General features: G+C 44.0%; 96 protein-coding genes, 3 tRNA genes and 1 other RNA gene. 35 read left to right on the top strand and 65 right to left on the bottom strand.

The genetic code is table 11. The features are described 5' to 3' along the window. Positions 1–574: 574 nt before the first annotated feature. The 7 genes from AC1RNB_RS14865 to AC1RNB_RS14835 form a co-directional block, all read right to left on the bottom strand. Positions 575–970, bottom strand: a complete 396-nt coding sequence (locus tag AC1RNB_RS14865) for a group III truncated hemoglobin (protein WP_493084045.1) — start codon at positions 968–970, stop codon at positions 575–577. A gap of 25 nt (positions 971–995) precedes the next feature. Next, positions 996–1,763 (bottom strand): ABC transporter permease subunit, encoded by a 768-nt coding sequence (locus tag AC1RNB_RS14860; RefSeq protein ID WP_493084043.1) that lies wholly within the window; start codon positions 1,761–1,763, stop codon positions 996–998. Next, a complete protein-coding gene (locus AC1RNB_RS14855; protein ID WP_493084041.1) occupies positions 1,760–2,473 on the bottom strand; it encodes an ABC transporter ATP-binding protein in 714 nt (237 codons plus the stop codon). The genes AC1RNB_RS14860 and AC1RNB_RS14855 overlap by 4 nt, the downstream gene beginning before the upstream one ends. 26 nt (positions 2,474–2,499) lie before the next feature. Continuing rightward, positions 2,500–3,732 carry a nitrous oxide reductase family maturation protein NosD gene (locus AC1RNB_RS14850; RefSeq protein ID WP_493084039.1) on the bottom strand — a complete coding sequence of 411 codons (1,233 nt, stop codon included), beginning with the start codon at positions 3,730–3,732 and terminating at the stop codon, positions 2,500–2,502. Beyond that, entirely contained in the window at positions 3,729–4,745 is a 1,017-nt protein-coding gene (locus tag AC1RNB_RS14845) for a nitrous oxide reductase accessory protein NosL (RefSeq protein WP_493084037.1), read from the bottom strand. Before AC1RNB_RS14845 ends, AC1RNB_RS14850 begins: the two co-directional genes overlap by 4 nt. Positions 4,746–4,876: 131 nt before the next feature. Then, positions 4,877–6,877: a Sec-dependent nitrous-oxide reductase gene (gene nosZ, locus AC1RNB_RS14840; RefSeq protein WP_493084036.1), complete on the bottom strand. Its 2,001-nt coding sequence runs from the start codon at positions 6,875–6,877 to the stop codon at positions 4,877–4,879. A gap of 57 nt (positions 6,878–6,934) precedes the next feature. After that, positions 6,935–7,411 (bottom strand): c-type cytochrome, encoded by a 477-nt coding sequence (locus AC1RNB_RS14835; protein WP_493084035.1) that lies wholly within the window; start codon positions 7,409–7,411, stop codon positions 6,935–6,937. Positions 7,412–7,652: 241 nt separating this feature from the next. On the opposite strand from AC1RNB_RS14835, the gene AC1RNB_RS14830 reads away from it, so the two are divergent. Next, positions 7,653–8,249: a Crp/Fnr family transcriptional regulator gene (locus AC1RNB_RS14830; RefSeq protein ID WP_493084033.1), complete on the top strand. Its 597-nt coding sequence runs from the start codon at positions 7,653–7,655 to the stop codon at positions 8,247–8,249. A gap of 61 nt (positions 8,250–8,310) precedes the next feature. Then, positions 8,311–9,528, top strand: a complete 1,218-nt coding sequence (locus AC1RNB_RS14825) for a hypothetical protein (RefSeq protein ID WP_493084031.1) — start codon at positions 8,311–8,313, stop codon at positions 9,526–9,528. Positions 9,529–9,736: 208 nt separating this feature from the next. Here AC1RNB_RS14825 and AC1RNB_RS14820 read toward each other — a convergent pair whose 3' ends face one another. The 6 genes from AC1RNB_RS14820 to AC1RNB_RS14795 all read right to left on the bottom strand — a co-directional run bounded on the left by AC1RNB_RS14820 (position 9,737) and on the right by AC1RNB_RS14795 (position 19,926). Further along, the gene (locus AC1RNB_RS14820; protein ID WP_493084029.1) at positions 9,737–11,146 is read right to left on the bottom strand and encodes a TolC family protein; all 1,410 of its coding nucleotides are present in this window, start codon (positions 11,144–11,146) and stop codon (positions 9,737–9,739) included. Positions 11,147–11,180: 34 nt separating this feature from the next. Beyond that, complete coding sequence (locus AC1RNB_RS14815; RefSeq protein ID WP_493084027.1) at positions 11,181–14,345, bottom strand: efflux RND transporter permease subunit; 3,165 nt, start codon at positions 14,343–14,345, stop codon at positions 11,181–11,183. A gap of 27 nt (positions 14,346–14,372) precedes the next feature. Then, positions 14,373–15,509 carry an efflux RND transporter periplasmic adaptor subunit gene (locus tag AC1RNB_RS14810; RefSeq protein ID WP_493084025.1) on the bottom strand — a complete coding sequence of 379 codons (1,137 nt, stop codon included), beginning with the start codon at positions 15,507–15,509 and terminating at the stop codon, positions 14,373–14,375. 168 nt (positions 15,510–15,677) lie between these two features. After that, positions 15,678–16,280 carry a TetR/AcrR family transcriptional regulator gene (locus tag AC1RNB_RS14805; protein WP_493084023.1) on the bottom strand — a complete coding sequence of 201 codons (603 nt, stop codon included), beginning with the start codon at positions 16,278–16,280 and terminating at the stop codon, positions 15,678–15,680. A gap of 122 nt (positions 16,281–16,402) precedes the next feature. Further along, on the bottom strand, positions 16,403–17,551 hold the full coding sequence (locus tag AC1RNB_RS14800) for a PepSY-associated TM helix domain-containing protein (protein WP_493084021.1): 1,149 nt from the start codon (positions 17,549–17,551) through the stop codon (positions 16,403–16,405). Then, positions 17,545–19,926 carry a TonB-dependent siderophore receptor gene (locus tag AC1RNB_RS14795; RefSeq protein WP_493084019.1) on the bottom strand — a complete coding sequence of 794 codons (2,382 nt, stop codon included), beginning with the start codon at positions 19,924–19,926 and terminating at the stop codon, positions 17,545–17,547. Before AC1RNB_RS14795 ends, AC1RNB_RS14800 begins: the two co-directional genes overlap by 7 nt. A 253-nt stretch (positions 19,927–20,179) precedes the next feature. Here AC1RNB_RS14795 and AC1RNB_RS14790 point away from each other — a divergent pair, with 253 nt between their 5' ends. Together AC1RNB_RS14790 and AC1RNB_RS14785 are read left to right on the top strand one after the other, a co-directional pair. After that, a complete protein-coding gene (locus AC1RNB_RS14790) occupies positions 20,180–21,091 on the top strand; it encodes an endonuclease/exonuclease/phosphatase family protein (RefSeq protein WP_493084017.1) in 912 nt (303 codons plus the stop codon). A gap of 45 nt (positions 21,092–21,136) precedes the next feature. Then, a complete protein-coding gene (locus AC1RNB_RS14785; RefSeq protein ID WP_493084016.1) occupies positions 21,137–21,967 on the top strand; it encodes a CPBP family intramembrane glutamic endopeptidase in 831 nt (276 codons plus the stop codon). A 17-nt stretch (positions 21,968–21,984) separates the two neighbouring features. Here AC1RNB_RS14785 and AC1RNB_RS14780 read toward each other — a convergent pair whose 3' ends face one another. From AC1RNB_RS14780 to AC1RNB_RS14770, 3 genes are all read right to left on the bottom strand, one after another. Further along, on the bottom strand, positions 21,985–23,028 hold the full coding sequence (locus AC1RNB_RS14780; protein WP_493084014.1) for a sialidase family protein: 1,044 nt from the start codon (positions 23,026–23,028) through the stop codon (positions 21,985–21,987). A gap of 21 nt (positions 23,029–23,049) precedes the next feature. Further along, positions 23,050–24,108, bottom strand: coding sequence for an NAD(P)-dependent alcohol dehydrogenase (locus AC1RNB_RS14775; RefSeq protein ID WP_493084012.1), 1,059 nt, complete (start codon positions 24,106–24,108; stop codon positions 23,050–23,052). A gap of 204 nt (positions 24,109–24,312) precedes the next feature. After that, a complete protein-coding gene (locus tag AC1RNB_RS14770; protein WP_493084011.1) occupies positions 24,313–24,939 on the bottom strand; it encodes a class I SAM-dependent methyltransferase in 627 nt (208 codons plus the stop codon). A gap of 276 nt (positions 24,940–25,215) precedes the next feature. Between AC1RNB_RS14770 and AC1RNB_RS14765 the strand changes: the two genes are divergently transcribed. Genes AC1RNB_RS14765 through AC1RNB_RS14740 form a run of 6 tightly spaced genes read left to right on the top strand, consistent with a single transcriptional unit; the run spans position 25,216 to position 29,606 of the window. Continuing rightward, the gene (locus AC1RNB_RS14765) at positions 25,216–25,821 is read left to right on the top strand and encodes a TetR/AcrR family transcriptional regulator (protein ID WP_493084009.1); all 606 of its coding nucleotides are present in this window, start codon (positions 25,216–25,218) and stop codon (positions 25,819–25,821) included. Positions 25,822–25,880: 59 nt separating this feature from the next. Continuing rightward, positions 25,881–26,366 carry an acyl-CoA thioesterase gene (locus tag AC1RNB_RS14760; RefSeq protein WP_493084007.1) on the top strand — a complete coding sequence of 162 codons (486 nt, stop codon included), beginning with the start codon at positions 25,881–25,883 and terminating at the stop codon, positions 26,364–26,366. Between the two features lies 1 nt (position 26,367). Beyond that, entirely contained in the window at positions 26,368–26,898 is a 531-nt protein-coding gene (locus AC1RNB_RS14755; RefSeq protein WP_493084005.1) for a DinB family protein, read from the top strand. A gap of 6 nt (positions 26,899–26,904) precedes the next feature. After that, complete coding sequence (locus AC1RNB_RS14750; RefSeq protein WP_493084003.1) at positions 26,905–27,630, top strand: aspartate/glutamate racemase family protein; 726 nt, start codon at positions 26,905–26,907, stop codon at positions 27,628–27,630. Continuing rightward, the gene (locus AC1RNB_RS14745) at positions 27,620–29,089 is read left to right on the top strand and encodes an APC family permease (protein ID WP_493084001.1); all 1,470 of its coding nucleotides are present in this window, start codon (positions 27,620–27,622) and stop codon (positions 29,087–29,089) included. The genes AC1RNB_RS14750 and AC1RNB_RS14745 overlap by 11 nt, the downstream gene beginning before the upstream one ends. 10 nt (positions 29,090–29,099) lie before the next feature. Then, the gene (locus AC1RNB_RS14740) at positions 29,100–29,606 is read left to right on the top strand and encodes a GNAT family N-acetyltransferase (protein WP_493083999.1); all 507 of its coding nucleotides are present in this window, start codon (positions 29,100–29,102) and stop codon (positions 29,604–29,606) included. Between the two features lie 253 nt (positions 29,607–29,859). On the opposite strand, the gene AC1RNB_RS14735 is transcribed toward AC1RNB_RS14740, so the two are convergent. Together AC1RNB_RS14735 and AC1RNB_RS14730 are read right to left on the bottom strand one after the other, a co-directional pair. Further along, a complete protein-coding gene (locus AC1RNB_RS14735; protein WP_493083997.1) occupies positions 29,860–30,129 on the bottom strand; it encodes a DUF4242 domain-containing protein in 270 nt (89 codons plus the stop codon). A 239-nt stretch (positions 30,130–30,368) separates the two neighbouring features. Next, positions 30,369–30,968: a nickel-binding protein gene (locus AC1RNB_RS14730; protein WP_493083995.1), complete on the bottom strand. Its 600-nt coding sequence runs from the start codon at positions 30,966–30,968 to the stop codon at positions 30,369–30,371. Positions 30,969–31,079: 111 nt separating this feature from the next. Between AC1RNB_RS14730 and AC1RNB_RS14725 the strand changes: the two genes are divergently transcribed. Further along, on the top strand, positions 31,080–33,686 hold the full coding sequence (locus AC1RNB_RS14725) for a helix-turn-helix transcriptional regulator (RefSeq protein WP_493083993.1): 2,607 nt from the start codon (positions 31,080–31,082) through the stop codon (positions 33,684–33,686). A 139-nt stretch (positions 33,687–33,825) separates the two neighbouring features. On the opposite strand, the gene AC1RNB_RS14720 is transcribed toward AC1RNB_RS14725, so the two are convergent. Further along, positions 33,826–34,263, bottom strand: a complete 438-nt coding sequence (locus tag AC1RNB_RS14720) for a hypothetical protein (RefSeq protein WP_493083992.1) — start codon at positions 34,261–34,263, stop codon at positions 33,826–33,828. A gap of 859 nt (positions 34,264–35,122) precedes the next feature. Between AC1RNB_RS14720 and AC1RNB_RS14715 the strand changes: the two genes are divergently transcribed. After that, positions 35,123–35,737: a SatD family protein gene (locus AC1RNB_RS14715; protein ID WP_493083990.1), complete on the top strand. Its 615-nt coding sequence runs from the start codon at positions 35,123–35,125 to the stop codon at positions 35,735–35,737. Continuing rightward, a complete protein-coding gene (locus AC1RNB_RS14710; protein ID WP_493083988.1) occupies positions 35,734–36,108 on the top strand; it encodes a hypothetical protein in 375 nt (124 codons plus the stop codon). Before AC1RNB_RS14715 ends, AC1RNB_RS14710 begins: the two co-directional genes overlap by 4 nt. 198 nt (positions 36,109–36,306) lie before the next feature. On the opposite strand, the gene AC1RNB_RS14705 is transcribed toward AC1RNB_RS14710, so the two are convergent. The 10 genes from AC1RNB_RS14705 to AC1RNB_RS14660 all read right to left on the bottom strand — a co-directional run bounded on the left by AC1RNB_RS14705 (position 36,307) and on the right by AC1RNB_RS14660 (position 46,740). Next, the gene (locus tag AC1RNB_RS14705) at positions 36,307–36,945 is read right to left on the bottom strand and encodes a hypothetical protein (protein WP_493083986.1); all 639 of its coding nucleotides are present in this window, start codon (positions 36,943–36,945) and stop codon (positions 36,307–36,309) included. 33 nt (positions 36,946–36,978) lie between these two features. After that, complete coding sequence (locus AC1RNB_RS14700) at positions 36,979–37,449, bottom strand: (2Fe-2S)-binding protein (protein ID WP_493083984.1); 471 nt, start codon at positions 37,447–37,449, stop codon at positions 36,979–36,981. A gap of 11 nt (positions 37,450–37,460) precedes the next feature. Then, positions 37,461–39,722, bottom strand: a complete 2,262-nt coding sequence (locus tag AC1RNB_RS14695; RefSeq protein WP_493083982.1) for a xanthine dehydrogenase family protein molybdopterin-binding subunit — start codon at positions 39,720–39,722, stop codon at positions 37,461–37,463. 254 nt (positions 39,723–39,976) lie between these two features. After that, positions 39,977–40,957, bottom strand: a complete 981-nt coding sequence (moaA, locus tag AC1RNB_RS14690; RefSeq protein WP_493083980.1) for a GTP 3',8-cyclase MoaA — start codon at positions 40,955–40,957, stop codon at positions 39,977–39,979. A 101-nt stretch (positions 40,958–41,058) separates the two neighbouring features. Beyond that, positions 41,059–42,135 (bottom strand): carboxymuconolactone decarboxylase family protein, encoded by a 1,077-nt coding sequence (locus AC1RNB_RS14685; protein ID WP_493083978.1) that lies wholly within the window; start codon positions 42,133–42,135, stop codon positions 41,059–41,061. A 9-nt stretch (positions 42,136–42,144) separates the two neighbouring features. Next, on the bottom strand, positions 42,145–43,740 hold the full coding sequence (locus tag AC1RNB_RS14680) for a carboxylesterase/lipase family protein (protein WP_493083976.1): 1,596 nt from the start codon (positions 43,738–43,740) through the stop codon (positions 42,145–42,147). A 37-nt stretch (positions 43,741–43,777) separates the two neighbouring features. Further along, positions 43,778–44,365 (bottom strand): flavodoxin family protein, encoded by a 588-nt coding sequence (locus AC1RNB_RS14675; protein WP_493083974.1) that lies wholly within the window; start codon positions 44,363–44,365, stop codon positions 43,778–43,780. A gap of 25 nt (positions 44,366–44,390) precedes the next feature. Then, positions 44,391–44,879, bottom strand: coding sequence for a nuclear transport factor 2 family protein (locus tag AC1RNB_RS14670; protein WP_493083972.1), 489 nt, complete (start codon positions 44,877–44,879; stop codon positions 44,391–44,393). 40 nt (positions 44,880–44,919) lie between these two features. Continuing rightward, positions 44,920–45,903, bottom strand: coding sequence for an aldo/keto reductase (locus AC1RNB_RS14665; RefSeq protein ID WP_493083971.1), 984 nt, complete (start codon positions 45,901–45,903; stop codon positions 44,920–44,922). A gap of 18 nt (positions 45,904–45,921) precedes the next feature. Then, a complete protein-coding gene (locus tag AC1RNB_RS14660; RefSeq protein ID WP_493083969.1) occupies positions 45,922–46,740 on the bottom strand; it encodes an aldo/keto reductase in 819 nt (272 codons plus the stop codon). A gap of 183 nt (positions 46,741–46,923) precedes the next feature. Between AC1RNB_RS14660 and AC1RNB_RS14655 the strand changes: the two genes are divergently transcribed. Next, on the top strand, positions 46,924–47,823 hold the full coding sequence (locus tag AC1RNB_RS14655) for a helix-turn-helix domain-containing protein (protein WP_493083967.1): 900 nt from the start codon (positions 46,924–46,926) through the stop codon (positions 47,821–47,823). Positions 47,824–48,146: 323 nt separating this feature from the next. Here the strand turns inward: AC1RNB_RS14655 and ssrA are convergent. From ssrA to AC1RNB_RS14630, 5 genes are all read right to left on the bottom strand, one after another. Then, positions 48,147–48,518: a transfer-messenger RNA gene (ssrA, locus tag AC1RNB_RS14650) on the bottom strand. A gap of 66 nt (positions 48,519–48,584) precedes the next feature. After that, positions 48,585–48,941, bottom strand: coding sequence for a four helix bundle protein (locus AC1RNB_RS14645; protein WP_493083965.1), 357 nt, complete (start codon positions 48,939–48,941; stop codon positions 48,585–48,587). Positions 48,942–49,102: 161 nt separating this feature from the next. Beyond that, positions 49,103–50,443 carry an RIP metalloprotease RseP gene (rseP, locus tag AC1RNB_RS14640; protein ID WP_493083963.1) on the bottom strand — a complete coding sequence of 447 codons (1,341 nt, stop codon included), beginning with the start codon at positions 50,441–50,443 and terminating at the stop codon, positions 49,103–49,105. Positions 50,444–50,491: 48 nt separating this feature from the next. Continuing rightward, positions 50,492–51,649 carry a 1-deoxy-D-xylulose-5-phosphate reductoisomerase gene (locus AC1RNB_RS14635; RefSeq protein ID WP_493083961.1) on the bottom strand — a complete coding sequence of 386 codons (1,158 nt, stop codon included), beginning with the start codon at positions 51,647–51,649 and terminating at the stop codon, positions 50,492–50,494. A 118-nt stretch (positions 51,650–51,767) separates the two neighbouring features. Then, entirely contained in the window at positions 51,768–53,261 is a 1,494-nt protein-coding gene (locus tag AC1RNB_RS14630) for a GH3 auxin-responsive promoter family protein (RefSeq protein WP_493084077.1), read from the bottom strand. Between the two features lie 240 nt (positions 53,262–53,501). On the opposite strand from AC1RNB_RS14630, the gene rplU reads away from it, so the two are divergent. The 4 genes from rplU to AC1RNB_RS14610 all read left to right on the top strand — a co-directional run bounded on the left by rplU (position 53,502) and on the right by AC1RNB_RS14610 (position 56,203). Then, a complete protein-coding gene (rplU, locus tag AC1RNB_RS14625; RefSeq protein ID WP_490835265.1) occupies positions 53,502–53,807 on the top strand; it encodes a 50S ribosomal protein L21 in 306 nt (101 codons plus the stop codon). A gap of 71 nt (positions 53,808–53,878) precedes the next feature. Then, on the top strand, positions 53,879–54,145 hold the full coding sequence (rpmA, locus tag AC1RNB_RS14620; RefSeq protein ID WP_493083959.1) for a 50S ribosomal protein L27: 267 nt from the start codon (positions 53,879–53,881) through the stop codon (positions 54,143–54,145). Between the two features lie 71 nt (positions 54,146–54,216). Then, a complete protein-coding gene (locus tag AC1RNB_RS14615) occupies positions 54,217–54,423 on the top strand; it encodes a hypothetical protein (RefSeq protein WP_493083957.1) in 207 nt (68 codons plus the stop codon). Between the two features lie 103 nt (positions 54,424–54,526). After that, positions 54,527–56,203 carry a DNA polymerase/3'-5' exonuclease PolX gene (locus tag AC1RNB_RS14610; protein ID WP_493083955.1) on the top strand — a complete coding sequence of 559 codons (1,677 nt, stop codon included), beginning with the start codon at positions 54,527–54,529 and terminating at the stop codon, positions 56,201–56,203. Positions 56,204–56,477: 274 nt separating this feature from the next. On the opposite strand, the gene AC1RNB_RS14605 is transcribed toward AC1RNB_RS14610, so the two are convergent. The 3 genes from AC1RNB_RS14605 to AC1RNB_RS14595 are packed head-to-tail and all read right to left on the bottom strand — an operon-like array spanning position 56,478 to position 62,108. Next, positions 56,478–60,206 (bottom strand): sensor histidine kinase, encoded by a 3,729-nt coding sequence (locus AC1RNB_RS14605; RefSeq protein ID WP_493083953.1) that lies wholly within the window; start codon positions 60,204–60,206, stop codon positions 56,478–56,480. Continuing rightward, positions 60,203–60,982 carry a nucleoside triphosphate pyrophosphohydrolase gene (gene mazG / locus AC1RNB_RS14600; RefSeq protein ID WP_493083951.1) on the bottom strand — a complete coding sequence of 260 codons (780 nt, stop codon included), beginning with the start codon at positions 60,980–60,982 and terminating at the stop codon, positions 60,203–60,205. Before mazG ends, AC1RNB_RS14605 begins: the two co-directional genes overlap by 4 nt. A gap of 10 nt (positions 60,983–60,992) precedes the next feature. Next, on the bottom strand, positions 60,993–62,108 hold the full coding sequence (locus AC1RNB_RS14595) for a DUF3667 domain-containing protein (RefSeq protein WP_493083950.1): 1,116 nt from the start codon (positions 62,106–62,108) through the stop codon (positions 60,993–60,995). Between the two features lie 110 nt (positions 62,109–62,218). Between AC1RNB_RS14595 and AC1RNB_RS14590 the strand changes: the two genes are divergently transcribed. Then, positions 62,219–63,046: a hypothetical protein gene (locus tag AC1RNB_RS14590; protein WP_493083948.1), complete on the top strand. Its 828-nt coding sequence runs from the start codon at positions 62,219–62,221 to the stop codon at positions 63,044–63,046. A 6-nt stretch (positions 63,047–63,052) separates the two neighbouring features. Here the strand turns inward: AC1RNB_RS14590 and AC1RNB_RS14585 are convergent, their stop codons facing one another. Genes AC1RNB_RS14585 through AC1RNB_RS14570 form a run of 4 tightly spaced genes read right to left on the bottom strand, consistent with a single transcriptional unit; the run spans position 63,053 to position 67,808 of the window. After that, on the bottom strand, positions 63,053–64,153 hold the full coding sequence (locus AC1RNB_RS14585) for an ATP-binding protein (RefSeq protein WP_493083946.1): 1,101 nt from the start codon (positions 64,151–64,153) through the stop codon (positions 63,053–63,055). Positions 64,154–64,175: 22 nt separating this feature from the next. Further along, a complete protein-coding gene (locus AC1RNB_RS14580; RefSeq protein ID WP_493083944.1) occupies positions 64,176–66,395 on the bottom strand; it encodes a sensor histidine kinase in 2,220 nt (739 codons plus the stop codon). After that, on the bottom strand, positions 66,385–67,023 hold the full coding sequence (locus tag AC1RNB_RS14575; protein ID WP_493083942.1) for a methyltransferase family protein: 639 nt from the start codon (positions 67,021–67,023) through the stop codon (positions 66,385–66,387). The genes AC1RNB_RS14580 and AC1RNB_RS14575 overlap by 11 nt, the downstream gene beginning before the upstream one ends. Next, on the bottom strand, positions 67,020–67,808 hold the full coding sequence (locus AC1RNB_RS14570) for a hypothetical protein (protein ID WP_493083940.1): 789 nt from the start codon (positions 67,806–67,808) through the stop codon (positions 67,020–67,022). Before AC1RNB_RS14570 ends, AC1RNB_RS14575 begins: the two co-directional genes overlap by 4 nt. Before the next feature lie 129 nt (positions 67,809–67,937). On the opposite strand from AC1RNB_RS14570, the gene AC1RNB_RS14565 reads away from it, so the two are divergent. Both AC1RNB_RS14565 and AC1RNB_RS14560 read left to right on the top strand, forming a co-directional pair. Next, on the top strand, positions 67,938–68,402 hold the full coding sequence (locus AC1RNB_RS14565) for a response regulator (protein ID WP_493083938.1): 465 nt from the start codon (positions 67,938–67,940) through the stop codon (positions 68,400–68,402). 70 nt (positions 68,403–68,472) lie between these two features. Beyond that, positions 68,473–69,204 carry a hypothetical protein gene (locus AC1RNB_RS14560; RefSeq protein WP_493083936.1) on the top strand — a complete coding sequence of 244 codons (732 nt, stop codon included), beginning with the start codon at positions 68,473–68,475 and terminating at the stop codon, positions 69,202–69,204. Positions 69,205–69,602: 398 nt separating this feature from the next. On the opposite strand, the gene AC1RNB_RS14555 is transcribed toward AC1RNB_RS14560, so the two are convergent. From AC1RNB_RS14555 to AC1RNB_RS14510, 10 genes are all read right to left on the bottom strand, one after another. Beyond that, positions 69,603–70,184 (bottom strand): RNA polymerase sigma factor, encoded by a 582-nt coding sequence (locus AC1RNB_RS14555; RefSeq protein WP_493083934.1) that lies wholly within the window; start codon positions 70,182–70,184, stop codon positions 69,603–69,605. A 230-nt stretch (positions 70,185–70,414) separates the two neighbouring features. Continuing rightward, positions 70,415–72,838 (bottom strand): phosphoenolpyruvate synthase, encoded by a 2,424-nt coding sequence (ppsA, locus tag AC1RNB_RS14550; RefSeq protein WP_493083932.1) that lies wholly within the window; start codon positions 72,836–72,838, stop codon positions 70,415–70,417. A 112-nt stretch (positions 72,839–72,950) separates the two neighbouring features. Further along, the gene (locus AC1RNB_RS14545; protein WP_493083930.1) at positions 72,951–75,560 is read right to left on the bottom strand and encodes an outer membrane beta-barrel protein; all 2,610 of its coding nucleotides are present in this window, start codon (positions 75,558–75,560) and stop codon (positions 72,951–72,953) included. Between the two features lie 42 nt (positions 75,561–75,602). After that, complete coding sequence (locus AC1RNB_RS14540; protein ID WP_493083928.1) at positions 75,603–76,418, bottom strand: sterol desaturase family protein; 816 nt, start codon at positions 76,416–76,418, stop codon at positions 75,603–75,605. A gap of 12 nt (positions 76,419–76,430) precedes the next feature. Next, positions 76,431–76,799 carry a hypothetical protein gene (locus AC1RNB_RS14535; RefSeq protein WP_493083926.1) on the bottom strand — a complete coding sequence of 123 codons (369 nt, stop codon included), beginning with the start codon at positions 76,797–76,799 and terminating at the stop codon, positions 76,431–76,433. 82 nt (positions 76,800–76,881) lie between these two features. Next, complete coding sequence (locus AC1RNB_RS14530; protein ID WP_493083924.1) at positions 76,882–79,353, bottom strand: zinc-dependent metalloprotease; 2,472 nt, start codon at positions 79,351–79,353, stop codon at positions 76,882–76,884. A 59-nt stretch (positions 79,354–79,412) separates the two neighbouring features. Then, positions 79,413–79,967, bottom strand: coding sequence for a hypothetical protein (locus AC1RNB_RS14525; protein WP_493083922.1), 555 nt, complete (start codon positions 79,965–79,967; stop codon positions 79,413–79,415). A gap of 150 nt (positions 79,968–80,117) precedes the next feature. Continuing rightward, the gene (locus AC1RNB_RS14520; RefSeq protein WP_493083920.1) at positions 80,118–81,590 is read right to left on the bottom strand and encodes a RagB/SusD family nutrient uptake outer membrane protein; all 1,473 of its coding nucleotides are present in this window, start codon (positions 81,588–81,590) and stop codon (positions 80,118–80,120) included. A 10-nt stretch (positions 81,591–81,600) separates the two neighbouring features. Beyond that, positions 81,601–84,951, bottom strand: coding sequence for a SusC/RagA family TonB-linked outer membrane protein (locus AC1RNB_RS14515; protein WP_493083918.1), 3,351 nt, complete (start codon positions 84,949–84,951; stop codon positions 81,601–81,603). A 171-nt stretch (positions 84,952–85,122) separates the two neighbouring features. Further along, the gene (locus tag AC1RNB_RS14510; RefSeq protein WP_493083917.1) at positions 85,123–86,259 is read right to left on the bottom strand and encodes a FecR domain-containing protein; all 1,137 of its coding nucleotides are present in this window, start codon (positions 86,257–86,259) and stop codon (positions 85,123–85,125) included. A 134-nt stretch (positions 86,260–86,393) separates the two neighbouring features. Here AC1RNB_RS14510 and AC1RNB_RS14505 point away from each other — a divergent pair, with 134 nt between their 5' ends. Next, positions 86,394–86,753, top strand: coding sequence for a type II toxin-antitoxin system HigB family toxin (locus tag AC1RNB_RS14505; RefSeq protein ID WP_493083915.1), 360 nt, complete (start codon positions 86,394–86,396; stop codon positions 86,751–86,753). Position 86,754: 1 nt separating this feature from the next. Continuing rightward, entirely contained in the window at positions 86,755–87,114 is a 360-nt protein-coding gene (locus tag AC1RNB_RS14500; protein WP_493083913.1) for a helix-turn-helix domain-containing protein, read from the top strand. 190 nt (positions 87,115–87,304) lie between these two features. Here AC1RNB_RS14500 and AC1RNB_RS14495 read toward each other — a convergent pair whose 3' ends face one another. Continuing rightward, entirely contained in the window at positions 87,305–88,027 is a 723-nt protein-coding gene (locus AC1RNB_RS14495) for a hypothetical protein (protein WP_493083911.1), read from the bottom strand. 350 nt (positions 88,028–88,377) lie between these two features. Between AC1RNB_RS14495 and AC1RNB_RS14490 the strand changes: the two genes are divergently transcribed. Both AC1RNB_RS14490 and AC1RNB_RS14485 read left to right on the top strand, forming a co-directional pair. After that, positions 88,378–89,223 (top strand): 3-keto-disaccharide hydrolase, encoded by an 846-nt coding sequence (locus AC1RNB_RS14490; RefSeq protein WP_493083909.1) that lies wholly within the window; start codon positions 88,378–88,380, stop codon positions 89,221–89,223. 146 nt (positions 89,224–89,369) lie between these two features. Beyond that, positions 89,370–89,876, top strand: coding sequence for a DinB family protein (locus AC1RNB_RS14485; protein ID WP_493083908.1), 507 nt, complete (start codon positions 89,370–89,372; stop codon positions 89,874–89,876). 141 nt (positions 89,877–90,017) lie between these two features. Here AC1RNB_RS14485 and AC1RNB_RS14480 read toward each other — a convergent pair whose 3' ends face one another. Then, positions 90,018–90,854, bottom strand: coding sequence for a hypothetical protein (locus AC1RNB_RS14480; protein WP_493083906.1), 837 nt, complete (start codon positions 90,852–90,854; stop codon positions 90,018–90,020). Positions 90,855–91,336: 482 nt separating this feature from the next. On the opposite strand from AC1RNB_RS14480, the gene AC1RNB_RS14475 reads away from it, so the two are divergent. The 5 genes from AC1RNB_RS14475 (at position 91,337) to AC1RNB_RS14455 (ending at position 95,655) form a co-directional block, all read left to right on the top strand. Beyond that, positions 91,337–91,918: an RNA polymerase sigma factor gene (locus AC1RNB_RS14475; protein WP_493083904.1), complete on the top strand. Its 582-nt coding sequence runs from the start codon at positions 91,337–91,339 to the stop codon at positions 91,916–91,918. Between the two features lie 104 nt (positions 91,919–92,022). Next, entirely contained in the window at positions 92,023–92,382 is a 360-nt protein-coding gene (locus AC1RNB_RS14470; RefSeq protein WP_493083902.1) for a hypothetical protein, read from the top strand. Between the two features lie 46 nt (positions 92,383–92,428). Continuing rightward, a complete protein-coding gene (locus AC1RNB_RS14465) occupies positions 92,429–92,794 on the top strand; it encodes a hypothetical protein (RefSeq protein WP_493083900.1) in 366 nt (121 codons plus the stop codon). Then, positions 92,791–94,401: a serine hydrolase gene (locus tag AC1RNB_RS14460; RefSeq protein ID WP_493083898.1), complete on the top strand. Its 1,611-nt coding sequence runs from the start codon at positions 92,791–92,793 to the stop codon at positions 94,399–94,401. The genes AC1RNB_RS14465 and AC1RNB_RS14460 overlap by 4 nt, the downstream gene beginning before the upstream one ends. Positions 94,402–94,827: 426 nt before the next feature. Then, complete coding sequence (locus AC1RNB_RS14455; protein WP_493083896.1) at positions 94,828–95,655, top strand: hypothetical protein; 828 nt, start codon at positions 94,828–94,830, stop codon at positions 95,653–95,655. Positions 95,656–95,850: 195 nt separating this feature from the next. On the opposite strand, the gene AC1RNB_RS14450 is transcribed toward AC1RNB_RS14455, so the two are convergent. The 5 genes from AC1RNB_RS14450 to AC1RNB_RS14430 all read right to left on the bottom strand — a co-directional run bounded on the left by AC1RNB_RS14450 (position 95,851) and on the right by AC1RNB_RS14430 (position 98,724). Continuing rightward, positions 95,851–95,936 (bottom strand) — tRNA-Leu (locus AC1RNB_RS14450). 70 nt (positions 95,937–96,006) lie between these two features. Then, positions 96,007–96,079 (bottom strand) — tRNA-Gly (locus tag AC1RNB_RS14445). An 83-nt stretch (positions 96,080–96,162) separates the two neighbouring features. Further along, positions 96,163–96,366 (bottom strand): hypothetical protein, encoded by a 204-nt coding sequence (locus AC1RNB_RS14440; protein ID WP_493083894.1) that lies wholly within the window; start codon positions 96,364–96,366, stop codon positions 96,163–96,165. Positions 96,367–96,406: 40 nt separating this feature from the next. Then, complete coding sequence (locus tag AC1RNB_RS14435; protein ID WP_493083893.1) at positions 96,407–97,435, bottom strand: glycosyltransferase family 2 protein; 1,029 nt, start codon at positions 97,433–97,435, stop codon at positions 96,407–96,409. 155 nt (positions 97,436–97,590) lie between these two features. Then, complete coding sequence (locus AC1RNB_RS14430; protein ID WP_493083891.1) at positions 97,591–98,724, bottom strand: serine hydrolase domain-containing protein; 1,134 nt, start codon at positions 98,722–98,724, stop codon at positions 97,591–97,593. A 244-nt stretch (positions 98,725–98,968) separates the two neighbouring features. Between AC1RNB_RS14430 and rocD the strand changes: the two genes are divergently transcribed. Beyond that, positions 98,969–100,198: an ornithine--oxo-acid transaminase gene (gene rocD / locus AC1RNB_RS14425; protein ID WP_493083889.1), complete on the top strand. Its 1,230-nt coding sequence runs from the start codon at positions 98,969–98,971 to the stop codon at positions 100,196–100,198. A gap of 15 nt (positions 100,199–100,213) precedes the next feature. Here the strand turns inward: rocD and AC1RNB_RS14420 are convergent, their stop codons facing one another. The 7 genes from AC1RNB_RS14420 to AC1RNB_RS14390 form a co-directional block, all read right to left on the bottom strand. After that, the gene (locus AC1RNB_RS14420) at positions 100,214–100,603 is read right to left on the bottom strand and encodes a hypothetical protein (RefSeq protein WP_493083887.1); all 390 of its coding nucleotides are present in this window, start codon (positions 100,601–100,603) and stop codon (positions 100,214–100,216) included. Positions 100,604–100,763: 160 nt separating this feature from the next. Beyond that, a complete protein-coding gene (locus AC1RNB_RS14415) occupies positions 100,764–101,999 on the bottom strand; it encodes a GAF domain-containing sensor histidine kinase (RefSeq protein ID WP_493083885.1) in 1,236 nt (411 codons plus the stop codon). Positions 102,000–102,076: 77 nt separating this feature from the next. Then, on the bottom strand, positions 102,077–102,706 hold the full coding sequence (locus AC1RNB_RS14410; RefSeq protein ID WP_493083883.1) for a response regulator: 630 nt from the start codon (positions 102,704–102,706) through the stop codon (positions 102,077–102,079). Further along, positions 102,687–104,297, bottom strand: a complete 1,611-nt coding sequence (locus tag AC1RNB_RS14405; protein ID WP_493083882.1) for a PAS domain-containing sensor histidine kinase — start codon at positions 104,295–104,297, stop codon at positions 102,687–102,689. Before AC1RNB_RS14405 ends, AC1RNB_RS14410 begins: the two co-directional genes overlap by 20 nt. Positions 104,298–104,354: 57 nt before the next feature. Next, on the bottom strand, positions 104,355–104,984 hold the full coding sequence (locus tag AC1RNB_RS14400) for a response regulator (RefSeq protein ID WP_493083880.1): 630 nt from the start codon (positions 104,982–104,984) through the stop codon (positions 104,355–104,357). A gap of 261 nt (positions 104,985–105,245) precedes the next feature. Beyond that, entirely contained in the window at positions 105,246–111,623 is a 6,378-nt protein-coding gene (locus tag AC1RNB_RS14395; RefSeq protein ID WP_493083878.1) for a LamG-like jellyroll fold domain-containing protein, read from the bottom strand. 414 nt (positions 111,624–112,037) lie between these two features. Next, positions 112,038–112,108 (bottom strand) — tRNA-Cys (locus AC1RNB_RS14390). Between the two features lie 148 nt (positions 112,109–112,256). Here AC1RNB_RS14390 and AC1RNB_RS14385 point away from each other — a divergent pair. The 4 genes from AC1RNB_RS14385 (at position 112,257) to AC1RNB_RS14370 (ending at position 115,268) form a co-directional block, all read left to right on the top strand. After that, positions 112,257–113,129 carry a nucleoside phosphorylase gene (locus tag AC1RNB_RS14385; RefSeq protein ID WP_493083876.1) on the top strand — a complete coding sequence of 291 codons (873 nt, stop codon included), beginning with the start codon at positions 112,257–112,259 and terminating at the stop codon, positions 113,127–113,129. Between the two features lie 90 nt (positions 113,130–113,219). Further along, positions 113,220–114,002 (top strand): diaminopimelate epimerase, encoded by a 783-nt coding sequence (gene dapF, locus AC1RNB_RS14380; protein ID WP_493083875.1) that lies wholly within the window; start codon positions 113,220–113,222, stop codon positions 114,000–114,002. A 63-nt stretch (positions 114,003–114,065) separates the two neighbouring features. Next, complete coding sequence (locus AC1RNB_RS14375; protein WP_493083873.1) at positions 114,066–115,004, top strand: magnesium transporter CorA family protein; 939 nt, start codon at positions 114,066–114,068, stop codon at positions 115,002–115,004. Then, entirely contained in the window at positions 115,005–115,268 is a 264-nt protein-coding gene (locus tag AC1RNB_RS14370; protein ID WP_493083871.1) for an NUDIX domain-containing protein, read from the top strand. It begins immediately after the preceding gene. The last annotated feature ends 75 nt before the right edge of the window (positions 115,269–115,343 follow it).

Raw genomic sequence — 115,343 nt, 5'->3', positions numbered from 1 at the left:
CCTACTGATGGATCTATCGGGGCATCTTACACTAATGATTACAAGAATTGCATGATTTACACATCCTCGCTCCTGCTATTCTGTATGGCTATCAGGACTGAAGCCCAATATAATGAATGAGATTGCTGCCCCAGCCTGCAGGCTGGGAATAATGGTGAGCAGGATATTGGGAATGCTTACTACCTGTGGAATTTTTATTACTAATTAATCGTTATTGCCCTTTGTAATGCGAGCACATCATTTTATAACCCTATGCTTTAGCATGTGGGTGAACGACTCTTTTATATCTTACCGGGCTTCAACCCCAAAAGTCAGAGCTGAAGCCCGGTATAGTGGATGAGATTATTGTTCTAGCCTGAAGGTTGGGCTAAATGAGCGCTACACAAACGGATCTGCTTTTTTCCTCCTCTTCTGTCCTTCTTTTCTTGAACTAACTTACATACACAACCATTCCGCCATTGCACTACGGGTATACTCAATCGTTCTAAAACGGAAAACTAACCGTGAATTAATGAAAAGGCTGTTGGTCGGTGACCAACAGCGGCAGGAATAACAGCGGAACGCTGCAAGTCATTTACAGCATCTTCTCCTCCGTCCGGTATTGCAGTATCTTCTCCTCCATCACCGCAGCAATACTGATGGCCCTCTGCCGGGCGAGGGAGGCTTTTTCGCCTTCAAAATACTCATCTACCGTTGCCAGAAAAAGATCTACCCAGCGGGAGAAATGTTTACTGTCGAGCGGGCGGATATGGTGCAGGTGTTTGTGCAGGTTCATCGGATTGCCGGAATAAGTGCCGGTGAAGAACAGGGCATTGTCCCAGAAATCATACATGACAGGCAGGTGTTTCTCCCAGTTCATTTTCACAATATCCGAGAAGATGAAGCCGATCACATCATCTTCAGTTACTTTCCGGTAAAATTCATTTACCAGCAGTTCAATATCAGCACGGTTTTCAATATCTCTTTTCATAGAAAACAGGATTAAGCTGTTTAGATCAAAGGTCTTTGCGGTTAAAATTGCGAACCGATAACCAGACGGGTAAACTTACCCAGGTTAACAGCACCAGCAGCGACATCAGCATGCCGGTAGTGGTACCAAAAAAATCTTTAAAAATGGCACCGGTATACCCCATCATCGCAGATACATCCAGTTGCAGCAGAATCAGGATCCGGGACAGATCAATGGGATTTAAAGCACTCACTCCTACCATCGCTTTCTCCAGCGGATAATCGGCGAACTGGAACAGGAGAAATAATACAAGTCCATCAAACAGAATTGAAAAATACACCCACAACAGAATGGCCACCCCAATGCCTTTGGCTTTGTCGCGGGTTTTTACCGCAGCCAGCATGGCAATGGCCACAAAAATGGTACTCAACAGAATGCCCACCCCGATCATCAGAAACCCAACCATATTGGCCTCATACAACAATACGGGGATACCCACCCCAATAAAAAAGGCAATGGACAAAGAACCAGCCAACCCAATAAAAAGGCTGATCCAGATGCTTTTTCGTTTCAGTGGCTGGCTCACCAGCAGTTCAATGAACTCAGCACTGTTATACACATAGATGGTAGAGAAAATGATACTGATCAACGGCACGATTAGCAGGATAATATTCAACAGGCTCAGTAATCCTTTACTGCTGTTGTCTTCCAGACTAAACACGCTGAACGATGCCACCAATAAAAAGAGCAGGTACACCAGCACGATCCGGTTCCGCAGTATATCAGCCATTACATATTTGATGATCTTTTTCATATCCTAGATGCATTTAACATGACATGCGCAATGGCTTTGGATAATTTTTCCTGACCGGTATCCTCGCGCAGCGCTTCAATGGTTTTGTGAAAGCGGAGTTCTCCATCCTGCATATAAATGACCTGTGTTACCAGGTCGTCCAGCTCGCTCAATACATGCGAGGTTACGAGTACCAGTTTGCCTTTCTGTTTTTCACGGATAATTTTTCCTTTCAGGATCTCCGACGAAACCGGGTCCAGTCCGGCCGTAGGTTCATCTAAGATCAATACCTGCGGGTCAAACAGAAATGCCAGGCAGGCACTTACTTTCTGGCGGGTACCCCCCGAGAGGGTGCGCATCCGTTTCTGCTTCAGTTCCTCCAGTCCAAAAGCGGCAATCAGCTCTTCATCAATAGCAGCTTTGTGCTGGCGGATATCTTTCATCATATTTAACACATCCACAATCCGCATATTATCAGGGTATCGGCCGATCTGTGGCATATAACCGATCTCGCTCCTGTACTGCCAGTGATGCAGGATGTTGTTGCCATTAAAAGTAATAAAACCACTATCAGGCACTACCATGCCGAGTATACTTTTGATCAACGTGGTTTTACCGCTGCCGTTGGGGCCGATCAATGCAATACATTCGCCTTTGTTACAGGTAACCGATACATTCTGCAGTGCCTGCAGTTTGCCGAATTTTTTAGAAACATTATTGGCTATGATCATATCAGGTTCTTTAATCGATTGGTTGATCAGAATAATCTTTTCATTTGTGGACGGCTATCCTTCAATCCCTCCGGTGTTAAACTGGGTAATACTTTTTCGGTTTTGTCTAACAGCGTAGTAATAAAACTCCGGAACAGTAACATAGCCGGTGGGTTCTTCTCCACAATCATTGAATACATACTTACAGGACGATAAGGCACATCTCCCACTTTATCTTTGTTCAGATCATACCCGTCGTATTTATCCCAGTAATTACTGTTGAACGTGTTCAGTACCAATGAGCCGTTGGTACCCACATCAAATGTGTTACCAATGAAATTATTTTTGGTTACTTCTATATCCATACAGCTGGCCTGTATTTTCATACCCCAGCCATTGTTCTGAAACTGGTTCTTCTGCATATGAATCCGGCTGGCACCTTCCATATAAATACCGCTGGTGTTTTTGATAAAAGTGTTACCATCAATATAACTGTCTGATATCTCTTTTAACAACAAACCATAAGCAGCATCACCCCAGTTTTCTTCAAACACATTACTGTACATTTTAACACCGTGCGAATACATGACCGCTACACCCGCGCCGTTATGGGTAAAGTGATTAGCGATATAGGCATCATTGTGTGAGAACATAAAGTGTAAACCATAACGGATATTGCGGAAAGAAGTATTTCGCCAGATCACCGAGTTGGTTACAAATTCAAAATATATCCCATCCCTCTGGCCGCTTACCGTATTGCCGATGATCTGCAAGCTGTCGCTTTTCCAGCAATGAATGCCGTTACCACTCTGCTGCTCTTCCTGTGCATAGGCAGTGATGCGGTTATTCTCGATAATGCAATGCTTCCCGTATTGTACATAAATGCCAAAGAAGGTATCCTCCAGAATATTATTCCGGATCATTACGTCGCGGCTATCATAAATCTTAATACCACCCATGTCGTCAATACTGGACACACCTGAATGGATAATGCGAAATCCTTCCACCACTACCCCATTGGTTTTGATGGAGATCACTTCGTATTTTTTTTCACCGTCCAGCACCGGGTATCCGGTTCCCTTCAGTACAATTTTCTTGGCGATGACAAGGTTCTTTTCGCGGTACAGGCCCGCAAACACCAGCACCGTATCGCCTGTGTTGGCCGCTTTGATAGCAGCCGTAACGGTTGCATATTCCTTGTTTTTGCCAACCTGCCGGGTAGTTGCCTGTAGATTGGTTACAAGAACACACAAAGAGAATATAAAGAGAAGGTATTTCATTTGTTGAGTTGGTCCCAGTTAATGCGGGCAGCCGTATATTGGATCTCCATTTTTTTCATACTGTCTTCTACACGGAAGGCAGCCAGGTTTCCATTCATGGGACTCTGGAACAGTTCGCTCTGCAGGAAAAAAGCTTCCGTAGCATTTATGAGTTGATGGTCGCCGGCAAAATCAGTGAAATAAACGGCTGCAATCTCTTTTTTATCTACTGCATCTGCATGCAGGAAGGATAAGATACAATGTGCATCATCAAACTTATAGGTCTTTCCCTTCCGGGTTACCAGTTCGGCCCCAAAACGGTTATCGGTGATCGTCATTTTGCAGGAATAGCAATTGTCTTTCCCATAACGTATCACTTCGGGTGCCGTACTGCAACCTGTGAGGCTTGTGATAGAAACGGCCAGTACTAACATGCCCGCAACACCGGTAAGGTTCCGAGAAAGTTTAGCGCGGCGTGTTTCAAGGATTACCAGCAACAGCAGGATGGCTCCTACTCCTACAAATATCCATCCGCCAATATCGGGAATGGAATAGGCGCCAAAATTCAATAACTGTTTAAACCCGATCAAGGGAGGCTGGTAAGCCATACCGGGAATACGGATGGCTGCATCAGGATTGAGGTCGTGACCATATTGATACTCCCATCTCCAGAAATCGATCATCGCAATCACGCCAAATAAAATGAATAATGTCAGTAACAGGTTCAGCCATTTTCTTTTACCTGCAACTGCTACGATGATGGACAGTAAACTGAAAAAAACAATGATGCCGGGCAGGATCCTGAACTCGGGAAAATCGTCTGCATGCAGTGTTTTCATCCCGATATAATGGTTCAGTCCGTTAATAATATCCACGTTACCCGCCAGTTTATTGGCATAGATCTGTAACATCAACCCTTCCGGGTATTGCGGTGCGTCAAGGTCTATCCGCCACATGGGTACAAACAATACAACCAGCAAAGCCAGCCCGCACAGGATCAACAAGGAACGGGATGATGTTTTTAACTTGTTCATGGCAATAATTTGTGAGATTCAATTATCACATACAAACAGCCCGGAAACAGCATTCACTATTTTCCGCAATGGGTTTCCGGGCTGGTAAAATATCCGTAACAGATAATACAGCTGTTACGGATATGTATGATTTATTTCTTAGGAGCCGGAGCGGGTTCTGCTTTAGGCTGGTTGGTTCCCAGACTAAATGTAAGCGGCACATTACTTCCTGCAGGCGATACCCGTACATACCCCTGCATTTCCTGGTGTAAAGCACTACAGAAATCGGTACAATAAACCGGGTACATACCTGTTTTTTCAGGAGTCCAGCGTAATGTCTGTGTTTCGCCCGGCATAATCAGCAGTTCCGCGTTGGAAGCTCCTTTCACGGCAAAGCCGTGTGGCACGTCCCAATCCTGTTCCAGGTTGGTTACATGGAAAAACACTTCATCTCCCACCCTGATGCCTTCAATATTATCCGGGGAGAAGTGTGAACGGATGGCCGTCATGTATATATGCACTTTATTGCCTTCTCTCACCACTTTAGACTCACTTTCTCCTTTGGATACATAGGGATGTTTGTTCTCATCGATCTTAAAGAACTTAACAGAATTTTTCCGGATAAGATCTGCCGGTGCCGACTGCGCATAGTGTGGTTCACCAATGGTAGGGAAATCCAGGATCAGCTGCATCTTATCGCCACTGATATCATAGAGCTGTGCACTTTGTGCCAGTTCTGGTCCGGTAGGCAGAAAACGGTCTTTAGTGATTTTGTTATAGGCAACCAGGTATTTAGCAGATGGTTTTTTGGTGTCACCACCGGGGATAGAGAGGTGCCCTACAGAATAGTAAGTAGGTACACGGTCCAGTACTTTCAGGTCTTTGATATTCCATTTCACCACTTCGCTCGATACAAAGAAAGAAGTGTAGGCATTACCCTTACCATCAAACTCGGTATGCAAAGGTCCGAGGCCTGGTTTTTTCACTTCACCGTATAAAGCAGATTCGTATTTGATCACCGGAATACCATCGTATTCGCCGGCATAATCTTTGGCAGCAATGGCTTTGATCATTTTATCGAAACTGAATACAGGGATCAATGCGGCCAGTTTACCACTACCTACGATATATTCACCGGTAGGATCTACATCGCAGCCGTGTGGAGATTTAGGACAGGGGATCATATAACAGATATCTTTCAGTTCTTTCGAATCCAGAACGATCACTTCTGTTTTGATGGTAGAAGTAGCAGAATGTGTTTTTTCATCCCAGCGGTTGCTGGCATATTTTACAGACTGCTTTCTGCCTTTACCGGCTTTGAGGTACTCTTCTGCTTTTTTCCAGTTAACTGCCATGATAAAATCCTTATCACGCTGCGAAGCATTTACTTCCAGCAGCGTATTGGCCTGTTCGGTATTATAACAGCTGAAGAAAAACCAGCCATGCGATTTACCTTTACCGGCATGGCTCAGGTCGAAGTTTACACCGGGACACTGGATCTGGAAAGCGATATCCATTTTACCATCTTCTTTGGCTACACTGATAAAACTCAGGGTGCCTTTAAAGTTTTGTTTGTAAGTGTTGATCGGAATATCACCGCTTACATTATCCGGAGGCACACTGAAACGGGTACCGGCCACAACGTATTCGGTATTTTCAGTGATGAAGGGAGAAGAGTGGTTACCGGCACTATTGGGTAACTCAATGATCTCTGCCGTACGGAAGGTAGTCAGATCGATACGGGCCACGCGGGGGGTATTATTGGCGTTACCAAATACCCAGCGACCGTCAATCTCACCATTGGTCTGAGACAATTCGGGGTGGTGAAGATCATCCCATGGCACAAAACCGTGTGAAGTATTCAGCATAGGTTTGGTTTCTTCGCTGTAGCCCCATCCTTTTTCCGGATCAACCGAAAAAGCCGGGATCACGCGTAACAAGCGGCCACTGGGCAATCCGTACACAGCCATCTGTCCGCTGAAACCACCGGAAACAAAATTATAATACTCATCATACTTGCCGGGTGCCACATACGTTTTGGCGGCGGCATCGGCACTAACGGCATTTCCGGCGTTCTTGGGTTTGCAGGAAAGCATCCCCAGCAATAATGCGAAGGACGCCATGGCGATCGCATTATAGTTTGTCTTTTTCATGCTGATATGTTTAAAGGTTCGTTGATAAACTCAGTTGGTTAGTAAGATGGAGATGGATTATTTCACCCCATCGTTCTTACGCATAAACTCGTACAGGCTGCGGGCATCATCATCGCTCAGGTTCTGGTTAGGCATACGCACCAGACAGATCTCCAGCTGTGCCTGTGCTTTGGGATCCTTGGTCAGCATCTCGTCGGTATTGGTGATGAAGTTCATGATCCAGGGAGCGGTAAAACGGGTGGTTACCCCTTTCCAGCCGGGACCAACCAGTTTCTCTTCGGTTAACTTATGACAGCTGCTGCACTTTACGCCATACACTTTGTTTCCTTTCTCTGCCAGGGCCGCATCCACGGTTGCAGGAATTTCTACGGTTTTGAACTTACCTTCTCCTCTTTCAGGATCATAAGAGGGATTGGTGGATGATTCTTTTTTTTCTTCACCCGCCGATGCATTTTCTGCCGTAGCGGTTCCGTTCTGGTTTCCACATGCGTACATAGCCGCTACAACAATAATGGCTGTAATCGTTTTTTTCATGGTCGTAGTTTTTTGATTGAATAATTGCATATACAAGATTACCCATGCTTTTACCGGCATTTTATGCGTTGAATCATACCGGATAAAAAAAGGGAACGTGAGAAATAGTCATACTGACTATCAACCCGTTATAAATCAATCTTGCAAAAACCTGATTTAAATCATATATTCAGATGATACTGGTCATCTACAAAGGCATTGGGGAAGGATAGTTTTGATGGTACTACACAAACCGCCACTTATGATGATAGACATTGATCTTTTGCTTGCCTGCGGGGCTGCTTATAAAAAAGTATCCGCTGGCGAAATCATCTTTCAGGAAGGAACTGCCTGCCATTTTTACTATCAACTGGTCAGTGGCATTGTTCGGTGGGTAAACGTAGATGAGGAAGGCAATGAATATATTCAGACCCTGATAGACCCCGGCGAGTGTTTCGGAGAAATCCCCTTATTTGATGAAGGCCCTTATGCCGCCACTGCCATTGCAGAAGAAGATGCCGTACTGATACGCCTGCATCGGAGTTCGTTTACACAATTATTGAAAGACAGCCCGGAAATTCATTTTTCTTTTACCCGCTTGCTCGCCAAAAGAGTCCGTTTTAAATTCCTGCTCATTAAATCACTGGCATTATATGCACCGGAAGCCCGGATTGCTACGCTGATCAATTACCTGAAAACAGAGAACAAAAATTTCTGCCCCAAATGTAACCAACTGAAACTGACCCGCCAGCAGATCGCTGATATGACCGGTTTACGTGTTGAAACGGTGATTCGTGCCATGCGCCATATGCACGACAGAGGCGAGCTGGTGATCGAAAAAGGAAAAGTGTTCTGCTGATATGATTACAATCATACCGCTTTACCCTGGTTCGCAGTTCCTTTGCCGGTAAACGACAGGTATGCGTTCTTCTTTATCCAGGTGGTTACAGGTTTCTCTGATTAATTTATTACTGGTCGCTATTATCGGCGTAATACTTCGTTACAAGATCGCTTTCTCCTTACCTTTTATCGATCAGAAACACCTGCTGCACGGTCATTCCCATTTTGCTTTTGCCGGATGGATCTCCCATACTCTGATGGTATTCCTCATACAGTACCTATCCCGCGAAAGCGGCGTAGACATGTTTCGCAAATACCGTGGCTTAGTATGGGCCAACCTGCTTACGGCCTATGGTATGCTGTTCTGGTTCCCGATACAGGGGTATGGTGGGTGGAGTATCAGCTTCTCCACTTTATCCATTATTGTCTCATATATCTTCACCATGGTTTACTGGAAAGACCTGAACCGTCTCAGAGAAAACAGGATCAGTCACCAGTGGTTCAAAGCCGCACTGCTGTTAAATGTGCTTTCTTCACTGGGTGCTTTCGCACTTGCCTTTATGATGGCCACCCATACCGTTCACCAGAACTGGTACCTGGCCGCCGTGTATTTTTTTCTGCACTTCCAGTATAATGGTTGGTTCTTTTTTGCGGCCATGGGTTTGCTGACAGCCCGCATGGAACATCTTACAGCACTCAGGCCAACCTTACAAACCATTTTCCGCTTATTTGCTTTTGCCAGTATACCGGCCTATCTCTTATCGGCCCTTTGGCTACCAATGCCAGTAGCGGTGTATGTGCTGGTGATCTTTTCTGCATTGGCACAGGCCTGGGCTTGGTTTCTGTTTCTCCGGCTTTATAATATTTATAAAACCGTTTTGGCGGATATTTTCCCAAAAAATATCAGTTGGTTATTGATACTGGCGGCATTGGCCACTACCATTAAAATCCTGTTGCAACTAGGATCTACCATTCCTTCGCTCAGCCAGTTGGCTTTTGGTTTCCGCCCCATCGTAATCGGTTACCTGCACCTGGTACTGCTGGGTATGTTCAGTATTTTCCTGATAGCTTATATCGTTTCTTACAGATGGTCTACTGCGGGCAAAACATTACTCACCGGAATCAAATGGTTTGCAGGAGGTGTCATCCTCAACGAATGTGTATTGATGATACAAGGGATGGCGGCACTTGGTTACCACACTATTCCTTTGATCAATGAGTCCCTGTTATTAACAGCAGTTATCCTCTTCACCGGTATCCTACTGATGCTGCTCGGCTTCAGTAAAGTAAAATCATAAAATCACCCGGCACCCGTTTGTACATAGTAAAATAAAGAGAGGTTATCTCAGACTCTTGAAACAACCTCTCTTTATCAGAATGTGTCGCCGGGCGCATATAACATTTCCCCTGTTCAAACAATGGAAACGAGGAAATCAATGGCGGGTCTTCTTGCTTTTATCATTCCTGGTTCTCTGTTTAACCAGCGTGTAAACTACTCAAAACAGTTCATCTCCATCCTCCGCCTAAGGCCCTGTACAATTCAACATTCTCGTTAAGCTGCGCCTTCCGGATAGCATCTGTTTCCAGTTCGCTTTGGAGCAGGTTACTTTGTGCAGAGAGTACTTCCAGATATGTTGCCATACCGTTCTTAAACAGCAGTTGTGCGTTCCTGATGGCTTTTTCGAGCGTATTCCGGCGCAGCGAAGCAATGGTTTGCTGCTCTTGTAATTTCTGGATCTTCACCATCGCATCCGAAACTTCACCAACCGCCTTTAATACTGATTGCCGGAACTGTATGACCGTTTTTTCCCTTTCTACTTTCGCTACATCGTATTGTGTCTGTAATTGTTTCCGTTGAAACAAGGGTGCCGTTATACCGCCTGCCACCGTTCCAAACAGGGATGCAGGAATAGAAAACCAGCTGGATGCTTTAAACGCATTCACCCCTGCACCGGCAGTAATATTCAGAGAGGGATACATATTGGCCTGGGCAATACCCGTTTTGGCATTGGCAATGGTAAGTGCCAGTTCATACTGCTTCACATCCGGCCTACGACTCACCATTTCCGAAGGCAGACCCGTTGCTGAATTACCCGGCACAGCCACATTAGTCAGTATTGTATTACGTTGGATATGTTCCGGCAAAACACCCGTTAATATGCTGAGTGCGTTTTCCTCTACCACGATTGCCTGCTCAAACTGAGGAATCAACTGTACAGCAGCCAGCCTTTGCGCCTCTGTTTGCTGAACAGCCAATTCTGTTACCTGTCCGGCACTGTATTGCAGTTTAACGATCTGCAGTGTACTGTCGTTCAGTACTACGTTCTTTTTTGCCACGGCAAGTTGCGCATCCAGCATTAAAAGATTGTAATACCCTTTTGCAATATTGGCTACAAGATTTGTTTGAACGGCTTTCCTGGCTTCTCCGGTTTGAAGAAATGCCGCCAATGCAGTTGCCTTTTGGTTTTTGATTTTACCCCAGATATCAGCCTCCCATGAAATACCAATACCTGTTGTATAATCCTCTACATATGATTTTCCAAGAAACTGGCTAAGACTGAGTCCATTCAGACTGTTATCCGATGGACGATTCACAGTAATACCTGTCTGCAGTTTCACATCAGGCAGGTAAGCATACCGGGTTTGTATCAACAAGCGTTGCGCTGCCTCTATATTTTTAAACGCTATAAGCAGGTCGTGATTTTTAACGATCGCAGTATCGATCAGTTTCTGCAGGGAGGGATCTGTAAAATAATCCTTCCACTGGAGATCGGCAATGCTGTTGCTGTCGGCATTTACCGCATTCCTGAAATTGACGGGTAACGCTGGTGTTGGTCTCGCCATCTCTTTTGATACGCTGCACCCGGCCAGTACCAGCAGCATGGTGATGATGTAAGTATTGAAGTATTTGTTCATTTTATTTGTTTTTTATTGACTAATAACGGGACGTTTATTTCTTTTCTATCCTCTCCTCTATCCAGTTATCATGTTCAACAATTTTTTTCCGGCCGATTTTTTCCTGCAGGTGTTGGAAAATCACAAACAGTACCGGTATGATGAAGATGCCGAGCAATACCCCTGTTAACATTCCACCTACCGCACCTGTGCCAATTGAACGGTTTCCCATGGCAGAAGCACCTTTGGCCGTTAACAATGGAAGCAACCCGGCAATAAATGCAAATGAAGTCATCAATATCGGACGTAACCGTAATTTTGCGGCTTCAATGGCTGCATGCGGGATGGATAGTCCTGCATGTCTTCTTTGCACAGCATATTCCACTATCAGGATAGCGTTTTTTGCCAGCAGGCCAATCAGCATAATCAGGCAAACCTGTACGTAAATATTGTTATCAATGCCTGCCAGATTAATAAATGCAAAAACACCCAATATACCGGTTGGCACAGAAAGTATTACCGCCAATGGTAAGATGTAACTTTCATACTGCGCTGCCAGCAGGAAATACACAAACACGAGCGACATGATAAAAATCAAAGAAGTTTGAGAACCCGATTGCTGTTCTTCCCTGGTTAAGCCGGACCATTCATAGGCATATCCTCTGGGCAAATAGGCAGCAGCAACCTCCTCCACAGCTTTCAATGCCTCACCGGAACTGAACCCGGGTTTAGGAATACCGTTAACAGTTACTGCATTAAACAGGTTGTTCCTCGTCACAGTTTCAGGACCATACACTTTCTCAAGCGAAATCAAAGTTGTTATGGGGATCATTTGTGCCGCATTGTTTTTTACCTGCACATTATGTAATGTAGACGGATCAATGCGGTAATTCACGTCTGATTGCAGGATCACTTTATACTGTTTCCCAAATCGATTAAAATCAGATGCCATATAACTGCCGTAAAACACCTGTAATGTTTGCAGTAATTCACTTACAGACACTCCTAATTGTTTTGTTTTTTCTTCATCAATATTCACTCTGTATTGTGGGTTACTGGTATTAAAAGTGGTAAACGCGTAAGCAATCTCTTTCCGTTTCATCAGCTCCCCGATAAACTCATTGGTTACATTGTTCAGATCCGAAAGTTTACCTCCCGCCCTGTCCTGTAGCAGCAACTCAAATCCATTGGTATTACCAAAACCCTGTACAGTAGGCAATGTAAATGTGAAAAGATTGGCTTTCGATATCACAGATAGCTTCTGGTTTACATCGCCAAGTATCTGGTTAATATCTTCTGTTTTTCCTCTGGTACCGGGTTTCTTCAATTTAACAAAAGCAAGACCGCTCATCGGACTGGTGGCGTTGGTAATAATATTCATACCAGCCACACTGTATACTTTTTCAACGCCTTCTACTGTACGAATAATACTATCTGCCTGGTCAACCACTTTCCGGGTTCTTTCCAGTGAAGAACCGGCAGGCATATTTAATGAGTACAGAAAAATACTCTGATCTTCGGTAGGAATAAATCCGGATGGAGATTTTTTTACCAATACGACGGTTGCAACGGTGATGGCCACCAATGCCGTAATGGCCACCCATTTTGTTTTGATCAGAAAATGAAGACTATGCGTATAACGCGTGGTCATATGCTGAAACGAAGTATTGAATGCATGAAAGAACTTTGCCTTAAATCCTTCGGGTTTGGCATCGGCTATGTGCGGGTTCCGTTTTAAGAAAAGAGCCGCCAGGGCAGGGCTCAGCGTTAATGCATTCAGGGCAGAGATCAGGATGGCAATAGCCAAGGTAAATGCGAACTGTTTATAAAAAATTCCGGCCGGCCCCTGCATAAATCCAACCGGCACAAACACAGCAGCCATCACCAAGGTAATAGAGATGATGGCTCCGGATATCTCACCCATACTCTTAATCGTAGCTGCACGTGCAGGTAAATGTTCTGTTTCCATTTTTGTATGCACAGCTTCCACTACCACTATGGCATCATCCACCACAATACCAATGGCAAGGATCAATGCAAAAAGTGTAAGCAGGTTAATGGTAAATCCAAATAACTGCATAAAGAAAAATGTTCCCAATATGGCTACCGGCACTGCAATAGCAGGTATCAGCGTTGACCTGAAATCCTGTAAAAAAAGAAATACTACAATAAACACAAGTACAAATGCCTCCAGTAAAGTGCGTTTTACTTTATCGATAGATGCATCCAGAAATTCTTTTGCAGAATAAGGAATAAAGGTTTTGATCCCCTTTGGTAAAGATTTGATGGTCTCCTGTAATATTTTATCCACTTCTGTAAGGATATCATTTGCATTAGAGCCCGCCGTCTGATAAATCAGGATGCCCGTAGATGGCCCCTTATCCACTTTGGCCGATGCCGTATAACTGAATGAACCAAACTCAACACGGGCAATATCTTTCAGCCTGATCATGGAGCCATCTGTATTAGCTTTTAGTATGATGTTCTCATACTGCTGCCCTTCATTTAATTTCCCTTTGTATTTGATCACATATTCAAATGATTCCTGGCTACCCTCACCAAACTTACCGGGGGCCGCTTCCAGGTTCTGTTCTCTGATCGCTGCCAGCACTTCCTGTGCAGATAAATGATACGCGGCGAGCCGATCGGGTTTCAGCCATAAACGCATGGCATAATCTTTCGAGCCAAATATCAATGCCTGACCTACACCATGTACCCGTTGTATCCGCGGGATCATGTTGATTTTGGCGTAGTTCTGCAAAAAACTTTCTGTAAAAGCTGTATCGTTACTATACAGAACGATGGCCATAATAATACCGTTCTGCTGCTTTTGCGTAGTAAGTCCCGCCTGTAATACTTCCTGCGGAATCAGGCTGTTTGCTTTTGCAACACGGTTTTGCACATTCACAGAAGCGATATCGGGATCCGTACCGGATTTAAAGAAAACATTCAACGTCATCGTACCATCATTGTTGGAATTGGACGTCATATAGGTCATATTTTCAACACCGTTGATCGATTCTTCCAGTGGTGTGGCCACCGAACGGGCTACTACTTCTGCATCAGCACCGGGATAATTGGCAGTAACCTGAACACTGGGCGGTGCGATATCAGGGAACTGGGTAATCGGTAAAGAAAAAAGAGAAATCATGCCAAGTAACACCAACAGGATAGAAATCACCGTTGATAATACGGGCCTTTCGATAAATTTTTTTATCATAAAATAGTTTGGTTGATAAGGATGGAGTTACAGGCTTGCACGAAGTACACTGTCTAACGAAATAGGTTGTGGAGCGATAAAAATTCCGTCTCTCACTCTTTGTAAGCCACTGAATAAAATGGTTTCTCCGCTTACAAGACCTTTGTTTACCAGGTAATTGGAACCGCTTTTCCCACTTACGAAGATTTGTTTACTGGCTACTTTATTACTATCGCCCAGGGCAAATACAAATATTTTATCCTGCACTTCATAAGTTGCTTCCTGCGGAACAATGAGTTGTTCGTGCAGCATGGAGGGTATGCGGATTTTTCCTGTCATACCGGAACGCAGTTGTTTCTCTGCATTATTAAAAACGGCCCTGAAGCTGATGGCCCCGGCATTTCGGTCAAATTGGCCCTGCACCAGTTCTACCCTGCCTTTTGTTTTATAAATCGTATTATCGGGTAATTGTAATTCTACCGGTAAAATATTTTTTACTTTTTCCTCCGTTGTTTTGCCTTCTACTTTGGATAAAAAGGTTAAAAAATCACTTTCACTCATAGAAAAATAGGCATGCACATTATTCACTTCCGAAAGAACCGTCAATGGTATTACATCGGTTTTGCTTACCACACTTCCTTTTTTGAAAGGAATATGACCAATATAACCGTTTACGGGAGCTTTGATCAATGTGTACCCAACAGTAATATCTGCACTTCCCTTTGAGGATACAGCCTGTGCAAGAGCCGCTTTGGATGCAGCCAGGTTTGCCTGAGCAGTTTTTAATTGTACATCGGCAACCACTTTATTGTCAACAAGGGGTTTAATTCGGTCCACTTCAACCTGCGCCCTTTCCATATTGGCTTTTGCCAGTTGTATGGAGGCTCCGGCATTGTTTGCATACTCTTTGTACTCGCTGCTGTTGATGCTGAATAAAGGTTGCCCCTGTAATACATAAGCCCCTTCCTCCACATATATTTTTTCCAGGTAACCGTTCACCTGCGAACGGATTTCAACATTCACGGTTCCCTCAAGAGAGGCAGGATATTCCTGCCAGATAGTGGCAGAACCGGTGTTCAGTTTAATAACGGGTAAAGATTGTGGCGGCGGAGGTGTTTGGTTGAACTGGTTGCCGGCGCAGGCAACTAAAACTAAAAAAACGCCTGAGTAGAAGATTTTTTTCATAACGTAATTAAATTGTTTAACAGTGTTAAGGTTTAATAATAAAAAAGCAGTTCTCAAACTGTTTTATAAACTGCGTATTGGATTTTAGAAAATGAGAAATTTATTAGTGAAATATGAACATGATTAAATTATCTAACAGCGTTAGATACCGGACAAATAAAAAACCCTTTATTTCATTGAGTTAATAATTCCCGATATCGCATCTTTCAAAACTTGTTTATTGATTTCATTGCTTGCCTGACGTGTCTGGCGTGTCATATTAATCGATATCAACCCATGTACAACCGACCAGAACGTATAATACTTGGTACAGATAAAGTCCTCTGTTCGGTTTTCTTCAGGAACCAGCTCGGTAATTTTATCCCAGATCAGGTTGGAAGGCCCCTGTATGTCCGGACAGCTATTTTCAAACACACAACAGTTCATTTCAACACCATACATCACCTGGTATAATTCCTTATTGGCAAAGGCAAAATTCCAGTAAGCCAGCCACATGGCTTCCAATTGCGCCGGGGGATCTGAAAAAGCCTTGCTTGCTTCATCCATTTCCCTGGCCAACTTTACAAAACCCTGTCGCGTAAGTTCATTAAGAATAGCATCTTTATTGGCAAAATATTCATAAATGATGGGGGCCGTATATTCAATCCTGTCTGCAATCTTACGCATACTAAGCGATTGCCAACCTTCCTCCTTTACAATATCAAGCGAAGCTTCAAGGATCCGGATCCTTGTTTCTTCTTTCAATCTTTGTATTCTTTCTTTGCTGGCCATTTGAAGCAATAACAATAGTTAAATAATTTAACACTGTTAAACAAAAATAAAGGACTTTTTGCCAATACACCAAATTTTTCATAAAAAACCCTGCTTACCCGAAAAGTCATCAGCAAATACGACTATTGAGCTATTCGTTTATTGGGCAGGCGGGCTTTTCTTTTTCTACCCCACCAGATCAAAAAACCGGTTACGGGTAAACTGGCGCAGATAAGACTGGCAGCAAATGCGAGGATCTTACCTGTGATACCAAAAGCAGCTCCCACATGGATATCATAATTCATTCGGTAAATTTTTTCTCCCGTGGTAACAGGCGCCGGTATGCTGGTTGGGAGTTCTTTCGCTGTATAACGGTCAAAATACCGGAAGATCCTTTTGTAATATGTTTTCTTATCCGGATTATACGTTACGGCCACCGGGTCAGCTGATTTGCCTGGAAAACTGATCTGCAACAAACCTGAAATAGGTGCATATTCCTGCATCGCCAGTTGCCAGATACTGTCTTCTGTGTTATGCACCAGAAAGGGTACTATATATGTAGTAGTATCCGATAATGGTTTTTTTGTTGTGGGTAATGTCTTCCCTCCGGTTACCAGATAATGATAGGATCTCGCAAACCACTTGAACCCAAACACCAGACCCGTAACAGCGATCACAAAAGCCAGCAGCAGCACATAAAAGCCCAGTACATTGTGCAGGTCATAATTCAGTCGTTTAAACCTGGCTTTCCAATTAATACCAAAACTATTTTTCCTCGTAGCCCTGTTCCATTTTTTGGGCCACCACATGATGATCCCACTGATGAGCAGGAATACAAAGATCAATACCGTAACCGATACTACCGGCTGCCCGATTTTGGGAGGCAGCCAGAGATAAAAATGACCGGCCAGTACGATCCGGAAAAAATCCCTGTCACGGATCTTCTCCCGGATAAAATCACCGGTATACGGATTCAGGTATACATACGTAAATCCCTGCGGCTTTTTAGTATAGGTAACCGCCGCCGCTTCGCCCGGTCTGCCGTATTGCACACCGGTTGCCTTAACTCCCGTTCGTTTCTCAGCGATAGAACGCAATACCGATGGCGGCAGCAAGGGTTTATTTTCAACAGTAACAAAACGGTAAGGTTCGGTAATATCACGCAGGTCTCGCTCAAATACGTACAAACATCCTGTGATACTGATAATCACCACCAGTATGCCTGTGATCAGGCCAAGCCACAAATGCAACCAATCGCTGATCCGTCTAATCTGTGATTTTCTGTTTACCATTTGAAAGCAAGATTTAGGGCGAAACGTCTGGGCATCTGTGGCTCAACGGTTGTCCAGCCACTCCAGTACTGTTGATTGGTGAGATTATCCAGTTTAACAGCGATCCGGAAGGCAGGCTGATCAAAGAATACCGTTGCATTCATGACCGTATAGGATGGCAGTATAAACTGGCCGGTTACAAGACTATTGGTAATAATATTTTCACTGGCATAATTTCCGCCGAAACCAATACCCGCTCCTTTTAGTTTTCCTTTACCGGTTTTGTAACTCAACCACACATTAGCCAGGTGTTTGGGTCCGGAAGAAACCGGGCGCAGGCCGTTGGTATTTTTGTCTGTCTGATCATTTACTGCATGGTTATAACTGTAACCGGCCACGATATTACAATCGGTAAATAAAGCAGCTACCAGATCCGCTTCAAATCCTTTACTGGAAATATTGCCATCCTGCACGGTAAACCCTGTTAATGTGGGATGCGGGCGGGTTACATTACGCACATAGATATCATAGTAAGTAACGGTTCCCGTAATTTTGCCTCCCAGCATTTCAGTTTTAATACCCGCTTCCCACTGGTTGGCCTGCTGTGGTTTAAAAATACTTACAGTTCCGTCGGCCTGTGTTACAGGTGCCAGGTTCTGGAAACCATTCATATAATTGGCGAACCAAGACATATGTCTTGGTATCAGTTCATAGGTAATCCCGAATTTGGGAGAGAACGCAGTTTGTGCATAGGCGCCGGTGGTAAGGTTGGTCCGCTGGTTATAACTGCCACGGTTATCAAACCTGTCTACCCGCAAACTCGCCATAATATGCAGTTGCTTTGTCAGATCCAACACATCAGATGCATACATACTGTAGCTGTTGGTGGTAGCAGTGGTTTTAGTGGGCACCCCCCCATTCAGCCTCGCATCTACTGCGGCCTTTGTCAGGTTGGTGTATTTGACATCATTGCGGATATACTGTACTGTATCAAAACTGATATAAGCACTGCTGGCATTATTCAGCTGTGAGGATAAAAAATCAACACCAATTACAACCCGGTTCCGTTTACCGCCGATCAGAAAATCACCAATAAAATTCTGCTGAAGATCAGTGAGTATGCTGTAGGAATTCTGGTTACTGATCAAACGACTCAACGAGCTATCGCCGGGTAAAATACTCAGGTAAGAGTAATAACCATCCGATTTCCGGTTGCTGCGTGATAAAAGGGTTTGTGATACCCAGCTTTTGCCCAGTTGGTATCTGGCCGCCGCTTCCAGGTTTATCACCGGCGTTTTAATGGTGATATCATTGCTGGTGAAAGACCGTGAAAAATCGATCCGCATATCCTGCGGACGGGTAACTTTCAATGCAGCTGTCCGGGTAAGGAATAACATTTCCGCATTGGTAGCTTCAGCCGAATAAATACCAGCCTGCAGATCAAAAGTTAATCTGGGCGATACCTTGTAAGTAAGTGCCGGTGCCAGGAAAAAGGATTTTTTAAATCCTGCATCCTGCCAGCTGTTTTCGTAATGATATGCTGCATTGGTACGAAGTAATAATCTTCCGGCAGAATCAAGCGGCGTATTGATGTCGGCAGTAAGTCTTGTTAAACCATAACTGCCGCCTGTAATAGATAGTTCGCCGCCGGGAATTACCTGCGGACGTTTGGTAACGGTATTAATGAGTCCGCCAAAAGACACCAGGCTGCTGCCGAATAAAGTACCCGACGGACCTTTGATCACTTCGATCCTTTCCATATTGGCAGGGTCAGGACTGCCGTTGCTGGCACCTGCCACACCATTCACTATTCTTGCCTGTAAAGAGAACCCGCGTAAAGAATAATAGCTGCCACCGTCATTGCCCCTTCCGGTAGATGACCATAACCGATTAATACCGGGTGCATTTTTCAATGCATCATCAAAACTGGTTACTACCTGTTCTTTTAACAAAGCAGCTGGTACCACACTATATACCTGCGGATTTTCCAGATTCTTTAAGGGCATCTTCGCTACCATTGCTGATTGCCGGTTGGCAAAACGGAGCCCGTTTTTTACCAGTACTTCTTCCAGCTGGCGTACTGTTACAGCCAATGGTATCGTTACTATTGTTTCTTTACCGGCCACTACCGTAACTTTTTCTATTACCGGTATATAACCCAGTAATGAGAATTCAAGCGTGTACTCGCCAGCCGCCAGTTTTGTAAAAATGAAAACACCTTCCTCATCTGTGAGTGTGGTTTTGTTAAATGCAGGTATCTTCACAACTACACCCGCTGCCTGCAGCTGGTCCTGTGTAATTACTTTTCCTTTAATGGTTCCGGTTTTGGGATCCACTGCGCTTCCATATGCGAATACACTGATCAACAGTGCTAAAAAAAATCCGATGCTTTTCATAAACAGTTTTATTTGTGCGCAAAACTGTTGCTAATCAAAAAACAAATACTGCCGCATCGGGAAAACCTGTTTACGCAAACGGGAAAGAGATTGTCTTTTCCCTTTTATCGGTATTACAGTTGCATTCACCGATATTTCCGGATTTTGATAACAGGCAATGAATCAGCTGGTATGAAATAGTACCCGGTCTGCCTGTACATTAATGAAGAAGAAATATCTTTATGCATTACCTCGCCTCTATAAAACGTTCAATATGCAAATAAAATATTGGTTACTTGTACTCTTCTTATCGTTGTCCGGCATCTTATCTGCTGAAAAAAGTGTTGCACAGCATTTTGTGGCAGGCACTTACAATATCCGCTACGCCAATACCGGCGATAGTGTAAACGGCAATGGCTGGGCACAACGTTACCCGGTAATCGTATCCATGATCCGTTTTCACAACCTGGAGATCTTTGGCATACAGGAAGGGCTGTTTCACCAGTTAGAAACCCTGCAACAAAATCTGCCAGGCTATGCATATACCGGTGTGGGCAGAGATGATGGAGAACAGAAAGGGGAATATGCCGCCATCTTTTATGACACCAACAAATTTGATCTGCTGGAAAAAGGAAATTTCTGGCTCTCTCCCATTACCGACCGGCCTAACAAGGGATGGGATGCCGCTTTGCCAAGGATCTGCTCCTGGGGTAAATTCCGGGAGAAAAAAAACAGATTCGTTTTCTATTTCTACAACCTGCACATGGACCATATCGGCGTACAGGCCCGTGCCGAAAGCGCCAAACTGGTAATGCAGAAAATGCGGGAACTGCCGGCCAATATGCCGCTGATACTTACCGGAGATTTTAACGTGGATCAGTTCAATGAAAGTTATACGCTCATCAACAATTCCGGCCTGTTACGCGATGCCTATGAACTGGCTCCCATCCGGCTGTCTACCAATGGAACCTTCAATAACTTCAATGCCGATGCACAAACAGACAGCCGAATTGATCATATTTTCGTTAATCAATTCTTTCATGTAAAAAGATACGGTATCCTCACAGACACCTATCGTGGTAAAAGAACCGAGAAAGAATTAGTTAACAATAAAGCACCTTATACCGCAAGGGTACCTTCTGATCATTTTCCGGTAGTGGTGGAACTGGATGATCAAAAAAAATAAATCGGTTCAGACAGGTTTTACATTCCGCTATACAACCTTTATCCCATGCCCCAAAACGAAGCACTACAACCGATAGGCATTTCAGCCTTTGGGAAACCGCTACTCTTCATGTTGGTTTTTACCGGTCTACTATTTCTCTGTGGCAATGCCCGCTCCCTGTTTCCGCCCGCGTACAGCTTTCTTGCTTATGGCATACTGGGTTCGCTGGCTGGTCTGGTAACAGCAAGGATCTTTCAACGGAACAAACAGCCCTCATTTGCTTCAATGGGACTGAGCTGGGAAAAGAAAACCTTGTTCAGGTTTGTATTGGGTTCGCTGACAGGCGTGGTTATTTTTGCCGTCATCCTTTTTGTGCTACTGCAATTCAGTGAGTTAACCATCCGGTATCAGCCGCAAACGTCTTCTGCTGATTATCTGTTCCTGTATCTACCCATACTGCCATTGGCTTTGATGGAAGAGATCGGATTCAGGTCTTACCCTCAACAAAAATTGTATCAGGCTTATGGCCCATGGATCAGCCAGTTAGTGATCGCAGTTGCTTTTGGAGCGTATCATTTACTAAATGGCTGGAGCCTGCTCAGTTCTTTTGCAGGACCTTTTGTATGGGCTTTCGTGTTTGGATTGGCCGCCATCTGGTCGCGCGGTATTGCCGTACCTGCGGGTATTCATTTTGCATTGAATGTATCACAGGCAATCACAGGAATGAAAGGAACCAAGGGAGCGGTCTGGATCCTGGATTATCCGCCGGGCACTAACCCCGTATTACTGGAAAGAACCGACAGAATCGGATTATTCATACAGGTAGCGGTATTGGTACTTGCCTTATTGGCCACTTACTGGTATGTGCATAGAAACAGGGAACGGTCTATTAAATAAAAACAAGAAAGCGCTGATCAGAAAACAGGATCCAGCCGAATGTATTGAATCTGCTTCCGCTGGTTGGTATAGGTGATATGAACAACTCCATCCCTATCCTGAATGATAGCAGGATAACTGTATTCGCCGCTTGTATGGTCCTCCAGTGTACAGATCTCTTTCCAGTTACGCCCGTCTGCCGAAACAGCTAGTTGCAAAACCGATCTGCCCTCCCACCACTCTTTACCTGCAACAAGGGGATTATATACCAGCAGTTGTCTCCCATCCTGTAAACTAACCGCATCAATACCTGAATTGGGATTGGGCAGGGTATTGGCTTGCATGGCCTGCCATGTTTTACCGCCATCTCCCGACCAACTCTCTGTAATCACATTCTGGCGGCTACGGCAGAGAATCTGCAGTTTTCCTTCCCTGTGTTGCAGAATAGTGGGTTGTATCACCCCATACTTATCGCCTGGAACGGAATATTTTTTCCAGTTGGTCAATAACTCATCCGAGATCTCCATATGTACTTCCCATTTCCCATCCTTGCTTTCTGTGCTGGAAGGATAGAGTATTTTACCTGATAACAGTTGAATAGGTTTATTGCGGATTGGACCCAGCATTCCTTTCGGTAATCGAATCGGTTCCGACCATGTTTTGCCATTATCGGCTGATCGGATATACAAGGACCACCATTCACGCGGATTGGGGCCTACTTTGTAATGCAGATACAACACACCGTTCCGGGCTTTGAACAAAACGGGATTCCAGCAGGGAAACTGTTGGCCATCGGCTTGTTTGCCGGTAACCAGTAGTTGCGGCCGGCTCCATTTTCCCAGCTGTAAAAAAGCGCCCCAGATACAGACATCATTCTTACCCTCGGCACTGCCGCCAAACCAGGCACTCATCAGTACTCCCTTCTCGAGCGAAACCAACGTGGATGCGTGACAGGATACAAACAAGTCCGTTGAATCAAAAACTGCACTACGCTGTGTGATACGGAAAGTACCGGGCTGCGCCATTACCTGTTTTACATTACAGCAAAGCAGAAGAACCAACAAAGGGAGGGATCGCATCATACAATATTAGCTGTTTAGCAACTATTGTTTCAAACTGGCCATATCAATTACAAAGCGGTAACGCACATCACTCTTCAGCATTCTTTCATAGGCTTCATTGATATCCTGCATTTTGATGATCTCTATATCCGAAACAATATTGTGTTCGCCACAAAAATCAAGCATTTCCTGAGTTTCTGCAATGCCGCCAATCAGGGATCCGGCTACGGCTTTTCTTCCGAGGATCATGGGTACAGTATTCAATATCGGTTCCAGTCCGCCTAAATACCCCACCAATACCAAGGTGCCGCTGATGTTTAAGGTAGCTACATACGGATTTACATCATGCACATAAGGAACGGTATCAATGATCAGGTCAAATTTCCCTTTTACTTTACTCATCTGATCCGCTTCAGTGGATATCACCACCGCATCTGCACCCAATTGAATGGCATCTTTTTCTTTACCTGGTGTTCTGGAGAACAGGGTTACTTCTGCCCCAAGGCCTTTGGCGAGTTTAATGGCCATATGTCCCAATCCGCCCAAACCTACCACGGCCACTTTACTTCCTTTGCCCACTTTCCAGTGGCGCAATGGCGACCAGGTTGTGATACCGGCACATAACAAAGGAGCCGTAGCGGCCAGGTCCAGGTTGGCGGGCACTTTCAGTACAAAATGTTCGTTTACCACAATACGTTCAGAATATCCACCAAAAGTTTGGGTACCTGAATGTTTGTCTTTACCATTATACGTACCTACAAAGCCGTTTAAACAGTATTGCTCCAGATCCTGCCGGCAGCTGTCGCAGGTACCGCAGGAGCCAACGAGGCAGCCAACAGCCGCCAGATCGCCTACTTTCAGTTTGGTTACTTCAGGGCCTACGTTGGTTACTTTACCTACGATTTCATGGCCGGGTACCGCAGGGTAAATGGTTCCGCCCCAATCGTTGCGTGCCGTATGCAGGTCTGAATGACAAACCCCGCAATACAGGATCTCAATTTCAATATCTTTTGGCGTAACTGTTCTGCGCTCAATCTGCATTTCTTGTAAAGCCGCTTCGGGTGAGGCTGTTCCGAAAGCTTTTGTGTTAGGTATTCCCATTTGTATAGTTTTTAAAGGCTGATGTATAAATGACGCGTGCACCTGCGTTTGGCACTGCATGGATAAAGTTGATTGGTTCAAGTTACACCCTTCTTCTCTCCCACTTTTTTTATTACACATTCAAAGGTATAACAGTCTGCTCCGGTAGCTTACTAAATTACAAGCAGATTCTCACACTTTTCAAACATCGTGCTCCTGTATCGGTTATTGGGTAAGCACCAGAATCCGGATCTCCACCGGCAGGCTGTTATCCACCACGGTTTGCAGAACGGATTCTTTGATATAAGGCTGGATGGCTTCTGCAAACGGTGTAATAGTGATCCGTTGCGGGGTTGCGAGAATAATTGTCGTACCCTGCAGCAACATTTTGCGGATCAATACCAGTAATGGTGCAAACTGTTCGGGGGCATAATTGATATCACTTAACAGTAAAGTATCGGCCCTGATATCCTCCTGAAAATCATTCCAATTCAGACAAACTGCGTTTACATTCAACAAACCCAGGTGCTGAATATTCTTCTGAAGCAGTGCCACCGCTTCCGGTGCGTGGTCGCTGACGATCATTGAAGCAGCCTCTTTGGCCATGAGCAAAGAAGGCAAACCGATTCCTGCTCCTAATTCTACTACCTGTTTGTCTTTGATCCAATGGGGATGTTCTTGCAGAAAATCAAGCAAAGCAAAAGCAGATGGCCAGATCTTGGCCCAGAAGGGGAAAGGAGTGGTTGGATCATTTGCACACAACTGTCCGTACACCCGTTTTATCTGTTCCGGATCTGGCACATACAGGCTAAAGCTCTTTTGTATTTTGAGTAATATATCAGGGTAAGACATGCAGGTGCAAGATAATCTGGAACAGCAGAATATCGAACAGGAATATCGGAAACCGAACCGAAAACATAGAACGCAGAACATAGAACATAAAACGTAACCCAAAACTGAGGATACCATCAGAAGCAAGCACATTTTTCCTTTCACTATCTGTGTTCATCCGTTCGTCTGTTCCTTGTTCGTCTGTTCATCTGTTCTATTTACCAATTACAGCGCACTATCAAAAAATATTTTTACAAAATATACCAATTGGTATTATTTATCCTATATTTGACTTTCATGTCAAAAGATTCCCTATCAAAAGCAGAACGCACCCGCCGGTTTATCATTGAAAAAACGGCTCCGGTTTTCAATACCAAAGGGTATGCGGGTACCTCGTTGGGCGATCTTACACAGGCCACCGGCTTAACCAAAGGCAGTATCTATGGTAATTTTACGAACAAGGATGAAGTAGCACTGGCAGCTTTTGATTACAATTTTGGGAAAATAACGTCTTACATGAAAGTGCGGATTCTTTCTAAAGAAAACGCCATTGACAGACTACTCGCCTATCCACTGGTGTACCGCGATTTTTTAAAGATCCCGTTTCTGCAACCTGGCTGCCCGATCCTGAATACATCTACCGAGGCGGATGATACACACCCGGAACTACGTGCGAAGGCGGCCGAAGCCCTGTCCTTCTGGAAACGGTCGGTAGAAAACCAGATGAAAAGAGGTATTGAAAGAAAAGAGATCAGGGCTGATGTGAATCCCGCTGGGTTTGCGGTTATCTTATGCTCCCTCATCGAAGGCGCCGTGATGCAGGCAAAAGTGACCGGCAAATCAGGCGACCTGCGGATAGCCATGAACTTTCTCGAAAAATTGATCAGGGATATGGCGTATTGATTTTTTTTATTAATTAATATACCGATCGGTATATTTTAAACACTAACTAAACCATTTGTATGGCCCAGTTAAAGAAAACCCTTGCAAGCAAAATGAAAGTCCGCTTTCATGATTGCGACCCGTTTAACCATCTGAACAATTCGCGGTATATCGATTATATGCTGACGGCCCGTGGCGACCAGTTACTCGAAAATTATGATTTCGATATCTACAGAATCGCACGCGAGCAATCGGTGGGTTGGGTATCGGCACAAACGCAGATCAGTTACCTCTCTCCTGCTTTGCTCGCAGAAGAAATACTGATCCAGACACAACTCATCGCTTATAGCGGCAGCAGCCTGCTGTTTGAAGCCGTGATGTGGAACAGCGGGCAGACAATTGTCAAATCTGTTTTATGGGGACGACTGGTGCATGTTCACCTGCAAACACAAAAAAGTCACCAGCACTCGGAACCATTGCTGCGGTTCTTTGAACAGGTAGTGAATCCACTTGCGCCAGCTATGGGTTTTGAGGAAAGAGTAAAAACCCTTCGGAAAACCAGTTAACATGCCTATGCAACAATATTCCGTCAAAACAGCTTTACAGCTATTGGAACGAACACCCGATACCCTTTCTGCCTTACTCAAAGGATTACCCGATGGTTGGGTTATACGGAACGAAGGACCGGGTACCTGGAGCCCATTGGAGGTAGTGGGTCATTTGATCTTTTGCGAAAAGAACAATTTTTATGGGCGGATACAAACCATTCTTTCCGATGCAGACCAGAAACGCCTCTCACCATTCGATATGAGCAGCCAGTTTGAGTGGATCAAAGGCAAAAAAATGAGCACCCTATTAACTGAGTTCACAGACCTGAGACAACAGAACCTCGCATCACTCCGCTCCCATCCACTTTCTGAAGCAGACCTCCACAAAACGGGCTTACATCCGAAAATGGGTACCGTAACCTTACAGAATGTATTATCCACCTGGGTAACCCATGACCTCTCGCATACCACACAGATCTTACGGGTAATGGCTAAGCAGTATCAAAAAGACGTAGGTCCCTTTATCGAATTTTTACGGATCCTTAATTGAACCAATATGAAAAAAATCGGTCTTGTAGGTGGTATCAGCTGGAGCTCCACCATCGACTATTACCGCATCATCAACGAAGAAACCAACAGACTATCCGGCGGTTTGAATTATGCGGAGTGTATGATCTATTCCGTCAATTTCCAACGCTTTCATACCTGCAATGCGGCCCATGATTGGGACAGTAGCTTTGCCTTGCTCCTGGATGCGGCACTGCAACTTGAAAAAGCCGGTGCAGAGTTGATTTTACTCTGTGCAAACACGGCACATATTGTTGCAGAACGGGTTGCTGAAAAAATTCATAGTCCCCTTGTTGATATCAGGCAGGTTACCGCAGCAGCCATTGCAGAAAAGAAAATAAACAAGGCAGGACTGCTTGGCACCACCTATACCATGGAATTGGATTTCTACCGGCAAAAACTACACGAAAACGGAATCGAGACAATGATTCCGGCCAGTAAGGCCGAGCGTGACTTTATCGAGTTTACCTTACTGCACGAGCTGGGTAAAGGCATCCTGTCTGCACAAACCAAAAATGTCTATCTCAGGATCGCTGAAGCACTGATCGAACAGGGGGCCGAGGGCATTATACTCGGTTGTACCGAAATTCCGTTGCTTATCGGCCAGGAAGATTTTTCTGTTCCTGTTTTCAATACTACTGAGATCCACGCCAGGGCCGCCGTTGCGTATGCTATGTCATCTTTTACCAACCAAATAACTGATTATGCCCTTTAAAAAGTATTTACGCATTAAACCCATCAGTGCTTACAACAGCGACATTAAATCAAGTGAACTCAACCGAACCCTTGGCAAATGGGAACTGACTGCTATTGGTGTGGGTGCAGTGATAGGGGGCGGTATTTTTGTGCTGACCGGTGTAGCTGCCAACCTGTATGCAGGTCCTGCACTGGCGCTTTCCTTTATTCTGGCCGGCATTGGCTGTTTGTTTGCTGCCTTATGTTACGCTGAATTTGCCTCCATCTTACCGGTATCAGGATCTGCCTATGCCTATTCCTATGGCACTGTGGGCGAATTGTTTGCCTGGTTCATAGGCTGGAACCTGATCCTGGAATATATGATGGGGGCCACCACCGTAGCTGTGAGCTGGTCTAAATATTTCGTAAAACTATTACAGCTCGCGGGTGTCAGTAATATCCCGCTATGGTTGGTCAATGATCCTTTTACTGCAAATGAAGAAGCAGCAAAACTGGGTTTGGCACCTTTCTCCTTCGCCATTAACCTGCCTGCCGGTTTAATTGTATTGCTGGTAACATGGATCCTGTACCGGGGCATCAAGGAATCGGCTAAAGTAAATAATACCATCGTTGCCTTAAAAGTGGCAGCGGTGCTGTTTGTGATAGGCGTAGGTGTGTTTTATATTGACCCTTCCAACTGGCACCCCTTCATTCCCGAAAGGAGTACGGATGCTGCAGGTGAACATCATTACGGTTGGACTGGTGTGCTGACAGCCGCAGGCATTGTATTTTTTGCCTTCATTGGTTTTGACGCAGTATCCACACAATCTCAGGAAGCCATCAATCCCACCAAACATATTCCCTTCGCCATTATCGCTTCGCTGATAATTTGTACCAGTTTGTATATCCTCGTATCGATGGTATTGACAGGTATGGTGAATTACAAAAAGATCGACCTGGGTGCACCGGTGGCATCGGCATTTGATGCTGCGGGATTAAGCTGGGCCTCACTCCTGATTACCATTGCGGCAGTGATCGGTTTGATATCCGTGATGCTGGTCATGTTACTGTCGCAGACCCGGATCTTTTTCAATATGGCGAAAGATGGGTTACTCCCACCCAAACTTTTTGCGGCCATCCATCCTGTTCACAAAACACCCTGGAAAAGCACCATCCTGCTGGGTGCTGTGGCATCTGTGGTAGCAGCAGTAACACCGATTGAAAAAGCCACCAAAATGACAAGCATCGGCACCCTCTTCGCTTTTGCCATGATTTGTGGCGCGGTGCTGATTCTGCGCCGGAAAGAACCTGGTCTTCACCGGCCTTACAAAGTAAAAAACATTCAGCTGGTTGCACCATTAGGTATCGCTTTTAATCTGTTGCTGATGTGCAGTCTCGATACTGCCACCTGGATCCGCTTCGTAGTCTGGAGTTTCATCGGCTTGCTGCTGTATTTCATGTACAGTGCCCGTCACAGCAACCTGAATAATAACCAATAAACCAATTGCTATGATCACACCTGCCACCCTGAACGATCTGCCCGTTATTTACAAACTCTTTGAGGAAGCCATTGACTACCAGCAAAAGAAAAACTTTACGGGATGGAAAAATTATGACAAAGCATTCCTGCAGCGCGATGTTGAAAGCGGACAGTTATACAAGATCATCAATAACGAGCAGATCTGCGGCATCTTCAGCGTCTGTTACACAGATCCACTTATCTGGCGCGAAAAGGAAAAAGGCGATGCCATATACCTTCACCGCATTGTTGCCAACCGCCATGTTAACGAAGGCCCAGTATTCGGTCTGGTATTGAACTGGGCAAAAAATATTGCCAACGAAAAACGATTGCGTTTTATCCGGATGGATACCTGGGCTGAAAACAATAAGATCATTGGGTATTACAAAAGCTATGGCTTCTCCGTAGTAGAAACCTATACAACCCCAGATACGCCGGATCTGCCATTGCAACACAGGAACCTCAATATTGTTTTGCTGGAACTGGCTAAAATATAAGCCTCTTGAAAATCAGACAAATAAAAGCTATTATACATAACCTTAGCTGAATCAGCTAAGGCTTACAAGGAGTAAGAGCCTAACTACGGCAAATCTTCTTACATACCAGTATCCCTACATGACAATGTATTTCAAACTTTGCAATAGCAGCAACAAAAACATCAGCGGCCAAAAGTACAAAGCCTGCCGAATATACTATTCAACAGGCCCTATACTTACTTTCAAACAATGTAAAATGATGCTTACAAATTCATTATTCGGCTGTAGTAGGATCAATAATTGTGCTGATTTGGTTAATGGCTGTTGCGGGGAAGCCTCCTAATTTGGCATGTTCCCTTACCAATTCCTCGTTAGGAGCAATATAAACACAATAGAGTTTATCAGCAGTTACGAAACTTTTCAGCCATTGAACAGAGTTCAACTTATTTAAAACAGCACAGGAAGTTTGTGAAGCTTTTTTAAGCTCTTCGGGAGTCAGTTTTCCTAATCCCGGCATCTCTCTTTCGATTAAAAATTTTGGCATACACTATTTACCCTACTCATTTGGCTTTTCGGTAACGCCCCGTTTTTACAATGGTTGCTGGTCTCCATTTATTTTTCTATCGCTGAAATTTCAGCAGTCATTATGCTATTTTCTCCATTACAACCCTAATCGCTGCAACAACAAAATTGAACTGTATATTGGCAGACTGATCGGCTAACCTTAAATGACAACTTTTTGTCATCCATTTAACAGCTTATAGCTGATTCTCGAGATAGCTACTATTGCCCCTGTTTTACCGTTTGCACAGCGTTAGGCAATAAACCATGGGCTTCCTTATGTGTGTTGATTAATGCAGCACTATCAGCAGCCTGTGCAAGACAAAAGATGACACCTTTTTTCTCATCAAGCCAGTAGTTAATCAGGTTAACGCCATACTTACGCTGAACACTCAGATCTTTTTCATGCGCCCCCGCTACTGCCTGTTCAGTAACTTGACCGGGACCTACATAATGAAAATCCATAAAATATTGTTTACCAGGCACTTCCGGATCAACCATACTGCTTTTTACTTCATAAACATCCTTTGGCAATAATCCATGCGCATGTTTATGCGCCGTAGTAAGGTCACTTGCCTTACCGGCGGATGCAAGACAGTATATCAATCCTTTTTTTTCATCCACCCAGAATTTCATAAAATCTACACCGTATTCTGGCCCTGTCTTAAGATCTTTCTGATGAGCCTCCATTACGGCATCGAAAGTTACTTTCCCCGGCTCCATTTGATGTACATCCATAAAAAACTTCTTAGATGCACTTTTTTGTGCGAATGCCCCTGACATTGCTACAAGGAAAACTGTTGTCCAAATACTTCTTTTCATTGCGTTAATTTAATTATGGAATATTTTTACGGTGCAAAGCAACCTTAGTTACCTCTAAATAGTATAGGTAATATTCCCTATATTTCAAAGCCCGTACCCCATATTTAATATATGCAGTTAATCGAAAGAGAGAACGATCTACTAACACTTACTAGTGGTATAAAAAAGATCCCTTCAGAGGGAGGGCATAATTATATCATTACCGGTGAGGCAGGTATTGGAAAAACCATGCTGCTAAACCAGTTTCTGAACAACCTCGCAACAGGAGTGAAATTCTATATTGGAACCTGCGATTCATTATCTACGCCAAGACCCCTTTCGCCCATAATCGATCTGGCTATGCAGCTAAAAATAGATTGGAGTGAACCATTTGTGAATAGTCTTTCAAGGGGTGACTTATTTAACCATTTTGCACAGGATCTTATCAATAAAAGAGAAACAGTAGTAATTGTTTTTGAGGATATACATTGGGCTGACGAAGCGACAATAGATTACATCAAATTTCTGGCGAGAAGAATCAGTAAAACCAGGTGCATGTTCATTATAACGTGCAGAGACACTGATTTTGAAGGAGATAGAATCCTTAGTTCCATACTAAGTGGATTGCCCAGTGATACGTATACAAGGGTGCCATTGAAACCACTATCTCAAACAGCTGTGTCCCGGCTGGCAGAGCAGAAGGGTTATGATGGAGAAAACCTCTATCTTTTAACCAATGGAAACCCGTTCTTCCTTCATGAAATTATAGCCAATTATAGCCCCGGGGTTCCTGCCAATGTAAAGGATGCGGTTCTTACAGTATTTCGCCATCAGAATGACGCTACCAAAAACTTATGGGAAATTCTTTCAGTAATCCCCGATGGTCTTAAAACCAAATTACTTTCAAAAATTGACCCAAAATGGCATGAGGCAATTGATACATGCCTTAATGTCAAAATCCTCATCATAAATAATGATAAGATACAATTCAAACATGAATTATACAGGAGAACGATAGAAGAATCATTCTCTCCCATTAAAAAAATCAAGTTACATAAATATATACTCGAATCATTCTTCGAACTATTCAAAGAAACAGGTGAGATAGAAAAAATAATTCATCATGCCAAATATGCAAACCTGGATTCACTTGTATATGAATTTGCCCCGATAGCTGCTCAACAGGCCAGTATCGCGGGTGCACACCTCGAGGCTTCAAAATTATACCTGACGGCAATTAAATATGCTGGAAAGAGAAGAGAAACTGAACTTATAGAATTGTATAAATCTTATGCGCATGAATGCTACTTGACCAATCAAATTACCGAAGCTATTCTATATCAAACCAACGTATTCGAATTGGAAAGATTACAAAATGATATGGAAAAAACGGCCAGTAATCTTCTGTTTCTCTCCAGGTTATGGAGGCTTGAAGGAAATAGCGTAAAGACAGAAAAATGTGCGATACAAGCCATTGAAATGTTGAACAACTTGCCTGCCTCTAAGGTAAAAGGGATGGCATTCAGCAACTTCTCTGAGATTAAAATGTATTCTGCCAATACGCATGAATGTATTGAATGGGGAGAAAAAGCATTGGCTATCGGCCGGCAGATCAATGATAATGCAATTATCAGTCACGCTTTAAATAATATAGGATCAGCTTTATGGAGACAAACAAAAGATACAGCCAAAGGGGAACAATTTCTATATAAAAGCCTATCGATAGCATTCGAACATAATCTGGAAGAAGATGTAGACAGGGCCCACACTAATATTATATTTAGTTTAATAATAGCAAAAGAATATAACAAAGCTCGTAGCCTGCTTACTGAAAACAACCTGTATTGTGAACAACGGAATCTAAACACTTCAAAACCCTTTACATTATATTTAGAAGCCCGGATATTATTGGAAACAGGTAACTGGAGCGAAGCAAATTCAATAGTCGATAATCTTATAAAATACCAGGTTCATCCGGAAGCAGTAAAAATTGGAGCACTTACAATATCTGCGGTTCTCAAATTACGTAAAGGACATCCCGAAGCTGAGAATAACCTTGTCACAGTTAAAGAAATGGCATTCAAAACAAAAGAATACCCAATAATTATGCCCGTTGTTACGGCTATTTTAGAATACGAATGGCTCTCCGGGAAAACACTACTTTCAACTAAAGAATTAGAAACCTGCTGTAACCTGATTGCCCGTGTAGATTGTGGAACTGCCAATAGTGAATTTGCATTTTGGTTTTACAAATCCAGAAAAACAAAGCTGGAAATTAAAGACCTATATACTCCCTATAAATATATTGTCGAAAATAAGATCACAAATGCGGTTATTTTCTGGAATGAACTGGGCTGTCCCTATGAAAAAGCCATTACACTATTAGATGGGGAGGAAGAAAATAAAAAAACGGGATTGATGGAACTACAAAAGATGGGAGCGACTGCCATCTTTGAAAAAGCAAAAAAAATAGTAAGGGCTGCAGGTATCAGAAGAATTCCGAGAGGCAAAAGGGTTAGTACCATAAGTAACCCTGCTCATCTCACTAATAGAGAAATTGAGGTTCTGCAATTATTACAAACAGGGGGGCAAAATAAAGAAATTGCTTCCTCTTTATTTATATCAGCTAAAACAGTTGATCACCACATTTCTTCGATCTTATTAAAACTGGACGTTAACTCACGAAACAAAGCTGTAGCCGAAGCGGTTAGACTTGGAATTATAAAACAGGCCTATTAGTTAAGAACCACACAGGTATAAGGCCATTCATCTTCCACACCAAACAGATCTGAACATACAAAACCAGCACTTTCGTATTGCTATAACTCCATTCTTATTAAAAGTTAAGCTAATGCAGTGAGTGAAGATGTTCGGAATGCTATCGGAAATTAAACTCCAGATATTTAAGTTTTGCACCAATACCAAATGTATCTAAATGATTGGAAGTACCAATATTCTCCAGTATATATATAAACCCTACTTTTAATACTGAAGTATCATTAACAGGAACTTCTTTTTCAATGCTAATGGGATTGAATTTGGAAGGCACATCTTTGACACGCATTGCCGGCAATGTCGAATCCCAGAGAATACGGTTTTGCCTGTTTGACATGTGCAGTGTGAATGTAACCATGCTGTTATCTGAACCTAAAACAGACTGATCACCGTAGAGAATATACCGCACTTTCCTATTCGTCTGTGTTTTGGCGGATGCGTAGCCAGACTGATCATTATAGTAAACCTGTTTCTTACATGCTACCATGCATTGAAATACCATTGCAACAACTCCCATCCGGAAAATCACCCGATTTCTCATTAGCCTGTTTTTTAATAAATGATCCACATATAATATTCAATCTGGGCGAAGTGCCTCACGCAACAATCAATTACTTAACTTAAGGCTAAACGTTATCGTACAATACACATTTATATTAAGGAACCCGATTGCTTATATTCTTATTGCAAATAGAAGAACTATTCCGATGAAAGAAATAGGGAATTTACCCTATTTTACAAGTTCCTGAACGCTTAACGCTTAAAACAACCCCTGGAAGACAAAAACAGAAAGAGCTGAAAATATTACTGTGTAAAGCTTGCTGACAGGCCATTTATAGTTGTTATGCCAATGTTCTGCTCCCTCAATCATCTTTCCTGCGTCACTATTTTGGTTTTCGTTCGAACATCATCGGGTAATATTTATGGTAAAATCAAAGACCTGGCGAACGATTCGTCTGCAGACCTTTCCAGTACCATTGTTGATCGCTGATCAACAACCTGCTCAAACCAACAATGCCGGTTAGTCGACCGGCATTGGCAAATTGGTGGAGTCGAGGGAATTGGTTGCGAATACCTTATACCCTTTTATCCTTTATTAGCGATATAAAGTTGGGATAGATCGCAGTAACCAGTCTTTACTAGTGTTATTTCTTTAACCTAGCCTCATTTCGACGGCGGCTTCCTTAATAAAAGGGAGACACCAAAACAAGCTATTTTACTATTTGCCGTATTCCATGCTGATTTGATTACTCAACTTACAAGAGTTACTAATTCCAGACTAAAATTATTTTTATTTCACTTTTTGTGAAATAAATTTGTTATTTCACCTTTTGTGAAATAAATTTGTTTATTTCATATTAAGTGAAATGTTAAAAGGGCAACGGCAACATATTATTCTAATGGCTGACATCATCGACAGCCGAAAAGGGAATGAAAAGCAGCTAATGTCGGACTTCGCAAAAGTCACCACAAAAGTTGGGCGGATGTATGACAACCGTCTAAAATCTCCCATCACTATTACCTTGGGCGACGAATTTCAGAGTATCCCGCGAAACCTTACCGATGCGATCAACATTATCATAAGTATTGAAGAAGAGATTATAAATGCCGGAATGGAATTCAAACTGCGTTATGTAATTACGGAGGGGAGGATTGAGACCACCATCAATTCCAAAGTTGGATACGGCATGCTAGGTGAAGGACTGACAAGAGCCCGGGAACAGTTGCAGTCAATCAAAAAGGAAAAATGGCGGTTCAACTTTGACCTTACAGAAAAAACAAAGGCTATCGCATTGAATAATGCTTTTTTGGTATTCCAGGATTATGTTGATGAATGGAAGCCAGAAGATTACAAACTGGTTAGCGGTCTGCTATCCAAACCTGATTATAAAGAGGTTGCGGATGAACTGGGCAAAAATCGTTCACTTATCTGGAAAAGAAAGAAAAGTTTACGTATCGATGAGTACCTTGCATTAAAGGATGTCATCGCCTACGTAGCAAACATATCCAAATGAACAAAATACTACTGCTTTTCATACTGTTTATCTTATGTGAAATTATTTTGGCATTCGTATTTGCCGCTACTGCACAATGGTATTATAAGAAAATGGGATTAGATATCCGATCCATTATAAAAGGCATGACTGAGCGGGTATTTCTTTTTATAACACTGCTTAATGGATATCCACACGCCCTGACACTGTTCAGCGCATTGAAACTCGCAACCAGGTTGAAGCACAATGAAAAATTGGATGACGCCGAGAATAAATTCAATGACTACTATCTGGTTGGCAACCTGGTTTCCGTATGTTTCGCGGTTCTGTATGTTTATTTGTATAATAACATAGAAACCATTCCGATACTGAAAAGTATATTGGCAGCCTAATCAGCAACATTTGCATGAAACAACAATGCCGGTCAGGCGACCGGCATTGGCAAATTGGTGGAGGTGAGGGGAATAAAATCGAACCCCTGATACAATTTTTGATCTTTCTGAACCGTGCAGGGTAGCTTAGTTTATACGAAACAAAGTAAGCAGGCACTAACCAAAGGGCCTGCTTACTTATAGTTTAATTCAATTCTGTTATTTGGGTGCATACCCACCCTTCTGAATCCATGTATCCCATGCCTTCACAAATTCCTTATATGTCAATGGTGGTGGTTTACGCCCCTCTCCCATATTCCATCCGGCCTTAACTAACGTATCTCTTGCGTGTTCTATTAGTTTTGCTTTGTTCTTATAGCCGTTTCGGTTGTAATCCATGATCTGCAAAGCGAGCTCGCGGGGCTTTTTTCCTTCAAACACCATCTTCATGTCTGAGGGCGGCAAAGCCCATTTAGGGTTACCAGGCGGCATGTGTAATCCAGGTGTATTTTGTGATTGATGACAGTTGCCACATTTCATGGCATATAGCCCATTACCATCCAGCCCTCTTTTAGGGTACATTGCATGCAGGTGACTGTCATCACCTTGGAGTGGCACATCGCCCGCAGGATGACAGTTCACACAACGTGGACTCATCAAAACCTTATACACTTCTGCAAATGCAGTAACAGAAGTAATACTATCGTTGACTTTACCCTGTTTTAATACTTTATCAGCAATACTATTATCAACTATGAATGCGGAGTTAGACACACCAACAATAAATATGATGATTATCATAACAATCAGCATTCTGCTGGGTAAAAAGAAATTGCGTTTCGTGAAATATTGTTTCATATAAGGGTATGAGTTTATGATTAAATACGACTATCATTTACTGCCTTCTTTCCTTTGCATATCGGCTGCGAGAAGAATAGCACTCTTAATTCTTAAGTAGGTACCGCAACGGCAAATATTTCCAGACATTGCGTTGTCAATATCCTGCTCGGTTGGGTTTTTATTTTCTCTCAGAAGAACTGCAGCAGACATGATCTGTCCTGCCTGGCAATACCCGCACTGTGAAACATCATTTTCAAGCCAGGCTTTTTGTAAAGGATGGTCGCTATTCTCTGACAAGCCTTCTATGGTTACAACTTTTTGCCCGACCGCCCGGCTTACTTTGGTAACACAGGAACGCACTGCCTCCCCGTTCAGGTGTACCACACAGGCGCCGCATTGCGCAACACCACATCCATACTTTGTTCCAACGAGATTGACATGATCCCTTAGTACCCATAATAACGGCGTATTGGGATCTACATCGATATTGTATGTTTTTTTATTGATGTTCAATGAGATCATAGTAAAAAAGTTTAAGCTTTATTCAGGCCATTCAATTCGTTAATGAGAGGATAGTTATAAAACCGTTTACCGGTAAGTTTATATAAAGCACTGGCGACAGCACCAAATACCGGCGGGAATGGAGGTTCGCCAAGCCCGGTAGGATCGATATCATTCTGAACAAAATTGACATCTATCTTTTTAGGAGCTTCTTTGATTCTGATCATACGATACTGATGGAAATTCTTCTGCTTAATCTCACCGTTTTCCATTGTTAACCCGCCATAAAATGCATTACCAATTCCATCTACCACAGCACCTTCTACCATATTGGATGCGGCATCCGGGTTGATAACGATACCACAATCCGCGGCACTGAAGACGCGTTCAACATACGGTTGCCCATCTTTCATAACCATATCAACCACGTGAGCAACATAAGAATTATGACAGAAATAAGCCGCCACTCCACGGTGGTATTTCTTATTTTCAGGCTTGTTCCATCCTGATTTTTCTTTAACCAATTGCAATACTCCAGCATACCGGTCAGCGTTATAGTCGTTGTTTCTGCCGACAGGGTTTTCCTTTGCTCTTTTTAAAAGCTCAAGCCTGAAATCAATTGGGTCCTTCCCCATAGCTTCGGCCAGTTCGTCAAGGAACATCTGTTCTGAAGCTGCAGCAAAGTTTGAACCCGGTGCGCGGAAAGCACCTGTAGTAATATTTGAAGCAATTCGCCATCCTTCGGCCAGGTAATTATCTACGGCTCCTGCAGGAAAACGATTTGCATGAATAGCATGTTCAGGAATGCCGCCTCCCTTCACATGCAGGGCGATAAGGTTTTTATTGGCATCCAATGCAGCCCGATAGGTTGTGGTATAGGTAGGCCGATAAATGCCGTATGTCATATCATCTTCCCGGGTGTAGATTAATTTTACAGGTGCTTTTATTTTTTTGGATATAAGAGCCGCTTCATAGATATAGTGACCATAAGCCCTCAAGCCAAAGCCGCCGCCCATGCGGGTCATCTGAATCTCGATTTTGTCTGCAGGAAGGCCGATCAGTTTTGCAAGCGTAGATTCTGACCAACCGGGTGCCTGAAGTGGTCCGGCAACAAGTGCTTTATCATCCATAACATGCGCAAAGAAATTCATCGGCTCCATACAGTTGTGGGCTAGAAAGGGCCCATAATACGTACGTTCAATGATCTGGGCCGCATTTTTAAAAGCAGTTTCCGGATCTCCGTCCTTTCTTAGTTGTTGCGCAGGCTTGGCTCCATATTCCTTGAATTTTTCGAGTTGTCGCGTGGTACTCTCGAGCTCACCGGGAACAGTTACTTCTGTTTTGCCGTTTCTACCGCCCATAGTATTTTTAAGGGTACTGCCCATTGGCTCCCAGGTCACTTTTAATTTTTTACGGGCTTGTATCACTTCCCAGGTGGTGTTTCCTACCACAACCAGCAGTTCATTGAAACTACGGGTATCAAAGCCGCCCTGTTCAAAACCGTCCTCGTACAGTGTCTGCCGAAACACGTCTTTGATGCCAGGCATTTTTAATGTTTCTGTTGCATCAAAATCCTTCAGTTTCATACCAAAGGCAGGTGGGTGTTCGATCATCGCGATCAGCATCCCTTCGTATTTGTAATCCAGCCCGAACAGTGGTTTGCCAGTAACCAGCTTTGTCCCTTCTACATTTTTCTTGGAATTCCTCACTACACTGAAATTCTTTGGCTCTTTCAGCTTCATGCCTTTAGGAACTGGAACTGTAGCAGCTTTTGAAGAAAATTGTCCATAGGTACCTGATTTGCCGGTTTTTTCGTGGTGTAGCATTCCGGCTTTGGTAGTAATTTCTTCAATGGGAACGCTCCAAGTCTGGGCTGCGGCTTCTTTTAGCATCTGGCGGGCGGCAGCGCCTGCCTCACGTAAAGGTCTCCAGTACATCCGCATAGAATTACTTCCACCTGTAAACTGCGCACCCAATTTTACGCTGTCATGCGGTCCCATTTCCACTACAACGTTCTTCCAGTCAGCATCGAGCTCTTCTGCTACTATCATGGGAAGGGAAGTCATCACATTCTGCCCGAATTCAGGATTCGGGTTAATGATCTTGATGATATTATCGGGAGTTATTTTAATATAACCGTTGATCTCAATCCATTCTCCAGCAGCTAACTCTCCCGCTTCACCCGCAGGTTTGAATCCTGAAAGCCAGGTAAAACTTAAAAGGAGACCTCCTCCCGCAAGAGTGGAGGACTTCAGGAACGCCCGTCGGCTGTGTCTGTTCTCAACGTTTTCCATATAGTAAACTTTATTGGCTGATTAAACAGTATTGTTTGTTTTAAAGTTAAGCCCTTCCTTTCAACTTTTTTCCAGTCCAAACAGAATCAGTAAAATTGGTAGAAAATCCGTAATCTGGATAAGCGGACGGCTGCGCACTATGCATATTTTGCAATAGTATCCTTATAAATGAGCTCCATTATAGGCATACCCCGCTTCGGAGAATTTCCTGCAGCAAGCTCAATAATTCAGTATGGAATGGTATCCGGTCAAATTTATCCACCAATGGTTATCATGCTCCTGTTTTCGATATGCGAAGCGTCAAGTTGATCAAATGAACCTGAGAATTGCCCACCCAGCTCTTTCGCCTTTTTGGCAATGTTGTCATGTATAAGTGGCAAAATTTCGTTCCCATTTCTGAGTGGTGTTAAAAGGTCTGTTTCTGTTTTTGAGAAAAGACAGTTCTTCAGTTTGCCATCAGCCGTTAATCGCATACGGTTGCAGGAATCGCAAAAAGGGGAGCTCATGGTACTGATCACAGCAAAAGAACCTTTATGTCCTTCCGGTTGGTAATGTTTCGCTGTATCGTTTTTATCTCCAGCCAGGGGCATGAATTGATATTTACGGGAAACTTCAGTGAGTATATCATGTAAAGTATATACCTGGTTACTCATCCAGCGGTTGCCGCTGAAGGGCATGAATTCGATGAACCTGATTTGAATTGGTGTATCTTTTGTCCATTCAATAAAATCGTGAATCTCGTCATCATTCAATCCCTTCATTATAACCACATTGATTTTTGGAAAAATATGATGCGTGAGCAAAAGATCAATATTTGCACGCACTCGCTTGAAATAATCACGATGAGTGATCTTCCTGAATCTTTTTTCCTGTAAAGAATCTAGGCTGATATTAATCTGTGAAAAGTTAGCATTTAATATTTCGGGAAGCATTTCATCGATTCGCACGGCATTGGTTGTGATAGCGAGATTGACAGACATCTGGCTCAATCTTCTGATAATGTCAGGTGCATCTTTCCTTACCAAAGGCTCTCCGCCTGTTAACCTGATCTTTGTTACACCTTCGCCCACAAAAAGCCTTGCCAAAGTTTCGATTTCTTTAGGCTGCATAAGTTTGGAGGCAGGTGTGAAATTATACTTCTCATCAGGCATACAGTAAAAACACCGCAAATTACAATTATCCGTAAGCGATATGCGGAGGTAATTGTGAATTCTACCAAAACTATCTTGTATCATCTCTTCTTTATCTTTTTATTGGTATTTTCTGTTGATTTACCATTTACCTGTAGAAGGGATATCGATGAAGTCTTTCCATAGATTGTTTTCAGCAGAAAATATTATTGCAAGCTGATTAACATCAATCGATCCACCTGGTTATATTCCTCGTTAGTTACCGCTTGCATCCATTTAACCCCACCAGTAAGGCCCGTAATGGAGGTATGCGTCATGGCAGTCGCAGAAGATGCACCATGCCAGTGGGCTACATTAGCCGGGCATTTGATGGTCTCACCTGTTTTGATTACCCTAGGTAGGGTTCCTCTTTCCTGGTAATAGCCTGTTCCCTGCGTAACAATAAGTATCTGTCCTGCGCCGTGTGAATGCCAATACGATCTTGCACCTGCCGCAAAGCTCACACTCGCCACATAAATATTCAGTGAGCTGTCGCCGGTTGCCATCATTTTTACAGCAACGTTGCCTGTCATATTAGGCGTCGTCCAGCCGGTATGTGGTACAGCAGTTGTTCCGAGAATCTTATTTAATAAAGAATCTGCACTATCCCCCTCCGCTTTTCCCACCTTTTCCGCAATAAGAGAAACAGTTTGCTGAAGTTGCGCTGCGGTTAGCCCGTTTCGCATAGCCACAACCATGTGCGAGCGTAACTGTCCTTCTGCTTTGCCAATAGCAGCCAGTGCCGATACAGTAACTAGCTCTCTTGTTTTCCAGTCAAGGTTATCGCGGCCAAATATGTCTGCAAACAGATGCTCTTTTAAAAACTGCTCGATGATTGGTGCGAACTGGCCCCCAGCAGCCATCGACGATCCAGTCAGCCGCCTTAGATTTTCTGTTCCCAATTCATATTTTGTTTTACCAGAAGGTAATGGACTTGCAGATTTTCCTTCGGTATCGTTTATTCCCTTTTGCAGTCTTTCATGCAATAACGATTGAAAAGTATTAATTGCATTAAGGCTCCTTGGGAATCCTGAATAAGCATACAACTGGTAGAATACCTCTTTGATCTCATTAATGCTCAACCCGGCATTAAGTCCTTCGTTCAATGATCTTTTTAATAATAGCTGATCCCCGTTTGCTGCGAATGCTGAAATAGTTACAATGCTTTGTTGTTTTGCATCAAGTGTTTGTGCAAAGGATTTGGTTGCAGTAATCAGTGTGAACAGTATCAATAGTTTTTTCATATTGTTTCTTTAATGCAAATTCCCGCTGGTAACAGCTTTTTCTATCAGATCGATTCTTGCTTTTTTAGGATCCAATTTACCTTTGGCTGTTCCATCTGACTGAATTTCCAGAAGCTCATTCTTACGATTGGTAAAACCCGGCCAGTTAGGTAAGCCGCTTCCATTAGGATTACCTGTCTTTGCAAAATTTGCCCAGTATGTATTCATCATTTTCGCAACGGCCTGATCTTTTGGATCAATTGCGGCGCCGTTGGGAGGAGTTCTTAAATTATCAAAAACATAGGGAATTTCAGAAGCATGCGCTGCACCATAACGCATCCTTTGTTGCATAGATGGCGAGACGTATGAGAATAGATAAATGTAAGCCGACGCACCGCTCGCAGTAATCGCCCTTGCCGTGAAACGAGCCGGTTCGGCCCATACCTTATCTGTATTGACCATGGTAAGCATTTTAGGAAGTTCAGTGTTTCCATCCGCATCATATACCGAACCCGCATCGCTCTTCATCGCACCAAATAAATTAAGTAACGCTTCTTTTGAATTTGCATTCACAAAGCCTCCGGAGACTTCTGCACTATTTGAACCGATGATCACAGGAATTCTTGGAGCCCTTCCTTTGTTGTATGCGCTTTGCGCAGTTTCAACCACCAGTTTTCCATCAAGAATAGGCCCGGAATAAATGGGAGCGCCACTAGTAGCGTCGGTTTCCTGTCCGCCATCTAATATTCTTGCAGCACTCAACCTACGAAGTTGTTGAAGTGCTGCTATATCCGTCCCATTTATACCTTGTTTCTTTGCAAAATTGACGCCTATTGTTTCGGCTGATATTGGGTAATACACATCACTGTTCTCTTTGCTGATTGGTCGTCCGGTAAGCACGCCATCACGGCCACCTCCCGATTCCACGATCGCCTTATGAAATAATCCTCGTGCACTGGTAATAGTAAGTAATGATTGAACAGAAACACCTCCTGCCGATTCGCCAAAGATGGTCACGTTTTTTGGATCGCCACCAAATTCAGTAATATTCTGCTGTATCCATTTCAGTGCAGCGATCTGATCCATGTAAGCATAGTTTCCTTTGAACTCATCCGGGCGTTCGTTACTTAAAGCGGGAAAGGCAAAAAAGCCAAAACGGCCCAGACGGTAATTGATGCTGACAAGTATAACACCCTGGCTTGCAAATGGAATGCCTTTGTAATCACCTTGCGAACCGCTACCAAATACAAAAGCACCACCGTGTATCCATACCATCACCGGTAGTTTTGCTGAGGAGGTTGCATACGATGGTTTCCAGATATTCAGGAACAAACAATCCTCTGAAGAAGTTTTAGCCATAGAATCTGTTCTTGGAAATCCCATCTGTGCGCAGTCGGAACAATACTTGGTTGCATCACGTTCGCCTTGCCACGCCACAGCAGGTTGTGGCGGCCTCCAGCGAAATTCTCCTACCGGTGGCGCCGCATAAGGTATTCCTTTAAAAAAGGTTACCTCTCCCGCTGTAACACCGCGCAACACTCCAGACGCAATGCGCACAACCGTCGCCTCCTGCGCATTCAGTGAACAGGCAAATAAGAGAGCAAGACCCAATACAACTTTTCTCATGGCATTATATTTAATTGGTCAATAATGTTTGCGCTATTTAGTTGAATATTTTAATTCGCTGCAACCATTTTTTTACATCCTTTTCAACCGCAACTGCTTTTTCATCTCTGATTTCAAGTAATCGTCCGCTTATTTCAAATCCTCCTGTAGTTGAAAACCCTTCAGGAATATTGCAGCCTGGGCATAATTCTTTCACCGTATCATAACTGCTGCCCTTTCCATATCCTCCATTGGTATTAAAAAGAATAACCGTTCTATTTTTAAGATCATACTGCTTTAGAAAAGTTTTAATCGGCGGAGGAAGTTTCATTCCCCATGTGGGGAACCCGAGGAAAATTATTTCGTATTTTTCTATGCTGTCAATCCTTGTTTTTAGTGGAGGCAGGTAACCTGTTTCGTTTTCACGTACGACCTGTCCGACGGTGGTGCGATAATTTTCAGGATAAGGTGTTACCAATTCAAGCGAAATTAATTTTCCGCCAACCTGTTTGTGAATCATTTCCGCCACCGCCTTCGTGTTGTTTGTTCTTGACAGGTATACTATCAAGACCTTTTCACTCGCAGGCTTTTGTGCTTGTACACAACCTGCAAGCATAATAAGAAGTAAGATAGGAACGTATCTCATGTGTACCTTTTGATACTTATATAGACTATTTGTTTGCACCTAATTTTACCGGTCTGCGCAAATGCGAAAATGTGAGTGATCCCATTTTCCACTTTCCATTTTCTTTAATATACACCTCAGTTACCATAAATGGGTTAGTAACTTCATTTCCACCCACTACCGCTACGAGATCAATGTCGTTTAGCAATATTGCTGTGTTACCAAATATATTTACCGATACTGCATACACTTCAGCTTTCTTATACCAGATTCCGCCATCCTTAATAGTTTTCATTTCCACTGTTTTCCCCCAAGTGCCACCCATGTGAATAAACATAGCTTTCTCATCAAAAAGCAGGTTTAATGAATCAACGTTTTTGTCCGCCATCCAATTCCATTTCTTTGTTGAAAGATTAATGACTTCCTGTTGGTCTGGTGTATTACTCCCAGAAGATTTAATTGTTTCGGTTGGCTGTGCGTAAGATTGATGGATCATCATCACCATTAAAAAACATCCGATAATTTTCATTTTCATATTGCATTATTTTAGAGATAAATAATTCTGGTATCAAACATTAACGGTCGATCATTTTTTGCGCCTGCTCTGAATAGCGATGGCCCTGTACGTCAATATCAGACAACGCAGTATTAATTTTTTCGAGGTCAGCGGCAGATAAAAAGATACCCGTTGCTCCCACATTTTCTTCCAGTCTGTGCAGCTTCGTTGTACCTGGAATGGGAGCTATCCATGGTTTCTGTGCGAGCAACCAGGCAAGTGCGATCTGCGCAGCAGTTGCGTTTTTTTCTATTGATATTTTTTTCAAGAGTTCCACCAACGCACGGTTGGCTCTCCTGTTTTCTTCAGAAAAACGCGGAACAGAATTGCGAAAATCATTTTTATCAAAACTTGTATGCTCATCAATAGCTCCCGTGAGAAAACCTTTACCCAGCGGGCTGAATGGAACAAAGCCGATTCCCAGTTCTTCTAATGTGGGTAATATTTCTTTCTCGGGTTCGCGCCACCATAGAGAGTATTCACTTTGCAATGCGGTCACAGGATACTCAGCGTGTGCTTTGCGGATTGATCCGACACCAGCTTCAGAAAGACCGAAGTGTTTTACCTTTCCTTCACGAATCAAATCAGCTACTGTTCCGGCAACATCTTCCATAGGAACAGCAGGATCAACCCGATGCTGGTAAAACAGGTCAATACGGTCCGTTCGCAGGCGCTTCAACGATGCTTCTGCCACTTCGCGGATCCGTTCAGGCCTGCTATCTGTACCAAAGGAAGTCTTACCTTCTTTAAAACCAAATTTGGTAGCGATCACTACTTTGTCACGATAAGGTAACAAGGCTTCCCCCAATAATTCTTCATTTATGAATGGACCGTACACTTCCGCCGTATCAAAAAAAGTAACTCCTTTCTCTACTGCTGCATGCAGTAATTTGACGGCATCATTGGTATCTGTTGCCGGTCCATAACCAAAGCTCAGTCCCATACAGCCAAGGCCAATTGCCGACACTTCTAAGCCACTTTTTCCCAATTGTCTTTTTTGCATGTCTTTTTTTTAACGTCTTTAATTATTTAACTTTCGTTCGCCCAGCCATTTCACCATTTTAGGATCACGATGATCAAAAAAACTGCTGGCTTTCATGTCCAGGCTTTTGATCAATTCCATATCTTCAATGCTCAAGACAAAATCAAAAATATTGAAGTTTTCTTCCATTCTTTCCTTTCGAACCGATTTTGGAATCGCGATCACGCCACGCTGTGTAAGCCAGCGTAACACGATCTGCGCAATAGATTTATTATATTTCTTAGCGATAGATCCTAAGAGTTCGTTTGAAAACAAGTTGTTTTTTCCTTCGGCAAATGGCCCCCAGGATTCGATCTGTACATTATTTTCATTGAGAAAATCATGCGTTTCGTTTTGCTGGTGGAATGGATGTGTTTCAATCTGATTAATTGCGGGAATCACTTCATTGTGTATGATCAGGTCCAATAACCGGTCAGGTTGAAAATTGCTTACACCAATTGCTTTGATCCTGCCTTCATGATACAATTTCTGCATCACATTCCATTCGCCATACACATCGCCATAAGGCTGATGAATCAGGTATAAATCCAGGTATTCCAGTTGCAATAGTTTCAAAGACTGTTCAAAGGCCTTCCTGGTTCCTGCATAGCCATCGGATTGTATCCAGAGTTTGGTGGTAATGAAGAGTTCTTCCCGCGGTACACCACATGTCTTGATGGCCCGGCCAACAGCTTCCTCATTCATATAAGATTGGGCTGTATCGATCAGCCTGTAGCCGGTGTCAATTGCATCAAGTACGCTTCTTTCGCATTCGGCAGGATCGGGTACCTGAAATACGCCAAATCCGAGGATTGGCATCTTTATCCCGTTATTTAATGTTACTGTCTGCATTCCTTACTGATTTCTTAAACAAATATCCTACCATAACCCGTAGGGGGATAGAGACAGATTACGGTTTGTTCTACCATTTTTACTGATTCTGGCCAAAGAGGTGGCAGACTAACAGATATATTGATAAGTTTGAGTTCTAAAATGCCCGAAATGGACCAGGTTATTAATTTTGATACGATCAGTAAGTATAACGAGTTTAACAAGAATGAGACAAAACACCCGCTGGTAAGTATCGTCGATTTTTCAAAGGCCGATCCGAGGCATGGCGGTTTCAAAGCATTGTTTGGCTTTTATACTGTCTTTTTAAAAGATGTTAAATGCGGGGATCTTGCTTATGGAAAGAATACATATGATTACCAGGAAGGAACCCTTGTTTTTTTAGGTCCGGGTCAGGTTTTAGCAGCGGCTTACAGTGAAGAAGCGTATCAACCAAAAGGTTGGGGTCTGATCTTCCATCCTGATCTTATCGCCGGAACATCTTTGGGTCGGCACATACATGATTATTCTTTCTTCGGTTATGAAATCAGGGAAGCTCTTCACCTTTCAGAACGTGAACGAAGCATCGTATTAGATAGTTTTTCAAAAATTGATTTTGAACTGGAACACGGCATAGACAAACACAGTAAAAAGCTGATCATTGCGAACATCATTTTATTCCTTGATTATTGCACAAGGTTTTACGATCGTCAGTTCATTACTCGTGACAACGTACATAAAGGAATATTGGAAAGATTTGAAGCACTATTGAGCGGCTATTTCAATTCCGACAAACCAGCAACTATCGGTTTACCCAGTGTTGCATATTGCGCTGAGGAGTTAAATCTATCTTCTAATTATTTTGGCGATCTGATCAAGAAAGAAACAGGAATAACTGCGCAGGAATTCATCCATACCAAGATTATCAATATTGCCAAAGAACGAATTTTCGACGTGAACAAATCCGTTAATCAGGTAGCGTTAGAAATGGGTTTTAAATATCCGCAACATTTTACGAGGTTGTTTAAGCAGAAGGTTGGTATTTCTCCTAATGAATATCGATCGCAGAACTGATATATGAACAAGTGGCCTACTCAAAAAATCAACCACAGAATCAGCGGAAATGGCAGAAGAATTCCTGAGCAAACACTAATAACAACGACACAACCAAATTATTTCGCTATTGGGAGATCTGCTTATTGAACAATCAATTGATGAATTTGTAGCAAATCAAAGTGAGGCTGAATAAATTTCTGAAGTGTGGAACTCTCCTTAGGTCTCCCTAAAAAATTTAGTTTATCGTAATTTTATTATGCGATTAACCATACGCAACCAACTCCTTTTCATTCTAAGTTATCTAAAAAAGAAAGGAAATGCTATTAACATTTCCTTAGCTTTTGTGGAGTCGAGGGGAGTCGAACCCCTGTCCAAACATCGCTACCATTAGCTTTCTACATGCTTATTTCCTGATTATTTGTCGGCACGCTGCAGGACGGGAACAAACCAACAACACGCTTAGCTGGATGGGCTTAGGTAACAGTCACAGCCTTCTGTTACAGCATCTCCTTTTGATTTGAGTCGGCGGCGGCACCTGGAAAGAAGCGAACCTGTGCGGCGGCCCAAATGGTTACTTAATCACTGATTAAGCAGCCATGGCATACTGAGTATTGCCATTTGAAGTTTGCGTATTCAGATTAAAGTGCTAATTACGCAACGCACTGCATGCTTACACCAACCGTAACCTATGCTGTCAAAACCAATACGACCCCAGGTTTGGTTTGGGGTTTGGAGTTTGGGGTCTGGAGTTTTATTCTGTTCCCTCAAATCCAAACCTTTTATAAACGATCTTTAAATTTCTGTCCTTTAATAGGCACTTTATTCAGATAGTGGATCAGTGCGCCTATTCTTTTTACTAAAGTTTCTACACAAACCGATAAATTATCATATTGATGCTGATCTATCAGTCCACAATCAATACACCTTGTTAACTGCGACTTTGATTCTTCAGCAGAACCTTTTGCAATGGTAAGAAAGTTAACAAATTCATTTTTACTACCACGGCCAAAACCTTCTGCTATATTATCCATAATAGAGCCTGATGCATTCTTCATCTGCTGCTTTAATCCTGGCTCATAGTTAAATGACTCCGCTGTTAAAATCCGGTTGATTTCCCTTGCATAACTCCTTGCCATTTGCTATATCTCAAGCTCTTCCAGCTTAGTAATCGTAGACATACAAAATACCATTTTCCTCAAAACTACCTTTCACACTTACAACACACAATAGGTATTTATACTTAACCCCCAACCACAAAACCCTTAACAACCCCAAACTCCAAACCCCAAACCCCCAACTATTTAAACAGTCTCCAGAAATCTAACCCCAAAGCGTATGCCATTAATCCCAACAGCAGTATCATGCCTGCCATTTGAGCATATTCCATGAACTTATCGCCGGGTTTGCGGCCGGTGATCATTTCAAAAAGTGTAAATAAGGCATGCCCGCCATCCAATGCCGGTATGGGCAGGATATTCATGAAAGCGAGGATAATGGAGAAAATACCGGTCAGTGTCCAGAACCTCTCCCAATCCCATACACCGGGGAAGGTATTGCCAATACTGATCACACTACCCAACGAATCGCTGGCAGCCACTTTGCCCGTAAACAGTTGTTTCAGTCCGGTTACATAACGGCTCAGGGTTTCCCAGCAATGATTAAAACCGATGGGAATAGAAGCGGCGAATGAATACTGCTTATGCACCGTTCCCAGCAGTTCCATGGGAGAAGTAGCAAAAAATCCTACCGAACCCTTGCTGCTGATATTGGCTTTTACCGGAACCGTATCATTGTTACGGATCACGGTAATGATAACAGCAGAATCTTTAAAATTCTGTTTTACTTTTTCAAATTCATGCCGGTATTGAAAGAACTGGTTATTAATGGCGATCAACTGGTCGCCACGCTGTAAGCCACTCTCCTTTTTACTCGCTACCGAATCCACAATTACAGGGTAACGGGGATATACCAGTCCGCTGAACTTTTTGTTACGGATGATCTTTTTAATGAACCCATCCGGGATGGCGAGGTCGATCGTTTGTCCTTCGCGTAACACCTGTATTTTTTTGGCTTCGCTTAACACGATCTCCGATTCCAGGGTACCGAAATATTCGATGGGCTTACCATCAATGGCCACAATATTATCTCCGTCTTTGATGCCGAGGCTATGTCCCAGTGAATCAGCATACACGCCGTATTTCATATTCTTCACCGGTAGGTTCTCTTCGCCCCATACCCAGGTGATACCGATAAAGATCACAATGGCCAGCAATACATTCACCACCACACCACCTACCATGATGATCAGGCGTTGCCAGGCCGGTTTGGCGCGGAACTCCCAGGGTTGCGGTGCTTGTTTCATCTGCTCTTTGTCCATGCTCTCATCAATCATACCCGAGATCTTCACAAAACCACCAAAGGGTACCCAGCCAATACCATATTCTGTTTCGCCGATCTTCTTTTTCCATAAACTGAACCAGGGATTAAAGAAGAGATAGAATTTCTCTACCCGGCATTTAAAAAAACGCGCCGGCAGAAAATGGCCCAGCTCATGCAGTACCACTAATATGGAAAAAGACAAAATGAATTGTCCTGTTTTTACACCTACACTTACCCAGTCAATTGCTAATAAACTCATACGTTCACACCCCTGAGGGATTTATTGGTTTTCGCTGATTAATTAAAATTACATGTGAATCAAGGAAGCCGCGAAGTTACGGGCCTCACCATCGGTTTCAAAATACTCTTCCAGTGTGGGACTTGGCAGGAAAGCGATCCTTGCCATGGTTTGTTCCACTACTTCTGTCATATCGAGGAAACCGATGCGGTTACGGAGAAAAGCATACACGGCTATTTCATTGGCCGCATTCAGGATACAGGGCATATTACCTCCCTGTTTCATCGCTTCCATGGCCAGTGCCAGGTTACGGAAGGTTTTGGTATCGGGCTCTTCAAAACTGAGGGTACCCGGTTTTTTAAAATCGTATCGCGGAAAATCATTTTTAATTCTGTTGGGAAATGCCAGCGCATACTGAATAGGCAGTTTCATATCCGGTAACCCCATCTGGGCTTTGATACTGCCATCTTCGAACTGTACCATGCTGTGGATAATGCTCTGCGGATGTACCACTACCTGCACCTGGTCGTACGTAAGATTGAATAACCATTTGGCTTCGATCATTTCCAGCCCCTTATTCATTAAGGTGGCAGAATCGATGGTGATCTTGGCGCCCATGCTCCAGTTAGGATGCTGCAAAGCATGGTCTTTTTTTACATTTACGAGGAAGTTGGGTTTTTTGCCGAGAAAAGGCCCCCCACTGGCAGTGAGAATGATCTTTTCAATTGGATTCCTGCCCTCACCTACCAGACATTGAAAAATAGCCGAATGTTCGCTATCCACCGGAATAATGGGGATCCGTTTTTCGGCCGCGGTGCGCATAATGATATCGCCCGCCACTACCAGGGTTTCCTTATTGGCCAGTGCAATGGGTTTGCTGATCTCGATAGCGCGCAAAGTGGGTTTTAATCCGGCATACCCCACAATGGCTGCCAGCATCATATCATAACAATCCAGCGAAGCCACTTCTTCCAGTGCTTTTTCGCCGGCAAATACTTTGGTATGGGTATGGGCAAGGGCTTCTTTTACAATGGGATATTTCTTCTCATCCCCGATCACTACAATATTGGGTTCAAACTGCAACGCCTGTTGAATAAGCAACACATCATTGGTCTGTGCCGTTAATACTTCTGCCGAAAAAAGGTCGGGGTTGGCGGCAATCACATCCAATGCCTGTGTTCCGATGGATCCGGTTGACCCGAAAAGCGCTATTCGTTTCTGACTCATTTAGTGTCTTTAATATACTTCCTACTGTTCTACAAATTACGTTAATAAGCGGGAGAAGGGGTTTGGAAATGGAAGAATGGCGAAATTTTGGTATGGTTTTACCATTTCGCGTTGTTTCTCAGCTCAAAAAAGGCTGCAAAGCATCCGCAATTACCCGGTCGTTGCTCAAACGGGGCACTTTGTTCTGCCCGCCCAGTTTCCCGATAGAGCGCATATAATCGATAAACCCGTTTTTCCGCACGGCCCGCACCTGCAGTTGCATCAGGATATTACCGCTGATCAGGTCATCATAATACACGTTCTTCTGGCGCAGGTTCAGGTCGAGCGAACGAACAAAACCTTCCCTGTCGGCCGGTTCCTGTTCAAATTCGATGAACCACTCGTGGTAACTCTTGCCTTTTTCCTGCTGTATCAGTGGTGCTACGGTAAATTCGGTAACCTTAACCTGATGCTCTTTGGATGCCTGTAACAGGGCTTGCTCCACTTCCTCGCCAATCACATGCTCCCCAAAAGCGGAGATAAAATGTTTGATCCGGCCACTCACCACCAGTCGGTAGGGATCGGTGCTCACAAATTTGACCGTATCGCCCAGGTTATAACTCCACAAACCGGCATTGGAGCTGATGATCATGGCGTAATTCTCGCCGGTTTTCACGTCACGCAGGCCTAAACGGGTAGGATTTTCGGCAAAGATCTCGCCCACCGGCACAAACTCATAATAAATACCACTATTCGTGTTCAGCAAGAGTCCTTCGGCATTTTGCGAGTCCTGGAAAGCAAAAAAGCCCTCACTGGCCGGGAAAAGCTCAATACTGTCTATCTTTTTGCCGATACTCTCGAACATCCGCGCCTTATACGGTTCAAAATTGACGCCACCCTGCACCATCACGCTGAAATGCGGGAACAGGTCAGCGATTTTTTTGCCGCTTCGCTCGGTCAGACGGTCGAAATACATCTGCATCCACGGAGGTATGCCGCTGATCAGGGTCATGTCTTTGTTGATCGTTTCGTCCACGATCTTATCCAGTTTGGTCTCCCAATCCTCGATACAATTGGTCTCATAACTCGGTAACTGGTTGGATCTCAGGTAACTCGGAATATGGTGGTTCACAATCCCGCTCAACCTCCCCGTAGGGATATTGGCCACCCGCTCCAGTTCCGGCGAGCCGCTGAGAAAGATCATTTTACCGCTCGCAAAAGCGGCATTCCCCGTTTCGGCCATATAACAAAGCAGGGCATTACGGGCCGTATTGATATGATTATCAATAGAATCTTTGCTGATGGGGATGTATTTCACCCCGCTGGTGGTTCCGCTGGTTTTGGCAAAATAGATGGGCCGCCCCTTCCAGAGAATATTCTGTTTGCCTTCTTTTACCTGTTCGATATAGGGTTTGAACTGCTCATAGTCGCGGATAGGCACCGCCTGCGCATAACCGGCATGGTCTGAAACGCTTTCGAGCCGATGTTCCTTACCAAAAACCGTGTTTTTACCGGTCTTGAGGAGCATTTTCAGGATCGCGTCCTGATCGTCCAGGGCGGTCTGCATGCTTTTACGTGTCTTATTATATATATAATTGGCAAAGGGACGTGCCAATAAGGATTTCAGATTCATCATGTCAAGGTCGCTAAAGGGGGCAAAAATAGAGGAAGTTTGGGGTTTGGGGTTTGGAGTTTGGGGTTAAAACTGCTTTTTTGCGAAAAAAAAGGAAAACCCAACCCCAAACCCCCAACCCCAAACGCCAAACCTCTACCCCCAAACCCGTTTTCCACCAGTGGGGACAAGATTTATTTGAAAAATGTTTGCGTATTTACGGCACGAAACCTTACCTTTGCCGTCCTAATTTTGGTAGCTATGTTAGCAGTTGTAAAAATCGCAGGTCAGCAATTTAAAGTACAGGAAGGTCAAAGCCTGTATGTTCCTCACCTGCAGGGTAAAACCGGAGATAAAGTAGAGTTCAGCGATGTGTTGTTTACAGACAACAGCGGAACCGTTTCTGTGGGCAGTGCTGTAAAAGCCACTGTAAAAGCAGAAATCATCAGTGATCTCGTACAGGGAGATAAAGTGATCGCCTTTAAAATGAAAAGGAGAAAAGGCTTCCGTAAGAAGCACGGTCACAGAACCCACTATACAAGAATTAAAATTGAAAGCATCGCTTAGTAAGCGATAATGAGTAAGATGATGATCGGGCGATGCCCGGTGTATTATTTTAGTTTTTAAAACAAAAGACTATGGCACACAAAAAAGGTGAAGGTTCCGTAAAGAACGGCCGCGATTCACAAAGCAAGCGTTTAGGTGTTAAGATATATGGTGGACAACCAGCACTCTCCGGAAATATCATCATCCGTCAGAGAGGTACCGTGTACCATCCTGGTAAGAATGTTGGTGTAGGAACAGACTTTACACTGTTCGCATTAACCGATGGTTTGGTAGAATTTAAGAAAGGGAAAAACGACAAAACCACTGTCTCCGTAAAACCGGTAGAAGTAACCGCTTAAAAGTTTTTTTTTGTAGTTCCAAATAAGTTTTTACTTTTAATGTATTAACTAACCATTAAATCTAAAAAAACATGGCAACTGCAAAAAAAGCCGCTAAGAAAGCCGCTCCTAAAAAAGCCGCTAAGAAAGCCGCTCCTAAAAAAGCTGCAAAGAAAGCTGCTCCTAAGAAAGCTGCAAAAAAAGCTGCTCCTAAAAAAGCCGCTAAGAAAGCTGCTCCTAAAAAAGCTGCAAAGAAAGCTGCTCCTAAAAAAGCCGCTAAGAAAGCCGCTAAAAAATAGTAGCCTTCTTATTTCTCAAGCAGAAATAGATTTAAGTCCCGGTAAACGCCGGGACTTTTTTATTGCGTAATCCCTACCTTCGAAACCCAATACCAGCAACGATATGGACAATTATGCCATTGCAGAGAACTTTGCCCTCTTAGGCAAGCTGATGGATATCCACGGCGACAATTCCTTTAAGGCCAAATCCTATTCTTCGGCCGCCTTCACCATCGACAAACTCACCACCCCCCTGTCCGAATTACCGGCCGAAAAAATCTTCGGGATCCGTGGTATCGGTGATGCCATCGGTAAAAAAATTGTAGAGCAACTGGAGACGGGGCAGCTCAGTTTACTGAACGAATACATTGCCAAAACACCACCCGGAATTATTGAAATGATGGGCATTAAGGGCATTGGTCCGAAAAAGATAGCCACCATCTGGAAAGAGCTCGAAATAGAAACTTTGGGCGAATTGCTCTATGCCTGCAACGAAAACCGGCTTACTTTATACAAAGGTTTTGGGGAAAAGACCCAACAGAATATCAAGGAATCGATCGAATTCTACTTTGGCACTTTGGGTAGTTATCTGTACCAGCAGATAGAGAGTTATGCCGTTGCGGTAGATAACCGCCTCAAAGAAAACTTTCCCGGGGAACAATTTATACTGACCGGTGAATTCCGTAGACAGCTCGAGATCATTAATACGCTCAGTTGGGTTACCACCCTGCCCATGGAAATGCTGAAAGACTTTTTTACACGGAATGAGTTTATGGTGGTAAACGAATCAGGTGATCAGATCGTTTTCAAAGGAAAAGAAAATGTGACGATGGGATTCTATTGCACTAATCCGGCTGCTATCGTTGCGAAATTATTCGTTACCAGTGCCAGTGACACATTCCTGGAAGCCTGGCAAACAAGCATCCAATGGAATGCCGGGGCTACTTATGCGAACGAGGAAGAGATTTTTACCGCAGCCGGCCTTCCTTTTATACCCGCTTACCAGCGGGAAGAAGCGAAGTTGATTGATAGAGCTAAGGCTGGTAAACTAACTACCCCCATCCAGCCAACAGATATTACCGGTATCATTCACTGCCATAGCAACTGGAGCGATGGGGTGCATACGCTGGAGCAGATGGCGGTAGCTGCCAAGAACAAAGGATTGCAGTATCTCGTGATCAGCGACCACTCCAAAACGGCTTTTTATGCCAATGGCCTGCAGGAAGACCGGATCCGCGCACAGCAGCAACAGGTAGATGAGCTGAATGCGAAACTGGCTCCCTTTAAAATCTTCAAAAGCATTGAAAGTGATATCCTGAACGATGGCAGCCTGGATTATTCGCCGGAAATTCTCTCCACCTTTGACCTCGTGATCGCCTCCGTTCACTCGAACCTGAAGATGAACGAGGAAAAAGCAATGATGCGTTTGATGAATGCCATAGAGAACCCTTACACTTCCATTCTGGGCCATATGACGGGCAGACTCTTACTTAGCCGCAATGGATACCCGGTAGATCACAAACGGATCATAGAAGCCTGTGCGGCCAACCAGGTAGTGATAGAACTGAATGCACATCCCCGCAGGCTCGATATTGACTGGCGCTGGATCGATTATGCGCTTGAAAAAAATGTACTCATCTCCATCGACCCCGATGCCCACGCTATAGATGGTTTTGATGATTGCCGTTACGGTGTATTGGTAGCACAGAAAGCCGGGGTAAGTAGAGAACAAAATCTGAGTAGTTATTCGCTGAGTGATTTTGAAGCGTTTGTAGCCAGGCAGAACTTAAAAAGACCGTAGGAACAGATGAACAGAGGAACAGACGAACAGAGGAACAGATGAGCAAGGAACAGATGAACGGAGGCGGAGAAGGAACACCGAATATCGAACTGGGAATATCGAACACCGAACCGAAAACATAGAACTCAAAACTTAGAAGCCAGAACCCCGAACCGCAGACGCCATAAGATACAATCGTATTTTTGCCTTCTCCGATCTTCTGTTCCTCTGTTCCTCTGTTCCTCTGTTCCTCTGTTCCTCTGTTCCTCTGTTCCTCTGTTCCTCTGTTCATCTATTACACTTCCGCCAAACTAATGTAAAACACCGTCCCCTCGCCTTCTGTTGATTCAAACCAGATCTGGCCGTTGGCCTTTTCTACAATGCCTTTGCAGATGGCGAGTCCCAGGCCCGTGCCGGATGATTTGGTAGTGAAATTGGGGGTGAAGATATTATCGCGCATGATCTCGGGAATACCGCCGCAGTTATCCTCTACCGATAAATAGATCACTCCATTTTCTTTTCGCTGGCGTATCAGGATAGAAATGCGTTTGTCTTTATCCGTATTGGCTTCTACCGCGTTCTGCAGCAGGTTGGTGAACAGGCGGTTCATCTGCACCCGGTCTGAATACACAGGATACGAACCTTCTTCTTTTTCCCACCTGATCTCAATGGCAGGATTGGCACTGTATAAACGGATCACAGACGAGAGCACTTCTGAAATATCAAAAGTTTCCATCCGCGCATTACCGATATTGGCGAACTGCGAAAAATCGCCGGCAATCTTGGATAACTGGTCTATCTGCTCAATCAGGGTTACAGCCATACTTTCTGATAACTCTTTTACATTGGGTGCACCCTTCTGTATCGAATTCTGCAGGTATTGGATACTGAGTTTCATAGGTGTGAGCGGATTTTTGATCTCATGCGCCACCTGCCTCGCCATTTCGCGCCAGGCCCCTTCCCTTTCGCTTTGCGCCAGTGCCTGCGCACTCAGTTCCAGTTTCTTCACCATCTTATTGTACTCTTCTACCAGCATACCAATTTCGTCGTTCCGGTTCCATTCAATGGCTTCGTTGATCTTGCCGAGATTCATTTCCTGCATTTTCTGCCCGATCAGGCTGAACGAAGCCGTGATCCGGCTGGTAAGGAAAAAGGCTATAGCACCCGCTATCAGGAATATAAAGGCATTCAGGTTGATCAGCGTAGCGAGAAACCCCGAGATCTCCTGGTTCAGTTCGCTCTGCGAGTTCAGGTAAGGAATATTGAGATAGGCGTAGTTATTACCGCTATCATCAGTAAGCGGTACATAAATACTCAGGTATTCAAAAGAACCAATGCTCTCCGACTGCATAAAACGGATACTATGCCCCGACAATAACTCGCGGTAAGCTTTCGGCTCCATTTTGGAGCTGAGTAATTGTTTGTTGTAGATATAGGGTTGGGTAGAAATGACGAGACTGCCACTCAGGTTATAATAGTTGATATCCACATTGTGCAGGTCAGAGATCTCGGCAATGGTTTTTTCGAGTCCGGCTTTTACACCCACATTATCCGGCACATCATCAAAAGCCTGGAGCGAACTCATGTTCGAATTCACTTCATTGGCCATTACCTGGATGGATTTGGACAGCCGCTCCTCATTGTTGCGGTTAAACCGCAGGATAAAGAAAGAGATAGTAGCAATCCCGATCACAATAAAAGAGAATACACTCAGGAAAATAATGGTAGCCTGAATCTGCGAGCGGATATTCAGCCGCATCATTTTACGCAGGGCAATGGCATTAAATCTCGCCTGTATCAGATAGTTCCCGAAATGAAAGAGCAGGATGATAAGCAGGAAAAAACAGAACAGGTAGGCAAACAGCGTAACCGCTTCCATAAAACCGGTATCCCGTTTTACCACCAGTACCTGTTTGTCGTTGGCAGAACTGTACCATAACTCGTTAAAGTCGCCCGCTTTTTTATACTGAAACTCCATTCCGGCCAACTGTTTTTTATCGAGTACCGAAGGAAAGCTATAGGTATTAAAATGATTGATCAACCGGCCGCGAACGTACACTGCGTATGCATAATTAGTGTTCAGATCAGAAGCCACATCCTGTACCTGGTTAAACAGTTCGGGGTAGAGGGCTTCGCTTTTGTAGCGTTTGGATTTGATGATCACATAGAGATACCCCAATATCTCCTGGTGGCGGCGTACTGTTTTCTCGTATATATAACTAAAGCCATCCACCGCATTTTCATAACTGAAGATATCCGGTATGGCCGTTGGTTTGGCGCGGTTGGTGATGATGGTTCGGATGGCAGCAAAATCCAGCGAATCCTCGTTGTGCAGGGGGTGGTACAGACTATCAAATGTATAGATCCGGGTATCATATTTATTCAGGTAACCGGAGAAATTCTGGTTTACCAGGCTATCCTTGATGTATTTATTGGAATACTCACTCTCTTCCAGCCGGTGAAAATTCTCGGTAAGAAATTGATCATCAAAATTGGTAGCGGCAATATTCAGCAGGTTTTCTCCGGAAGGATCTGTTTGCAGTGCCAGTTTCTCCGCAATCCGTTTCCGCTGCTCAAACTCCACTTTACCGTTCTGGTAAATCACCATGGTGGCAATAGACATCGTGAAGATCATCACCCAGAAAATAAAAAAACTGGATTTGAGTAAAGGAATGTCCAGGTCTTTTTTACGGCTGTTCAGCAACAGCAGGTACAGCAGTAACCATACCAATACCCAGAGATACAACCTGGTATCGGCAGCAGAAGTGGCCACCAAAACATAGGCGAATCCAAATAAGGCAATGGCCAAACATTGCAGATATACCGGCAATCCCGTCCTGATAACCGGTTGCAGCAGCACTTGTGAAAAATGAAAAAAGCTTAATACCAGTAAACAGAGAATCACAAAACTGATCACGCTGTAAATGGTAAGTCCGAAGAAATTGGTTACATCAAAAGGGATTTTGGAGTCTTTTACCAGGCTGGTAATAACACCCGCCAGCAGAAAACAGACCAGGGCAAGAATCAGCAGGCTCAGGTAAGCATATACCGTTGGTGTAAACCTTGAGCGGATCCAGGGTTGCCGGTCGGTATGGCTTTTGTAAAAGCTGACCACCCAGAACAGGAGTACAGCATTTACAAACAGGTCGCCCAGCGATGGGTGCAGGAAATTGGAAGCATAAATAGCCGGATCGAACAGTGCCAGCTTGCTGAAATCGAAAGGAAAAGAAAACCGGTAAGCAATCAGTCGAAGTAACAGCACCGATACCAGCAAAAACACAAAACCGGTTCTGAACCGGTATCGGCTCACCATTTCCAATGCCATGGCATGCAGGAAGATCAATAAGAGGATAATGGCCACTACCCGCAGAAAAATGGTAACAGGATCGTAAGCGATAAAGGATTTACCGGGTTTTAATTTAATGCGGAACAGTTCCTGTCCGTTGTACCCTTTTACAGGTAATGCCTGCGGATCTACACTGATTTCGTACTGTTCGTTGATACCAGGGTAACCGGCAAAAGCCGCATGGAGATATTTGTTCTCCATAAAATAAGCCCAGCGTACGGGTATCATGGCAAACAGATGATAGTGTTTGCCCCGCAGTTCCACTTCCTTTCGCAGCATTTCAAAATCGCCGTTCTGGTTGCCGATGAAATAACTCCCCTCCTTCAGTAACAGGTCTTCGCTGTTAATGTACATTCGGTTGGTATTCCAGTACACCAGCGAAGATGGCTGGTTATCTATCCGGGCTTCGTAAAGAAACAATCCGATCTCGCCCTGCAGTGGATCTTTTACGTCGGGAGATTGCGACAGGAGTGATTGCAGCAAGGCTGTATCGGCCGTTACTTCATTAAATTCAGCCTCCAGTGTTCGCAGGCGTTGTTCCAGTTTGCCTTGAACTTTTTTGGGAGTAGAATGATAACTCCAGTAATTGATGAAAATAAAAGAGATCGTATACAGCCATGCGGCGGTGATGATGAGGTAACCGTGTTTATATGCCGCCTGTCGTAATGAGTGGATCAAGTAAGTTTGTTTTGCTTTTTAACTTCGTTCCAGATAGCGTCCATCTGGGTCAGCGTCAGGTCCTGCAGTTTAGTACCCTGCCCTTCTGCAATAGTTTCCATCTGTTGAAAGCGCCGGATGAATTTCTGATTGGTTTTCTCCAGTACCCCTTCGGCATCTACCTGCAAAAACCGTGCATAATTGATCATACTGAACAATACATCCCCGAATTCTTCCTCTATCTTCTCCTGCGAAGCCAGTTGTATGGCTTCTTTCAGCTCGCCAATCTCCTCTTCTACCTTCTTCCACACATCTTCCTTATTATCCCACTCAAACCCCACCTGTTTGGCTTTTTCCTGGATTCGGGTGGCTTTTACCACTGCCGGCAACGAAGGTGGCACCCCTCCCAGCACTGATTTTTTATTGCCCTCTTTCATTTTCAGTTTCTCCCAGTTCTGTTTTACTTCTTCTTCGCCCGAAACTTTTACATCGCTGTAAATATGCGGATGGCGGAAAATGAGCTTTTCACAGATGCCATTCAGCACATCTTCCAGCTCAAACTGTTTTTGTTCCGAACCGATTTTTGCATAAAACAGGATATGCAGCATCATATCGCCCAGTTCTTCTTTGATACCTTTCCAGTCATCCGCTGTAATGGCATCGGCCAGTTCATAGGTCTCTTCAATGGTCAGCGGGCGAAGGGTGTGAATGGTCTGCTTTTTATCCCAGGGACATTGCTCGCGTAACTCATCCATGATCTTCACCAACCGTAAAAAACTATCTGTCTTGTTTTGCATACCTATCAATTTAAATGGCCATGGCCGAGAAAATAAAGAAAACTGTAAAGATAATCACCATCAGGAAGATCGACAGGAACCCTAACAGGAAATACTTCAGCAGGGTTTTGCCTCTGCCTTGCCCATAAAAGTTGCGCATGGACTTATACCAGTAAAAGATCACAAACAGAACAAATATGGTAGAAACCCAATCGGAGCCACTCATCCCCATATTCCCCATCAGCAGATCTATGAGCATACCCAGCAGAATGATGATAAAAGTGGCACAATACAGATGAATCGTATACACCACATGGTTTACATAAAAGAAGCTCTTCTTCCGTGAGTAGAGCAACTGCAGTAACAGGGCAAACAATGGCAGGGAAACAAACATCATCTGTGGAAAGAGGTGGCGGAATTTGGAGAAAACGGCCGTCCAGATTGCTTTACCATCGTTTTTATATTTCTCGCGCAGGTGCAGGTTCTGGTGGGCAAACCTCCGCTCAATAAAATTATCCCGCTTGCCGGGAGCCAATGTTTGTTGCAAAGAATCGTATTCTCTCTCGGTGCGGTAGCGCTGGTCGTTGGAAGAAATAGAGAAGATGGTAAAATTGCTTCCTTCCGATTTCAACCTTTTTTTAGCCGTGGTATCTTTCCGCAGTGCCGCCATATCACTATCCACCATTTGTATCGCTTTCAGCATGGGGGTACGCGCCATGGAAGGCATACTATCACTCAGCGTTTCCTGCAGATCCGCTTTCTTTTTTTCCAGGTTCTTCATCACCTGGGCAGCCGTAGGGTCTGTTTCATTGATTTTAACCACTTCTTCTTCCTTATGCAGGCTGAAGAATACGAGAAAGAAGAAGGCCGAGGTAAATACATACATCCTGATCGGGTGCAGGTAAGAAGCCCGTTTACCCCGCAGGTACTCCTTCGACAAAAACCCGGGTTTAAACAGCAGGTATCGCAGTGTACTGAAGAACTTGCCATCAAAATGGGTAACATCATAGGCAAAATGGGTAACCAGGTGCCAGAAACTCTCTTTGGGTTCAATATTTTCCTGCCCACAAATATGGCAATAGCGGCCCTGAACGGTGGCTCCGCAGTTTAAACAGTCTTTTTCTTCTCTTTCCTTTAAATGCGACACTTGTTAACGTTTGATTAAAAATACAGAACTATCTGATTGCAGCAAGAGGCTGGCAGCACTGTTTTTGGATTGTTGAAAACTGTACCTGACCTTTGGCAAAAATTAGCCCGATGCGTTTCTTCCTGGTTCTTATCTGTAGTTGTTTCTTTGTTACCGGTTTTGGGCAGTATTATTTTAATGATATTATTTCTACCCAGCTCAGCAACGAGCAGTACAAACTGCTGCGTTCGCAGAAAGTAAGGAAGATCAAAGCCACGAGTTATGAGGCCGACAACAGCCTTACCGAAGGTTTTCAACTGGAAGAAGATATCAGCATGGATGGCAAACGTATTATCCTGAGTACGGCCACATCAGCCGGTCGTACTGCCGTTACCAACCGGTTTTATGAACTGAGTAAACTGAAAAGAACCCAATCAGGCAGTCTTAATATAGATACACGCACGGAATACAGTTATACCGATAAAGGACAGGTACAGAAGATCGTACTTACCACCACCGACACTGCCATGAAAAGTACCTTAACAGAGGCACACGAATGGCAGTACGACAGTACGGGTGCACCGGTGCAGATGTTAAAGATCAAAAACAAAACAGACACGGTAACCGTGGTATTCCTCAAAGATGAACAGGGTCTGATAGCCGAAGAGCACTGGAAAAAGAAGAACCGCACACTCGAAACCTATTACTACTACTACGATGCCAATAAAAAGCTCACAGATATTGTACGTTACAACAGCCGGCTAAAAAAACTGATCCCCGATTTTCAATATGAGTACGACAGCAATGGACGGGTGAGCCAGATGACACAGGTATCGATGAGCAGTGCGAGTTATATTATCTGGAAATATACTTATACAGACAAAGGCCTGAAACAGAAAGAGCTGGGCTTTGATAAGGATAAAAAACTGATCGGCCGCATCGAATACAGTTATGAATAAACCGGCTTACCCCTCCGGTAATGGCTGGTTAGGGATCACCAGTGTAAAAGCTGTTCCCTTCCCATATTCTGAGCGTACAAAAATTTCGCCGCCGATACGCGTCAGTGCCTCTTTTACAATATAGAGCCCAATACCCAAGCCATTCTTGAAATCGGTACTGCGGAAAAAGATCTGGAAAATTTTATTGAGGTGCTCTTCAATGATGCCCACCCCATTGTCTTCGATATGGATCGTGGCGTTTTTCTCATTTACTACGGCCGATAATTTTACATTGGGATGTGGCTCTTCGCTGCGCTGGTATTTTACCGCATTGGAGATCAGGTTATTCAGGATCACCGATAAACGGAAAGCATCGCATCGGAAGCTAACCGGCTGCTCTACATGTACATCAAAAACAATCTTGGGGTTCTGCATATTACAAAGCTCAATGGCATCTGTAAATAGCTTCATAAATTCTACCTGTTCATGAATATCATCCAGGCGGATACCCTTGTAGTACTCGATGGTTTTGTGAATAAACGCGTCCATCTTGTTCACACAACTTTCTATCATCGCAAAATACTCGTTCTCTGCGCTTTCCGGCTGCTGCATTTTTGCCAGGTTCAGGATGCCGATGATATTGGCCAGCGGCGAACGCAGATCGTGCGAGGTACTGTATACAAAACGGTTCAGCTCATCATTGGCCTTCTCCAGTTCCGACACTTTATCACGCAGGGCTTTTCGTGTCTGGTATAATTCATAACCATTCTGGATGGCTGCAATCAGTTCACGTTCGTCCCACGGTTTTTTGATAAAGCGGAAAATCTCACCTTTGTTAATGGCATCGATCACCGATTCCATGTCGCTGTAACCGGTCAGTAAGATCCGGATCGGATCGGGATGTGCGCGGCGGATAATATTGAAAAACTCTACCCCGGTGGTTTTGGGCATACGCTGGTCGGCAATGATTACCTGGATGTCTTTTTCATTCAGGATATTCATCCCATCAGCAACGGTTTCTGCGGTATAGATATCATAGAGCCTGCGAAAACCAGCCTGAAATGCCAGCAGGTTATTGGCTTCATCGTCTATGTATAATACACGTACTTTGGAGTCGGGGGAATGCATACGGTAATGGTTGGATATTGGATTATGTCAGTGCTGTTTCTGGCAGCACCCGAAATAAAGATATTACAAATTCCGCACCTTTTCCACGGGTAGAATGTACTTCTATCTTTCCGCCATGTTTCTGGATGATCTTGTATACGATCGATAAGCCCAGTCCCGTACCCTCGCCCACATCTTTGGTAGTAAAGAAAGGGTCAAAGATTTTTTGCCGCACTTCATCTGTCATACCCATACCCGTATCACGGATACTGATCTCCATCCGGTCTTCTATATCTCTGGTACTGATGGTGATAGACTCTTTTTCCGACTGTTCTTCCTTTTCCTTGATGGCCTGTATGCCATTGCTCAGGATATTCATGAATACCTGGTTCAGTTTGCCCGGGAAACACTCGATCTCACCCTGCGCCTGAAAATCTTTTTGGATGGTAATATTCGGCGGCAGGGCATTTTTTAAGAGCACAATGGTGGATTCTATGCCCTCATGTACATTAACGGTTTTTACCTCACTCTCATCCAACCGGCTGAATGTACGCAGGCCCAGCACAATTTCGGCCGTACGCTCCGCCCCTTCCTGTATGCCTTTTACCAGGCTGTCAATCTCTGTTCTCACATACCCCAGATCAATCTGTTTTTTCAGTTTCTCTATCTCGGTTAATTTAACGGGGATCTCCTCTGCAGAAGCGGTATGTAATTGTTCATACGCATCAATCACTTCTACCAGATCATTGATATCGAGTTGCAGGGGTTTGATATTTGACTTTACAAAATTGATCGGGTTATTGATCTCATGGGCAATACCGGCCGTTAGCTGACCGAGTGATGCCATTTTCTCCGCTTCTACCAGTTGCGACTGGGTATCTTTCAGGTTCTGTAAAGTATCACTCAGGTTTTCATTGGTAGCCTGCAGTTCTTCGGTTCTTTCGGCCACTTTTCTTTCAAGTACAATATTCTGGTCACGTACCAGTTTTTCATTTTCGAGGGAGGCTTTCAGGGCTTCTGCCTGTGATTGTTCTTTTTCTTTACGCAGGGCATTGATCTTATCCGCCAGGGCGATGGATAAAAGCGCTACTTCCAGTGCAGAACCGAGATAGATAGTATAAGTGGTAAAATTATTATACGGCAGCAGCGACAGGTTGCGGAAAATGAGGATACAGAAAGATACCAGCAACAGCAGCCAGGCGAATAAATAGAAATAAGCCGCCTTAAATCCTTTGCGGGCAATGATCACACTGGTAGCCAGTACAGATACCACACTTACCAAACCATTATAATTCAGGATGGCATAACTGATACCCGGTAACGATAACAAAGAACAGAGTAACCCGGCCACATACACCGAAGCAAGTAACAGTAACCAGCGATGCAGTTTGGGCGTATAAAATTTCGTTCGTAAAAAGTGAATACTGAAAAGGAGTCCGCTTAAAGCAGAAAACGTAGAGGTGAATACCACCGCATAACGGTTAAGCCAGGCCTGTTCGGGCCAGAGATAACGGTAGCCATAACCTGCCACCGTAACCTGCGCCAGTGCCAGACAAAAGATATAAATGATATAATACAGGTAACTGTTATCGCGCGTACCATAAAACAGGAACAGGTTATACAGGAACATCACTGCCAGCACACCCAGGTATAAACCTGTTACAATGGTCTGTATATTAATGGAGTTATGTAATGCATCATAGGTATGCACTTCGGCCGGAACAATAATGGGGTGTTCGCTGTACACATGCAGCAGGTAGCGGCGTTGGTTACCCGGTGCCAGCTGCAGATCGTATACAAGGTTGGGAGAACCGGCTATAACAGCGGCAGAATGGATTTCGGTACCCTGCCGGCCCAGCATCCGCGTCCGGTTGCTATCAGCCGCATACAGGCTTACCTGCGACAGATTGGGATAAGCAATATTCAACAATAAGGTAGGCGAAACAGAACTGTTCTGCACCGTAAAACGGAACCAGGCATTTTTGACAGCGCCGCTAAACACGGGAATATTGCCCTTCAGCTGCACAAAACCCGTTGATTGGTTTACCTGTGCTGCCGTAAGCTGATTGGTAGGATCTACCAACTGCTCCAGCGAAGCGGACACAAAAGAAGAACTTTGCTGATCAGTAATGCGGATAACCTGCGCCTGGCTGCCGGAAAAAAGAACCAGTAGTAACAACCCTAATAAACAGCTCCTTTTCCCGGCAATGCCATGAAAAGGATTTTGTTTTACCAGCCTTACAAAAAAGCCGCTACCATACATAGGGAACTATCATTTTTGTTCGCTGCTTATACTGCAGGTACTCGTTGCCGAAACGATCGGTCAGTTCTTTTTCTTCAATGCCGATGCGCACGTAATAAGCGATCATCATGGCCATACAAGATATAATAAATCCCGCCAAACTTCCCAATACCACCCCACCTGCTACAATGGCCAGAAAAGCGCCGGTATAACTGGGATGACGTACAATGCTGTACGGACCGGTTGTGATCAGGCTATGATCGTCGCGGATCTGTACGGTAGCCGTGAAATATTTGCCAAGGTACCGAACGGCCATGGCCCTGAAAACAATACCGGCTACTATCATGCCTGCACCCATAAAAAACACCCAGTCATAGCCATCTTTTTCCGGTAAAAAATACGCCCAGTGAACCACAGGCACTACCACGCTCACCAGCGACATAGCGAGGATCAGGATCACCGAAAAACGATCGCTGTTCTGCTGGTCGCTGGTTTCTTTAAGGCTTACCGGTGGTTGGGTTAGCCAGATGGCAATACTGCCCGCAATGATCAGCAGGATCTTGGGATGCAGGATTAAGGCAGGCTTACCTAATAAAGGAAGAATTACCATCAGGATATTGCTGATGGCGGCTAATACGATCTTTCTCATCCAGGTTGTTTTTCTTGCACCGCTTCAAATGGTGCATAGTCAATTTTATATTCATCCGGGTTGGCAGAGGGCAGAGAAAGCTGGTAATGAATACTGATCTGGTGATTTTTGAAAGGAGATTTTTCCTTCCCGATATGCTCCGGATGATTGCGCAGGTAAAAGATCTTTTCCCGCTCACGGGGATGTGCGGCCCCTAAACTGATCAGGTCATCCGAATACAGGGCCGTGGCAATCAGGTCTATTTTGGGGTAATAAAAAGTGCCTTTATTACCTATTTCCGTCAGCAATTTGCCCCCGATCCAGTCTTTGAACCGGACCGTAGTAGGCGAGCAAAGCGAGAACATGGTATTCACCCCTATCTGGCTGGCCAGGGCTACGGCAACACGTGAGGGAAACAGACTACCGATCCCAAAACCGGCCACTTCGCGCGAGTTCCACAAACCCGATAGCTCTGCAGCACCATTCCGGGCTTTCTCCCGGACGATTTCATAAATGCGGGGATCCAGTTTACCCGTAGCTTCTTCTATCGGTAAAGGATGAATGCCATCTGCCACCTGTATACGCGCACCGCCATATAGCTTCTCCCCATCCAGGGTTTCTACCACAATCACAAAAATGGCGGGGTTAAAGATCCAGTCGTCAGTATTGGTGGTGATATTTTCGATCCCGTATATAGACAATACCTTCCTGTGGCCGGCAATAAACTTGCGGCAGGTTACAGGATCATCTATTGCCCTGAATGCACGTATCCTGATCTCAGTATCAAAAGTTGGGGGGCCATTCATCACAATCAGTGTTATTCTCTACAAAATAACAAAACTATATTCGTTTGTTTGACTATTATTGTATAAACGTATGTTTTTGTTAGATTTACGGTATTGAACAACCAAACGACCGAAACCCCCAGTCAAGTCATGGAAGAGAAAAAGATCAATGTTTTGTATATAGATGATGAGCCCAACAACATCACTTCGTTCAGGGCCGCATTCCGCAGAACCTTTAACATTTATTCAGCCGAATCAGCCGAAGAAGGCAGGAAGATCCTGGAGATAGAACCCATAGAAGTGATCCTCAGCGACCAGCGGATGCCTAAGATGACGGGCATAGAATTCTTTCAATCCATCCTGACAACACATCCCGATCCGATCCGGATTCTGATTACGGGTTATACCGATATCAATGCCGTGATCGATGCCATCAATATCGGCCAGGTGTACAAATACCTCACCAAACCCTGGATAGAACATGAGGTAAAAAGTTCGATCCTGAATGCGTTTGAAGTATTTGAACTGAGAAGGCAGAACCGCGAGCTGACCGAGAAACTCATGGAAGCCAACAAAAAACTGGAGTTCCTGGCCAGGCAGAACCTGCTGTCTTAAATACCCCAACACTAACATTCGTTTGTTTTAAGGAATCATTGTTTTAGCTTTAAGAGATAATAGCATCCTTATGAAAACAACTGCCACCCTTTGTATAGCTGTTATCCTGGCACTGGTATCATTTACCGCTTTCCAACCCAAGCCAGCCACTTCACTTACCGGTGCCTGGGGATACGGTACACCCGAAAACCGGACTGTGATGATCTGCACCAACACGGTATTCTCCGTGGTCCGATACAATATTACCGGCAAAGAATTTCTCCATTCCTATGGAGGTACCTGGTACCTAATGGGCAATCAACTGATCCAGAGAATTGAATGGAATTCGAAAGACAGTACACAGGTGGGCAAAGAAATCCGTTACAATATCCGTTTAACTGACGATGCATTAACCATTGAAGGCTCTGCTGAAACCTGGCAACGACTGGACGATGGCGGCCACCCTGAACTGGCGGGTGCATGGGTCATTACCGGCACATACAGCAACGACAAACTGTCCAGACGTGCCAACGCTTTTTATCCCCGCAGAACCATGAAGATCTTATCAGGTAAATATTTTCACTGGATCGCCTACCATATCACCAACAAACAATTTATTAACGCCGGTGGCGGATCCTATACTGCCGTTAATGGCAGATACACGGAAAATATTGAATTCTTTACCAAAACAGCAGCCAGTGTTGGTAAAACACTTTCTTTTGATTATTCTATTACCAATGGCGACTGGCGTCATCGTGGCGAAAAATCTACCGGCGGACTGATGGATGAGTGCTGGACCAAAAGGGAATTACTGGAAAACTGATTCGGCAAAACCATGTCCAACCGGCCATAGCTTTTCTGAAAAAATCTATAAGCCAACTCTTCCTGAACGCAACACTATCCGTAAGTGTACATTGGTACCAAAAAAACGGGCAGCCTGGAAAAGCACCCGTGATTGAACTATATAAACATGAGAAAAAAACAGTAATTGCCGGATTTGTAAAATAACCCGGCACTGTTTTCAGGCAGCACCGGGAACGGTTATATAAAAAACAGGGGTAACACTTCAAATGCCGGCGCATCACATCATCTCACAAACCTGGTACACTCAGAGATCCCTTCCCCTGACCCTGGTTACGGATGCTGCCGTGTGGAAAATACCACCCTGCCTTCTCAGATATATGAGAAGAAAATGAAAGCCAACCCTACGGAAATTTGCGGTTATTTGATATGAGTTGCCAATATTACGGCCATCACTTTTATCAGTTCAGAACGAAGGTATTTTAGTGAAAGGGTCATTTTCTTTTCAACAGTTTTTACGGAAATATCCATATGTTCAGCAATTTCCTGACACGACATTTGTTGTTCGCGCCTCAACAGGTAAATCAATTGCTGATCTTCCGGAAGTGCTTTGATCAGTTCCACCAGCTTGGTCTGCAGTTCCTTGAATATTAATGGATCTGCGGATAACAGTTCATTTGAGGCCAATCCAAGCCTTTCAAAAAACTGCGCATCCACTTTCCTGGCCTGGTAAGCTTTTAGTGCCGCATTCCGCAGAGCGCGGTTGAGGTAAGCACCCAGGTTACGAATATCCAATCCGGTTCTGTATTTCCACAATGCCATAAAGGTTTCCTGCACGGCATCTTCGGCCCCTTCTTTTACACCCAGTATCTTAAATGCGCGTATATACAACTCGTCAAAATACCTGTTATACACTTGTGCAAAAGCCGTTTCCTTTCCAAGGCGCAGCCCTTCCACCAATTGTTGTTCAGTACTGTCGGTATCGTATAATTTCTCTGGCATACAGCCTTATAAATGTAAAACAATTCTCTGTTCCGGATAACAGCATGTGATCAAATTATGATTTTTTTTGCCGGTTTTATATGTGTTTCCTACACATCATTGATAGCAGATTTCGTTAGTGTGTTACCTGTTCTCAGTCGCTCAGATAACACCCTAACAAAAAAATAGCTACCACTAAATGTGATAGCTATCAACTGTAACAAAACAACCCCATATTTTACAACCGGACCTTATAACCGGTTTTCTATCGCATGTATCGCGTGAATGGTTTTGATGACCGCGTCCGGGGTTACAGAAATACTGTCAATGCCCTTTTCTACAAGAAACTGTGCAAACTCCGGATAATCACTGGGTCCCTGGCCACAGATGCCCACTGTTACCCGTGCTTCTTTCGCTGCATCAATCAGCATCCCGATCATTCTTTTTACCGCTTCATTCCGCTCATCATAAATATGCGCCACCAGGGCTGAATCGCGGTCCAGCCCCAATGTCAGTTGTGTCAGGTCGTTGGAACCAATCGAAAATCCGTCTACCTGCTGCGCAAATTCTTTTGCAAGTATGATGTTTGATGGCACTTCTGCCATCAGGTATAAAAAGAGATGATTTTTCCCACGCGCAAGACCAAATTCGGCCATAGTTTTTTGCACCTTGCCAAGTTCTTCCACGGTACGGCAAAAGGGAATCATTACGGCCACATTATGCAGTCCCATTTTTTCGCGCACATACCGGATGGCCGCGCATTCCAATCCAAAAGCCGCTTTATACTCCAGAGAGTAATATCGCGATGCCCCTCTCCAGCCAATCATGGGATTTTCTTCCCGGGGTTCAAAATAGTTTCCTCCAAGCAGGTGATAGTATTCGTTGCTTTTGAAATCAGAGAACCGAACGATCACTTTTTCCGGGTAAAATGCCGCCGCTATTCTCGCTATTCCATACGAAAGCTTCTGAACAAAAAAATCTTCTTCATCCACATACCCCTGTATTTTTTTCCTGATCGCTTCAGACAAATCCGCGTCATGTAATGCCCGGTGCGTTAACAAAGCCAATGGGTGTACCTGAATGTAATTGTTGATAATAAATTCCTCCCTTGCAAGTCCCACTCCTTGATGAGGCAGGTGCGAAAACTGGAAGGCCATTGAGGGCGATGCCACATTCAGCATCAGTTTTGTTTTAACAGGTGGCAGTTCACTTAATTTTGTTTCAATCAGCGTATGCGTTAGTCTTCCCTCATATACAAAACCATCCTCCCCCTCTGCGCAGGAGGCTGTTATCAATTGACCATTTTTAAGCAGTTCCGTTGCATTACCGCAACCTACAATAGCCGGAACACCCATTTCTCTTGCTACAATGGCGGCATGGCAGGTTCTTCCTCCTTTATTGGTGATGATGGCAGCGGCTTTTTTCATCACAGGTTCCCAATCCGGATCAGTCATATCCGTTACCAGAACATCCCCTTCCGAAAAATCATGTCCTTCCATAACCCGTTTGTCGAGCGAGTACATAATACTGACATTGCCCGATGCGATCTTATCGCCAACCGCTATTCCTTTCAGCAGTAATTTACCGGCTCTCTTTTCATTGTCCATCCTGTATTCAACAAAGCTGTCGTGGTTTTTTCTTGAATGAATCGTTTCAGGCCTGGCCTGCACCACAAACAATTCCTGCGTTAACCCATCAACAGCCCATTCTACATCTACCGGGCACCAATGTTGTTTAACGGATGTGTAGTAGTTTTCAATAATACACACCCACTGAGCCAGCTGAATAATCCGGTCATCCGTAAGGCAGAATTTTTGTTGCGCGTTTTTTTCAACCGGGATAATTTTAACACGCTCATCGGGGTCATCTCCATATACCATCATTTTATCTTTCACTCCCATCTTTTTTTCGATGATCGGAATATAGGGTTCCTGTAACATGGGTTTGAATACGATAAATTCATCCGGAGACACCGCGCCCTGTACAATCATTTCTCCCAATCCATAACTCCCGTTAATCACCACCACATCTTTAAATCCCGATTCCGTATCCAGGGAAAATGCAACACCGGAACTCCCCAGGTCGGCCCTGACCATTTTTTGTACACATACCGACAGTTTTACCTGAAAATGTTCATAATGAAAAGTTTCGCGGTAGCTGATTGCCCTGTCGGTAAACAAAGAAGCAAAACAATTTCTTACTGCATCAATTAAAGATGCCGGGCCACGCACGTTAAGGTAGGTTTCTTGTTGTCCCGCAAAACTGGCATCCGGAAGATCCTCTGCCGTTGCCGATGAACGAACGGCTACATCGGTCATCTCCTGTTCGTACCGGGCAGACAATTCGTAATAAGCGTCGATTATTTCCTGGCTGAGATCTTTGGGAAATTTGCTGTTACGGATCAATTGCCTCACCTGCAAACCGCAGCGTCGCAAAGATTCCAGGTTGCTGTAATCAATACCCTTAACCAACTGCCGGATAATTTCATCCAGTTGATTATGCCTGATAAACCGGTCATAGGCATTAACGGTGATGACAAATCCCCCGGGTATATTTACCCCTGAAGCGGTAAGGTGTTGCAGCATCTCGCCCAGTGACGCATTTTTACCACCTACCAAAGCAATATCGCCGATTCCTACCTCCTCCAGTTTACAGATACAATTTTCATTTTTCATCTATATGGTTGCTTTATATATTAGGTAATACAAATCCGATAAAAGAGGGGGGAAAGTAGACACAATCCCCCGTGGCTCTTCTTGTTACTCATGAGAAAACATCGGTATTTTCCTACCCACCGAACTTGTAGGAAAAAGAAAATCTAAATATTTTTCCAAGTATATTACTGCGATAGGTAGTTATCTGGTTCTCGCTTCTGAACTGCATAAAAGAAGATACATTGTCTAGTATATTTTTTCCCTGCAAGCTGATTTCTCCCTGGCGCTTGTTAAATATTTTTTTTGACAGAGCCGCGTTCCACATCACCGAACTGTTTCCCGGCAAAAGATGCTGCTCTCCATCAATTTGCCAGAAACAATCCGAAGTAATCCTCCAATCCGATGGCAATAACCAGGTAATGTCTGAGAAATATTGCTGTGCCAGGAATTGCGTGTTCAATTCCTTTCTGCTACTATACCTGGAAATGGTATATTCTACACCGGCTCTGCAGGTCATAAAAAACTTATCAGAAAAACCAAGTCTTACACCCAGGTTCTTTCTGAGAATCAGGTCATTTCTGGCCGTTTCAACCTTATTCATAAAACTAAGATCATGCCTGTACCCGATAAAAGTTTCCACATCCCCTTTTGCCTGTTTATCAGCACCCAACAAAAAATTATAGTTTGCATTAACAGAAACAGAACAGGGACCACTCGCATTGATATATTGGTATTGCTGAACACCTGATGGAAAAATGGTTATGTCTGGCACAATCGCATGCTTTACATAAGCAGCATCCAGCAGTACCCACAAGCTCCGGAACTTTTTTGTATTTGCGCTTTGCAGTTCAAGCTTCAATCCATGGCCCGTTCCTGGCACCAACCACGGGTTCCCTTTTTGTATAAAAAAAGGATTCGTCAGGTCTGTTAGTGGCTGTAACTGTTCCATCTCCGGGGGCAGGCCTGACACCGTATATTTGATATTCATGTTACAGCTTTTGCTCAATTCCAGCATTACGGCTACCTGTGGATTCAGGCGGGAGCTTTTGCTCTCAAGAAATACCCCTGTAGCGTTGTTCTGATTCATCATCGAAATAATATTCGCACTCATTCCCAATTGGTACCGCAATCTTCCGGCAACAAGGTTGTACCCAAGAATGAAGTTCCGCACCAACTGTTTTTTTGTAAAATCATGAGTGGTGATCGTGTCGGTTATATCATAGAATCCTGTTATCGGGTTATACCTGTAGCCCTTGTTATCCGTATTATTTCTTCCTGATTCCTGTTGATATTCAACACTAATAGCCTGTCGCTTACCAATCGGTTCCGCATACTGGATTCTAAGGTCGCTTTGAAATTCCTTGTTGCGCAATCCTGTCTTTTGATCTATAACCGTATTCAGTATGCTGCCATTTGCCGGATCGAGAAAACTTAACCGTGTATTCAATCCTGTGTGATTCCTCTTCCGTTGAATCATGTTCGAGATTGTTATAGTCAGCATTCTGCCGGGTTTGTAAAACCTGTGCTGAAACATGATGCTGTTTGTGAGCCGGTTTTGAATGAGCCCACTACCGTTCGCTGTAACCCCTTTACTCACTGTATAAGTAGCCGGTGGTTTTAAAAAATCAACAATAGAAGAAGAAGAGAATTCTCCATTATTACTTAAGTAACTAAAGGCAGAAACAACCGATACCTTGTTCAATGAATCAATGGCCCAGTTTGTTGTTTGGCTTATATTATTACTAATTACGGTATTGAGACTGCTACTTTCTTTGCTTTCTGACACTGTTGTATCAGAAACAAAAGTTTCATTCTTCGAATATGTGAGCTGATTTGTTTGGAACTTAGTCAGGGAATTTGACAGAGACAGAGTGACTTTCTTTCCAATATTTTTTCTTACATGAAAGTTCATTGAATTTTCTTGTTTCAGTTTGTCCCCGGAACTTCCGGCAGTTGCTACCACCAGTGGATCTTTCAGGAAATTGATCAGTTTTGCTTCAAATAAATGAGTTTGGGCCGTTCCAAAACCACCTTGCAGTGCCCAGGCTGAGGTAAGTTTTTTATCTTTTTTCAGTTTCAGGTTCACTGTTTTCCCGGGATTCATGTCAGGCACACCAGAAAACTTTGAGAAATCGCTTTTCGTGTTCATGATTTCTACCTGTGCCAGGATATCAGCTGTCAGATTGCGGGTAATCATTTTGAGGTCTTTTAAAAAAATCTCTTTCCCATCTATCAATATTTTCTCAACTTTTTTACCATTAGCTAAAATATTACCCGACTTATCTACTTCTATACCGGGCAGTTTTTCCAGAAACTCTTCAACGGTTGCATAAGGGTTTGTGCGAAAGGCCCCGGCATTGTATACCAGTGTATCGCTCTTAACAATCACAGGCGGAATGGTAGATTTTACTACAACTTCAATCAGGTCAACGGAAGGTACCATACGTATTTGCTGAAAAGGTGGCATGCTGTCTTCTACCCGAATTATTTTAGAAGATATATATGTCTGGTACCCGATATGATTACCCACCAATATATAATCCCCGGCCGGAACCTTCTGAAATAAAAAACCCTTTTTACCCATTAATACCTGTTTAATGATGCTGGTACCCGGTAAAAGAACCAAGGTAACACTAGCCTGCTCCAACACAGTTCCTGTTATCGAATCAGTAACGGCACCTTGTATCGTCTGGTATCTTCCTTGTGCCCCTGCATATTTGCAACAGGTCAGCATGAGCAACATACACAACAGGCATCTGAACATTTTGCAAACCATAAATTACCTTTATCCTACTTCACGGGATATTTCACACGAGCCTTGTGCGGATATTTCTTTTGTGCCAAATCTTTGCTCCTGTATCCGGTCGTAAATCTTAACATAGTCCGGATGCTCTGTTTTCAGCATCCTGTCCCATACCCTGAAATACAAACTATAATTTCCTTTAAATTTCTGGTGATGCAGGTTATGGTAGGTAGATGAATTGAGTATCTCAAACCAGATACTGTTCCTGAATCCTTTGGGCATGATTTCATAACCAAGGTGACCGTATACATTGATCACAAATGACACAAACGTAAACAGCAAAATAACAGACGGATGCATGGGCAATACCAATACCAGCACAATAACCACTGCCCCTTCAGCAAGTGCCTCAATAAAATGAAATGAATAGGAACTCCAGGGAGATGGGTTGTTTGACTGGTGATGTACAAGGTGTGTGTATTTAAAAATGCGTTCGTGATGCATCGCCCTGTGGATCCAGTAAAAATAAGCATCATGTACCACCAGACTCAATACCAGGCTCAGGGGGATCCACCAGTACGGATAATCGCCCAGTTCCTCGTATACCAGTGTGTATGGACGCAACCAGCTCGATAACGCAACCACTGCCATAATTGCCAGCATAACACTTGATACTGATGAATGCATGATCTCGCGGATAAAATCCTTTTTTTGGGCATACCGTTGCTGAATCTTGGCTTTATTGAGTTTTCTGGCAAGCCCATAATAAAACAGCCCGAAAGCTGACCCTGCAATCAAAAAATAACGCAGGATCGTAACCGCAAACGTTACGGTAAGGTCGTGAATCAGTTGTATCATATAGTTGAGTTGTTATGAGAGTTCCCAGGTACCCTTATATATTTTTTTCAGAGAGGAAAAGTTGGCAGAGAGATAAATAATACACAGTAAAAACTCGCTTATCTGTATCAGCAGAATCCCGTCTATTACTGTAAGCGTTACAACTGCAGGTGTAATGGTAAGCAGGTTTAATGCCCCGGACAGCAGGTAAAAGGCAGTATACGGTATCAGAAATTTCAGGCTCTTCCGGTACAGGTATACCATCGGCAAAAAAAACAGTACACCCAGGTAACTTCGCCAGGTAACAGGGAAATCTCCCTGTAAAAGCCATCTCCAATGCATCACAAGCAATACCAATAATAGGATGATTACCACCAGCATCTTTTTTTTCTGTTTAGGCATACTATATAAGTTTATATTGAGTAAAGCGGATTAAGAAATGGCCATCAGTATCGGGTATCGGAACCCCGATGCTGATGTTTATTTATTCCGTTGACAATTTTGCATCCATTGTTTTATCAATTCTTGATATCAAGTCGGAAAAATGTCTCTTGCTTGCTTCATTCGTTGCTTTTGCCAGCGTCTTGTGAAGTTCGCTTCTGAGCAAAGCCATATCTGACCGGCACAAAGTGAATATATCCGTTTCGGTCATGGCCGGAACATTTGACAAAAGCACATTCTGCAGGTTGGCGATATAACTTTTCTGAAGGCTTCTCCTGTAAGGATCGCTGACATTTCCGGTTGGCAGTTCTCTCCAGATAATCTTGTGCAAGGCCGCGAGGTATTGTTCTACGGAGTAAGCCTGTTCTTTGAACTGTATCTGGTTAGCAAGTATTTTACCCATTTTATCATAATCCATTAACGAGTTCAGTGCTTTCACCTGCAAGTCTTCAATAAAATTGGGCTGTGCGGGTTCATTCACTTTACTGGTTACTTTCGGGTTAAATAACCATTCAGGTGTAGTAAAAAGATGTTTGTCAAAAAAATTGATCGCTTCTTTATGATAGGCAATACTAACCGGTTGTATCACTTCTCCCGGCTGATCTTCGCTTTTGGGTGTAATCATAACACCCCCTATGTATTTGTTTACATGCCCGATATAACGGCTATACTGGTTTTTTAATGCTTTGTACATATTATCCAGGTTGCCATAAATACCTCCTTCCTCATAGGTCCACTCGGGCAGGTTAGGCAATATTCGCTGGAGATTCCTGATACCATAGTCACCGGCCTTCATCGGATTATCACCTATATCTTCTACCTGGCAACGGGGATCCGTTTTTTTCTCCTCACCATCCCCAAACCAAAGCCTTTTATTTTTAGAAGTGCGGTCCACGATCAGCTGGCGCATGATCTTTTTATCCTCATCAAATCCTATAGCTCCGGCATATTTATACCCCCATTCAATAGCCCATTTATCATACTCCCCGATACCGGGAAAAAGATATTTTGCGGGGATCTTGTCTTCCGGTTGTGCCACGTAATTAAACCGTGCATAATCCATTATACTGGCAGTATGCCCATGTTGCTCCAGATAGGTTTTACTTCTCAGGCTATCTACCGGTGTCTGGCTGCTGCTGCCAAAATTATGTCGTAGCCCCAGTGTATGGCCTACTTCATGACTGCTTACAAAACGGATCAGCTCTCCCATCAATTTGTCGTCAAATACGGGTTTTCTTGCCGCGGGGTCTGTAGCTGAGGCCTGAATAAAATACCATTCCTGCAATAGTTTCATGATATTATGATACCACCCGATATTTGTTTGAATGATTTCGCCACTTCTTGGATCGTGTATCTGGGGGCCATAAGCATTGGTTATAGGCGAAGGCAGGTATCTTACAAATGAATACCGTGCGTCTTCCATACTCACGGTACTGTCGCCTTCCTCCAGCCACTCTTTTCCCTGTATGGCATTTTTAAAACCTGCCTGCTCAAAAGCTTTCTGCCAGTCGTTGATGCCTGCTATCAGATAAGGCCTCCATTGTTTGGGTGTTGCAGGATCGATATAAATAATAATCGGCTTCTGTGGTTCAACCAGCTCACCTCTTTTCCACTTCTGCATGTCTTCATCCCGAGGCTCGAGCCTCCAGCGAAGAATGAAATTCCGTTGCTCTACTTTCTGCTGGTTATCGCGAAAATTATATTCATAGTCGGCGAAGTATCCGACACGCGGATCAAAAGTTCTTTGTTTCATCGGCACTTCGGGTAATGCGATAAAAGATGTATTGGTAGTAATGGTTGCGGGCCAGCCAGCAGGGATCCCTACATCAAAATTCCCCATGGTCCTGCCATTTTTACTGAGCGTGATCTCCACATTAACAGGGAAAGCACGAACCGATTCTACAAGCATATCTCTTACCTGTTTCGCATCCATATACTTATTCATCAACGGATTTTCCACATCATTAAATAAGCTGTTGGCTGTTTTAATATACTGGCTTACATCAAATACATAACTGCCCTCCTTGCCATACGCTTTTATAGGGAACGATATTGCAACGGGCATGGCATAAGATTTAGTTACAGCTTTACTGATGGCATCGGCACTGTCGGCATTGGCTGCTACTGTTATGTACCGCAGTTGAATGGACGAATCAATGCTGTTTTTTACAAACTGAATAGTACGCTGCCCCAGTTCTTCGCCACTGAACACATTACTTCCACCAGGCCCCTGAACCAGGCGGTTAATCACCGCCATATGCCTGCCCAGAACTGATTCGGGAATTTCAAAATATACCGTATCCTTATACTGGTGCACGGTAAATAATCCCCTGTAACTTTTGAATGATTCGGTAATTACGGTTTCATAAGGTTTGATAACACTCCTGGGATCAAGTACCGGAGTTTTTTTGGTGGTATCTGCAATGGGCTTGGTTACAAGTTCCAATAATCGTTTCTGGCTGTTCGCTTCCCAGCTCAGCGAGATAAAAAAACTGATTAAAATAAAATATCGCATGGAATGATTTGAGTTTTGTTGATTAATAAGATCGTGACACCTGCTGAACACGGTTGATTTTACCTTCCGCTCTCGTCTACTTTCCTGTACCTTACCGCTGGCATATATTGTAACTCGTTCATAAATAAGGACGCTCTTTCCGAGGAACGGTGATCCCACAGAAAAATCAGCGACAGGGTTTTGTTCTGAAAATTTTTTGTTGTGTAATCCGCACGTTTGGCACTACCTCCGTTATCGCTTCTGAAATCAACCAGTATTCCTTGTTTTCCCTGGTTTTCCAGCATCACAAAAGCACTGTTGGCCATGGGCCGGTAAGCTTTCAGTAATACATAAGCCAACGAATCGCTGGCCGGATCCGGCATGGCCAGGGATAGGAAAACCTTCCCGGAAATGGCCGTATCCTTTATATAAAAAAAATAACCGCTGTAAGCATCCGTATTTCCTTCGTAAAATTGTTTGGAGAAATATCTCTGTTCATAATTGGCTTCCCAGGAATTGCCTTCATCGGTAATTTCCGGAAGTTTTTTCCTGGAGGGTCTCCCGCCTTCCTGGCAACTCATCAATAAAATAGCCAGTACAAAAGCAGAGGTATACGCTGCAAGTTGTTGCTTCATAAATCGGGGTTTATAATGATTGGTAAATGCTTTTTGATGAGTAATAACATGGGCAGCCTCCGGCCATACCGTTCAACGGGTTGCCTGAATCCCTTACTCAGGTCTCATCAAATATGATTACTGTTGATTTTTATTTCATGCCACGGCCGTTTAATAGCCTGGGTTCTGGGTAATATTATGATTGGCAATGATTTCAGTAAGTGGTATGGGATACAGTAACTGGTAATCCCCTAACCACGGTTGTTTCATGGGGATCTGCGACAGTACCTCATGCGCTTTCCCCGTTCGTTTCAGATCAAACCAACGATGCCCCCATTCAGCAAAAAGTTCGGTTTGTCTTTCGTGTGCCACTGCAGCAACAACCTGGTCCTGTGTTAAAGAGCCCGGTAAATCGGGTACCCCCGCTCTTTGGCGGATTGTATTCAGGTCGGTTATGGCAGCTGTGATCATATTCTGTGCAGCATTGGCTTCTGCCCTGATCAGGTATTGTTCGGCCAAACGAAGCACCATATAGTATTCTGTTGCCGGTGCGCCCGGGCTGGCATTATAAATGCCTGTTTTGTATTTAAACGGATAGTACACAAAACCCGGCAGTCCGAATGCTTTATTATCGGCACTATCCATCCAGAATTGTTTCCGTTGGTCTCCCTGCGCAAATGCTCCCAATAACTGGCTGGAAATTCCGAAAGCTACTTTTCCATTGTTACGTGGGTTGGGAATCAATACATACCCTTCGCTGGTTGCATTGCCCAACTGAACCATCGAAGTGTTTTGTTGTAACTGCCAGATCGCCTCATTGCTGTTTGCAGAAAATACCTGGTTCAGATTCCCTTCCAGTAAAAAAAGGCCGGCATTATTAAGTACAGCAGTAGAAGCGGTAACCGCTTCTGCAAAGTTTCCGGTATATAAATAAACCCTTGCCAGCAAAGCGGTTGCAGCCCATTTGTTTGGACGTATTCTCTCTCCCATTCCTGCCGAGAAATCCTCCGCCAATAACCCTGCTGCGTCTTTAAGATCTTTGATGATCTGTTTGTATATATCAGCCTGTGCTGTCCGTGTAAGGTTTGCGGTCTGGTTAAAATCAACCGTTAAAGTCATGGGAACGTCTCCGAACAGATTGGTCAGATAGAAATAAGCAAAGGCTCTTACAAATTTTGCCTCCCCTGTAACTGTTTTCCTGGCAGCCTCATGAAACGCGCCAGATTTTGATGCTGCGGCACCTTCAATAATAGCATTACACCCGTAAATCGCATCATAAGCACTTTTCCACAAAGGAACAGAGCTGGCATCATCCCGAAGCAGTTTATTGGTATTATACTTATAGATGAGCGCATTGGTCTTATGCCCATATACCAGTTCATCGGAAGACAGTCCTGTTAATAAGGTAGTAAGTCCCGTACAGAAAGAAGTATACCCTGAATTAGGCTGGCCGTCACCATTAATCAATCTCGTATAAATGCCCGCTATCGCAGCATTTGCCTGTTCATCCGTGGTAAAAACTTCCTCTGTGGTGATGGAGTTGATCGGTGGAGGAATCTCTACCATTTTCTTACAGGATGCTACACCAGCCACCATCAAAAATGAAGCAATAATATTTATAGAACGTCTATTAAAAGTTTTCATATGGTTTGTATTAGAATTGAACAGATATACCACCGGTAATAATTTTGGGAGGGGGTAATTCACCAAACAGGTGCGTCTCCGGATCAATGCCCCTGTAACGGGTAAGGATGAATAAATTCTGTGTATTGAGGAACAAACTGCAAGCACTCATTCCGGCTTTTTTAACCACCACAGAAGGGATCGTATAAGAAACCGCCAGGCTGGAGAGCCGTATAAAAGACGCATCTGAATACACACCGTCTGAGTTCATATAGTTACTCCAGTCGGCAGGGCTTGTTGTGGACGCCCTTGCGTATTTAGCTATATCGCCGGGTTTAGTCCAACGGTTATTATAATATTCCCTCGAAACATTCCTCATTTGACCTATATCCTGTGTGCCTGACATTTCATTGGCAGCTACCTGTTTTTTAAAACTGAGATGAAAGCTAAGGTTCCAGTTTCCGTACCTGATCTGATTAAATAGGCCTCCAAAAAAAACAGGGTTCAAATCCAGGGCAATGATTCTGTCATCAACTCCGGTACCGGCTTCCGTTAAATAATCAATTCGTGTGATACCATCTTTGTTCTGATCTGCAAAAGTGAATTGCCCTGTTTGAGGATCCACACCGGTATTATGAAGTACATAGATATTATTGAGCGACTGCCCAACTTTATACATATTAAAATAGGCTGAATTCTCAATGTCCGGATAAGAGAGCAGTTTATTCTTGTTGGCCGAGATATTAAAATAAACCGACCACGAAAATTTATTGCTCTTGAAAGGTGTTGCGTTCAGGGAAAATTCCCATCCGTTATTTTGAACCATTGCGGGCCAGTTTGCCAGTACGGAATTAAACCCGGTATAATAAGGCATAAATACTTCCATCAACTGATCATCGCAACGGTTCTGGTAATAAGAAAGATCCAGGTTGATTTTATTGTCCTGCAAAAGGCCGATACTTATGGCAGCTTCCAATTTTTTATTCCGCTGCCAATGATAATCCTGGTTAACCGCATGCTGGTTCACAAGTGGGGTTATTCCGTTATAAGAATAAAGGCTCCTTCCCTGAAGCTGGTTGTTCCATTGAGACAGGTATTGATAATCCTTCACGGCATCGCCGCCTGTGATACCATAACTACCCCTGAATTTCAGGAAACTGACAAAACTTGGCAGGCTTTTTTTCATCCACCCTTCTTCCGATGCTATCCAGATGATCCCGGCGGAACCAAAATTTCCATATTGTTTTCCGGGGCCAAAACGGGATGATCCATCGCGTCTTGCATTAAGGTTTATAACATATTTATCCTTCCAGTTGTATTTGATGCTGGCAAACACCGCTGCATATGTAAACTTGCCATCTGCTTCAGTAGACATTTGAAAAGGCGCATTGGTGAATGACTGTAAAAACGCATCATTGGTAAATCCGAATCCTACATGAGAAAGGGCATTGGTACTGGCAGACTGTTTACTTGCACCCGCAAATACAGCAAGTTTGCCATCCCCGATATAAGTGTTATAGTGAATCTGGGGTTCAATGATCCAGTTTGTATTCCGGTTACTGCCATAGTTCCCCATTCCCATAGGGGCCATCAGCGGATTTTGAGCAGCAATGGGTAACAGTGTGGTTAACCCATTCAATGCATGATTGTAACCTGCGTTGATGCTGAAAGTTATGCCTTTGAAAAGTTTGGCATTCAGTTTCAGATTGCTGGTGAGGAAACTGGTCTTTGATTCAAAAGTCCGTTTCAGCGACATAAAGGGATATTCGTTGGAGAAAGTTAGTCCCGCAGCATTCCATGCTGCATAGTTGAGGTCACCCTTTTCATCAAAAATATCTGGCGTATTGGGTGCCAGAGTTGGGGCACCGGTTATATTCACCGTATTAATCGCAGAATAAGAATATTTTCCTGTAAAAGATATTGAGAAACGCCCATCCATTGTACGATGATCCAGGCTGAGAGACATACCCCCTTCCTGATTAGAACCGCTTACCGTCATAATTTCGGTTTGCCGCCGATAGTTGCCTCCCAAGCGGAATGTGGTAGTTTCATTTCCGCCCAGCACAACCATATTCACATGTGTTGCTTTTCCCAGGTTGCCCCATAATGCCTTTTGCCAGTCCTGGTATCGGGTTGTATCAAAAGAAAACATATCCGGGGCATTGGAAGCATCCGGGATAATCCCGTCATTGCGGAATGCCTCCCTGCGCAATGCCAGGTATTCCTGTGTATTCAGCATATCCCAGTGACGGGTAACAGCCGTAACGCCCTGCCTGATATTGATATCAAGTTTGGTCTTACCCGGTTTGCCTCTTTTGGTGGTAATAATAATAACACCGTTTGCCCCCCTTGATCCATAAATGGCAGTCGCATCTGCATCTTTAAGCACTTCTATACTTTCAATATCTGAAGGGTTCATGTTAAAAAACGGACTCTGTGCTCCGCCTGCCGCATACACCTGTCCCTGCATAAATCCGGAAGAACCGTTTTGATAATTGTTGGCATCTCCATTTAATTCCAGGATGGTTAACGGAACGCCATCCACGATGTATAGCGGATCAGCAGTAAATGCAGGATTCACGGTATTCCTTCCTCTTATCTCCATTTTAACCCTGCCACTGGTAAGGCCCGACATTTGAGTTACATCCAGGCCCGCTACGCGCCCTACCAACGCCAGCATAGGGTTCATTACCGGTTGCTTGGCAATGTCTTCGCCTTTCACTGTAGTAATATTACCTGTCTGTAATCTTTTCGAAGTAATTGAATAAGCTCCAACCTGCAACTCATCCAGTTGGTTGGTTGATACTGCCAATCTGATTAAAACAGGATTGAATGCGGGATTGGTTGACACTTTATATTCCTGGAACTTGTAACCAGTGAAGGAAATAACCAGCACCGCATCCGGGGTAACGGACTTGATATTTACCTGTCCATTCCTGTCGGTGGTATATCCTTTATTTTTTCCTTTGATCACTACAAAAGCTCCTTCCAGGGGCTGGTTATCGGGATTTACCACGGTGATGATAAGACCCGCGGCGGCGGAACTTACCTGTTCCGGGCCTTCGTCGGGGGGCAGCGACTTTTTTTCCAGCACGGATATGATTTTACCGGTAAGGGTAAACGTAAGATGGTCCTGTGTTTTAAAAACCTGTGTAAGGGCTTCTTCAACAGATACATTGTTTAATGAAACCGCAACAGGTTTACCCTTTGACTTTACCAGGATCTCATCAAAGAAAAGATCATAGGCACTCTGTTTTTTGATCGCCTTCAGTACTTTTTCCAGCGGAGCTGATTTCTCCCTGATGGTTACCTGGGCAGAAGCCGGTATATTAGCCGATACCTGGATAATGGCTGATATCAATAAAAAGGCTGTCATTCTCATAACGAGCAGCAATTTGGTGAATGGCAACATTTTGCCGGTAGCAGTTAACTGCATAGCTTTGTAGTGTTTGGGTGTAAACAATAGTCATAGTCAGACTTATTCAACTTGGGTGCGCCCTTACAATGCCGTTCCTGTTACAGCAGGAACGGTTTGTTTTTGCCGGCATTCCAACTAAGGCGTCACTGTGAGTTTTCTTTTTCCTGCATCATACACATATTTCACATTATTCAGTTCCAATACCCTCAATATTTCACTTAATGCAGCGGTCCTCGATACTTCTGCATAAAAGCTTCTGTCCGGTATATTTCCCTGTACCATAGTTTCAATATTATACCATCTTTCGATTTCGCGAAGAATGGTTGCCAGGTCTACAGAATGAAAACTGGTGACTCCATTTTTCCAGGCTACAGCCTGTTCAGTATCTGCATCATCCACCAACTGAATAACATTTCCGGTAAGAACCGCCTGCTGGTTGGGTTTCAGCAGTTGAAACTGATCTCCCCTGTTTATCCCTACAGAACCTTCCAGCAAAGTAATTTTCATGTCCGGTTCATTATCATAGGCTTTTACATTAAAATGTGTACCCAGTACTTTTACTTCCGTATGGTTGTTTTCTACAACAAAGCCCGCACGATCATCCCTGTGTACAATTTCATAATAAGCTTCTCCGGTCATCTTCACCCTTCTTTCTTTGTTTGCAGCAAAAGCTACCGGGTAGGTAATTGAGCTTCCGGCATTCAGCCATACATGACTTCCATCACCCAGTGTAAGATCTATTGATTTGCTCCCCCTGGGGTTGGTAAGTGTATTGTACACTGCTTCATTGGTATTACCCGTATACACAATTCTTCCATCAGCCAATTTTTCCAGTTTTACCAATCCTTGTGTGGCAAGCACACCATTATCTGCACTGTCTAAATACATGGTTTGTCCATTGGCCAGTGTAACCGTTGCACGGTTGGTAGCCGGTGCTTTTACATCTGCCCGTAAAGCCATTTCTGTAGCAGGCCGGGATTCTTTTCTCAATAAAAACCAGGTTGCGGCAATGGCAAAAACAAATACCGCAGCAGCCACCCAGCGCAACTGTTTCATCAGGTAAACCCTGCCGGTACCCTTACTATTTTCGCTTGCCAATTGAAGTCGTTTCCAAATAGCCTCTTTTTGCAAAGCCAGTTCTTCTTTACCCGGTTCTGCCGTATTCAGCTCTTCCAGCAAACGGATATGCGCTTCTACCAATTCTTTTTCCAGAAGAGTGGCACTACCGTTTATATACTTATCTACCAGCTTGTCGAAGTCTTTTTCTTGCATGGTTCCGGGTACTTCTTTTACAGATGAGTTGAATTTGAAGCTGAACCCTACGGTTATGTATCTTTTTTTTGAAAAAAAATGTCAACAACCTTAACTGATGCCACTTTTCCTAATCTGGGAAAAATGTTTTCAATTTGAAAACATTTGTTTGGCTTTGCTGTATGAACATTATAGCCAAAGGAACCTTACTTTACTATATTGATACATATCCAAAAGCAAAAACAGCCCTGCTTACCTGGTATTACGAGTTTTCAAGAACCCATTTTACCAATTTCCACGAGCTTAAAGCTGTATATGGAAATGCCAGCAATTTGGCAGACAACAGGGTTATTTTTAATATAAAGGGAAATAATGATTACCGGTTACTTGTTTCGGTTAATTTCCGGCAATCAGCTGCATATGTGATCTGGTTTGGCGCGCACAATGAATACGACAAAATTAATACTGCAACGGTAGCATTTAATACAGCAATACTTAATTATAAAGCAAAATAATATGGAATGGAAAGTGATTAAAACAGAAACAAAATATACAAAAGCAGTTAAGCGTGTTATGGAGGTGTTCCAGTCAAAACCCGGTACGCCCGAATCAGATGAGCTGGAACTTTTACTGGTACTGGTGAAAGATTACGAGGATAAGCATATTATAATGCCTGAGCTTGACCCTATTGCTGCCATCAAACTGAAAATGGAAGAGCGTGGGCTTAGGGCTAAAGATCTGGAGCCGATTATTGGTACCAAGGGGCACGTATCTTCTATTCTATCCGGTCGCCGCGAACTGACCTTAAAGATGGCTCAAAAATTAGAAGATTACCTGCAACTTCCGTCTGATGTGTTTATGCATCACACTATATAAGCTATTCTGATAGAAGGTATCCGGTTGCTTTGGCTGGGTAAAATTGCAACAATTAAGGATATTGGGAAATATCTTATAGCCCCTCTCCTGCCACCCCCACCTTTGTAAAAGCGCAAACGCGTTGAGTATTCCGCTTTTACGGCAGGAAACTTTGCACAGATAGATGTAGGTAATAGTAGTATATCCTGTATTATTCCCTCAAATAGGTTGTTGCAAGCAAAAGTTTATTCACGTACAACAGCGAACCTGTTTTGATACAGTATTCTTCTACTCCCACCTCTGAAGCACCTTTGGCCCAGTCGTAAGAATAACCCAGTCTTGTCCATGGCAAATGGGTAGCCGTTCCAAAATAAGCATCATAAATATTCTGGTTAAACCATTTGGTATGAAGCGGATCAGCATTGGCCGGAAAATACAGGCCGGTTGTTCTGGTATCTACTTTCGGATCGGTTGCGGGTCTGAACAGGTCTTTCGGCTTTACCCATAACTCAACAATATACTGGCTGCTGTTGGTGGGCGGCAATCCCAGTAACTGCCGTGTACGCAGCAAGGTATCCGCATACGGATAATAAGAGACACTCATTTTGCTTTTATACTGCGTGGGAATAAACACCCAGATCTCACCCCATGAATTTACAACGGTCGGACCTGAATAACTGCCGGGATATTTATTAAAACTGCCAGCCAATACATATACTTCGTTGTCGATGGTTTTCCATGCCAATCGTGTATTACTGCTGTGGATGGGCCAGAGTGTGTCGCAGATCTCGGAAGAGTCTGCTACCATGGCATCATAAATTGATGCCTGGTATAATTCATCCAGCGTAACGGGTTCGGGCGGCGTATAAGTAGTTACTGTTTTGGTACAACCCATAACCAGAAACGCGAGGGATAACACCAATAGCTTTTTCATACAATACCATTTAGAACAAAGGCAGGATTGCGTTAAACTGCTCTGGTATTCTGTGGCCGGCAACGGGAAGGGCTTTAAGCAGTTGGAGAAAGTAGATCCGTGTACTGGCAGCGAAGCCGCATAGCAAAATTACACAAGTTCAGCATACTGGTAAGAACTAATTCCGAACTTCACTCAATACCAGATCATCCTCAAACGGTGCCCTTGTGCGAGGATAAATGACACACCAAAGAACGGTTAAACCCACACTAACACACTGCACTTTTATATACCCTTAAAAACACGGTAAGAACCTGGGTGTTTGCCAGGTGCGATAATTCTTTTAGTTTTAACGCTAATACCACCACATCATGAGAATCACAGCCGCCCTACTCTGCCTGGTCATCTTTTTACAGGGTCACACCCCTCCCAAAAACAATACTAGTTCAGGCTGGATACAACTCTTCAATGGCAAAGACCTCACAGGCTGGACACCCAAGATCACCGGTTACCCCTTGAACGAGAATTTCGGGAATACCTTTTATGTAGAAGGAGGTTTGCTGAAAACAAAATACGATGCCTACGATAGTTTTAACGAACGTTTCGGCCATCTGTTTTACAAGAACAAATTCTCTTACTACCTGATGGAGGTGGAATACCGTTTTACCGGCGAGCAGGCCAAAAACGGCCCCGGCTGGGCCACGCGCAACAGCGGTGTGATGATTCATTGCCAGGACCCCAAAACCATGGGCAAAGATCAGGACTTTCCCATTTCTATTGAAGTACAGTTACTGGGCGGCAATGGCAAAGATCCGCGCAGCACGGCCAACCTATGCACACCCGGCACCAATGTGGTAATGGATGGCAAACTACTGACTAACCATTGTGTTAATTCCAGCTCGGCCACGTATCATGGCGACCAGTGGGTGCGGGTATCAATTCTCGTACTGGGCGATTCGCTGGTGCAGCATATCATCGACAACAAAGTGGTGTTGCAATACGAAAAACCCCAGATCGGAAACGGCAATGTAATACACTACGACCCGGCGGTGAAAATTGATGGCACCCTGCTGAAAGAAGGTTATATCTCCCTGCAAAGTGAGAGCCACCCGGTAGAATTCAGGAAAGTGGCGTTGTATGATCTGTCGGCTTACGCTAAGAATCCGAAAAAATTATCCACCGTATTACAGGAGCTTAAGCTACCGGTTACCAAATAATAAAACAATGTATTCCTACCTGTGCCTTTGCGTCTTAACGAGAAATATCAGCTCGCAAAGGCGCGAAGGCGCAGTTTCGTTTAATGGTAACAACCGCTTATATAAATCAACCAATCTGACATTTCCCTTTTAATTAGTTTAGCCCCATGGAAATTAACAGCAACACACTATCGGCGCAGTTCCGTGCCACCACCGATACACTGATCGGTTTACTCGAAGCATTTACACCCGAAACATTTAACCGCAAACCCAGCCCTGCCTCCTGGAACGCAGGTGATGTAGCCGAACATCTCTTATTATTCGATCTCCGCTTACAGGAAATACTCGCAACGGCCACCGAACCCGCCAACCGGAACCCAACAGAAAAAACGGCGGAATATACCGCCAGGGTTACCAACCGCGAAGCGCGCTTAGACGCCCCTCCTTTTCTCGTGCCCACCGATACCGAAAGAACAGCCGCGGAGATGATTGCAAAACTGCAGGCTGTACGCAATAAAATTATCGCCTCCATAGGAACCCTGGACCTTGGCCTGGTCAGCACGGCGTTCCCACATCGTTTTTTTGGAGAGATGACCGCTTTTGAATGGATTCATTTTTTAGACCTGCATACACATAGACATATTTTGCAGTTGAGGGAATTGCTGGCGGAATAAACGGCGCTACAAACCACCCAACCGAAACAAAAGCTAAAAAACTTACAATAAAGCAGTAGGCACTGTTTTGTTTTACGAGCTATGGAACCATGGTCAGCTTCGTTGTGTCACTCACTTCAACGCTGCACTCTTTTTTGAGCATCACGAATCGCCCGGTTCCTGATTGATCTCCCACGCCACCCCTTTTTTCTCCTTCTGTTGAACAACAGGTTTCATTTTATTTTCCTCGTACGCAAAGGGTACGATACGCCCCTCGCGTACCAGCACGGCTTCAATAATCTTACCGGCCATATAGTTCCTGTCGCCAATAGGCAAGGCACTTTTATCAAGGCAATAGAATCCTATGATTATCAGCAATACCTTATCATCTGCGGCCCCGGCGGGCAGCCTGAGACTGCCGCCAGGAAAAAAAGATTTGCGTAAGCTGATCTGCAGGTTATCCGCTTTGGCTACAAACCCTTTTTTATCAGCAAAATCACAGGCACAGCAGCATAACTGAACCACCAGGGTGTCCGCCTGGGGTAGTGCTTTAGCGATTCCTGCTACGTTAAACCGCGGAAAGCTAATGGAAATATCAGCCTCTGGATGGATACTCACAACAGGTTCTGCAGAACACATCTTTAGGCTGTTGGTATAGCGGTTCAGCTCAACTTTTTTCAGCAGGGACAGGTTGCCATCCACTACTTCCCGTTCGCCCGGTTGTTTGGTATTACAAGACTTGATTACCTGATAAAAATGAGCACTCAGCCTGTTGTAAAAACCATTGTCGGCAATACGGTCGGCCATGAACCCTGCTGCTTTTCTTACCAGCGAGGCGGCCGAGCCGGCCCTTCCAAATTCTATCCCGCTTTTTTGGCTGTTCTCAGATAATCTATGGTGGCCCGGGTTGGTGCGTACAAAATTTTTACCGTTCCGGCGGTAATGAACCTGGTTATCCAGTTTACCAGATAAGGTAATGATGCCTTTTGCAATGGCCATCCGGTTGGTATTGGTGATCGCAGAACCAAATTAATATTATTTTTTTATATATCATATAGGCCAGGTCGGCTTCAAGTGCCCTTCAAGTGCCCATTAAATGCCCATCAAATGCCCTTCAAGTGCCCTTCTGGTTCAATTCCGCTTCAATTCTGATTCGGTTTCTGTTTCTATACTGTCTCTATTCTGTTCCTGTTCGGTTCCTATCCGCCCATTCAGCGTCTGCGGAGCGAACCAAATAAGAGAAAAGTAAGCATGAACTAAGTAAAAATGGCAGGCAAAAAACGGCGCACAGGTAAAAATAGGGCGATAAATATCTATTTGAAATACTGGAAATTGCATTCCACCGGTTAGAGTACCTGCAGAAGCCGGATTCGCCAACCATTAAGCCGTTTATATACAATTATAAGCTCATTGGCAAAAAACCAGATGAATTAGCTGATTCTGCTGCAACTTTATTTCCTCTTACCTGTCTAATGCAATCAGTGAACCAAATACCTGCAAATAACTATGACGAAAGATCCATTGTAAAAGACATATTATCTGGCAATGAGGCTGCTTTCAGAGCCCTGATCAGGAACACAGAGGGCCTGGTGGCACAGATCGTTTATAAAATGATACCTGTTGCAGAAGACAGGAAAGACATTGCACAGGACATTTATCTGAAAGTCTTCAAAAATTTAGAAGGATTCAGCTTTAATTCCAGGCTGTCTACCTGGATCGCCCGTATTGCCTACAATACCTGTCTTAATTATCTTGAAAAGAATAGGATCATGGCAGAAGATCCACAGCGAATAGATGCAGATGTTGGTGCAGATTTTTTTTCCGGCAAGGCAGAAGAACAGCTTTTCACAAAAGACCGTATCAAGATCCTCCAGGCTGCGATGGAAAAGCTGTCACCGATTTATAAAACACTGATTACGCTTTACCATAATGAAGGGTTGAATTATCAGCAGATTTCGGAAATAACCGGCTTGCCCAACGGCACAGTAAAAAGTTACCTGTTCAGGGCAAGGCAAACTTTGCGTAAACTCATATTACAAACCTATCAAAAAGACGCTTTATGATAACAGCACATCCCTCAGATAAGATTTTGCAGGAATATGCAGCTGCCCATACAGATGAGCGAACGGCTGTTGCTGAACATTTGCACCACTGTACGGCCTGCCGCATGAAAGTATCGCAATACCGATTGTTATTTGACACTTTACCTGGGTTAAAAAAGCCGGTTTTTGATTTTAACCTGGCCGATACAGTAATCAGACAAATAGCAGAACAACGTTCAACAGTGAGCAACAACGATTCATCGTATTACAGCATACTGCTTATAGCATGCACTTGTGGTATTGGCCTCTTTTCCTTCCTTTTATACAAAACAGGTCCGATACTTTTTGCCGAAGGCACACTCCTCACAACTGTAGCAATTGCAACCGCCGGCCTGTTATTATTATCAGTTTTGGCTACTGAAATAATTAAAAAACATTATGCGCAAATAAAAACACTGGATCAGTTTTCGCATGCTGCAACCTAAACTTTTTTTTTCTGTCTAAATTAGAAGAACCCACAAAATAAAAATTATGAAATACCTGAATGAAGATGCTTTTAATATACTGGCTACCATTGTAACGGTTGCCCTGTTCATTTTGTTTATCCTGGCTATGCTGAAACATCTTATGAATTACCGCATTAAAAACAGGATTATTGATAAAGGAATTTCCGGCGACCTGGCAGACTCGATTCTGCGATCAGATCTAAAGGAAGAGAAAAACCAAATGATCAAATGGGCCTTCCTGCTTGGCACATCCGGTGCGGGGTTTACAATCATCTACTATTCAATGCCGCTTGGCATTCACTCACTCGCCATTCTTTGCTTCAGTACGGCAGCTGGTTTTTTGGGATATGGCATTTTTTTACGCAATCGAAAAGAGTCAGAAAAAAAATGAGACCACTATTTTTCGGGGTATTGTTATTGGCGGGCACAACAACTGCCTTTCCCCAGGATACGCTTACCCTAAAGCTGGATAAATTGATGACTGCCTATACCCGGACAGGATTGTTCAATGGATCTGTTTTCATTTCTCAGAAAGGGCGTCCCCTTCTTAACAAAGGATATGGGTTGGCAAATGCTGCCGAACATATAGAAAACACCCCGGAGAGCCAGTACCTTTCCTATTCTATTACAAAAGCGATCACGGCAACCCTGGTGCTAAAATTGGCAGAAGAAAACAAATTATCTCTTTACGAAAAACTTTCAAAGTATTATCCTTCTTTTCCTTCGGGCGATAGTATCACCATTGAACATCTATTGACCCATACTTCCGGTATTTATAATTACAACAATGATTTTTCCATGCCGGTAGACAGCGAAAAAGCAATGCTTGATTTTTTACAGCAAAAAAAGCTTTCGTTTTCTCCGGGTACAAAATGGAGTTATTGCAACACAGGTTATTTCCTGCTTGGCTTTATTATTGAAAAAGTAAGCGGTATGACTTACCAGGCTGCAGTAACGAAATACATTTTTGTTCCTCTGAAAATGACAAATAGCGGATTTGATTATGAAAAGCTGAATACCAAAAACAAAACCATTGGTTATTCGGTCTTATATCCCGATACCGTTCTGCCCGCCGTTATGTACGACAAAAGAGAATTATTTTCTGCGGGGGGAATCTATACAACAACAGCAGACCTCTATAAGTTTCACCAGGCAATGCAGTCCAATACGATTATAGGCAAAAAACTTACGGATAAAGCCTATACCCCATACAGAAAAAACTATGGATATGGATGGTTTATTGACAGCATTTCCGGTAAGAGAGTGGTGAGCCATAGCGGAGGTGCTTCAGGATTCCGGAGTTACCTGGCCAGAATTACTGAAGACAATACCTGCATTGTTCTCTTAAGCAATAACGAGAACACAGATATTGCTGCAATTGAAAAAAAGATTCTAAAAGTTTTGTCTAAGCAACCGTTTATATTACCGGACCCTGCAGTTATTTCCCCAGCCAATATACTATCTTATACAGGAGCGTATAGCCTAAGGGGTAATATGACAATCTATATTTACTCACAACATGGCCAGTTATTTGCCCGACCATCGCAAAAGAATGGCGTACTGTTGTTACCTGAAAAAGAAAACAGTTTTTATATTGATGAAACAGACAGGCATATCGAATTTAAAAAAGCAAAAGATGGGAATGTCGATTCCCTTGTATTTATGGAAAAAGGCAGTGAGTATAGCGGTGTGCGCATTCCTGCAACCTGGGGCCTGACAGGCAGCGCCTCTGTTAATGGATGGGACGGCCCGGATCTATCCCTTACAGAAAACAGTTTGCGAAGTGGCATATGGACCGCAGACCAGGTAAAGCTTGGCAACGGCGAAATCAAATTCCGGTTTAACAATGACTGGACATTGAATTATGGCATTGGAATCGGCAACAATAAACTAAGCGCGAACGGTGAAAATATAAAAATAAAAGCGGGTATCTATTCTATTGAACTCAACTTATCCGATCCGGATCGACCACGATTTGGTATAAAAAAAACAGGGTAAGTTTTTTCCGGGCAACCTATAATCAGCAAACATGAACAGGAATACTTGTACCGCTGGCAAATGTTCAGGAAATATTTACTTCTAATAACCTACCCATCTATAGGTGCTAAGCATACAGTTTTTTATCGGGTAGTGTATTGTAACCTGCCAAAAGAACTACTACAGCAATGATCGCAAAAATGCCAACAGCCCGCAACAACATTGCCAAAACCATGAAAAACCAGGACCCAAGATTGATCAGTACCAGTTTCCTTCACAGATTTCGGGGAGAGACGACCGCCCTTGAATGGATCCCTGTTTCAGACATGCTTATACTTAGACATCCCCAGGTTGAAATAAATGATGGCAGATTAAATACCTGCTTCAGCATTTACAGGCATCTTTTGATTGTAAAACGTATTATATTGGTATACAAATAAAAGTTGCATGAAGAACCTTTTGCTATGTATCCTGTTGCTGGCGCCATTTTCCATGATGGCCCAGTCTAACATTAAATTTTCTATCTGTACTGACTACAATAAAACAACCAATCAACCCACCAATTATTACGGACTGGATAACCAACCTATAAAAAGCACCCAACTCTGTATTTACCTGCTGGCCAATGCCAGCGCTGAAATTGTACCCAATATTAAATGCAGTATTGATAAACTTTTGTCGTCCGGAGGGGAACAAAATGATCGGACTTTTTCTTTATATGAAAAGTCTGAAAGAAGTGCACGCACAAATAAAACACATTGCTTTCTGGAGCCGGGGACCTATCGTATAACCATTTATCAGCAGTACGATAATGCAGCCAGCATCAATGATTACACCAAGACCATATTATTTGAGCAAAAGGTGATGATCAATATAGAAGAAAATCCGGCTAACAAATTAACAGGTATGAAGGGGCGGATGTATTACCTCGGCAGCAAAACCGAGTTCAGCGAAATCAAAGATGGCGAGACACAGAAACCCGCTGACCGATTTAAACTGAAGGATGGAGAAGTAAAACTGAAGTTGAATGTGTCTAATCTCAAGGAACTGCAATTAACAAACCTTAAAGTAAAGATATACAGTTATACACCCAAGGGTACCCCTGCAGAGATTACCAATAAAGTCTTATACCAGGAACAATCCTACACCGTACCGGATAAAACATGGAAAAGCGTCAGTGTTTCTACCAGTATCAAAGATCCCAACAACTATGTTATCGAGTTTTATACGCAGGATGACACTTTTATCATACAAGGGTTTATTAAAGTGAAATAATTGGCAAGCCTGCATAATCAATTTCGGGTATTTATGGGTTTAAATATGGGTATTTCTTGCTTTTTTAGGGGGGTATTTACAAGAGGCAATACTTGTCTCTCCTCAAATGAATAATGCAAATCAATGGAAACATCCCCGCTTAAAACAAGCAACCCTTGAAAGCTACTGCCATCAAGGGTTGCAAGATTTACTACGTGCCCCAGGCGGGAATTGAACCCGCACTCGCGTTGCGGCGAACAGGATTTTAAGTCCTGCGTGTCTACCAGTTCCACCACCAGGGCCTGTCCCATTGGTTCACTCGGGAGCGAACCAAAAAAAATCCCGCCTCGCCTCCGGCGGACGGGACTTCTGAGCGAAAGACCGGGCTCGAACCGGCCACCCCGACCTTGGCAAGGTCGTGCTCTACCAAATGAGCTACTTTCGCGTTGTTTGTAAAGAACTATTTAATTATTGGGAGTGCAAAAATAACCATCCGTAGTTCCTGACAAAATTTTTTATTGCTTTTTTTTATTTGTACTCAGGTTTGTACTGGCTGCTTTTCTGTACTTCTACATCGGGTTTGCCTTTGTAACGCTGGTTGTACAAACGGTAACAGCCGCCCAATACAAATGCCAGGATACAGAATACCTGCAGGTAAAACAGGAACCTTGATGAAGTTACCCAGTTTCTGGTAAAATCTTTCTCTTGTGTCTCGTTGATCTCGTGTGACATAGTGGTTAGTTACTTTGCAAAAATAAGGTACCGCCGCAAATTAAAAAGCCTTCTTTTGAATAATTTCCCTGAAACGGGTATGTTGTTTGATAAAATATTGCCATACCACCGATCCGCTGTACACGCCAGCCAGTGTGCACAAGGGTTTGCGGCCGCGGGTATTGTTACCGGCCGAGGTAAATATCCTGATCAATACCGCATAATGCGCCTGCAGTATGGCCGTAAAAAAGTACACATCGCCCGTTAACAATCCCTTCCAGGCCGATATGGCATCCAGCCCGAAGCGCAGGGGCAGTTTCCAGATCTTCTCATACCAGGGCAGGTTCTTGCACAACATGATGAGGTTATTACGGAAATTGAGATATACTTTCCGTCCACCCCGGGGCAAAGTACCTGCCCCCACATGGTACACCACCGATTGGGGGCAGGACCAGACCTGGTAACCCGCCAGCTGCAAGCGCCAGCAGAGATCGATCTCTTCCTGGTGGGCAAAAAAACTACTATCGAGCCCGCCCATTTCGTGGTACAGCTTCGCTTTAACAAACATAGCCGCCCCGGAGGCCCAGAAAATGGGTTCGGCTGTATTGTATTGACCGGTATCGGGCTCACACACGTCAAATATCCTGCCCCGGGAGAAGGGATAGCCCAGCTGATCTATCCAGCCACCGGCGGCACCGGCATATTCGAACATTTCGGGTTGGTGGTAGGCCAGCAGTTTGGGCTGGGCGGCAGCAATGCGGCTGTCAGACTCCATCAGTGTTATCACCGGCTCTATCCAGCCCGGCGTTACTTCCACATCCGAGTTCAGCAATACATAATAATCAGCTTCTACCCTTTTCAGTGCCCAGTTATAGCCTCCTGCAAAACCTTCATTCCGGTGATGCGTTAATACCTCCACTGCGGGATAGTTCTCCTGCATAAAAGCCACAGAATCATCTGTAGAGGCATTGTCTGCCACAATCACCCGCAGGTTGTTATAAGTAGACGCCAAAACCGAAGGCAGAAAGGTTGCCAGGTGTTTGCGGCCGTTGTAGTTAAGGATGACTACTGCAATGCTGGGTTGGGACAATGGGTTGATTTTGTGCGAAAATATAGGATTAAAGGGATTAGCGGATTGGCAGATGACGGATTAGCGGATTTTTTTAACACGAAACACAACACTCCACTTCAATCTAAGCCCCCAATCCGCTAATCCGCAATCCGTTATTCGTTAATCGCAATCCGTTAATTGTTCATTCCCCAATTAATCAGGTACCGCACTTCCCTGGGCACTGTTCTTACTCTTTCCTTCGAAGTGCTTTTGCCCAAACGAACAAGGATGGTTTTTTTAGAAGGGATCATGATAATAAATTGACCGAGGATACCACGGGCATAAAAGATTCCGGGGTTGAGTGGATCAAGCCACCACTGGTAGCCATAATAATCACAGGCCTGGCCTTTTTCGTCGGTGATGCCACAGGCTTTGATGGAATTGACAAAATAGGCACTGTCGATAATGGCTACACCTTTGTGTTTGCCACTATCGAGCATCAGTTTACCGATGCGCGCAAAATCGCGGGTATTGGAATTAAAACAGCAGAAAGCTTTGATAGTGCCTTTGTCTTTATCGGTACTCCACAAAGCCGGGTGTTCGGCCCCCAGCGGTTGCCATAGTTTTTCGGAAGCATATTCAGACAATGTTTTGCCGGTTACTTTTTCGAGGATCAGCCCCAGCAACTGGGTATCTCCGCTTTTATACCTGTGAAGCGTTCCGGGTGGCACTACAGCGGTAACGCCGGTGGCGGTTTTGTACAGATCAGATCCGTAATATCCTTCAGAAGTTACGGAGAAGAGATTCATATAAGATTCATTCCAGTCGGTGCCGCTGCTCATCGTTAATACATCTACAATGCGGATCTTCGCTTTTTCTCCGGTTGCAAATTCAGGCAGGTATTTACCTACCGGATCCTGCAGCGAGCCGATCTTTCCTTCTTTCAACGCCACGCCTATCAGCAAACTGGTAATGCTTTTAGCCATGGAGAAAGAACCGGATAGAGAGCTATCGCTGTAGCCGTCCCAATATCGCTCTGCTACAATGGAATCGTTTCTGATCATCAGCACCCCTACCGTACCCAGACTTTCGAGCAGCGATACCAGGCTATCGGGCATGGGTTCTTTGTTATAAGTTGTACTTAACTGCCAGGGCTCTGGTGTTCCGGTAGCCACTGTATTGTTGGAGAACTTTTCGTAATCATCAATATTGGCAAAATTGTATACCACTGCCTTAAAGAGGAAGGTCTTTCCGCTTACCAGCGCATACAAGGCAAATACCAGTAATAACACCAGCACCAACTGGCCGATCCTTTTTAATACTTTCATATCACAAACATTTGTTAGCTAACAAGGTAAAGATTTAATTCGCAAAAAAGCAACCGAACAAGTATCTTGCAGCAGAAATACAGCCTATGCGCTTCCTTCGTTTAAACCTCGACTTTCTCGATCATCCTTGTTCCTTCTGATGAAGGAATTAATAATTAGCAATTAAAAATTAGCAATTATTCTTTCCTGCCTACCCATTTCCTGTGAGCGGCTTTCCATTTTTAATTTCTAATTTTTAATTACCATGACTATTTCCCTGTCTGCCAAATCCGCAGCTTATCTCGCTTTAGAAAACAAACACGGTGCCCATAATTATCACCCGCTTCCGGTGGTTCTGGAAAAAGGAGAAGGTGTTTTTCTGTGGGATGTGGATGGCAAAAAATATTACGATTTCCTGAGTGGGTATTCAGCCGTAAACCAGGGGCACTGCCATCCGAAGATTATTAACACATTGATTGAACAATCAAAAAAACTTACGCTTACGTCGCGGGCTTTTCATAATAACCTGTTGGGAGAGTACGAAAAATTCATCACCGGTTATTTCGGGTACGATAAGGTATTGCCCATGAATACAGGTGTAGAAGGTGGCGAAACCGCTATTAAACTGGCGCGCCGCTGGGCCTATGCCCAAAAAGGCGTGGAAGAAAACCAGGCAAGAGTGGTATTTGCCGAAGGTAATTTCTGGGGGAGAACACTCGCAGCCATCTCCTCTTCTACCGATCCCAGCAGTTACAAGGGTTTTGGTCCGTATATGCCGGGGTTTGACCTGGTTCCCTACAACGATCTGGCTGCACTGGAAAAAGCCTTGCAAAACCCACAGGTGGCCGCATTTATGGTAGAACCCATCCAGGGCGAAGCCGGCGTGGTAATTCCTGATGAAGGCTACCTGGCCGGTGTGCGCGCGCTCTGTACCAAATACAATGTCTTATTCATTGCCGATGAGATCCAGACAGGTCTGGCCCGTACGGGTAAAATGCTGGCCTGCGATCATGAGAATGTGCGGCCGGATATTTTAATACTGGGAAAGGCTTTAAGTGGTGGCGTATTGCCCGTATCAGCCGTGTTGGCCGATGATATGGTGATGATGAATATTCACCCCGGCGAGCATGGATCTACCTATGGTGGTAATCCGCTGGCCTGCGCCGTGGCTATTACCGCCTTAACGGTATTGAAGGAAGAGAAAATGGCAGAAAATGCCGAAGCCATGGGACAGTTATTACGATCCGAGCTAACGAAGCTGAACTCCCCCTATATCACTACCATCCGCGGAAAAGGATTGCTTAACGCGATCGTGATCAAACATGCCAATCCGGATGCTTCTTGGGAGCTTTGCCTGGCTTTGATGCAGCATGGTTTGCTGGCCAAACCTACTCATGGCGATAAAATTCGTTTTGCGCCACCGCTATTGATCAACAAAGAGCAGATACTGGAATGTGTGGGTATTATCGGAAAGTCTTTGCAGGCATTGGGTTAACACCCTTTGCCCTGCTTATTTTTTGGTTACTTCCAGCCTGGGCAGTAATGTCATGACCTGAATTACGATAGCGAGTGCTACTAATGCGTATAAGGCGGGCTTTTTTTCCGGGCACTCTCCCATCAAACAGGAAGAAACGAGCAGGTAATTACGGAATGACCAGGCCAGGTTTAAAGCAGCTATAAACAGATTGGTTCTTTTGGCCCAGACAGCCGGTACCAGAAACATCACCAGCAGTATTGCCGCCATGGCTACAGAGAGTACGCCAGGCCTGCCAAAGCTGGTTCCGGTTGTATGGAATCCGGTAATGGTCAGTTGTTGGCTGGCAATATACGTCCAGGGTAAAAAACACATGACCACCAGGGCCAGGGTAGCTACGATACCGATTGTTTGTGAATGTTTCATGCTGGAAAAACTTGCCGCAAACCTATAACATTTTCTAAGGAATGGAAGGTTTTCTCTCAAACAGTTATGCATGCAGATTGATGAGCAGGCAACTTAAAAGTGGTCTTCAGAGGTCTTTACCTGCTACCTGTGTAAAAGAATCTCCTTTTATTCCGGTAATTCAGACATTAGGGATGGATATTGTAAAAATGGCTCCCTCACCTGGCTTCGATACCACATCAATACTTCCTTTCAGGTCATCAACCAGGTGTTTAACCAATGCCAATCCAAAACCATACCCCTGTTCACCTACCGTTCCGGAGGTAGACGAAACGGCACCCTGTGTAAAGAGTTGTTTTACAGCCACGGTATCCAGTCCAACACCTGAATCGGTTACTTTGATCTGCAGGTTCTTATCTGCACTGGTAACCACCAAACCTAATTCTACGGCAACAAAACCATGTTGCGGAGTAAATTTAATGGCATTGGAAATCAGGTTACCGGCAATTTGTAACAACTTATTTTTCGAGAAAGGAATGGATTCATGCTGATCATGAATCCTTACGGTAAAACGGATGTCTTTGGGTATGGCCTGCGGTGTAAATAGTTTCTCGAGTTTGTCTTTAAAGATCTGCAGATTAAAGGTATCAGCGGTAGCCTGTGTTTGGGAAAACCTGACAGCAGACGCATCCACTCTTTTATCGGCTCCCAATATGTCGTTCGCCAGCTCCAGCAATGAACGGCCGCTTTTCTGTATCAGTCCGATAAATTCCAGCACCTGATCCATCTTATTTTCATTGCCTTGCTGGCTGATGATCTGTGCAAGACTAACAATTCCACCTAAAGGGCCGCGGATATCGTGTGCCACTTTCCGCTGGGTATCTCCCGCCTCTCTCACTTTGCTTTTCAGTTCTTTGATTACCTGATAAGCGGTTAACCGGTTGACTATTTCGTTGGCAATAATTTTAAGCAGCTCAATTTTTTCAGGACTGATCTCTCTGCCTACCTGGTCCAGCACACAGAGTGCGCCCAGGTTCAGGCCATCGGCTGTTTGCAGGGGTACCCCCAAATAATATTTCAGCAAGGGCGGGCCCGTAACATAGAATTTATCTTTGAACCGATCATCTACACTGAGATCTTTTACCTCCAGTTTTTCTTCCCTGGCAACGATGGTATACTGGCAAACAGACTCATGCCGGGGCATTTGTTCAAGGGGAAGTCCGTAATTGGAAACCGTCCACTGGGTAAAAGAATCGATGAGGTTAATCAAGGAAATGGGGGTGCCGGCTACTTTGGCCGCTAATTTGGAAAGATCCTGTAATGAATCCTGCACTTCGGCATAATCAACATCAAGTTCGGAAAGTTTGAGTATACGTTCCATTTCATTGTCTGGAACAGGCGGCATTAACTCGCTCATGGAATTGGGGGGATTGGGGGTTTGGATATTGGTCGGAAAACTACTGCTATATACGAACTGAAATCGTTTCCGGATCCTCAGATCAGTTTGTTATCAACCGCATAACGAATGAGCTCCAGGTTATTGTGGAAGCCCATTTTCTCGAAAATACGCGCACGGAAAGTGCTGACCGTATTACTACTAAGCACCAGTTCTTTGGCAATATCGGAGATGGAATGACCTGAAGCAAGCAGTTTGAATACTTCGAATTCCCTGTCGGAGAGGCTTTCTACAGTTTTGGCACTATCAATATGTTCGAATGCATCGGCCAATGCATCGGCCACATCCGGACTCAGGTATTTTCTGCCCGACATTACCTGGTTAACGGCTTTTACGAGCTCCAGCGTAGCGGCACCTTTTGTAAGATAGCCCATGGCACCAGCCTTGATAGAACGAACGGCATATTGGTCGGGCGAATGCATGCTGAGAATGATCACCGGTGTTTTAGAGGAATGCTCTTTGATTTTTTTAACAGCTTCCAGGCCCGAATCGCCGGGCGGCATGGAGATATCACAGATGATCACATCCCATTTCTCCTTATACACAAGACGCATCAGGTCTACCGCATCAGATACATCTACAATTTCAGCCAATGGATATGCTTCCGTTAACAACATTTTTATACCCTCTCTAACAATTGTGTGGTCATCAGCTATTAAGATTCTCATATGTGCTATTTTTAGGTATAGTAGCAAGGACACTGGTTCCCTGTCCTGGTTTACTTTCTATGTGTAATATTCCTTTCAGCGAAATGGCCCTTTCTCTCAATCCCATCAAACCTAAAGTATTACGTTTTTCTGACATTTCAAACCCCCGGCCATTATCTGTTACCGACAGACTGATAGTATATTCATTTTCAACCAACAGCACTTTTACCAAACTGGCACCGGAATGGTGTAAAACGTTTACCAGCAATTCCTGTGCTATCCTGAATAGTCCGGTTTTACCCTGAACAGACAGGTTCTCCTCATCTATTTCCGCCGTAAAGATACACGCTATACCATTCTGACGCTGAAACTCGCTGCAATGAGCTTCCAGCGCCACCGTTAGCCCAAAATGGTCGAGTATGCTCGGTCTGAGCTTTGCAGCGATCCTGTGTATATAAGCCAGCATGATAGCAAGGGTACTGGTGGCATTTCCCAGCCTTTTCAGCACCGCATCTTCCCCCCCGGCAAGCCGGATAGAGAGCCAGTCGATGTCCATTTTCAGAACGGTGGTGAGTTGACCCAGTTCCTCATGTATTTCCTGGGCAATATGTTTCCTTTCTTTTTCCCGCATATTCTGGAGGTAATCAGATAGGTTTTTCAGGTCCTGGTTTTTTCCTTTCAGTAACGCCTCCTCCCTTTTCCTCTCGGTAATGTCCCGCTGAATCGAGATCCAATGTGTAAACCAACCCTTTTCATCACATACAGGAACCACAGAAATACTCACCCAGAATTCTTCTTTGTTCTTTTTATAGTTTAGTAGTTCCACTTCCACCGGTTTCCATTGCGTTAATGCCTCTTTTAAACGATCCAGTTCTTTACGGCTGGTTTCGGGTCCTTGTAAGATCCTTGGGGTTAATCCGATGACTTCTTCAGGCAAATAACCTGTCATACGGGTAAATGCATCGTTAACATAAACGATCTGAGGTCCCGGTTGATGAATCGGTTCGGCACTGGTGATCAGGATACTGTCTGCGCTTCTCGTAATCACCGATTCAAACAGTTGTAAGAGGGAAGCCTGTTTTTTGACAGCTGTGATATCACGGAAATAAACGTTCACTCCCCGGGCAGAAGCTGTCAATTGCACGGCAAACCAACATTGCAGTGAAAGCAGGTATATAGTTAGCTCTTCTACTTTTCTCCCTGTTAAAGCCAATTGCAGGGTTTCATCAAACAATGGTAAATTTTCTTTGGAAAAAAGAGAACCTATAGGTTGATCTATTAGTACAACACTGCCGGTTCCCAAAAGCTGATACGCCCGTCGGTTCAGGTGAATAATTTTTCCACGCCGATCCAGTTGTATGAGACCATCCGGGAATGTTTCCAGCAAACTATTATCCATGCTTTCTGCAGGGGGATGCAGGTACAGCCATTGAAGAAAAACCGTAACCAGGGAGCAGAATACTGTAATGTATATCGGAAATGTATATATACCGGTGGTATTCAGCCATAGAAACAGGAGCAGCACCAGAAGCTGAGCCATCAGCAGGAATGCCCAAAAGTTTTTCTTCCCGGAAATCGTTTTTATCCGGCTAAGATCGTTATCCAGTCTCATATTAGGATATATTACCAGGCTGTTGAAACCACTAAATCTCCAGTAAAAACCAGGTTGTTAAATGATTTTATTGGAAATCGCATATTTGATCAATTCCACATTGGAATGAAAGCCCATCTTTTCAAAAATCCTGCCCCGGAAAGTGCTGATGGTATTGTGGCTTAATGCCAATTCCTTTGCAATCTGGGTAGTGGTCATACCTGTTGCCAGCATACGGAAAACCTCTTTTTCCCGTTCGGATAATTTACTGATGAGGACAGTTTTCTGTGTATGTTCGATAAAGTCGGCCATCAGATACACCACTTCCGGGCTCAGGTATTTCTTTCCAGACGCCACTGTTTCCAGGGCTTTTACCAGCTCAAGTGTTGCCACTCCTTTGGTAAGGTAGCCGGATGCACCTGACTTAATCGCTTGTAAAGCATATTGAGCCGGGGCGTGCATACTCAATACCAGAATAGGAATATCAGGCCTTGCTTTTTTAATCTGTTGAATGGCGTCCAGTCCGGAATTACCGGGTGGCATAGATATGTCAGTTACAATTACATCGAACGTTTCTTTTTTTGCATAATTGATCAAATCGTTGGCATTGGCTACATCCACAATAGAAATATCCGGATAAGATTCCATTAATACGTGCCGGATACCATCTCGCACAATCGTATGATCATCTGCCAATAAAATCTTCATAATTACCTCCGCTGGTGTTTTATAGTATTCCAGGTGCTCAAATCCGACCGGTTATCAGTTGATATTATTGCAGATTCACATTCATGCAAACAATAACCGACTGAATACTACTGCAAAGGAATGAGGAAACTAAAGTGCGGCCAATAGACTAGTTCGTAAATGGCTGTGGTCAACTTTGCCAGACAAGGGTAGTTTATTAACTACATCCACATAAAAAAGGGCCATCAATTGATGGCCCTGATAAATTATAATTACCTCTATTTACTTCACTTTTATCAGTTGTACCACTTTGCGGTTGGCACCCTGAATCATTTCTGCAAAGTACGTTCCCGTCTGGTAATTAGCGCCTAACTGGAAGGTACTGTTAGGAGATACATTTGATTTTGCATCAATTACTCTTCCGTTAGCATCCAGCACGCGGATATTGACTGCTGTTTGATATTTGCTTTCTACTTTCAGTGTAAAGTAAGTTGTAGTAGGATTTGGCATTACAGTTACTTTCAATACTTCCTCAGTAGTTACAACTTCTGCCTGTTTTCCTTCACTGGTAGCGCTTTGTGTTACTGCTGTGTTTTTATTGTTAGGAACTACAGTCAGTGCAGATGATCCACAATCAAAGCTGCTCCAGCTAACAGTGTTACCTTTACTTTCTACCGTTTCAGCTACAAACAATCCCACCATATATACATCATCACTGCAAGCAGACGGGTTATGCGCCCTATGATCACAATCTTTGTGACCATGGCTTCTGTGTTTACAACTCCATGAATTGTGTGGTTTGTGATCACAGCTATCATGGTCATCGTCATCATCGTCTGTAGCAGTTACACGCAATTTACCATTGGGCATCAGGATATTAGCAATCACTTTTGTATCAGCACCTTTCACGGTAAATTTCTCTTCATCTGAACGCTGATCAGCCATATAGAAAGTAACAGTATGGTAGTCGGGGTTTACAATTACCTGGCTTCCGATTGTCACTTTGCTGCTTACCCTTACGCTGGTACCAGGTGCAAAACGAACATAACTGTAGTATCCATCTCTTGCACCATCTTCCACAACCAGGTTTTCGATATTTAAAACGTTGGCTTTAAACTGAACACTGGCACCTTCTTCCAGGTCAATGGTTCCGAAGGTATTTCCGTTTAAGATAGCGGTTGCCCCTTTGCGGATAGTAAGTGTTCTATAATTACCGTTTAAGGTAACATTGGCGTAGGATGACACTGTATAATTAGGCAGGTATTTGGTACTGGCCGTATTGCTTTGCATACCAGGCAGTGTTACATCTGCGGTACCATATATTGTCTGGAAATTGCTGCTATTGCTACTATTATTGGTATTGTAATAATTGGCATACCAATTACTCCAACCCCAGCCCCAGCCCCAGTCATGATCTGATCCACCATGCCTGTCAATTTTTGGCGCTTTTACGAAAGCTCCCTGGCCGGTGATATAAGCATATTTATCAATTTTGGCTTCACCTCTTTCAGTCATCACACCAACACTACCAGCTATCACCTTATTGTATTTACCTAAGTCAACTTTTTTGTATGCCAGTATAGCATAGCTGCTTACCTGATCCTGTTTACGGAAAGTATAAGTGGCAGCTAAGCTTGTACAACCATTAGCTGATACATATAATTTATAATCGCCCTCGTTGCTGGATAGATCGAGGGAAATCTGCTGGGATGTAGCATATACAGCATTGTTAGCAGTTACCCATTTATAGCTCGCATTAGCGGAAGAAGTAGACCCGGTAAGGGTTACTTTATTGCAGAAAGCATCTGCCCCGCTGGCCGCAATAACAGCAACAGGTAATACATTACAAACCGGGATATTGGTTACGGTAACCACTGTGGTTACTGTAGTTGCACAACCGGTTATATTGGTTACGGTATAACTGATTGTAGCTGATCCACCTGCAACACCGGTTACAAGACCGGTTGCACTAACGGTGGCATTACTGCTGTTACAGCTCCATACCCCACCAGGAGTAGTAGTTGAAAGTTGCGTAGTTGCACCTGCATTAACAGTAGTATTACCGGTAATCGCACTTACAACAGGATTGGCATTAACAGTAACTGTAACACCGGAAGAGATCGCTGAGCAACCATTAGCGTTAGTTATCTCAACAGTATAGTTTCCGCTATTGGCAGCGGTATAAGTTTGAGAATTGATTCCCAAAGCCACTCCATTTTTAAACCAGTTATAACCGGTAGCAGAAGAGGCGGTTAAAACAACAGAACCGCCTGTACAGAAACTGGTTGCCCCTGCTGCCGTAATGGTAGCAACCGGAACGGAAGTAACCGTTACAGTTATAGGATTAGCAGTAGCTACACAACTACCATTATTAACCGTTACGGTATAATTACCTGAAGTTGTTGCAGTATAGTTTGCCGATGTAGCACCTGAAATTGGTGAACCGTTGTTGCTCCATTGGTAAGTACCTGTACCGTTGGCAGTCAGTACTACTGAACCACCTGTACAGAAAGTAGTAGCTGAACCGGCAGTGATGGTAGCAGCAGGTAACGCATTTACAACAACTGAAACAGATGCAGAGCTTGCTGTACAAGAACCGTTATTGATTGTTACACTATAATTACCAGCCACTGTTGCGGTATACGTAGCGGCAGTAGCACCATTAATCGGTGTGCCATTGTTATTCCACTGGTAAGTACCAGCGCCATTGGCAGTCAATACTACCGAACCACCTGCGCAGAACGTAGTAGGCCCCTGGGCAGTTACTGAAGCTACCGGAATGGCATTTACTGTAACGGCTGTAGCAGCCGAAGTAGCTGAACATCCATTACCATTTGTAACCACCACTGTATAGTTTCCGCTTACAGAAGCGGTATAAGTCTGTGTAGTAATTCCCAGCGCAACACCATTGTTGTACCACTGGTAAGTACCGGCACCATTGGCGGTGAGCACTACAGACCCTCCGGTGCAGAAGTTAGTAGCCGAGCCGGCAGTAATGGAGGCAGCAGGTAACGCATTTACAACAACTGAAACAGGTTCAGAACTTGCTGTGCAGGAACCATTACTGATTACTACACTATAATTACCGGCTGTTGTTGCCGTATAGGTAGCGGAGGTAGCACCGTTAATCGGTGTGCCGTTATTGCTCCACTGGTAAGCGCCTGCACCATTGGCGGCAAGTACTACAGAACCTCCGGCGCAGAAAGTGGTAGTTCCCTGAGCCGTTATTGAAGCTACAGGTGCTGCCGTAGCATTAACTGCAACAGCAGCAGAAACGGCTGAACAGCCATTACTGTTTGTAACCATCACTGTATAATTTCCGCTTACAGAAGCGGTATAAGTTTGGGTAGTAATTCCGAGCGCTACACCATTATTGAACCACTGGTAAGAACCTGCACCATTGGCGGTAAGTACTACAGAACCTCCGGTACAGAAATCAGTTGCTGATCCGGCAGAAATACTAACGGTTGGCAATACACTTACCGTAACTGCAATAGCAGATGAGGTAGTTGCACATAAACCATTGCTAACCGTAACGCTATAGTTGCCGGATGTTGTAGCTATAAAAGTAGCGGCAGTTTCACCGGTAAGCGGAGAACCGTTATTATTCCATTGGTAGGTGTACCCAGAACCACTGTTTGCGGTTAATACAACTGATCCACCGGCACAGAATGAAGTAGCTCCCTGTGCAGACACGGAAGCTGCAGGCAGATTATTTACGGTAATAACCCTGCTCGCTGTTGCTCCACAGGCATTGGTATAAGTGATGGTAGCTGATCCGGCAGCTATTCCGGTAACTAAACCGGCTGCATCAACAGTAGCAACCTGTGAGTTATCTGTACTCCAGTTTCCACCGGTGCTGTTAGTTGCAAATACCGTAGTAGCTCCGGAACAGATACTGTTATTTCCGGTAATGGCAGCAACTGTTGTTGGCAACACATTCACCGTAAAAGTAGCTGTACTGGTATTATTGCTGATATCAGAAGCTGTGATGGTAACCACTGTCTCTCCGATCGGGAATACAGAACCGGGAGCTTGACTGTAAGTAATGGTAACCGGACCATCAGAATCGTCTGTAGCAGTGGCCGTGAAATTGGCAATAGCACCACAGATGGTAACGTCTCCGTTTAATGTGATCGCTGCAGGAGCAGTAATTACAGGAGCAACAATATCTGCCACTACCACTTGTTGTGTCTGGGTAGTTGTATTTCCGTTCAGGTCATTATAGCTCCAGGTAATCTGGTAAGTACCCGGTTTGTTGAAAGTTAATGCCATATCCGGCGTACCATTGATAATACCACGGCAATTATCATTTGCTGTTGGAATGGTGGTAACAGTGGCAGGGGCTACCAGATTTAATACAGGCAATGTTCCGATTGCAGGAACAGGTGCCGTCAGATCCGGAACAACTGTAACCGTAAGCGGAGCTGAGATGATCACTTCCGGTCCGCTGGTTACTTTAACCGTATAGTTACCTGTTTGGTTGGCTGTATAAGACTGTTCTGTAGCGTCTGCGATCAGAACATCATTTTTGAACCATTGGTAAACAGCACCAGCGGTAGCAGAAGACAGGTTTACGGAACCATTGGGACATATTTCAGTAGGTCCATCAGCAATGATCTGGGGCAGATCGGATACTTTGATCCTGGTGCTGGCAGTAACTACGCAATTAACATAAGAGTTAATTACAGTATAGGTTCCTGACTGGTTAAGCTGCGCATCATTGATAACCTGATTAGAACCGGGAGCTGTATATCCATTAGGTCCTTCCCATGTATCAGTACCATTACCATTTACGGCGAACAGGTTCACCACACTTCCGATCTGGAAAATGGAACCATTAGCAGAAGCTGTTAATCCCGGAGGAACGAAGTAATCGCAGACCCCATATACTTTACCTTGTACCCAGGTTGAACTGGTTCCTGTAAGGTCGAAATTATTCAATGTTCCATGATTACCATTTCCGCTGGAATCAACAAGTACATTATGCGCCGTATTATTCTGGTTAACTAAACCCTGATTAAAACGGTAATACGCACTTAATCCCAGTTGGGATGATAATCCATTATAATTTTCGTTGTAATCCCCACTCAGTTCGCAAGACTGCATGTTATTAATGATCTCACACTGAGACAAAGCCCTGTTCCATACTCTTATTTCATCAATCGCCCCTTTGAATGACTCTGCCCTGCCTGGTTGATTACCGATAGTGAGTCCTTCTTCATTGCCCGTATAAGTTCCGGTAATTTCTTTGGTACCTACTAACTGTCCATTAAGGTAAATCCGCATAAAATAGCCATCATAGGTTGCTGAAAGATGGTTCCACTGGTTCAGCGCACTTTGCGGGAATTGGGCCGTAACAGTTTGCCATTCACCATCCACAGAAAGGTCAAAAGAAAAGCTGTTCCAGCGGTCATTGGTCTTAGGGAATTTATAACCGGTGGTACCAAAACCACTGGATTTAGACAACACGTGTTGTACAGTAATAGTACCTCCGGTTGGATATATCCATGATTCTACAGTAAAAGCAGGACTGTTAAAAACAGGATTAGCAGGTATTGAAATATTATCATTGAACCCATCCAGGTCCAATCCACTTGCTGCCGGAGCAACAATAACATTTGTGCTCACAGACACAGCACAACCATTGTTGTCTACTGTAACCGTATAAGTACCAGAGGCATTTGTACCAACACCATTAATTACCGGATTTTGGTCAGTAGAAGTAAACCCATTAGGACCTACCCATGAAAAAGTACCGATACCTGTGGCAAACAGCCTGATCGTACCTCCTACCGCTACAGCAGCTTGTTCAGCCGTAGCCGAAGCCAGCGGAGCGGTAAACGGATCGCAGGAAACGCCGGGTGTTACCACGCCGGATGTCCAGTTAGAAGTAGTAGAAAGCAGACCGAAATTATTTAATGTACCAGTAACACTATTCGGACCGGCATCCACTAATTGCGTTTCGGTAAGGTTGGATATATCTGCAGTTCCCTGGTTATACTTGTAATATGCGGCAAGACCATCTTCGGTGCCTGTAAGTTCGCAGTTCATATGCTGTGCAATCTCACACTGCGATAATGCCCTGTTCCAGATACGGGTTTCATCAAGCGCTCCACCAAAATAGGTATTATACCCGGTCTGAGAACCAATGGTCAGCGGATTATTATTGGTAATGATAGATCCGGAAAAAATTAACTGACCGGCTTGTACACCATCAATGAATACGCGCATTATTTTACCATCATAAGTAGCTGCAATGTGATGCCATTGCCCCAGTTTACTGGTACCGAAGGGTACGGAAAGTCTTCTCCAGCCATAAGAGTTCATGTAGAGCCAGAAATCAATGGTAGACCATCCGGAAAGTGTTCTTAATATATATCCGTTATCAGCGCCGGAACGGGCTTTACTGATGATATCCTGTACGCCGGACGCCTTGGTAGGCTTAATCCAGGTTTCGATGGTAATGGCAGAACTTATATTCAGCGCAGGTTGAACAGGTATTGCAATATTGTCATTAACACCGTCAAAATGCAAACCTGAAGCAGGCTGCGCAAAAGCAGTACCGGCCGTAAATGCAAAACAAGCAAAGCCAAGCAGCAATGCTTTTGAAACTGTTTTGAAACGTAAGTTAATCCTGTTGTAGAATTTCGGGCCCATAAGTCTTTTTATATCGTATCCTGTTAATAGAACACCGGTGTTGGTTAATACCGGATTGGATTCTAAATTCCATGAAACCTATGCCAGCAAAGGCTTTCAGCTTTCAGGACTGGTTAGTCAGGATTGGATTTCGGGGCCCAGAACTTTCAGAATCTGTGCTTTCTGTTGCAATCTTCGAGGAAAACAACGGATTTTCTGTAAAGATTGCACTACAAATATAAATAAAAACTCTATTTTTCGTCATAATTATAAAAAAAAGTAAAAAAAGATTTCCACAGTGTTGGGAGCCCTATTGGTAACCATCGCCAGGGAAGAAAAGAAACCACCCTCCGGCTTAGCCCTTACATAATACGTATATAGTTGATTATCAAACAAAAAACCCGCTAAAAGCGGGTTTTTTGTTTGATAATTCAGAGGTCCCGAGCGGATTCGAACCGCTGTGGAAGCTTTTGCAGAGCTCTGCCTAGCCACTCGGCCACAGGACCTTTTTTGTCATTATTTTGTAGTAAAAAAACTACAATTCTTTATTTTGCCATCCTTTCTGTAAAACAGCGCTGCGAAAATAAAGCAATCAAAGGAATTTTAAAATTCTAAATCTGAAAAGCCGAAATTTGGCTGCTAATAATATGATATATGAACCGAATTGCTGAAAGTGAACTCATAATCAATAACCGCGGAGCTGTTTATCACCTGGATCTAAGACCCGAAGAACTGGCCCCTACCATCTTAACCGTGGGAGATCCTGACCGGGTAGCTGAAGTGAGTAAGCATTTCGACTCGATAGAGCACCAAAGCCAACATCGGGAGTTCATCACCCATACAGGTTATCTCGGTAAAAAAAGGCTATCGGTAGTATCCACCGGTATCGGACCAGATAATATTGATATCGTCTTCAATGAGCTGGATGCTCTGGCCAATATCGACTTTGCCAGCAGAACCATCAAACCTACCCTCTCCTCCCTTACGATTATACGGGTAGGAACATCCGGCGCCCTCCAGGCAGATATCCCGGTGGACAGTTTTGTAGCCAGTAGCCATGGATTAGGTATTGATAATCTGTTGAACTTTTACCGCCGCGATAACCATGAAGAAGAAAAACAGATACTTCAGGCTTTCGGCGTCCACACACACATGGAGAATATCACTACACCATATATTGCCTCGGCAGGTGCGGGTGTGCAGAAACATTTTGTAGAGGGATTCCATCATGGCATAACAGTTACCTGCCCGGGATTCTACGGTCCGCAGGGACGTGTTCTCCGCCTTGGTTTAACCAACCCTGAACTGATAGACCAGTTAACTTCATTCCGCTTCGGCAATCACAGGATCACTAATTTTGAAATGGAAACCAGTGCCATTTATGGATTGGGCAAACTGCTGGGACACCAATGCCTGAGCCTGAGTGCCATTGTTGCCAACAGAGTAGAGAAAACTTTCAGCAAAGATGGCGGTGCTGCGGTTGAGAACCTGATCCGGAAGACCTTGGGTATTGTAGCGGGGATCTGATGCTTTACCCGTCCGTTTATTGGTTTGGGGGAATGATCATATGATAGAACCAGCAAAAGACTACACCAGTAAACAACAAACATTTACTACATGACATTGAACTTTTACAAATACCAGGGTACCGGCAATGATTTTGTGATCATTGATAACCGTGAGAGAACCCTTTCATTGAATACCGAACAGATTGCACATATCTGTAACAGACGTTTTGGGATTGGTGCTGACGGACTGATGCTGTTGGAATCGAAAGCGGGCTATGATTTTGCTATGGTTTATTATAATGCGGATGGCCGCGAAGGAAGTATGTGTGGTAATGGTGGTCGTTGTCTGACAAGATTTGCCTATGATAGGGGGATACATAAAACCAGTTTCTTATTTACAGCAGTAGATGGAGACCATGAAGCCACACTGGCCGAAAACGGCTGGATCAATCTGAAAATGAAAGATGTGGATGGCATCACCGATCATCACGGTGATTTTGTCCTCGATACCGGCTCACCACATTATGTGAAACAATGTGCCGACGTAATGAATACTGATGTATTTGCAGAAGGGCGAAGTATCCGATACAGCAAAGAGTTTACAGAGAAAGGTATCAATGTGAATTTTGTGGAGAGTGATGAGAAAAAAATCGTGGTCAGAACCTACGAACGGGGGGTAGAAGATGAAACCTTCAGTTGCGGAACCGGTGTTACCGCTTCTGCGCTTGTATTTGCACATAATGAAAATGGATTTAACCGGATAGAAGTACAGACCAAAGGTGGACACCTGGCAGTGGAATTTGAAAAAACAGGAGAATACAGTTTCCGTAATATCTGGTTATGTGGTCCGGCCGTTTTTGTATTCAAAGGCGAAATCACCTTGGATTCTTAATACAGAAAGCGGTGCCGTTAGCCGGATATACCCCATCTTTGCAGTCCCAAACGCAGTTGTCCCATGATCCAGTACTTTAAAAATATCAATGGCCAGACCCTAGAGATCGACAAACCGGATATGGGTGTGTGGGTAAACCTGGTTCCTCCTTTTAAAGAAGAAGAATTTATTGAACTGAGCGAAGACCTGGAGATCCCCATCGAGTTCCTGCGCGATTCACTGGATATTGATGAAAGACCACGTTATGAAATGGAAGACAATGTCCGTTTTGTGGTTATCAAAACACCCACTGAGAACAACTCGTTTAACGACAGTGACGCTTTTTATATCACCATCCCGATCTGTATCATCTTAACCCACACCCAGATCGTTACCGTGAACTCGTTCGATAACGGTGCTATCAAGAAGTTCCTGAACTCTTTTCAGAAAAGGCATCCCGACAAGAAGAACATGATGATTCTGAAAGTATTTGAGAAAGTGGTACAGAATTTCATGGAGTTTCTGAAAGAGATCAATCACCGCCGTAACCAGTACGAAAGCAGTTTATACCACAGTAACAGCAATGAGGATTTATTGAACCTGATGCGGATCCAGAAAAGTCTTGTATATTTTGTTACCGCCTTACGCAGCAATGAAATGCTGATGATGAAACTGGAGCGCACCAATTTTCTGGGATTGAATGAGGAAGAAAGGGAATTTCTGCAGGATCTGATCGTTGATACGAGCCAGGCCCTGGAGATGGCGAATATCTATACCAATATCCTCAGCAGCACTATGGATGCATTTGCCAGCATCATCAGCAATAACCTGAACAGTGTAATGAAACGGCTGACATCGATCACCATCATCCTTTCTTTACCCATCCTCGTAACCAGTATTTATGGCATGAACGTAGATATCCCCTACCAACACTCCAATCATGCTTTTTATATTCCCGTAAGTATCTCACTGATTGTTTCGCTGGTGATCAGCTGGTATTTCATGAAGAAAAAATGGTTTTAAATGGCGCTCTTCAATGTTCGTGTATATGGATTGCTGTTTGATGACAACAAACGTTTACTCGTAAGCGATGAATTTATCCGTGGCATGTACATCACCAAACTGCCCGGCGGCGGACTCGAAATCGGGGAAGGCACCCGTGAATGCCTGAGGCGTGAATTCATGGAAGAGACCGGTATTGAAGTGGAAGTGCTGGACCATATCTATACCACCGATTTTTTTCAGATCTCCGCATTCAATAACAAAGACCAGATTATATCTATCTAACGTGTTGTGCTATTGAAAACTCAGAGCATGTTTGATCTGAGCCAGTTTTCTTCCATTTAAATAATTTATCCAGTG

It is taken from the genome of Sediminibacterium sp. GW821-FHT12F12 (assembly GCF_058806635.1).
Note: the sequence above shows the minus strand (reverse complement) of the source record. Positions and strands in the feature narration are given on the sequence as shown.

Coding starts and splice junctions, on each gene's coding strand:
- AC1RNB_RS14865 (WP_493084045.1), bottom strand. CDS start 970: ATGAAAAGAGATATTGAAAACCGTGCTGATATTGAACTGCTGGTAAAT.
- AC1RNB_RS14860 (WP_493084043.1), bottom strand. CDS start 1,763: ATGAAAAAGATCATCAAATATGTAATGGCTGATATACTGCGGAACCGG.
- AC1RNB_RS14855 (WP_493084041.1), bottom strand. CDS start 2,473: ATGATCATAGCCAATAATGTTTCTAAAAAATTCGGCAAACTGCAGGCA.
- AC1RNB_RS14850 (WP_493084039.1), bottom strand. CDS start 3,732: ATGAAATACCTTCTCTTTATATTCTCTTTGTGTGTTCTTGTAACCAAT.
- AC1RNB_RS14845 (WP_493084037.1), bottom strand. CDS start 4,745: ATGAACAAGTTAAAAACATCATCCCGTTCCTTGTTGATCCTGTGCGGG.
- nosZ (WP_493084036.1), bottom strand. CDS start 6,877: ATGAAAAAGACAAACTATAATGCGATCGCCATGGCGTCCTTCGCATTA.
- AC1RNB_RS14835 (WP_493084035.1), bottom strand. CDS start 7,411: ATGAAAAAAACGATTACAGCCATTATTGTTGTAGCGGCTATGTACGCA.
- AC1RNB_RS14830 (WP_493084033.1), top strand. CDS start 7,653: ATGATGATAGACATTGATCTTTTGCTTGCCTGCGGGGCTGCTTATAAA.
- AC1RNB_RS14825 (WP_493084031.1), top strand. CDS start 8,311: ATGCGTTCTTCTTTATCCAGGTGGTTACAGGTTTCTCTGATTAATTTA.
- AC1RNB_RS14820 (WP_493084029.1), bottom strand. CDS start 11,146: ATGAACAAATACTTCAATACTTACATCATCACCATGCTGCTGGTACTG.
- AC1RNB_RS14815 (WP_493084027.1), bottom strand. CDS start 14,345: ATGATAAAAAAATTTATCGAAAGGCCCGTATTATCAACGGTGATTTCT.
- AC1RNB_RS14810 (WP_493084025.1), bottom strand. CDS start 15,509: ATGAAAAAAATCTTCTACTCAGGCGTTTTTTTAGTTTTAGTTGCCTGC.
- AC1RNB_RS14805 (WP_493084023.1), bottom strand. CDS start 16,280: ATGGCCAGCAAAGAAAGAATACAAAGATTGAAAGAAGAAACAAGGATC.
- AC1RNB_RS14800 (WP_493084021.1), bottom strand. CDS start 17,551: ATGGTAAACAGAAAATCACAGATTAGACGGATCAGCGATTGGTTGCAT.
- AC1RNB_RS14795 (WP_493084019.1), bottom strand. CDS start 19,926: ATGAAAAGCATCGGATTTTTTTTAGCACTGTTGATCAGTGTATTCGCA.
- AC1RNB_RS14790 (WP_493084017.1), top strand. CDS start 20,180: ATGCAAATAAAATATTGGTTACTTGTACTCTTCTTATCGTTGTCCGGC.
- AC1RNB_RS14785 (WP_493084016.1), top strand. CDS start 21,137: ATGCCCCAAAACGAAGCACTACAACCGATAGGCATTTCAGCCTTTGGG.
- AC1RNB_RS14780 (WP_493084014.1), bottom strand. CDS start 23,028: ATGATGCGATCCCTCCCTTTGTTGGTTCTTCTGCTTTGCTGTAATGTA.
- AC1RNB_RS14775 (WP_493084012.1), bottom strand. CDS start 24,108: ATGGGAATACCTAACACAAAAGCTTTCGGAACAGCCTCACCCGAAGCG.
- AC1RNB_RS14770 (WP_493084011.1), bottom strand. CDS start 24,939: ATGTCTTACCCTGATATATTACTCAAAATACAAAAGAGCTTTAGCCTG.
- AC1RNB_RS14765 (WP_493084009.1), top strand. CDS start 25,216: ATGTCAAAAGATTCCCTATCAAAAGCAGAACGCACCCGCCGGTTTATC.
- AC1RNB_RS14760 (WP_493084007.1), top strand. CDS start 25,881: ATGGCCCAGTTAAAGAAAACCCTTGCAAGCAAAATGAAAGTCCGCTTT.
- AC1RNB_RS14755 (WP_493084005.1), top strand. CDS start 26,368: ATGCCTATGCAACAATATTCCGTCAAAACAGCTTTACAGCTATTGGAA.
- AC1RNB_RS14750 (WP_493084003.1), top strand. CDS start 26,905: ATGAAAAAAATCGGTCTTGTAGGTGGTATCAGCTGGAGCTCCACCATC.
- AC1RNB_RS14745 (WP_493084001.1), top strand. CDS start 27,620: ATGCCCTTTAAAAAGTATTTACGCATTAAACCCATCAGTGCTTACAAC.
- AC1RNB_RS14740 (WP_493083999.1), top strand. CDS start 29,100: ATGATCACACCTGCCACCCTGAACGATCTGCCCGTTATTTACAAACTC.
- AC1RNB_RS14735 (WP_493083997.1), bottom strand. CDS start 30,129: ATGCCAAAATTTTTAATCGAAAGAGAGATGCCGGGATTAGGAAAACTG.
- AC1RNB_RS14730 (WP_493083995.1), bottom strand. CDS start 30,968: ATGAAAAGAAGTATTTGGACAACAGTTTTCCTTGTAGCAATGTCAGGG.
- AC1RNB_RS14725 (WP_493083993.1), top strand. CDS start 31,080: ATGCAGTTAATCGAAAGAGAGAACGATCTACTAACACTTACTAGTGGT.
- AC1RNB_RS14720 (WP_493083992.1), bottom strand. CDS start 34,263: ATGAGAAATCGGGTGATTTTCCGGATGGGAGTTGTTGCAATGGTATTT.
- AC1RNB_RS14715 (WP_493083990.1), top strand. CDS start 35,123: ATGGCTGACATCATCGACAGCCGAAAAGGGAATGAAAAGCAGCTAATG.
- AC1RNB_RS14710 (WP_493083988.1), top strand. CDS start 35,734: ATGAACAAAATACTACTGCTTTTCATACTGTTTATCTTATGTGAAATT.
- AC1RNB_RS14705 (WP_493083986.1), bottom strand. CDS start 36,945: ATGAAACAATATTTCACGAAACGCAATTTCTTTTTACCCAGCAGAATG.
- AC1RNB_RS14700 (WP_493083984.1), bottom strand. CDS start 37,449: ATGATCTCATTGAACATCAATAAAAAAACATACAATATCGATGTAGAT.
- AC1RNB_RS14695 (WP_493083982.1), bottom strand. CDS start 39,722: ATGGAAAACGTTGAGAACAGACACAGCCGACGGGCGTTCCTGAAGTCC.
- moaA (WP_493083980.1), bottom strand. CDS start 40,957: ATGATACAAGATAGTTTTGGTAGAATTCACAATTACCTCCGCATATCG.
- AC1RNB_RS14685 (WP_493083978.1), bottom strand. CDS start 42,135: ATGAAAAAACTATTGATACTGTTCACACTGATTACTGCAACCAAATCC.
- AC1RNB_RS14680 (WP_493083976.1), bottom strand. CDS start 43,740: ATGAGAAAAGTTGTATTGGGTCTTGCTCTCTTATTTGCCTGTTCACTG.
- AC1RNB_RS14675 (WP_493083974.1), bottom strand. CDS start 44,365: ATGAGATACGTTCCTATCTTACTTCTTATTATGCTTGCAGGTTGTGTA.
- AC1RNB_RS14670 (WP_493083972.1), bottom strand. CDS start 44,879: ATGAAAATGAAAATTATCGGATGTTTTTTAATGGTGATGATGATCCAT.
- AC1RNB_RS14665 (WP_493083971.1), bottom strand. CDS start 45,903: ATGCAAAAAAGACAATTGGGAAAAAGTGGCTTAGAAGTGTCGGCAATT.
- AC1RNB_RS14660 (WP_493083969.1), bottom strand. CDS start 46,740: ATGCCAATCCTCGGATTTGGCGTATTTCAGGTACCCGATCCTGCCGAA.
- AC1RNB_RS14655 (WP_493083967.1), top strand. CDS start 46,924: ATGGACCAGGTTATTAATTTTGATACGATCAGTAAGTATAACGAGTTT.
- AC1RNB_RS14645 (WP_493083965.1), bottom strand. CDS start 48,941: ATGGCAAGGAGTTATGCAAGGGAAATCAACCGGATTTTAACAGCGGAG.
- rseP (WP_493083963.1), bottom strand. CDS start 50,443: ATGAGTTTATTAGCAATTGACTGGGTAAGTGTAGGTGTAAAAACAGGA.
- AC1RNB_RS14635 (WP_493083961.1), bottom strand. CDS start 51,649: ATGAGTCAGAAACGAATAGCGCTTTTCGGGTCAACCGGATCCATCGGA.
- AC1RNB_RS14630 (WP_493084077.1), bottom strand. CDS start 53,261: ATGAATCTGAAATCCTTATTGGCACGTCCCTTTGCCAATTATATATAT.
- rplU (WP_490835265.1), top strand. CDS start 53,502: ATGTTAGCAGTTGTAAAAATCGCAGGTCAGCAATTTAAAGTACAGGAA.
- rpmA (WP_493083959.1), top strand. CDS start 53,879: ATGGCACACAAAAAAGGTGAAGGTTCCGTAAAGAACGGCCGCGATTCA.
- AC1RNB_RS14615 (WP_493083957.1), top strand. CDS start 54,217: ATGGCAACTGCAAAAAAAGCCGCTAAGAAAGCCGCTCCTAAAAAAGCC.
- AC1RNB_RS14610 (WP_493083955.1), top strand. CDS start 54,527: ATGGACAATTATGCCATTGCAGAGAACTTTGCCCTCTTAGGCAAGCTG.
- mazG (WP_493083951.1), bottom strand. CDS start 60,982: ATGCAAAACAAGACAGATAGTTTTTTACGGTTGGTGAAGATCATGGAT.
- AC1RNB_RS14590 (WP_493083948.1), top strand. CDS start 62,219: ATGCGTTTCTTCCTGGTTCTTATCTGTAGTTGTTTCTTTGTTACCGGT.
- AC1RNB_RS14585 (WP_493083946.1), bottom strand. CDS start 64,153: ATGCATTCCCCCGACTCCAAAGTACGTGTATTATACATAGACGATGAA.
- AC1RNB_RS14580 (WP_493083944.1), bottom strand. CDS start 66,395: ATGTATGGTAGCGGCTTTTTTGTAAGGCTGGTAAAACAAAATCCTTTT.
- AC1RNB_RS14575 (WP_493083942.1), bottom strand. CDS start 67,023: ATGAGAAAGATCGTATTAGCCGCCATCAGCAATATCCTGATGGTAATT.
- AC1RNB_RS14570 (WP_493083940.1), bottom strand. CDS start 67,808: ATGAATGGCCCCCCAACTTTTGATACTGAGATCAGGATACGTGCATTC.
- AC1RNB_RS14565 (WP_493083938.1), top strand. CDS start 67,938: ATGGAAGAGAAAAAGATCAATGTTTTGTATATAGATGATGAGCCCAAC.
- AC1RNB_RS14560 (WP_493083936.1), top strand. CDS start 68,473: ATGAAAACAACTGCCACCCTTTGTATAGCTGTTATCCTGGCACTGGTA.
- AC1RNB_RS14555 (WP_493083934.1), bottom strand. CDS start 70,184: ATGCCAGAGAAATTATACGATACCGACAGTACTGAACAACAATTGGTG.
- ppsA (WP_493083932.1), bottom strand. CDS start 72,838: ATGAAAAATGAAAATTGTATCTGTAAACTGGAGGAGGTAGGAATCGGC.
- AC1RNB_RS14545 (WP_493083930.1), bottom strand. CDS start 75,560: ATGTTGCTCATGCTGACCTGTTGCAAATATGCAGGGGCACAAGGAAGA.
- AC1RNB_RS14540 (WP_493083928.1), bottom strand. CDS start 76,418: ATGATACAACTGATTCACGACCTTACCGTAACGTTTGCGGTTACGATC.
- AC1RNB_RS14535 (WP_493083926.1), bottom strand. CDS start 76,799: ATGCCTAAACAGAAAAAAAAGATGCTGGTGGTAATCATCCTATTATTG.
- AC1RNB_RS14530 (WP_493083924.1), bottom strand. CDS start 79,353: ATGCGATATTTTATTTTAATCAGTTTTTTTATCTCGCTGAGCTGGGAA.
- AC1RNB_RS14525 (WP_493083922.1), bottom strand. CDS start 79,967: ATGAAGCAACAACTTGCAGCGTATACCTCTGCTTTTGTACTGGCTATT.
- AC1RNB_RS14520 (WP_493083920.1), bottom strand. CDS start 81,590: ATGAAAACTTTTAATAGACGTTCTATAAATATTATTGCTTCATTTTTG.
- AC1RNB_RS14515 (WP_493083918.1), bottom strand. CDS start 84,951: ATGAGAATGACAGCCTTTTTATTGATATCAGCCATTATCCAGGTATCG.
- AC1RNB_RS14510 (WP_493083917.1), bottom strand. CDS start 86,259: ATGCAAGAAAAAGACTTCGACAAGCTGGTAGATAAGTATATAAACGGT.
- AC1RNB_RS14500 (WP_493083913.1), top strand. CDS start 86,755: ATGGAATGGAAAGTGATTAAAACAGAAACAAAATATACAAAAGCAGTT.
- AC1RNB_RS14495 (WP_493083911.1), bottom strand. CDS start 88,027: ATGAAAAAGCTATTGGTGTTATCCCTCGCGTTTCTGGTTATGGGTTGT.
- AC1RNB_RS14490 (WP_493083909.1), top strand. CDS start 88,378: ATGAGAATCACAGCCGCCCTACTCTGCCTGGTCATCTTTTTACAGGGT.
- AC1RNB_RS14485 (WP_493083908.1), top strand. CDS start 89,370: ATGGAAATTAACAGCAACACACTATCGGCGCAGTTCCGTGCCACCACC.
- AC1RNB_RS14480 (WP_493083906.1), bottom strand. CDS start 90,854: ATGGCCATTGCAAAAGGCATCATTACCTTATCTGGTAAACTGGATAAC.
- AC1RNB_RS14470 (WP_493083902.1), top strand. CDS start 92,023: ATGAAAGTATCGCAATACCGATTGTTATTTGACACTTTACCTGGGTTA.
- AC1RNB_RS14465 (WP_493083900.1), top strand. CDS start 92,429: ATGAAATACCTGAATGAAGATGCTTTTAATATACTGGCTACCATTGTA.
- AC1RNB_RS14460 (WP_493083898.1), top strand. CDS start 92,791: ATGAGACCACTATTTTTCGGGGTATTGTTATTGGCGGGCACAACAACT.
- AC1RNB_RS14455 (WP_493083896.1), top strand. CDS start 94,828: ATGAAGAACCTTTTGCTATGTATCCTGTTGCTGGCGCCATTTTCCATG.
- AC1RNB_RS14440 (WP_493083894.1), bottom strand. CDS start 96,366: ATGTCACACGAGATCAACGAGACACAAGAGAAAGATTTTACCAGAAAC.
- AC1RNB_RS14430 (WP_493083891.1), bottom strand. CDS start 98,724: ATGAAAGTATTAAAAAGGATCGGCCAGTTGGTGCTGGTGTTATTACTG.
- rocD (WP_493083889.1), top strand. CDS start 98,969: ATGACTATTTCCCTGTCTGCCAAATCCGCAGCTTATCTCGCTTTAGAA.
- AC1RNB_RS14420 (WP_493083887.1), bottom strand. CDS start 100,603: ATGAAACATTCACAAACAATCGGTATCGTAGCTACCCTGGCCCTGGTG.
- AC1RNB_RS14415 (WP_493083885.1), bottom strand. CDS start 101,999: ATGAGCGAGTTAATGCCGCCTGTTCCAGACAATGAAATGGAACGTATA.
- AC1RNB_RS14410 (WP_493083883.1), bottom strand. CDS start 102,706: ATGAGAATCTTAATAGCTGATGACCACACAATTGTTAGAGAGGGTATA.
- AC1RNB_RS14405 (WP_493083882.1), bottom strand. CDS start 104,297: ATGAGACTGGATAACGATCTTAGCCGGATAAAAACGATTTCCGGGAAG.
- AC1RNB_RS14400 (WP_493083880.1), bottom strand. CDS start 104,984: ATGAAGATTTTATTGGCAGATGATCATACGATTGTGCGAGATGGTATC.
- AC1RNB_RS14395 (WP_493083878.1), bottom strand. CDS start 111,623: ATGGGCCCGAAATTCTACAACAGGATTAACTTACGTTTCAAAACAGTT.
- AC1RNB_RS14385 (WP_493083876.1), top strand. CDS start 112,257: ATGAACCGAATTGCTGAAAGTGAACTCATAATCAATAACCGCGGAGCT.
- dapF (WP_493083875.1), top strand. CDS start 113,220: ATGACATTGAACTTTTACAAATACCAGGGTACCGGCAATGATTTTGTG.
- AC1RNB_RS14375 (WP_493083873.1), top strand. CDS start 114,066: ATGATCCAGTACTTTAAAAATATCAATGGCCAGACCCTAGAGATCGAC.
- AC1RNB_RS14370 (WP_493083871.1), top strand. CDS start 115,005: ATGGCGCTCTTCAATGTTCGTGTATATGGATTGCTGTTTGATGACAAC.